Consider the following 93,508-nt stretch of genomic DNA (forward strand, 5'->3'; position numbering starts at 1 on the left):
CAGCCTTCATGCCAAACGAATGTGCCAACTACTTCGAAAACGCCGGATACGCCTCAACCTAAATTCATCCCGCTCTAATGCGCAGCACCCGGCGTCTGCGGCGCCACCTGCCCGCCCGGTTTCTTCCGCTTCCTCTCACTGAGCCAGTTCTCGAACCGCTGCACCACGACAAAGAACGTCGGCACGAACAGCACCGCGAGGCAGGTCGAGGCCAGCATGCCCGAGAACACGGTGATGCCGATCGATTTGCGGGCGTTGGCGCCGGCGCCGGTCGCCAGCACCAGCGGCACCACACCGAGGATGAAGGCAAACGATGTCATCAGGATCGGCCGGAACCGGGCCCGCGCCGCCTCAACAGCGGATTCCAGCAGCGGCTTGCGGTCGCGCACATGCAGTTCGAGCGCGACCTCGACGATCAGAATGGCGTTCTTGGCCGACAGCGCGATCAGCAGGATGATGCCGATCTGGGTATAGAGGTTGTTCTCGATCCGCAGGCCCGTCAGCACGATCATTGGGCCGAGCAGCGACAACGGCACCGCTAATATCACCGAGATCGGCGCGAACCAGCTTTCATATTGCCCGGCCAGCACAAGATAGACCAGCAACAGCGCGAGCCCGAACGCCCAGTAGATCTGGCCGCCGACGACTTTCTCCTGGTACGACATCGCCGTCCATTCAAACCCGGTGCCCTGCGGCAGGGTCTGGCCGGCGATCTCCTCCATCAGTTTCATCGACTGGCCCGAACTGTAGCCCGTGGCCGGCAGGCCGATGATGCTTGCGGACGGATAGAGATTGTACAGGCTGATCAGCGAGGGGCCGACCGCCGGCGTGATCTTGGCGACCGTGCCGAGCGGGATCATGTCGCCATTGCTGTTACGCACCATCATGTTCGCCATGTCGCGCAGGGTCAGGCGATATTGCGCATCCGCCTGGGCATAGACCTGGAAGGTGCGGCCGAATTTGTTGAACTGGTTGACGTAGGTCGAGCCCATGTAGGACGACAGCGTCGAGAAGATCTGGTCGGTCGTGACATGCAGGGTCTGGGTCTTGACCCGGTCCACCTCGACGTCGAATTGCGGCACCATCGAGCGGAACGACGAACTGACGCGCTGCAGCGCGCTTTGCGTCTGCGCGTTGGAGACGATGGCGCCGGCAATGGCCTGCAGTTTGCCGTAGTCGGCATTGCCGTCGCGCAACTGAACCTGCATCGCAAAACCGGCGGCGTTGCCGATGCCCTGGATCGGCGGCGGCGGGATCACCAGGATTCGCGCCTCCTCGATAGCAGACATCTTCTCGTTCAGGCCGACGAACAGCGAGCGCAGGTCCTCGCCCTCGCCGCGCGCGCTCCACTCCTTGAGGATCAGATAGGCCACGCCGGCATTGGCCAGGCTGGAAGAACTATCCAGCGCCGAGATGCCGGAAATGCTGATGACCTGATCGACGCCCGGGTGCTTGCCGGCGATTTCGCTGACCCGGGTGAGCACTTGCTGGGTGCGATCGAGCGAGGCGCCGTCGGGCAGTTGCACGGCGACCAGCAGATAGCCCTGGTCCTCGATCGGAATAAACCCGGTCGGCACCCGCGACAGGCCGTAACCGGCGCCGCAAATCAGGATGAGGGCAAAAATCACGGAGATATTGCTGTGCGCGACCAGGCGGCCGATCAGCCGGGCATAGCCGCGTTCGACCCGGTCATAGACCGCGTTGAAGCCGCGGTAGAAGAAATTGCGCTGTTCCGGCGGCGCCGGCCGGCGCAGCCACAGCGCGCATTGGGTCGGCTTCAGCGTCGCGGCATTGATGGCGCTGAGCAGCGCGGTCGCCGCGATCACCAGCGCGAATTGCGAATACATCCGCCCCGTCAATCCCGGCAGGAAGGCCGACGGCAGGAACACCGAGATCAGCACCAGCGTGATGCCGACGATCGGCGCGAACAGCGCGTCCATCGCCGCTATCGCGGCGTCATGGCCGGACATGCCCTTCTCGATATTATGCGCCGCGCCCTCGACCACGACGATGGCGTCGTCGACCACGATGCCGATCGCAAGCACGATCGCGAACAAAGTCGAGATATTGACGGTGAAGCCGAGCGCCGCCATCGCGGCAAAAGCCCCGATGATCGTCACCGGCACGGTCGTCGCCGGCACCAGCATTGCCCGCCAATCCTGCAGGAAGATCAGGATCACGATCAGGACGAGGAAGCCGGCCTCGATCAGCGTCTTGTAGACCTCCTTGATCGATTCCGAGACGAATTTCGTGGTGTCGAACGGCGTGTCATGTTTCACGTCCTGCGGAAACGCCTTGGCGAGCACCGCCATCTTTTCCCTGACGGCCTTCTCGACCTCGAGCGCGTTGGCGCCGGGCGACTGGAACACGCCGATGCCGGTGGCGGGCTTGTTGTTGAGCGAGAACACCTGGCTGTAGGTCTGGGCGCCGAGTTCGACCCAGCCGACGTCGCGGACGCGGGTGACATCGCCATTGCTGCCGGTCTTGACGATGATGTCCTCGAACTCGCTCTTGTCGCTGAGCCGCCCGTTGACGTTCAGCGTGTACTGGAACGCCTGTCCCGCAGGCGCCGGCGGCGCGCCGACCTGGCCTGCCGTGACCTGCTGGCTCTGCTGCTGAATCGAGGAGACGACATCCTGCGGCATCAGGTTGCGTACCTGCAGCTTGTTCGGATCGAGCCAGATCCGCATCGAATACTGGCCGGCGCCGAACACCGTGACGTTGCCGACGCCGGGCAGGCGCGACAGTTCGTCCCTGATGTTGATGGTGGCGTAATTGCTCAGGAACAGGCTGTCATAGGTCGCATTCGGCGACGTCAGCGTCACGAACAGCAGGACCGCCGTCGACTTCTTCTGCACGGTGACGCCCTGGTTCTGCACCGACTGCGGCAGCTGCGCCAGCGCGCTCGACACCCGGTTTTGCACCAGCACCTGCGCGAAGTTGAGGTCGGTGCCGATCTTGAATGTCACCGTCAGCGAATAGGTGCCGTCGGCGCCGCTGTAGGACTGCATGTACAGCATGTCCTCGACGCCGTTGACCTGCTGTTCGATCGGCAGCGCCACGGTATCGATCACGGTCTTGGCGCTGGCGCCGGGATAGCGCGTCGTCACCTGCACCGTCGGCGGCACCACATCAGGGTATTGCGCCACCGCGAGGCGAAACAGGCACACCCCGCCGATCAGGATCATCAGGATCGCGATGACGTTGGAAAGGACGGGCCGCTCGATGAAAAATTTCGAAATCATGGCCGGTCCTATTTGGTTGGTGCCGGCGACGCTTCGATTTTCTTGACCTGCGGGTCGACTTTCTGACCGGGGATCGCGCGCAACAGCCCGGCGGTGACGACGCGATCATCGCCCTTCAAACCGCTTTCGATGACGCGCAACGCGCCCTCGAGCGGCCCGGTCTGTACCTTGCGCTGTTCGACCACGTTCTCGCCGTTGACGACTAGCACGTAGCGGCCGGCCTGGTCGCTGCCGAGCGCCACATCAGGCACCAGCAGCGCATTCGACTGCTCGTCAAAGGGCACGCGGACCCGGACGAAGAATCCCGGCAGCAACGCCCGATCGGGATTCGGCAATACGCCACGCACCGCGAGCGTGCCGGTCGATTGATTGAGGGTCGGCGAGACGTAGTCGAGCTTTCCCTTGTGCGGAAAGCCGCTCTCGGTCTGCAATCCGACCTCGACCGGCAACTGGCGGATTTCCTCGATGGTTACTCCCCGCCGCCTTGCCTCTTCCCGGATCCGCAGCACGTCCTGTTCGTTGACGTTGAAATTCACGTAGATCGGGTCGAGCGCCACGATGTTGGCAAGCTGCGTCGGCGACGAGACGCCGACCAGTTCGCCGACCGAGACCAGATGCGCGCTGACGATGCCGTCGAACGGCGCCACGACATTGGTGTAGCCGTAATTGACGGCCGCAATCTTGGTGTTGACCTGGGCCTGCTGCAGGTTTGCCTGCGCGTTCTCGCGCGCGGCCGTCGAAGTATCGAGCGTGGCCTGCGAGACCGCCTGTCTTTGCACCAGCTCCGACTGCCGCTTGAAATCGGCTTCGGCCTGCTTCATCGACGCCTGCATGCCGGTTTCGGCGGCCTGCGCTTGATCGAGCTTCAATTTGTAGGTTTCCGGCTCGATCGTGAACAGCGTGGCGCCTTCCTTCACGAAGGTGCCGTCCTTGTAGTTGATCGATTGCAGGAAGCCCTGCACGCGCGCGACCAGATCGACGTTCTTGATCGGCGCGGTATTCCCGGTCGCTTCGAGATAGCGCGTGATGCTGCGCTGCACCGGCACGGCGACCTCAACTTTCGGCGGCGGCGGCGGCACAAAACTATTTTGTTCGCAGGCACTTAAGACGCCGAATGCGGCAATGGCGAAGACCGCGCGACAGGCAACCGCGCCTCCTTGCCTGAAGGCGTCATGTGGTCTGCTGCATGCCAGCGAACGCTCGGACTTCATTTGCGTGCCTCAATACGTTTATTCTGCAAAGGGCGTTTTATTCAGATCGTGGCGTTCGACCATCCCATAAAAATAGCAACAATCCACTTGCAGGGGAACCGGAAACCGAAAATGATGCCGCGTGCGAAATTTTCTTCGCTTTCTCGTTCATGATTTTACTTCTGTTGAAGCGGCGGCTCCAGCGACAACAAAAGGATTTATCAAATGATCAACACGTTGACACGTGCGGCAACGCTTGGCGCGTTGATGACGGCAGTGATACTCGCAACTGCAGCACCGGTGTTCTCGCAGGCGCCGAGCCAGGCGCAGCGCGATGCGATCAAGACCCAATGCCGCTCGGATTATATCGCGCATTGCTCCAGCATTCCGCCGGGCGGCGAAGCTTCGCTGCAATGCCTGCAGAAGAACATGTCGAGCCTGTCATCAAGCTGTCAAAGCGCGGTGCGCGCCGTGGAAGCGCCGGCGGCTGCCGCGCCCGCTGCCAAGCCCGAAACCGCTCCGGCCGCGGCCGGCGCAAAGCCTGCCACCACGACCGCGGCGCCCAAGGCTGACGCCAAGCCGGCAGCCGCAGCTGCGGGGCAGCCGTCCAGCGCGCAGGTCTCCGCGGTCCGCAGCGCCTGCCGCTCCGACTATCCAAAAGTCTGTGCTGGCGTGCCGACCGGCGGTGCGCCGGCGCTGCAATGCCTGGACAAGAACAAGGCAAAACTTTCGCCGGCTTGCGAGAAGGCGGTCACGGCTGCCGTCGGCGGTGCTGCCGCACCGGCCGCAGGCGCCGCTCCCGCGGCGGCGGCAGCTCCGGCTGCGGCAGGCACGGCCGCTGCACCGGCCGCACCTACCGTGATCGTGCTGCGGCCGATGCGCCCGGCCGAAGAGCTGATGGTGCTGCGGTCGGCCTGCGGTGCCGATCGCCGCACCCTTTGCGGTGGCGTGGCGCCGGGCGGCGGCCGGATCGTGCAGTGCCTCGCCACCAATGCGGCTTCACTGTCGCCGGCCTGCAAGGACGTGCTGAGCCAGTTCGCGGCGCGCTAGTGAACCCGTGCGACCCGATCACGCCGTGAAACGGCGTGGTCGGATTATGCGTGCGCGACGGTACCGACGAACTGCTGCAGTTCCGGCGTCCGCGGCGCGGCAAACACCTCTTTCGGAACGCCCTCTTCATGCACCCTGCCGTGGTGCATGAAGACGAGCTTGGTGCCGACGTCGCGGGCGAACCGCATTTCGTGCGTGACCAGAATCAGCGTCATGCCTTCGCGCGCCAACTGCTCGACCACGCGCAGCACCTCGTTGACCAGTTCCGGGTCGAGCGCCGAGGTGATTTCATCGCACAGCAATACTTTCGGCCGCATCGCCAGCGAACGCGCGATCGCGACGCGCTGCTGCTGGCCGCCGGAGAGCTGGTTCGGATAGGCATCCATCTTCTCGGACAACCCGACCTTCGCCAGCACCTCGGCCGCGGTGGCGCGCGCCTCCTTGGTCGACACCTTGTTGACGACGGTCGGCGCCAGCATCACGTTCTCCGCCGCGGTCAAATGCGGAAACAGATTGAACTGCTGGAACACCATGCCGACATGGCGGCGCAGTTCGCGCAGATTGGTGGTGGAGCCGCCGACCTCGATACTGTCGGCGATGATCGCACCGGACTGATAGGTCTCCAGGCCGTTGATGCAGCGGAGCAGCGTGCTCTTGCCCGATCCGGAGCGGCCGATGATGGCGACCACATCGCCCTTGGCGACCTCGAGCGAGACGCCCTTCAGCACCTCGTTCGGGCCAAAACTCTTTCTGACGTCACGAATGCTAACGAGCGACATTGAGGCGGCTCTCGATTTTTTTCGCCCACCAGGACAGCGGGAAACACAGGCAGAAATAGATCAGCGCGACCAGCGAATAGACCACGAAGGGGCGGAAGGTCGCGTTGTTGAGCATGGTGCCGGCCTTGGTCAGCTCGACGAAGCCGATGATCGAAGCCAGCGCGGTGCCTTTGACCACCTGCACCGAGAAGCCGACGGTCGGCGCAACCGCGATCCGCGAGGCCTGCGGCAGGATGACGTAACGCATCTGCTCGATGTAGCTCATGGCGAGGCTGGAGGAGGCTTCCCACTGCCCCTTCGGGATCGACTCGACGCAGCCACGCCAGATCTCGGCGAGAAAGGCGCTGGTCCAGAACGTCAGCGCCAGGGTCGCGGCCATCCACGGGCTCACCTCGACGCCGAACAGCGCGATGCCGAAGAAGAACAGAAACAGCTGCATCAGGAGCGGCGTACCCTGGAACAGCTCGATGTAGATCTTGGTGGACCATTCCAGCGCCGGGATCCTGGAGGTCCGCATGAACAGCAGGATCAACCCGACAACGCCGCCACAGACAAAGGCGATCAGCGACAGCACGATGGTCCACTGCGTGGCGATCAAGAGGTTCGACAGGATGTCCCAGAGGCTGAACTGCAACATGGCTCACTTCGCCTTGAACAGGATGCTGCCGAGGCCGCGCAGCAGCGAACGCGTCAGCATGGCGAGCAAAAGATAGGCCAAGGCCACCAGCAGATAGACTTCGAAGTTGCGGAAATTGCGCGAGGCGATGAGGTTGGCGGCGTAGGTCAGGTCCTGCGCCGAGATCTGCGACACCACCGCCGAGCCCAGCATGACGATGATGATCTGCGACGACAGCGCCGGATAGATCTTCTCGAACGCCTGCTTGAGGACGATGTGGCGCAGCACTTCCCATTTGGTCATGGCAAGGCTGATACCGGCCTCGATATGCCCTTTCGGCACCGCCTCGATGCCGGCGCGGATGATCTCGGTCGAATAGGCGCCGAGATTGATGGTCATGGCGAGGAATGCCGCAGTCGATTCGCTGAGCTTCAGCCCGGCGGCCGGCAGGCCGAAGAAGATAAAGAACAACTGCACGATGAACGGCGTGTTGCGGATCACCTCGACATAGGCCGCGACCACGCTGCCGAGCCATTTCGGCCCGAAGGTGCGCGCCGATGCGCCGGCGGTGCCGACGGCGATACCGGCGACGGTCGACACGACCGTCAGTACGACGGTGAACAGCAACCCCCACAGCAGCACATCCCAGTGGGGCAGCAACTCGCCGAATTGGAGCTTGTAGTTCATGACGGGCTGGCCCCCGCGACCGGGTTAAAAGCCCGGCGGCAACGGTGCCTTCAGCCACTTCTCGGACAGTTTGGCGATGTCGCCGGACGTCTTGGCCTGCGCGATGATCTCGTTGAGCTTGGCCAGCAGCTTCGGCTCTTCCTTGTTGAGCCCGATGAAGCACGGGCTGTCCTTGATCACGAATTTGAGCGCGGGCGCCCGGGCCGGGACCTTCTCGGCGATGGCGGCGGCGACCGTATTGCCGGTCGCGATCAGGTCGACCTGTCCGGATACGAAGGCGGCAATGGTGGCGTTGTTATCCTCGAAACGCTTGATGGTGGTGTCAGCCGGCGCGAGCTTGGTCAGTTCCTGCTCCTCGATGGCGCCGCGGGTGGCGCCGATCGTCTTGCCCTTGAGCTCGTCGGCCGACGCTAACTTGATTTCCTTGGTACCGAACACGCCGGAGAAGAACGGCGCATAGGCGATGGAAAAGTCGATCACCTTCTCGCGCTCGGCATTCTTGCCGAGGCTGGAAATGACGATGTCGGCCTTCTTGGTCTGCAGATAGGGAATCCGGTTGGCGCTGGTGACGGCGATGATCTCGACCTTCACCCCGAGCGCCTTGCCGATCAGGTTGGCCATGTCGATGTCGTAGCCCTGCGGCTTGAGATCGAGCCCGGCGGAGCCGAACGGCGCAAAATCCTGCGGCACCGCAACCTTGATGACCTTGGCCGCCATGATCGAGTCCAGCGCGTCGGCCTGGGCCGGCGTGGTCAGCGCGGCGGTGGCGAGCGCGAAAGCCGCGGCAAGCATCGATTTCCTAGACAGCATCCTATGTCCCCTGTGCATCGCGACATCGCCGGTCAGTTCGGCCGATGTCTTCGGATCCCCTTGCAGTGCGGGACCCTGCCCGATGCTCAACGATCAGGCAATGCCCCATATTGCTCCTTATTTTATCAGCGCCTGCCTCGGAATTAGCCTGTGGCACCGCACTCCGGATGACAACTTCACGCCCAAATGATACACATCCTGCCATTCCATGCAGGGTTGCGGCCGGCTACTCGCCGCAAAACGCCAGGATCAATTGAACCAACCGTACCGACAGGGCGACATAACAAATCGTCATCGCGATCTGATACGCGACGTGCCAGTTGACCTTTGCCAGCTTGTACAGGCCGTCGATAAAATTCAGGAGCAGGAGTATGGCCCCGAACAACTCGACCGCCGCGCCCGACGAGGCCATGGCGTAAATTGCCGAACAGGACGATCGCCGGCTCACTGCTGGACACGTGCGCGCCGGCCGACACGATCAACGTTCCGACGATCATTTTTTCGACGTGCGAAAATATTTCCTTGGAGGCCGGCTCGATACGATCGGCATAGAACGAAAGCCATCTGGCCCTGATCTCCGCCATGGGTTCTCCTCAGCTCGCAATAAAAATGGGAGCTCCGATACAGCGGGTCAGCGATCAGGAAGCAAGCAGGCGACCTATCTGACATTTGAGAACGATAATCTTCAATCACCAGGGGAGGAAAAACAGATGCTACGTGCCATCCTGACTGCAGCCACCCTGTTGTGTGCGTCGCAAGCGTTCGCGCAGGAGCTGACTGCCGCGCAGCGCGACGCCTGCATGGGCGATTACGAGAAATACTGCAAAAGCGTCACCCCGGGCGGCGGGCGGATCATCGCCTGCCTCTCCAAGGAGAGCGACAAGCTCACACCTGCTTGCAAGAAAGTGTTGCAGGCGGCGGAGAAGAAATAGACGCGCGGTCTGAGACGCATCCGCAGCACCTTCCAGAAGAAACCTGAACACCAACCAAGATAAATCCAGGGAGAACAACATGCGTGCTTTTCTGCTCATTGCAGCCGCCCTGCTCGCCTTTGGCACCACCATGACCTTTGAGTCGACCGACGCCAACGCAGTGGTCTGCGCCCGCGGCGTTGTTCGCGCCGGCTGCGCCGGGGCTCGGGGTGCGGTCGTCGTCAGGAAGCCGGCGGTCGTGTGCCGCACCGTGATCGTGAACGGCGTCAAGGTTCGCCGCTGCACCTGATCGAAGCTGATCCGGCCCAAAACTGAAGACATCTGCACCTGCCGGCCGCTGTCCGCCGTCATTGGCGGCGCAGCGGCCGATTTTTGCCAATTCCTGTTTTGCGGGATTGCAATTGATGTGTCAGCATCGATGGCTTCGAAGCGTTCGATGGCCACGAATCCGGGATGAATAGCTTTTCAATCGCATTGCCATTCTGGGCCCGGGCGTTCCTGCTGGCGGGCCTTGCGGGCATTGTGCTCGGCGCCGGCCTCATCGCCTATCGCTTCTACGACAGGCCGACGGTGCTGAGCGTCGCGGTGGGGTCGTTCGACGGCGAAGCGGCCAAGGTCGCGTCCGTCATCGCCGCCCGGCTGGAAGCCACCAAGTCCGCGGTCCGTTTGAAGATCGTTCCGACGGACAGCGTGCTCGATTCCGCAAAAATCTTTGCCGAGGGAAAAACCGACCTTGCCATCGTGCGCGCCGATGTCGGCGATCTCTCGCTGGCGCGGAGCGTGGCGCTGGTCACCAAATCGGTCCTGATGATCCTGGCGCTGCCGGGATCGCAGGTGACCAGCATCGAGAAGATGAAGGGCCACACGGTCGGCGTCGTCGGTGGCGAGATCAACCAGAAGATCGTCGAGGCCCTGAAAAAGGAATATGACCTCGGCGACAAGGTGATCTTCAAGAACTTGGCGCCGGCGGATACACCCCGCGCGATCCAGTCGAAAGCGGCGAGCGCGTTCGTGCTGGTCGTCCCGCTCAGCGAAAAGTATATCTCCCTGGTGAGGCGCTTCTTCCGGGGTGGACATAACTCCTTCCCCGCCTTGATCCCGGTTGAATCGGCCGGCGCCATCGCCGACGTCGATGGCGCCTATGAAAGCTTCGATATTCCGCAAGGCACGCTGCGCGGCAGCCCGCCGGTTCCGGACGCCGACCTGACCACGCTCCGCGTCGCGACGTATCTGGTGGCCAACAAGAAACTCGACCCGGACACGATCACGACGCTGACCCAGGCGCTGGTCACCGCCCGCAACGATCTCGTGCGCGACCAGCCGCTGCTGGCCGGGCTGACGGCACCCGATACCGATCCCGGCGCCTACATCCCGGTCCATCCGGGGGCCGCGGCGTTCTACAACGGGACCCAGCAAAGCTTCATGGATAAATACGGCAACTGGATTTACCTGACCCCGATGGTGCTGGGCGCACTGGCCTCGATCTTCGCAACCGCATGGCGGTTCCTGGGCGGCCGGCAGGAACCGGCCGAGACGACGTTGCGCAGCCTGTTCGCCTTGCCGCGGCGGATTAGGGAAGTGAAGAGCGAGGCCGAACTGACCGAGATCGAAAACCAGGTCGACCAGGCACTGGATGCCGAGATGGCGAGCGCGATCAGAAGCGAGAACGCGCAGGATATTTCGACGCTGGTTTCAATGGCGCATCGGCTGGAAGATTCGATCTATCGCCGCCGGCAAATGCTGGCGGAGGGACCTGCTGCACGCCCAAATTAGTGCGCGGTGAAATCGGTTCAAATAGCCGCCACGAAGGAACTGCGCTCCCTCTCCCGCTTGCGGGGGAGGCGTAGGCGGCGTATGGCCGCCGTCCTTGGGTTTAAGAACGCCGATGCGCAGCATCGGCTATGGGTGGGGGTGTCGCCGCGAGTCATTGTGTGGAGAGAGCCCCCACCCGGATCACATCTACGATGTGATCCGACCTAAGAGCGAGCTTCGCTCGTCTCGACCCCGCAAGCGGGAGTGGTACACCGAGTCTGCCGCCGGACCGATTCTGGCAAATTTTTTGGTGGCGCCATTCCCCGGTCCGGTTTAGGGTGGCTCCAACTAGTAAGTATACTGTCAATTAGGGAGGGGTGCCGTGCGTATCGCCGTCATCGGCGGAGGCCCCGGCGGTCTCTACTTCGCCTATCTCTGGAAGCGGCGTCATCCGGACGCAGAGATCGACCTGTTCGAGCAGAACCCCGAAGGCGCGACCTGGGGTTTTGGCGTCGTGTTCTCCGAACAGGCGCTGGAATTCTTGCGCGCCGACGACCCCGAGACGGTCGATGCGATCACGCCGCGGATGGAAAGCTGGAAGAACATCACGCTCAATTTGCGGGGCGAGAGCGTTGAGATCGACGGCGTCGGCTTTTCCTCGATCGGCCGGCTCGAATTGTTGACCATTTTGCAGCAGCGCGTGCGCGCCGCCGGCATCACCCCGCGATACGACACCATCATCCAATCGCTGGATGAACTCAGGGGTTATGACCTGATCGTCGCCGCCGACGGATTGAACTCGCTGGTGCGCCGCAGCTTTGAAAAGGAATTCGGCGCCTCGGTCTCGCATTCGACCAACAAATTCGCCTGGTACGGCACCAGCAAACGTTTCGCCACGCTATCGCAGACCTTCGTCAAAACCGATCTCGGGTCGTTCAACGCGCATCACTACCGCTATGCGCCTGCCATGAGCACCTTCCTGGTCGAATGCGACGCGGCGACCTGGCAGGCCTACGGTTTCGAGCACAAGACCATCGAACAATCGCAGGCGATCTGTGAAGAAATATTTGCCGATACGCTCGACGGCCATTCGCTGGTGTCGAACAAATCGGTGTGGCGCAATTTCCCCTGGATCTGGAACGAAAACTGGTCGCACGGCAACATGGTGCTGATCGGCGACGCCCTGCACTCGGCGCACTTCTCGATCGGCTCGGGAACAAGGCTCGCGATCGAGGACGCCATCGCGCTGACCAAGGCGCTGGAGGCGGAAGCGGACATTCCGGCGGGCCTTGCCCGCTACCAGAGCGAGCGCAAACCAATCGTGAAGAAATTGGTGACGGCGGCGCGCACCAGCGCCGACTGGTACGAACATTTCCCCGAACACATGAAGCTCGATCTGATGGATTTTGCCTACGGCTACATCACCCGCTCCGGGAGGATCGACGATGCGCGCCTGCGCGCGATGTCGCCGGCCTTCATGGCGCGCTTTGAGGCAGCAAAGAACAGCGGGAGCCGGTCATGATGATCGACGATCAGGTACCTCTGGAAAATCCCGGCGCGCGCGAAATCGGTTTCGCGACCCCGGAGCGCTACAATGCCAGCCGCATCCTGTTCGACAATCTCGTGCACGGCCGCGGCGAACGCCTGGCCCTGACCGGACCTGCCGGCGCGCGCAGCTTTGCCGAGCTGTGCCGCGAGGCCTCGCAATGGGGCCACGGCTTCCAGTCGCTGGGGCTGAAGCGCGGCGACCGCATCCTGATGTTCCTCGACGATACGCCGGCTTACCCCGCCGCATTCTTCGGCGCGGTACGCTCCGGCTTCGTGCCGCTGTTGATCAACACCCTGACGCCGCCGGACCTGCTGCAATTTTATCTCTCGGACGCCGGCGCCGCCGTCGCGGTCGCGGACGCCGAATTCGCAACGCGATTCGACGCTGTTGCCTGCAAGGACACGCCGCTGCACACCCTGATCGTGGTCAACGGCACCGCCGGCGAACACGCCGTTCCGAAGACGCTTGCCGCCGATAGCTGGCTGAAGGCCTTCCCCACCGAACTCGCGGAGGCCGACACGCACCGCAACGAGATGGCGTTCTGGATGTATTCGTCCGGCTCGACCGGACGCCCCAAAGGCATCGTGCATCTGCAGCACGACATGGCCTACAGCGAAGCCGCGTTTGCGCGCAACGTGCTCAAGCTCGCCCCCGACGATATCTGCTTCTCGGTGCCCAAGATCTTCTTCGCCTATGGGTTCGGCAATTCCATCACCTTCCCGTTCTCGGTCGGCGCCGCCACGCTGTTGCTGCCCGGCCAGCCGAAGCCCGCCGCGATCTTTGAGGCGATCGGGCGTTACCGTCCGAGCGTGTTTTTCGGATTGCCGACGCTTTATACGTCATTGACCAAGGCCGAGGGCGCAGCGGCCGCGGACTTTTCGTCGTTGCGGATGGCGCTGTCCGCCGCCGAGGTGCTGTCGGGTGAAGTGTTCAACGGCTGGAAGACGCTGACCGGCCTTGAGATCATTGAGGGCCTGGGTTCGACCGAGGCACTGCACATCTACCTTTCCAACCGGCCCGATCACAAGAAGCTCGGTGCGGCGGGGCTGCGTGTCCCCGGTTACGAAATCGCGCTGAGGGACAAGGACGGTCGCGACGTCGGTGACGACGAGGAAGGGATCATGTGGGTGCGCGGCGATTCCAATACGCCGCTGTACTGGAACCGGCCGGACAAATCAGCGGAGACGATCCGCGAAGGCGGCTGGATCTACACCGGCGACCGCTTCGTCCGTGATGCCGACGGCTTTCATTTTTTCCGCGGCCGCGCCGACGATCTCATCAAGATTTCCGGCCAATGGGTCTATCCGCTCGAAGTCGAGCTGTGCCTTGCCGAGCACCCCGATGTGCGGGAATGCGCCGTCTTCGCCGCCGAGCTGCCGGACCGTCGCATGACGCTGAAGGCGGTGGTGGTGATGAACCAGGGCGGCTTCGACGCCGAAAGCGCCACGAAGCGGCTGCAGGATTTCGTCAAGGCAAAGCTGTTGCCTTACAAATACCCGCGCGAAGTGCGATTCATCGATGAACTGCCGAAGACGGGTACGGGCAAGATCGACCGCCAGGCGCTGTTGAGGATGTAGCGACACCCTCGCTAGTGTCGCGACACCCTCAGTGTCGTCCCGGTGTTGAGCCGGGACCCATACTCCGCAGCGGGTGTTGCCGTGGAAGGTCTTTGACGCTTGCGTTCTTGCCGATATGTCACGGCGTATGGGTCCCCCGATGCGCAATTGCGCATCTGAGATCGGCGCTCGCTGTGCTCGCTTGTCCGGGACGACACCGGTGAACAAAGCAACCCGCTCCCTCAGCCTGACTTCCCCAAATGTTCGAGCGCGTCCTCGGCGCGCAGCGGCACCCGCGAGGCTTCGTTGTTGAGATCGACAAGTTGCGTCATCAGCGTCAGCAACACCTTGCGGTCGGCGGCCTTCAGCGGCTGCAGCATCCGCGCCTGCGCCCGCTCGACCGACGGCATGATCTCGCGCAGCGTGGCGGCGCCCGCCTTGGTCAGATAAAGCAGTTTTACCCTCTTGTCTTCCCGCGCGGGCTTGCGCTCGACCAGGGCTTTGGATTCCAGCCGCTCGATCACGTTGCCGAGCGTCGAGCGGTCGAACGCGATCACCGCCGAGAGCCGCGTCGCGTCGATGCCGGGATGGGTGTGGATCGACACCAGCGCGGCATACTGCACGGGCGTCAGGTCGAAGGCTTTGCATTCCTCGACGAAGATCGCGACCGCGATCTGCTGCATGCGCCTGAACAAATAACCGGGCGCCGCGTAGACAGCGTCCATCGTGATGGGCGTGGGCTTACTCGGCATCGGGCTGCTTGTCCGGCGCGGCGTCGGCGAACGCCTTGATTTGTCTGGCCGCGGCTTCGGCCTGAAGCAGGCGCGGATAGGCCGCGACGTCGACGCCGAAGCGCCGCGCATTGGCAAGCTGCGGCACCAGGCAGAGATCGGCGAGCGTCGGCGCAGCTCCGAAGCAGAACGGCCCGGGCTCGCCCGCTATCAGCGTTTCGCAGGCCGAAAGCCCCTCACGGTTGGCCCACGCCGCCCACTCCGTCACTTTTTCCTCGGGCAACCCAAGCTCACGCAGCCGGGCGAGCACTTTGAGATTTTGCACCGGGTGGGTGTCGCAGGCCAGCGCCTGTGCAAAGGCGCGCACCTTGGCGCGGCGCAGCGGATCCTTTGGCAGCAGCGGTGGTGCGGGATGGGTCTCGTCGAGCCATTCGATGATGGCGAGCGACTGGGTCAGCACGGTGCCGGCGTCGTCTTCCAGGGTCGGGACCAGCCCCTGCGGATTGATCGCAAGATAGGTGGGCGCACGTTGTTCGCCTTTGCGAAGGTGATGCGGCAGGTGCTCAGTGCTCAGGCCCTTGAGATTGAGCGCGATCCTGACCCGGTAGGACGCGCTGCTGCGGAAGTAGCCATGCAGCTTCATCGGAACCTCCCGTCATTTTGTCATGTGGGCCCGAAGGCCGCATTGACGCTATCCATATTGTAAGTATGCTGTCAATCAAGACAGATGACAAGAACCGGACGAACAAGACTAACGGGAGGCTATCCATGGAAGCCGTGCAGAAGACCCCGGAACGCGAGGCGTTCTACAAGAAGATCGATGGTGAGAACCTCTCCGCACTCTGGAACGTGATGGGTGATCTGATCACGCCCGAACCACGCAGCGCCTGCCGGCCGCATCTGTGGAAGTTCGACCAGATCCGCGACTACATGACCGAGGCCGGCAAGTTGATCACCGCCAAGGAAGCCGAGCGTCGGGTGCTGGTGCTGGAAAATCCGGGCCTGCGCGGCCAGTCGAAGATCACGACCTCGCTGTTTGCCGGCGTGCAGATGGTGGTCCCCGGCGACGTCGCCCCGGCGCACCGCCACAGCCAGTCGGCGTTGCGTTTCGTGCTCGAAGGCAAGGGGGCGGCAACCGCGGTCGACGGCGAGAAGACGCTGATGGAGCCCGGCGATTTCGTCATCACGCCGTCGATGACCTGGCATGATCATTCCAACGAAACCTCCGAGCCGATGTTCTGGCTCGACGGACTCGACATTCCGATGGTGCAGTTCTTCGATGCGTCCTTTGCCGAAGGCTCGAACGAGGACCAGCAGAAGATCACACGCCCCTCCGGCGACAGCTTTGCCCGCTACGGACGCAACCTCCTCCCCGTCGACGAGAAGCGAAAGTCGAAGACCTCACCGATCTTCAACTATCCCTACAGCTACACCCGCGAGGCGCTGGAGCAGGCCAAGATCCGCAACGAGTGGGACGCCTGCCACGGGCTGAAGCTGAAATTCTCCAACCCCGAAACCGGCGAATTCGCGATGCCGACCATCGGCACCTTCATCCAGATGCTGCCGAAGGGCTTTAAAACCGCGCGCTATCGCTCCACCGACGCGACCGTGTTCGCGGCGATCGAGGGCAAGGGCCGCACGCGCATTGGCGAGCAGACGTTTGAGTGGGGCGCGCGCGACCTGTTCGTGGTGCCGAGCTGGCAATGGGTCACCCACGAGGCCGACGTCGATTCGGTGCTGTTCAGCTTCTCCGACCGTCCGGTGCAGCAGAAGCTCGACCTGTTCCGCGAAGACCGCGGGAATGCGTGATGCGTCCACCGCTGTCGTCCCGGCCTTGAGCCGGGACCCATAGCCACCGGCGGTCGTTTTGCGGAAAGTGTTAGCCACCTCAGCCCCTCGATAGATCACGCGGTATGGGTCCCGGCCTTCGCCGGGACGACATCCATCACCGCCAATGCAGCAGCCTTGCCTCCAGCAAATTGATCCCCTTCCCCACCACCAGCCCAAACACCGACAGGATCACAACCCCCGCCAGCAGCTGATCGGTCTGCATCAGATTGCCGGCCTGCAGCACGAAGGCGCCGATGCCGTATTGGGCGCCGATCATCTCGGCGCTCACCACCAGCAGCAGCGCCACTGAAGCTGTAATGCGGAAGCCCGCGAGGATCGAGGGCAGCGCGCCCGGCCAGATCACCCGGCGCACGATCAGGTGGAACGGCACGTTAAAGCTCTGCGCCATCCGGATCAGATTGCGCGGCACCGCGTCGACGCCGCTATAGACCGAGATCGCGGTAGAGAAGAACACGCCGAGCGCGATGGTCGCGATCTTCGGCTCCTCGCCGATCCCGAGCCACAGGATCAGCAGCGGCAGCAACGCGATTTTGGGAATCGGGAACAGCGCCGAGATGAAGGTGATGCCGACGCCGCGCGCCAGCGTCGACAGCCCGATTCCGAAACCGACGATGACACCGGCAGCGGTGCCTAGGATCCAGCCCGATCCGATCCGCATCACCGACCAGGACAGATGCTGCCAGAGCGCGCCCGATAGCGCGAGCTTGTAGATCGCCGCAACGATCGCCGAGGGCGGCGGCAGGAACAGCGCATTGACCCAGCCGGCGCTACCCGCGAGTTGCCAGAGCGCGATCACCAGCGCCAGCGCGATCCAGCCGGAATAGCGGCCGGCGCTCGGCGTAAAACCCGCGCCGCGAAACGCCACCGGCCGCGGCGTGGCCTCGTCCTGCGTCCCCTGCGGCGCGCGGTCAAGCATGCTGGACCTCACGCTCGGCGTCGATCGCCTCCTCGCGGATCAGTGACCACAGATCATTTTGTATCGCGAGCAGTTTTCCGCGGGCATTGATGTCGCCGCGCTCGTCGCGCGTCATCGGGATGGTCACGACCTCGCGGACGCGGCCGGGACGGCGCGACAGCACCACGATGCGGTCTGCGAGCCGCACCGCCTCTTCCAGATTATGCGTAACATAGACCGCGCCCATCGAACCATCGGCGAGCAGGCGGATAAAATCCTCCATCAGCAATTCGCGGGTCTGCGAATCCAGCGCCGACAGCGGCTCATCCATCAATAGAATTGCCGGCCGCACCGCGAGCGCCCGCGCAATCCCGACGCGCTGGCGCATGCCGCCGGACAATTGCTTCGGGTAGGCGCCGCGAAAATCGGTGAGCCCCGTGCGGCGCAGCGCGTCGTCGATCACGGCGCGGCGTTCGCTTATCCCGAGCACCGTATGCACCAGCGGAAACTCCACATTGGCTTCCACCGTGCACCACGGCAGCAGCGCAAAATCCTGGAACACGAAGGTCAGCGGGTTGAGGCTGCCCGCCGGCGGCGCGCCACGCAGTTCGGCCTGGCCCTCGCTCGGCCGCAGCAGGCCGCCTAGGATCGACAGTAACGTGCTCTTGCCGCAGCCGGAGGGTCCCACGATCGCGACCACCTCGCCCGCGCCCACGGTGAACGAGACGTTGTCGAGCACGTCCAGCGTACCGAAGCGGTGGCTGATATGGTCGGCGATCAGGTCCATTTCGAATCCTTGCACCGCTGCGCTCCCTCTCCCGCTTGCGGGGGAGGGCTGGGGTGGGGGTCTCTCCCCACGGCAGGCTCGCCGAGCGGATAGACCTTCCCCCACCCGCCGCGCTCTAGCGAGCGCCATAGCCGAAGCCCGGCTTCGGCGTTCCTATCTAAGCACGGCCGCCAACGGCGGCCTATGCTCCCCCGCAAGCGGGAGAGGTAAACCTCAAATCAATCTGCCTTCACATATTCCTTGGCGATAATCGCATCCACGCCAAATCCCTTGTCGACGAAACCCTGTTCCTGCAGCCAGCTGATCTGGTTGGCGACGTTCTTGACGTCGAGTTTGCCGTCGGGATCGATATAGGCGCAGTTGCCGACCACCTGCTCGACCGGAAGATTGGTGTATTTGGCGATGATTTCCAGCAGCGGTTTCGTCTTGTCGTTGATCGCGGCCTTGCCGTCCTTCACGGAGGCCAGGATCACGTCATGATACTCGCGGTCGGCGCGGACCAGTGCGGCCAGCAATTTCGTCACCAGCGCCCGATTGGCCAGCGCTTTCGGCGAAGCGAACACGGCACCGAGTTGCCACGGCGTCTCGTCGCCGACCCAGCCGAGCAATTTGGCGCCATCGGAATCGATCAGCGTGCGCGCGGTCGAAACCGGGAGCAGCGCCGCATCGACGGTCTCGCCCTTCAGCGCCGCGGCGGCATTCGACAGCGACTGCAGCGGTAGCACCTTGATGTCCGCGAGCTTGAAGCCGTATTTATCGGCGAGCAGCCCCAGCGAATAGTGGAAGCTGGAGCCGACCTGCGTCACAGCGATGCGTTTTCCGGCGAGATCCTTCGGCGTCTTCAGTCCGGCGGCATAGGCGTTGTTGCTGGCGAAATAGCCAATCAGGGGATAGCCGGCCTTCTCGCGGCTCATGCCGCCGATCACCTTCAGCGTGCCCTTGCCGGCGAGATTATAAAGCCCCGCGGTGAACGCAGTAACGCCGAAATCGACGTCGCCTGACGTGGTCGCCACCGCGATCGGTTGTGCGGCGTCGAAGAATTTCAGTTCGATATCGAGGCCGGCCTCGCGGAAATAGCCCTTGTCCTGCGCGATGAACACCGGCGCTGACGAGGACAGCCTGAGCACGCCGATCTTGGCCTTCAGCGCATCATCGGCCCGCGCGACCCCGCTTGCCGCGATCGCCAGCAGGGCAGCCACAGCGAGCCGTGCAAATCCCATCATTCCGTTTCCTCCGTAACTTCTTTTACAGCCCTTCGGGCAGGTTCTGGCCGCGGCCAATAAAGGCGCCCTGTTGTTGCAATGCTTGTTGCAACTTTTCAACGGCAATGTCGCGTGGAATCGTGTTGCCTGATAGCGCCAGGTCGGCAGCGATCCCAACCGCCTCGCCCATCGCAAAGCAGGCACCGGAAACCCTCGCCGCCGACTGGCCGTCATGGGTCATCGAGGCGCAGCGCCCGGCCATCAGCAGGTTGTCGATACCCTCGGGCACCAGCATCCGATACGGCAGCTCATTGAAGCCGCGCGATTCCGGGATCGGCGGGAACTTGAAGACCACGTCGCCCGCGACATGGGATTCCATCGGCCAGCCATTGACACCGATGGAATCCTCGAACGAGGCGCAGCCGAGCACGTCCTCGCCGGAGAGCATGTAGCCGCCGACGACGCGGCGGGTCTCGCGGATGCCGAGCTGCGGCGGCAGATCGACGATGTAGGATTGTTCGAAGCCGGGCACGGTGCGCAGGAACTCGAACGCCTTTACCGCCTGGCGGCGGCCCTCGATCTCGCCGCGCGTCATCTCATCGGGTTCGAGACCGTTCACCGCCGTGCCATCCTCGCGCGCGAGCTGGGTAAAATTCACCCGCCATTCGATCCCGTGGCGCTGTGGCCGGACGATCGCGGCCTTGCGCGGAAACTTGTGCGTGCCTGCGGCCTCGGCCTTTTCCATCAGCGCCGGGATCGTGCGCCAGGCATCGCCGGCTCTTTCGGGGTCGATGCCGTTGAGACGGAACATCATCGATGGGTAGAGCATGCTGCCGGCGTTATCGCCGACCTCGAACGGCGCGCCGGCCCAGGCGGCGAGATCGCCGTCGCCGGAGCAATCGATGTAGATGCCCGCGCGCACCGCCTGCCGGCCCGCCTTGGTCTCGACCATCAGCGCGTTGATGCGCCTGTCGTCATGCATCACCACGCCGGCGCCGAGCGCGTGAAAGAGAATGTCGACCTTGTGGGCGGCCAGGAGATCGTCGGCGGCAATCTTGTAGGCCGCGGTGTCATAGGCCTGCGCGAAAATTTTTCCCAGGATCAGATGCGGCGCGTTGAGCCCGTCGAGCCGGTCAATCCGCGCCAACAAATCCGTGGCGACGCCCTGCACCACCCGGTGCATCTCGCCGTGGACATTGGCATGCAGCCCGCAGAAATTGGTGACGCCCGCCGCCGTGCCCATGCCGCCGAGGAAGCCATAGCGTTCGATCAACAGCGTGCGCCGCCCCGCGCGGGCGGCGGCGACCGCCGCAGCAATGCCCGCAGGCCCGCCGCCCAGCACGGCGACGTCATATTCGCCATAGAGCGGAATTTGGTGCGCAGGTTCTTCGATGGTTTTGGAGGGCAATTTGGGGTTCCCGGCTGAAGCGCCGGCATCATGCCCTTCACGGGCGATTTTGGCTACGTGTCAAACGGTTGAAATAGAGACGGAAGACATTGCCCCCGCTGCGCGGAATTGAGAAAGTGGGGACGAAAGGACTGACCGTCTTGAGAATCCTCGCTTCCCTCCTGCTCGGACTCATATTCGGCGCGGCGCCCGCGCTGGCGGAAGTGGAGCAATGCCGGTTCATCCAGGCCAAGCCCGAGCGCGAAGCCTGCTACGCGCGGCAGGAAGCGGCGCTGGCCGCCAAGCGCAAGCCCGACCCCGCCATCTCCGACACGCGCAGTACCAACGCTCGGATGATCGAATCGCTGCAGCAGATGCGGCGCGACGATGCCGAAGTCTACCGGAGCGTGAACGGCATCTGCCGGGGCTGCTGAGTCGCGAAACTATCCCTTGCCGCTCCAGTTCGCCGCGCGCTTTTCGGCGAACGAGGCCAGCCCTTCGGACGCCTCCGATGTCCGCCGCCGATCCGAATGCATTTTGACCAGGCGCGCATAGGCCTCGTCGTCGACACTCATGCCGCCAAAGGAGCTTTCGAGCGCCAGCGCCTTGGTTTCGGCCAGCGCCTCGGGGCCGTTAGCCAGCAATTGCTCCACGACTTTGGCGCCCGCGGTCTCCAGGTCCGCCAGCGGCACCACCTCGTGCACCAGACCAATGCGGCGCGCGTCTTCGGCGCCAAAGCGTTCGCCGGTCAGCGCGTAGCGGCGCACCTGGCGCACGCCGATGGCATCGCAAAGCTGCGGAATGATAATCGCGGCGGTGAGGCCCCAGCGGACTTCCGTAATCGAGAACAGCGCATTGTCGGCGGCAATCACCACGTCGCAAGCCGAAATCACGCCGGTGCCACCGCCGAAGCAGCCGCCCTGCACCAGCGCCACCGTTGGGATCGGCAGCGTATTGAGCCGCTGCACCGCCTCGAATGTGGCGCGTGACACCGCCTCGTTCTCTTCAGGCGATTTCGGCCGCACGCCATTGATCCATTTCAGGTCGGCGCCGGCCTGGAAATGCTTGCCGTTGCCCTTCAGCACCACGACGCGAAGATTGGGCTTTTTGCCCAATTCATCCATCGCCGCGAGCACGCCGTTGATGAGGCCGGCGTCATAGGCGTTGTTCACTTCCGGGCGATTCAGCGTGACCGTCGCGACGCCGCGTTGATCGAGATCCCACAAAACCGGATTGGCAGACATTGACGGTCCTTTTTTGGTTGCAGTTGTTTCGTCAGGCAATATGCCGCCACACCGGCAATTGATCTATCCCTTTCGGTGATGCCAGCGATGCAAACGGCATCGGCGGTTGCGCTGCGGTGCAAGCTTGTGGAAACTGGCGCCTCACGGTTCCCTTCAGCAGGATATCAACTCGATGCGGATATGCGTTTTCGGTGCGGGCGCCGTCGGCAGCCATTTCGCGGTGCGGCTGGCGCTGGCCGGACACGACGTTTCCTGCGTGATGCGCGGCCCGCACCTCGAAGCCGTGAGGGCCAACGGCCTGGCGCTGCGTGTCGGCGAGGCCGAGTTCAAAGCCAAAGTGACCGCCTCCGACGACGCGGCTGATCTAGGTCCGCAGGACGTCGTGATCAGCACGCTGAAGGCGACGGGGGTCAACGCGCTTGCCGCCGGTCTGCAATCCCTGCTGCGCGACGATACCGCCGTGGTCTTGGCCCAGAACGGAATTCCCTGGTGGTACGATATCGGACTTCCCGCAACACATCCGCCGACGCCGGATCTCGCTTTCCTCGATCCGGGCGGGCGGCTGCGCGCCGCAATCCCGAAGGCGCGGATTATCGGCGGCGTGATCTATTCATCCAATGAGATCATCGCGCCCGGTGTGGTCGCGAATCTCTCGCCTGATCGGAACCGGCTCCTGATCGGCGAATGCGACGACCGCCACAGCGAGCGGATCGCGCGGCTGCGCACAGCGCTCAATGAAGCTTCTATCGAATCGCCCGGTGTCGCCGAGATCAGGGAAGCGATCTGGTCCAAGCTCCTGACCAACATGTCGATGTCGGTGCTGTGTCTGCTCACCGGCCAGACCGCCCGCGGCGTCCGGGACGAACCGGCGCTCGCCGAGGTGATCCCGCGTTTGCTGGATGAAGCCAATAGCATCGCCCAGAGCTGTTACCCCGAGGTCAAGCGCGTCACGCGCTCCGGCCCCGCGCCCGCCCACAAGCCGTCGATCCTGCAGGACTTTGAGCTCGGCCGCGCCATGGAGATCGATGTGCTGGTCCGCGCACCCGCCGCATTCGCGCGGACGGCCGGGCTTTCGACGCCGATGCTCGATTTGATGGCGGGACTCGCAATTCGCCAGGCGCGCGACAAGGGGCTTTACCGTACTTGAACACCACGCGCGGAACACGCCGAACAAAGAGGGAAGCTGCAACATGAATGTCAAAGGCAAGGTCTGTGTCGTTACCGGCGCCGCGAGCGGCATTGGCGAAGCGGTCGCGCGTGCTTATGCCGAGGCCGGCGCGCGTGGCGTGGTCGTTGCCGACCTGAAAACCTCGCGCGACCGGCTGGCGAAAGTCGCCGGTGACATCGACGGATTGGCTGTCACCGCCGACGTCGGCCTTGAAGAAGACGTCAAGGCGCTGATCGCGGCGGCCGAGGACAAATATGGCCCGGTCGACGTGTTCTTTTCCAACGCCGGCCTGTCACGCAAGGGACAGGAAAGCGCGTCCGATGCCGATTGGGACGTCAGCTGGCGGGTCCATGTCATGAGCCACGTGTTCGCGGCACGCGTGCTGGTGCCGGGCATGCTGGCGCGGGGATCAGGCTATCTGCTCAACACCGCATCCGCCGCCGGCCTGTTGGCGTCCTTGAATTCCATGCCCTACGGCGTCACCAAGAATGCCGCCGTGGCGCTTGCCGAGCATCTCGCCATTCAATATGGCGACCGCGGCATCTGCGTGTCGGTGCTTTGCCCGCAGTCGGTACAAACAGGCATGACGACACCCGGCCCCAGCGCCGCCCGGGTCGATGGCGTGCTGCAGGCGCCCGAAGTCGCCCGCATGGTGATCGAGGCGATGGAGGCCGAACGGTTCTTGATTCTGTCGCACCCGCAGGTCGCCGAATACATGCTGCGCAAGGCTTCCAGCCGGGAACGCTGGCTGGCCGGCATGCGGCGGCTGCGCGACAAGATCTACGGCCCGCCGCAGTCAGCCTGAAGCCTTCTCAATTCTTCTCAACTCTTGGGCGCAAACGGTGCCAGCAGGCCGGTATAGTCCTTTGCGCCCGGCAGCGCGTAGGAACCGCGCCGCGATGTGGTGAGCTTCAAGCCGACCAGTGCCTCGGCCTGCTTCACCGCGGCCGCGACGCCGTCGACGACGGGGACACCGAATTTTTGCGACAGCTTTGCCGCAAGATCGGCCATCCCGGCGCAACCGAGCACGATGGCTTCCGCGCCCTTGTCCAGCGCCCGCGCAATCTCGGCGTCGAGTTTCTCTTCCGCGCCGGAGCCGGGCTTTTCGAGATCGAGCACCGCGACATTGCAGGCGGTGACGTGCGCCCGTTCCGCAAAGCCATAGCGCCGCACCAGTTCTTCCAGCGGCACGATCGAACGCGGCAGCGTGGTCACTATTCCGATGCGTTTTGCCAGTTGCCCCGCTGTCACCAAGGCGGCCTCGCAAATCCCGACCACCGGAAACGGCGCGACCGATCGCGCCGCATCGAGGCCGGTGTCGTCGAAGCAGGCGACGATGCCGGCATCGGCATCCCTTGCGTTCAACAGCGCCTGGATCAGGCCTGGAACGGCGAAGGCCTCGTCATAAAATCCCTCGATCGAGACCGGCCCCATCGCCGACGTCACGTCGACGATCTCGGTGCCTGATGCCGCGACCGCGCGCGCAGCCTCGCCGATGGTTTTCGTCATCGACGCGGTCGTATTGGGATTAACGATGAGGATCTTGGCCATAGGCCTGATTAGCATCCGCTGCGCGCTTCGCCAACGCTATCCTGCGCCGATCTTGCCGGCCCACGCCGCGAACGCATCCAGCACCTCGGACATCACCTCGCGGTCGTTGCGGCCCGAGCGCGCCAGCACGTGAAAAGAGTGGTCCGCATCCTTTACCAGGTGCAGCGTCGCCCGTTTGCCCAGCCCTTTTACGACAGGTTCGAGCAGGTTCAATTCCGCCAGCGCGTCGCGCGTCCCCTGCAGGAACAGCATGGGGATATCGACTTCAGCGAGATGTTTGGCGCGGTCGCTGGATGGCTTTCCCGCCGGATGCAGCGGAAAGGCGAAGAACGCGAGCCCGCGAACGCCCGGCAAGGCATCGATCGCCTGCGCCTGCGAGGTCATGCGCCCGCCGAACGATTTTCCGCCCGCGATCAGCGGCAGCCCGACGCAATTTCGCGCCGCTTCCGCCACCGCGGCCCGCACGGCGGCGTGCGCCACAACAGGCGCATCCGGCCGCTTGCTGCCCTTTTCCATGTAGGGAAACTGATAGCGCAGCGTTGCGATGCCGCGGTCGGCAAGACCTGTCGCGATCGTCTCCATCGAGGCATGGGCCATGCCGGCGCCTGCCCCATGCGCGAACACGTAACACGCGCGCGCCTGCGACGGATGGATCAGCAACGCGGACACCGGGTCCGCAGAGGTGATTTCGATTTTGAGCGGTTGCGCTGTGGCGGCTGTCAAATCGGCGATCCCGGGATATGCTATCGCTTGATTCTACATTCAGCGGCGGCGCGTGCAAACGCGTTCGGCGAACCGACCCGGCGGATTCGAAGCGGCACCTTCCGCTGCAGCAAAACGGCACAACGCGCAAAACCGGCTTTATGGACAGCCGGCTTATGCTACTATAAGATGGCGCAATATTTGATCGCACGCCAAGGCTGAATACGTGTTTGGCGATTTTTTAATGAGATACGCATATTTCGCGCTCAGGCGGCGCAATTGAACAAGGGGCTGATCATGCGAGGCAAGACGATTGCGAAACTTGTTGTCGCAGCATTGATCGTCGGCGGCGCCTATGCCGCCTTCAAGGATGACGTCGCGAAGCTCTGGGAAAACCTTCACGTCAGGATCGCAGAGTACCCGCAGCCGAAGAAGACCGTCTGGCTCGACCAGGGCATCGCCAAGGAAAGACTCAGCTGGTTCTACCACGCCGACCAGGGAACGCGGACCTTCGGCATGCCCTATGAATGGTTCATGGCGCTGGAGCAGCCGACGATCCCGTGGCTGGTCTTCACCGACGCCGGCCCCTTCAACGACCCGGCCTATCTCGATCGCTACGGCTTCATTCCAGACACTATCGTCCCCAGCAAGAAGGCGCTGCCGATCGGCATTGCGCAGGGCGGCCCGATGCTCGACCCGTCGGGCGCGCCCTGGCGCAACCCGCGCAGCAAACAGGACATGACCGGCGTCGGCCTGACCTGCGCGGCCTGCCATACCGGACGGTTCACCTACAAGGACACCGCTGTCATCGTCGACGGCGGACCGGCGCTGACCGACCTGTTCAAGTTGAAGCAGGGAATGGGCGTGGCGCTGCTCTTTACGCGACTGATACCCACGCGCTTCGATCGGTTCGCCGAGCGGATCCTGGGGCCGGACTCGGCGGTCGCGGATCGCGAGATATTGAAATACCAGATCGACCAGGTCCTCACGCAATTGAAGGCCGTCAAGAATCTCGAGGAGGCCGTCGCTTCCCAGAGCGTCCTCGAAGGTTATGGTCGGCTGGACGCGCTGAACCGGATCGGCAATCAGGTGTTTTCTATCGACCTGAAGAAGCCGGAAAATTACGCGGGCTCCTCGGCGCCGGTGCATTACCCGCGGATCTGGAACACGCCGTGGTTCGACTGGGTGCAGTATAACGGCTCCATCATGCAGCCGATGGTGCGCAATGCCGGCGAATCGCTGGGCGTATCGGCCGAGCTCAATCTGCTCGACCCGTCGAAGGGCCTGTTCAAATCGAGCGTCAACGTCGACAGCCTCAACGAAATGGAGCAAATGATCGCCGGCAATCCGCCGAGCCTGGAAAAAGGCTTCTCGGGCCTCAAGTCACCGCGCTGGCCGAGCGACATCCTGCCGCCGATCGACGAGAAGCTCGCGGCCCAGGGCGGCGAACTCTACAAGGTGCATTGTCAGGAATGTCACCGTCCGCCGGTCTCGACCAAGGCTTTCTTCGATTTCAACAACAAGGATTGGTGGACCAAAAACGAGATCGGTCAGCCGATCCTCAAGATCGAAAACATCCCGATCGAGCATATCGGCACCGATCCCGCCCAGGCTGCGGATATGATCAACCGGAGGGTCGCGATTCCTCCGCATCTCGGTATCGACAAAAGCGATTTCGCTGACGCGCTCAGGCTTCTCGTCGCGAAGACCGTCAACGTCATTTATGACCAGCGGAAACTGGACGACAAACAGCGCAACGCCATGAACGGCAATATGCCCAATGAGATCCTGGGCGAGCTGGTCTACAAGGTCCGTCCGCTGAACGGCGTTTGGGCGACCCCACCCTACCTCCACAACGGTTCGGTTCCAAATGTCTACGCGCTGCTGTCCCCGGTCGACGAAAGGCCGAAGAAATTCTATCTCGGCAACCGCGAGTACGATCCGGTGAATCTCGGCTACAAATACGACAAGCTCACCAACGGCTTCGAATTCGACACCTCGATCCGCGGAAACTGGAACACAGGCCACGAATTCGCTGACAAGCCACCGAAGACCAAGGGCGTGATCGGCAAGAAACTGGCTCCCGACGAGCGCAAGGCGATCATCGAGTACCTCAAGACGCTCTGAGACATGATGCCGCGCAGGCCGGGCTGACTCCGGCCGCGCTGCAACAGGTTTTCTGAAATCCACGAACCGCCGCGACCGTACGCAACCCGCCCATGCGGTGGCGCGATTGACGATTCCAGCGCTTTGGTCTGATGTAGGCGCAGCTTTCGTCTTCACCGGGAAAAGCGCATGGTTGCGGGCAAGCAAGATCAACAACAACGTCCGGCCGAGGTTGATGCGGTGTTTGACGCCGTCATCGTCGGCGCGGGCTTTGCCGGCATGTACATGTTGCATCGCCTGCGCGGGCTTGGCTTCACCGCGCGGGTCTATGAGGCCGGCGGCGGCGTCGGCGGCACCTGGTACTGGAACCGCTATCCCGGCGCGCGCTGCGACGTCGAGAGCATGCAGTATTCCTTTTCGTTCTCGGAAGAACTCGACCAGCAATGGGACTGGTCGGAGAAATACGCGCCGCAGCCGGAGATTCTGGCTTACGCCAACCATGTCGCCGACCGCTTCGATCTGCGCCAACACATCCTGTTCGACACCCGCGTCACCTCCGCAGGTTTTGACGAAGCCGCCAAAGGCTGGCGCATCGAAACCGACCGCGGCGACAGGGTGTTCGCCAAATTCTGCATCATGGCGATCGGCTGCCTGTCGGCGGCAAACCATCCGCCCTTCAAAGGACGCGAGGATTTCAAGGGGCCGGTCTATCACACCGGCGAATGGCCGCATGAAGGGGTCGATTTCACCGGGCTTCGCGTCGGCGTCATCGGCACCGGATCGTCGGCGATCCAGTCGATTCCGATCATCGCTGAGCAGGCACAAGCGCTTACCGTGTTCCAACGCACCGCGACCTATTCCGTGCCGGCCTGGAACGCAAAACTGACGCCGGAATACCGCCAATCGATCAAGGCCGATTATCCGGCACTCCGGGCGAAAGCGCGGGCGCGGCCGACCGGCTTCTATTTCCCCTTCAACATGAAGCCGGCACTGGAGGCCTCGCCAGAGGAACGCGAGCGGCAATATGAAGAAGCCTGGGAACGCGGCGGGCTGCCGTTCCTCGGCGCCTTCGGCGACCTGTTGTTCGAGAAGGAAGCCAACGACACCATCGCCGAATTCGCGCGCAACAAGATCCGCGGCATCGTCAAGGATGCCGCGACCGCCGAGCTGCTGTGTCCTTCCAACGTGTTCGGCTGCAAGCGTCTGTGCGTCGATACCGGCTATTTCGAAACCTATAATCTGCCGCATGTGAAACTGGTCGACGTGTCCAGGACGCCGATCGAACGTTTTACGAGCAAAGGCATCGAGGTCGACGGGTCAGAATATCCGTTCGACGCCATCGTCTCCGCGACCGGCTTTGCGGCAATGACGGGCTCGTTCGACAAGATCCGCATCACCGGCCGCAACGGGCAGACGCTCGCCGAGAAATGGCGCGCCGGCCCCCGCGCCTATCTCGGCGTCGCGACCGTAGGCTTTCCCAACCTGTTCACCATCACCGGGCCGGGCAGCCCGTCGGTGCTGGCGAGCATGATCCAGGCGATCGAACAGCATGTCGACTGGATGGCCGACTGCATGGCGCATATCCGCGACATCGGCGCTGATACAATCGAGCCCATCGAGCAATATCAGGATGAATGGGTCGAGCACGTCAACGAGGTGTCAAAAATCTCGCTGCGGTCGACCTGCAGTTCCTGGTATGTCGGCGCCAACATCCCGGGCCGGCCGCGCGTCTTCATGCCCTATATCGGCGGCTTCCCGATCTACGTGCAGAAATGCAACGAGGTCATGAGCAACGGTTTTGAGGGTTTTGTGATCGACGGCGCCGACCCGCGCAACGAAGCACCGCGCGTGCGGCTGACCGAGCGCTGGCGCGTCCCGCTCGACATCGACGTCAATTCACCGGCGGCGGTCGCCGCCCGGCGCGTGCCCGTGGTTTGAGGCGCTTACTTTGGAGCGCTTACTTTGAAACGCTTATCTGGAGACCACCAGCCGCAATCGCGGCTTGATGGTCTCATCGAGTTCGGCCTTGAGCTCATGCACGCGCGGATCGTCGGAACGCGCGGCACACACCGAATATTGATTGACCGAACGCACCAGTGCGCGCCGCTCGTCGGCCCGTTTCGTCACCTGCGGGCTGGACAGCCTCAGAACCATTTGCCCGAGTTGCACCAGCAACTCATCGATCGCCCGGTCTATCGCGGCAACTTCCTTCATCGCGCGTCTCCTTCCAGAGGAGCAATGAACGGCGAAGCCAGCCGTTCCTCGCACTCAGGCCGGATGGATAATCAGCCGTAAACGGGGAACCAGCCTACCAAGGCGCGCGCAAATTCTGCTTGATGGAATTCTTCGCAATTTAGCAAACTCGGCAGCATTCCCGTTCGATGCTGCGTCGCCAAAGATGAGCGGGCGCAGCAGCGCGGCCTCCTCGAGCCATGCGGCAAACGTAATTGCGGCAGCTTTGCGCGCGACCTAAGGTGCGGCCTGTCCAACGCGAGGCATTCTGCATGGTTACGCCGCTCGATCCCGTCATCGCCCAGATCATTCCGCTGTTGCCGCTGCGCGACCCCACGACGATGACGCCGCAGAGCGCGCGCGATGCGCTTCGCGCGCTGGCGGATGCCCGTGCCGCGGTGCCGCCGCCTCCGGTCGCGAGCGCAGAAAACACCAAGGTCAAGGGTGCTGCCGGTTTCCTTGCCGCGCGGGTCTATCGCAACACAGACGAAAAATCGCCGACGGTGGTGTTCTTCCATGGCGGCGGCTGGGTCGCCGGCGATCTCGAAACGCACGACCGGCAAGCGCGCCTGCTTGCGATCGAGACCGGCGCCGTCGTCATTTCAGTCGACTACCGGCGGCCGCCCGAGGTGCGCTTCCCCGGCGCGTTCGAGGACGCGTTCGCCGCCGTCCGGGACATCATCGAGCGCATCTCCGAGTTCGGCGGCGACATCAAGCGCGTCGGCGTCGCCGGTGACAGCGCCGGCGGCAATCTCGCGGCGGTGACCGCAATCGCCTGCCGCGATGCCGGCATCAAGCTCGCAGCGCAATTGCTGGTCTATCCCGTCACCGATGTTTTCGGCAATTTCGCGGATGCAAAGGAGAATGCGCGCTTTCCCTCCCGCGCTGAAAACGCCGAGGGCTACTTCCTGTCGCGCGCCGTCATGGAATGGTTCTGCGGCCATTATCTTGCCAACGCCGCTGATGGCGCCGACTGGCGCGCCTCGCCGCTGCGCGCAAAAAGCCTCGCCGGGCTGGCGCCGGCGATCGTCACCACGGCGTGGTTCGATCCGCTCCGCGACGAGGGCAAGGCCTATGCGGATGCGCTCATCGCGGCCGGCGTCGCCACCAAATATTATGACGGCCCAGGCCTGATCCACGGCTATTTCGGGCTCGGGGAAGCCTCCGAGGCAGCCCGACGCGAAGCGCAACGCGCCCGCGCCGATTTCAAGACGCTGCTTGAGCAGGGCGCATAGTAGTGAAGCGGTCTGATTCAAACAGAATCGATCATGCTCTACGCCGCCCGCACGCCGGCCAGGAAGCTCGACACTTCGTCCTGCAGCGCCTTTAGCTTGCGGCCGAGCCGGTCGCTGGACTCCAGCACCATCTGCGCCTTCTCGCCGGTTTCCGTCGTCGCCGTGGTGACGTCGGTGATGTTTTGCGAGACCTGGTTGGTGCCGGCCGCGGCCTTCTGGACGCTCGAAGCGATTTCCTGCGTCGCGGCGCCCTGCTGTTCGACAGCGGCCGCGATCGAGGACGAGATCTCGTTCACTTCCATGATCGTCGAGCGAATGCTCTGGATGTTTTCGACCACCTGCTGGGTCTCGGCCTGAATGGCGTTGATCTGCGCGCTGATTTCCTCGGTCGCCTTGGCGGTCTGGCTGGCGAGCGACTTGACCTCGCTGGCGACCACCGCAAAACCCTTGCCGGCTTCGCCGGCGCGCGCCGCCTCGATGGTGGCGTTGAGCGCCAGCAGATTGGTCTGTGAGGCAATGTCGTTGATCAGGCCGATCACTTCGCCGATCTTGTGGGCGGCGATCGCGAGGCCCTGGACGGTCTCGTTGGTGCGCTGGCCGTCGGCGGCGGCCTTGTCGGCGATCTGGGCGGCGTGACCGACGCGCTGGGTGATCTCGGAAATCGACGCGGAAAGTTCTTCGGCGGCCGACGCCACCGTCTGCACGTTCGACGACGCTTCCTGGGAAGCCACCGCCACCGCCTTGGAGCGGTCGCTGGCCTGGCTCGCGGTATGGGACATCCCTTGCGCGGTGCCTTGCATTTCGCTCGCATCCTTGATGACGTCACCGACGACGGCCTGGACGCTGGCTTCGAACTTGCTGGCGAGATCCATCATCGATTTGCGCTTCTCGGCGTCGGCCTCGGTCTTCAGCTGCACCTGCTCGGCGTGCATCTTGGTCACCGCCTCGGCATTGTCCTTGAAGACGCCCAGCGATTTTGCGAGCGCGCCGACCTCATCCTTGCGCTGCGTATAGGGCACCTCGAAAGCGGTATCGCCGGACGCCAGCCGGTCGGTCAGGTTGGTGATGGTCGTGAGCGGCCGCGTCACGCTGCGGCCAATGAAGAACGAGCTGATCAGCACCAGCGCGAACACGGCCAGACACACCAGCGCGAACATCTGGGCGGTCTGCCGGAACACCGCATCGACGTCGTCGAGATAGATGCCGGTGCCGATGATCCAGCCCCAGGGCGCGAAGCCTTTCACATAGGAAATCTTCGGCACCGGCTGGTCGAAGCCGGGTTTTGGCCAGAGATAGCTGTAGAAGCCGGCGCCCTTCGACTTCACGACGTCGACGAATCCGATGAACAGCCGGTTGCCGTTCGGATCCTTCATCTCGCCGAGGTCCTTGCCGTCAAGCTCGGGCCTGATCGGATGCATGATCATCTTCGGCGACATGTCGTTGATCCAGAAATACTCGACCTTGTCGTAGCGCAGGCTTTTGATTTCCTGGATCGCCGCCTTCTGCGCGTCGTCGCGCGACAGCTTTCCGTCGGTTTCCAGCTTCTGGTAATGGGTCAGGATTCCATTTCCGATGTCGACCATCTGCTGCGTCTTGACCTGGCGGTCCGTCATCATCTGCCCGCGCATGGTATAGAGCGCGATCGGGGCCATCACGACCATGCCGGCGAGGCTGAGACCAATCATGACGGCAAGCTTGAAGCTGATGCGGGAAAAGAACATCGGGTCAAATCCTGGGCCTGGGACGGGAAAACAACTGTCTCAACATAGCCGGGACTTGTTAGCGAACTTTTAAGCATGCGCTGCGCGGAACCGGGGACTCGGTTGTATTGAAATTGTTGAGCTTTGTGGTGGACCTGGAACACCTGAATACCCGGCCGGCGTTGCCGTCTCGCGCAGGCAGCCAGGCGTGAGGGCGTGTTTTCGCGCCCGATCGTTCAAATGGAGTGCTTCGGCCTGCGTGCCTTGATCTGTTCGAGCACGGCGACAAGCCAGGCCAGCCCCGCATCCATCAGTGCAACCTTTGGGAGAACCGCATTGATGGCAAAGTGCGGCAGCGCGATCGGCGCCCTGACGGCGACGATTCCAAAGCGCGGACCATGCATCTCGACGAACCGTCGCGGCAACGCCGAGACCAGATCGGTTTCAGCCAGCACGGCGAGGGCAAAGGTGAAGTTCGGCACCGTCAATGCGACGCGCCGCGACAAGCCTTGCCGGGCGAGTTCGACATCGACGAAGCCATAGGCATCCCCGGTATGCGAGACGACGAGGTGCTGCATCTCGCAGTAACTCCGCAGGCTGGGTGCTTTCCGGAAGCGGTGCCCCGCGCGCGCCGCGATGACAAACTCTTCCTGATAGAGCGTTTTCTTGTGGAAGCGCACCGGCACATCGTCGAACGGGATCACGGCGATATCCATGTCGCGCGATTCGAGATCGGCCAGCGCTTCCTTCCAGGCGAGGTCGGGCGTGGGCTGGCCCTGCGTCGGCAGAATCTGGCGGATGCCGATGTCGATTCCCGGCGCGGTCTTCCGTAACGCTTCGAGCAATGGCGGCAGGAACACCGCCGACGTTCCGTCCGGCGCGCCGATGACGAAGCGGCGCGTCGAGCGCGCCGGATCGAACGGCGCACCGCTCGACACCACGCCCCGGATGCGCGTCAGGATTTCGGAAACGGGCGCCGCGAGTTCGCTGGCCCGCGCGGTCGGCACCACGCCCTTGGGCGTCCTGAGAAACAAGGGATCATCAAGCAGTTTACGCAGGCGTCCAAGGCCATGGCTGACCGCCGATGGCGACAGGTTCAGCCGCTCGGCGGATCGCCCGGCGTGGCGCTCCTCCATCAGGATTTCGAACAGCACCAGCAGGTTCAGGTCGGCTCTGGATAGATCAGTTTTGTTCATCATATCGGTGAAATCATATCATTTTGTTCATCAATGATGAAGTGGCAAATGCACCCCGCCGGACGTCCTGGATCCGGCCGAAATCAAATTGGGAGTGCTCACATGTTCGGATTGTTGCGCAGGACACGACGGCCACTGGACCAAGGTAAACCTTCTGCTTGCCCGCTCGCCGGCATGTCGAGGCGCGCGGCGATGACGGCCGCGCTGAGCGCATCGCTGTCGTCCCGGCCATCGGGATGCCTGGCCAATTCAGCCGCCGGCGCGGGAAACCCGCCCGTTGAGCTGATCCAGCGCACCGAAGCGCAAGCGGTCGCCTTCATGCGCGGCGAGATGGACGAATGGTCCAGGATGGTTCGTATCGCCGATGATTTCACGCTGATGCAGCCGTTCGGCGGCCGGGCCAGCCACGGCTTTGATGCCAGCCCCGAACGTCTGGCGCAGCTCGCCAAATACTTCAGAAACGGCGACGCGAAACTCGAACTCGTGCAGAGCTACGCATCCGACGGTCTGGTGGTTCTCGTGATGATCGAGCGCCAGCATGGCGAGGTCGGCGGCCTGCCCGATCAGGACTGGTCGCTCCGCGTCACCCAGGTCTATCGCAAGCACGGTTTGGAATGGCGGCTGGTCCATCGCCATGCCGATCCACTTGTCCATCACGTCGGCCTGGAGACGGCCGCGGCCATCGCCCGCGGGGCGCGGCTCGGCGAAAAGTCCTGAGGCCGTCGCGCCTTTAGGCCGCCCGGACCGAACTCAGGAACTGGCCGACCTCGCGCTTGAGGCGGCTGCTTTCGCCGGACAGCGATTTTGCCGCCGCGAGCACTTGGGAAGAAGCCGACCCCGTTTCGCTGGCGCCCTGCTGAACATCGGAGATGTTGGAAGAGACCTGCTGGGTGCCGTGCGCGGCCTGCTGCACGTTGCGGGCAATCTCCTGCGTCGCCGCGCCCTGCTGCTCGACCGCGGCTGCGATCGCGGACGCAATTTCGGACATCCGCCCGATGGTATCGCCGATTTCCTTGATGGCGCCGACCGATTCCTGCGTCGCGGCCTGGATGCCGTTGATCTGCTGGCTGATCTCGCCGGTCGCCTTGGCCGTTTGCTCGGCCAGCGCCTTCACTTCCGAGGCCACGACGGCAAAACCGCGTCCCGCCTCGCCCGCCCGCGCCGCCTCAATGGTGGCGTTCAGCGCCAGCAGATTGGTTTGGCCGGCGATGGTGTTGATCAGCTCCACCACATCGCCGATCCGGGCCGCCGCTTTCGCGAGCTCGCCGACGCGATCGTTGGTTTGCTGCGCCTGCTCCACCGCTTCAGAGGCGATCCGCGCCGAATCCTGCACCTGACGGCTGATCTCGTTGACCGACGATGCCATTTCTTCGGTGGCGGAGGCGACCGACTGCACATTGGTGGAGGCTTCTTCGGAGGCTGCCGCCACCGTGGTGGCCAGTTTCTCCGAACGGCCCGCGTTCGATGTCAGCGTGCCCGCCGATACTTCGAGTTCGCTCGAGGCCGTCGAGACGATCTCGACGATCTCGCCGATCATCGATTCGAATTCGCGGGTAATCGTGTCGACGCGCTGGCCGCGCTGGATCTTGGCGTCGGCCTCCAATGCGGCCGCCTCGTCGGCGGCCCTCTTGGCGATCAGGGCTTCCTTGAAGACCTGCAATGAACCTGCCATCGCGCCGATTTCATCGGCGCGCTCGATCGTCGGGATGGTGACATCATGGCGGCCGGCGGCGAGGTCACCGACGACGTCGGTCAGATTGGCGAGCGGCGTAATCACCCGGCGGCGCAGCATCACGGTGACGCCAGCGAGCACGCCGAGCAGTGCCACGACGGCGAGGCCTGCCAGCGCCAGCATCGTCAGCGCCCCATCGCGCGCAGCGCCGGCGCGTTCGGCGGCTTCAGCCAATGCCGCGTCGCGCACGGCAAAGAAGCTTTGCACCGCCGGCACGATCGTGGCGGCGAGTTCAACATCGGATTTGATTCCGTAGTTGCCGTCGCTGCGCGCGGCCGGCATCTCTTTTTCAAGCCAGGGCGCGGCCTTGCCGAAATAGAGATCGATCGCATCCTTCAGCGGTTTGACGAGCCTTGCCGGGCTGCCGATCTGATCGACGCCGGATTCGATTCGCTCGCGATTCAGGTCCACGCGGCCCTGGGCGCGGTCGAACGAAGATATTTCGGCCACTGTCATCGGACGGCGCGCACTGATCGCAGGAGACATCGAAGCGGCGCGCCCGCCGGCGGAGATCCGCATGTCCTGGGCTGTACGCGCGATGCTCATCAGCGCCGTCAACGACGCGTCGGCGGTGGCCACCTGATTTTCAAGGCGGTTCAAAAGCGGCTCGACAATCGCGACGACCTGGGCAACGCCGGGCAGGAAGCCCTTGACCACCGCCGCATCACGCGCCGCCATGGGTACGACAAGCGCGCGATCATTCGCAGCGCGGATATTGGCAAGCTTGGTCGCCGCCTGGTTGAGGCCCGCAACGATCGTGGCGCCATCGCTGAGGGCGCCGACCGCCGTCCGGGCGTTCGCGAAAGCGGCGTCCGCCTGATGCACGGCCTTTGCAATCGCTTCGAGCTGGGCCGGGGTTGCGGTCCCCTCCTGGAACAGCGGACTGAGATACGGCGCACGATAGGCCGCGACCTGTTGACCAACCGCCAGAACTGCGCCGAATGCCTCCACAGCCTTGATGGCTTCATTCTTGCTCGCGAAGGTACGATATTGCGGGACGAGAACCCCTGCACCAAGGACGACCGCCAGGATCGTCACCGAAAGCATTGATACCGCAAAGAGCCGACCGATTCGCATGTTCTGTTTCCGCTGCCGTGAGGACGGCCAAAATATGCAAACAGTGGCTAAAGCGGGCTTAATGGACGAACGGTATAATTACGGGAGTGCGCCGAGCCGCGAGCGTGAGGGCGCGCAATACTGCGCAACGACAGTTGGCTCGGCCAAACGAAAACGGCCCGCCGAGGCGGGCCGTTTCTGTCAGTTAGGTATCGGTGTCGCTGGTTTGATCGGGCGCCAGCTTGGGATCTTTGTCACCCTTGCCGGGAGCCTGACTCTGCTGGCCCGGATTCTGACCGCCGCCCTGCTGTTGACCAGGCTTCTGACCCGGCGTTTGATTCTGCTGGCCGGGTTGGTTTTGGTTCGTCATGTCGTTTCCTCTCATGGGAACGTCGTAACAACGGATCGAAGCCCGCGACGTTCCGATCAAGGAAAATCGGCAGTTCGCGTTGCCGCCACGATGTGACGGCGAGGCGGGCGCATTCACGTTTGTCGCTTCCGTTCGTTTTGCCGCGTTTTGCGATTGCGCCGGATTGAGCGGCGATTGCCCTGGTGCGACACGGCCGGCATGCACCGGGGTTCCGGAATCATCATACGAACACACAAGCAACGCCCAATGACCAAGCGGGAACTGCTGCTTTGGGGCAACCATTGCCGATGCGAGCCATTGGTTCACTGTCAAGGAAACAAAGGGACATCAAAAATGTCGAATGCAAACCGCAACAACTCGAATCAGAACTCTACGCAGCAAGAGCCTGATAAAGAACGGGTCGACGTAGCGACCGCGTCATCCACCACCTTCCCCGCCGGCTTTCAGGCGCTCGCCACGGCGTACGGCGACTACACCAAGAAATCGTTTGAAGACACACGGTCCTTCGTCGAGAAGCTCTCGGGCGTGAAGTCGTTCGAGAAGGCGATTGAAATTCAAACCGAGTACGCGAAGACGGCTTACGAAACATTCGTAACCGAGTCGCAGAAGATTGGCGCGCTGTACGGCGATCTTGCCAAGCAGTCCTACAAGCCATTCGGCGGCTTCGGCGCTGGGACCAATTCGACGAACCGATAGTTCTTGTAATTCGTTAGATCACTGCAAATCGAAAGGTCTTGCCCCGCGATGACAGAGCAACGTCGCCTGTGCATCGCGGGACCTTTTCCGATGCCCCCTCAATTCGTTCATTTTTATCCAGCACGCGAGAGACTGCGCTCGCAGCTGTTACGAGGAGCATCATGACCATATCCAATCCACGTTCCCGGAATCGCTCGCTCGATCCAGAGGAGGTCTTGGCCGTGAACCAGGCGTACGACCTTGCATGTCAAACACTTCAGAACATAGGTCAGCTCGAAGTGGATCGTGAGATCATCGCCCGAAAGGTTTTGCAGGCCGCCGAGAGTGGCGAGCGCGACGCCGACAAAATATGCGCGCGTGCGATCCATGACCTGACCGCTTTCGATTACCGGCAGCATGGCACCTAGGGCCACCACCAACGGAAACGAGCGGAATTCAAGCGGCCAGAGGGAGTCCTGCAGGTGAATGCAAGACTCCCTCGTAGGCCTGGCAAGACACTGGCGGCAGTCTGTCTTGCCCGGTTGCACTTTGGGGCCGTCTCAGTGCTATGCAGATGGCGCGTTGGCGGTGTCCATCTCTTCCTCATTGCGCCTACCCGCCGCCAAATCCATCTTCGGCGGTGGGATCTAAACTGTCTGTTCAATTTTGATCATGCGGGCAAATTTCTTGGCCGGCGGTTTGCGATGACCGAAGTCGGGGCCATGGCCTCGGCTTCGAAACGGAACATGGTTTGCGTTTAATTTATTTCGGAACCTGAGCGATATTGACCAGCGCTCCCAACAGCGACCGATCAACCCTGCAGCTGGCGCGAGAAATCGCATGTGGTTCGCGCGAGCTCGGCGACGCTCGCGGTGAAGGCGCTGGGGCGGTCGTGGCGATACATCGCGACGTAGGGAATCGCCGGCAGCTCCGGATCGGTACGAATGATCCTGAGCTTACCCTCAGCGACAAGCGGCTTGAAGCATTGCAGCGGCAGATATGTTACGCCGAGGCCAGCGACAGTCAGTCCGAGCAACGCGATCAGACTGTCGCTGGAAAACAGGCGGGGGAGCATTGCTCCTTCAGACTTCAGCCACTTGCTCACCCAAAGGCCAGTGCCCGATCGGTTTCCCTGGACCAGTATCGTGTACTCAGCCAACTCCGCGATCGAGAGCTTGCGCCGCGTGCGTACGAGCTTGGGACTTCCCATCCACACGTTTCGGTTCTGGGCTAGCTCGACCGCGGTGATGTGTGCATCAGAAAACGCTTCTGGAATGATGATTACGTCGAGCCGGTCTTCCTGGAGCCGATCATACAGATCGCGGCTCATATCGACTTCGGTCTCGATCGTGACCTTCGGATATTTCGCGCGCAGGCTCGCGATGAGGCGCGGTAGCCACGTCAGGGCAGTCAGTTCGGTTATGCCTAGCCGGAGCCGGCGTACCGGTATCTCGTTTCCGTCCTTCAGATGAAGCACGCGTTGCTGCAACGCCAGCATTTCCTGCGCGAGTGCGAGCAGCTGCTCGCCCTGCTCAGTCAGGCGGGCGCTCCGCTGGCTGCGGTCGAACAACGGCGTGCCGGCAACGAGCTCGAGCTCTTGAATACGCTTCGAGATGGCTGACTGAGTGGTGTTTAATTTGGCCGCGGCGCGCTCGAACGTCCCGAGCCGCGCGATCCAGTATAATGCTTCGACCTGCCTCAGACTGAACATGCGTTGCTCGTTTCGGAAGTAAACCGCGCGAAAGCTGAAACGCAGCCTTGCGCAGTGCTCTCGTTGGAATACGGACAAAAGCGTTCAAGGCTGACGCTCGCCACTCATTCCCTTTTGGCATGAAATCTAAGTCTATAATATCACTTTTATATCATTTCTAAAGAAGTATCGTCTTCTGAACACGGCGGCAGCGACCATCGAACGACGCAGAAACGGTGCACTCCGTACCTTTTCTGTACGTCCCGGGCGCACAGCGAGGACGGCATTTCATGTTCGGCATTTCTTTGTGCTGTCCCTTCGTGGCAATGCTGCGGACGGCGGGTTCGGCCTCCGGGATCCCAAAGGAGACCGCCACATGTTTCTAACATCCGAAGAAACAACGATGCTGAATGGCGACAAGGGGCCGGCGGTCAAGAAGGCCATGGAAATCCTGGTTGCCCTCGGCGAGAGCTTTGGGGCCGAGCGGCTCGTGCCGATCAACAACGTGCACATGGCCGGCTCCTCGGTACTGGTCGCCGAAGAGGCCGGGACCAGGTTCGTTGAAGACATCCGAAAGCAAGGCGGCAATTTCGTCACCCGCGTCACAACGAATCCAACCGCCGTCGATCCCACCCAATGGGAAGCGATCGGCATACCCCAGTCGGACAGTGTCCTGCAGACTCGCCTCACCGATGCCTATGCCGGGATGGGCGCGAATACCTGCAATACGTGTATTCCCTATCTGGTTGGAAACACTCCCCGCTTCGGCGAGCACATGGCATGGGGAGAATCCTCTGCCGTCGTTTTCGCCAACTCGGTGTGCGGCGCCCGAACGAACCGGGAGGGAGGCCCAAGCGGACTGGCCTCCGCTCTAACCGGCCGGACCCCGGAGTACGGCTTCCATCTGAAGCAGAACCGCTACGGGAAATTCCTGATCAAGGTAGAGGCCCCGCTCAACGATATGACGGACTATGGAACGCTGGGCTTCTTCGCAGGGAAGATCGCAGGGCAGGATACGCCGGTGTTTACCGGCATCCCCACCGCCCCGACCCTGGAAGAGTTGAAAGCGCTCAGCGCCGCCCTCGCCGCCTCGGGTGCCGTGAGCATGTTCCATGCCGTTGGCGTGACACCTGAGGCACCCACGCTGGAAGAGGCATTCGGCGGAGGCGAGCCTGAGAAGATCCTCGTCTTCGGTCCTGCAGAAAAGCAGCAGGCAGAGGCTGCCCTGAACAAGGAGCCGTCCGATCATGTGGACTGGATCCTCATCGGCTGCCCCAACGCTTCCGTGCAGGAGATTCGCGAGGTCGCCGACGCCTTGCAGGGCAGGAAGATCCACAAGGACGTCACCCTATGGGTGACGACGGCGGGCGCCATGTACGCCATGGCTGAGCGCATGGGCTATATCCAGACGATCGAGGAAGCCGGCGGGGTCGTCGTCCGGGAGACGTGTCCGTTCCTGGCCCGGAGCCGCGTGATCGCGCCGAAGAAGGGTTACAAGACGCTGACGACCAACTCGGCGAAGATGGCGTTTTATGCACCGGGACAGTTTGGCCTGCCCGCTCACTACGGAAACCTTGATCGCGTCATGACGGCCGCCATCATCGGCGTCTGGAGCTGACATCATGACAGAGGAAATTTTCGTTCTCAAAGGGCGCAAGATCGTCAAGGGCAAAGCCAGCGGCGAAGCCATCGTCACCAGGGAAGCGATCAGTTTCAATGGCGGCGTCGACAACATGACAGGAATTGTCACCGAGCCCGGCCACGAATTGGAGGGCGCCAATATCGCCGGCAAGGTGCTGGTGTTTCTCACCGGAAAAGGTTCGACCGGCGGATCATACAAAATCTACGACATGGTTTCACGCGGCACGGCTCCGGTTGCGTTCATCCAGGTGAACCCCGAAGGGATCACGACCATCGGCGCGATCATCGGCGACATCCCCGTTGTGGCCGGATTGGACCGGGATCCGACGCTTGCCATCTGCAATGGGGATTTCATCGAAATGGATGCCGATGCCGGGACCGTCACGGTCACCAGGCGAAGCTCCTAGGCTGCGAAGTTAGACCACAGGCGTGCCTGCATAAGGTTCCGGTTCAGCGACGGATAACGCTGACGGCGCGCCCGTTCGTTCGACAATTAGGGATAGGGGACGACCACGATGAACATGATGAAGAGACGCTCGCTCTTGATTGGCCTCGCCATGGCCGCCTTTGCAGCAACTTCCGCCGCACATGCAGGCACCTGGCCGGAACGGCCGATAACCTTGATCGTCCCGTTCGCCGCCGGAGGCAGCACCGACGTAGCTGCGCGATTGCTGGCCGAGAAGCTTGGCGCAGAGCTTGGTCAGACGATCATTGTCGAAAACCGCCCCGGCGCCGGCAGCAATCTGGGCGCTGCCTATGTGGCAAAGTCGGCCCCGGATGGCTACACGCTTCTCCTGGCCACGAGCACGCTCGCCGCGAACGTATCGCTCTACAAGCGTATGGGCTTCGATCTGCAGAAGGATCTTGTTCCGGTTTCTCAGCTCACGAGAATTCCGAATGTCCTGACGATCAACAACAACGTCCCCGCAAGAACGCTTCCAGAGTTCATCGACTACGTGCGTCGCAACAAGGGCTCGGTCAACTTCGGGTCTTCCGGAAACGGCGCCTCACAGCACCTCTCAGCCGAGCTATTCAAGAAGATGGCGCAGGTTGACATGGTGCACGTACCTTATAAGGGAGGCGCCCTGGCCACCAACGATCTGATTGCAGGACATATCCAGGTCGTATTCGCGCCCCTCGTCGAGGTGCTTTCACACATTCAAGCCGGAACGTTGCGGGCGCTTGCGGTCACGACCAGGGATCGCGTGCCCCTTCTGCCTGAGTTGCCCACCATGACCGAGTCGATGCCTGGGTTCGAGGTGGCTCTTTGGAACGGCCTCTTTGTGCCGAACGGAACGCCGCCGGCGATCATCGACCGGTTATCTGCGTTGACCCAAAAGGTGATGACAGCACCCGCCGTGCAGAAACAGGTCAGCGAACAAGGCTCCACGGTGGTCGTCAGTTCATCCGGCGAATTCAAGACGTTTCTCGGCACCGAGATCGAGAAATGGGGCGGCCTAGTCAAGCTGTCCGGCGCCCAGATCGACTGACGGTGATGACAAGGTAACGATTAATAGCGCGACAGAGATGGACGGAGCAGAAATCATGAGTCAGGCGAGCGAATTTCACAACATTGACGATCCCAACGATGGCCTCTTCCGCGAACTCGGGACAGGTCTCACGACGAGAATTTTTTCGGGTGAGCAGGCCATGCTTTCGATCGTGACAATTGCGCCCAACGGCCAAGGCACCCTGCATCGTCACCCGGAAGAGCAATGGGGGGTCTTGCTCGAAGGCTCGGCCATCCGGGTCCAGGGCGACGAGGAGATTCCGGTCAAGAAGGGCGACTTCTGGCGCACACCGGGCGGCGTTCCACACACGATGCGGGCCGGACCGGAAGGAGCACGCGTGCTTGACATTTTCAGCCCGCCGCGGCCCGAATACAAAAAGGCTGGCAAAGGGTTTGCTGGTAGCTGATCGCCGGCCCGGCAATACAACTTGGATATAGCCGGTTTTCACAGTCGCTATGTCAGCGGTGGCCGCTTGTCGGCTATGGTCGCCCGGCAGTTCAGCCGCTGCCTTCCCGTTCATGCTCCAATGAGGTCCACCACCATGCGCCTGCCATTGACCATGCTTGCCGTTGCCATGATCACCGCCCCCGCAAGCGCAGCCGAGCTGACCGGGACGTTGCAGAAGATCAAGGAGACCAACCGGGTCGTGCTCGGCATCCAGGAAGCCTCGGTGCCCTTCAGTTATCTGGACGGCGATCAGAGGGTGATTGGATACGCCGTCGATATCTGCATGAAGATCGTGGACGCGGTGAAGCAGGAGCTCAAGCTTTCCAGCCTGAAAGTCGAGACAAGCCCGGTGACGTCGTCCAATCGCATTCCGCTGATGATGAATGGAACGGTCGATCTGGTCTGCTCGTCCACCACCAACAACGCGGAGCGGCAGCGCCAGGTGGCGTTCACAAACTCGCATTTCCTCTCGGCGACACGCTTTGCGGCGAGGAAGGCCGACAACATCACCACGATCGACGCGCTGAAAGGCAAGCCTGTCGTTGCGATATCAGGCTCGACCAACATGGTGCAGCTCACCCAGGCCAGCAGCACACGAAATCTCGGCGTTGCGGTGCTGGCCGCCAAGGACCAGGCGGAGGCGTTTCTGATGCTGGAGACCGGCCGCGCCGCCGCCTACGTCCTCGATGACGTGCAACTTTCCGTCGCGATCGCGCGATCGAAGGACCCGTCGGCCTACATCATCAGCGAAGAGGCGTTTTCGAAGGCCGAACCCTACGGGATCATGCTGCGCAAGGATGACGCACCGTTCAAGACCGTGGCGGATCGCGCGACAGCGAACCTGTACCGTAGCCCCGAGATCGAGGTGATCTACAAGAAGTGGTTCGAATCACCGGTGCCGCCGAACGGCCTCAACTTTCGCAATCCGATGCCCAAGGTTTTGCGCAACGCCTTCGCAAATCCATCCGACAGCGCGGACCCGGCAAGCTACGAGCGCTGAGGGAACAAAGGCTGACCCCCGCAAAGATCGCCGAACACGTATGCGTGTTCGAACCGCGGCGGCGTAACGCATGATCCTTGCCCCCGTAGGATAGAGGCTGGGGAAAGCAAGGAGACTTGCCATGAGCACATCCGTGCTGTTTTGGCGCCGGACCGATATCGAGGGCCTCGAACGCCTGGAACTGGCAATCGAGCCTGACCATGTCACGGCCACCGCCACCACTATCTGCCTCGACGCCGGCGGCTATCGCATCGATCACCGCTGGCGGCTCGATGCCGAATGGCGCGCACTGACCGTCACCGTGGAGCGCTGGAACGCGCAAGGCCATGGTCTGCTGCATCTGGAACGCGCCGGAACCGGCTGGCGGGTCGATGGCGTGCTGCGGCCGGACCTCGAAGGCGCCGACGAGCCGGACTTGTCGATCACACCGTTCTGCAACACCTTCCCGATCCGCAGGACGCCCCTTGGCGCAGGCGAAAGCCTGCCGCTTGATACCGCCTTCATCGACGGCCCGGCGCTGACGGTGGCGCGATCACGCCAGCGCTACGACCGGCAAGGCCCTGGGCGGGTACGCTACGTCGATCTTGGGCTGTCGTTCGGCTTTGAAGCGGATCTGGTGGTCGACGATACCGGACTGGTGCTGCACTACGAGCACCTGTTCGAGCGGGTCGCGCCGACCGCCTGACATGCGCGCGGCGCGAAAGCGTGACGCATGACCGTCCGTATTAGGCTTCTCGCATCAAGATGATTGGCGATCCCGGCATGACTCGAACATGCGAGCTACGGTTTAGGAAACCGTTTTCAGCTCAGCAACGTCAAAAACTTGGATGGTCCGGGTTGCAGATGTGTTGCGTTTATCGATGGCGGGGCCAGTCTGATCGGAAGAACCCGCACACCAAATTCGTAGTCTGGTCGGACCATTAAAATCATCGAGGTTCGTTATCATAACACAACGCCCGCCCCGAGACGCACGCAAGCGCGCTATAAATCTCGGCGATTCAAGATTGAACGCGACGAATTCGTGTAGCCGTAGCCGCTCAACAAGCGATCGATCAACTCAGCAACCGGCCAATCATCGATCTTCTCCGCGGTTACAAGAAGACGAAAATAGAGCGGTGCAATCAAGGTCTGAACAAAGACGATAGGGTCGGCGTCCTTGGGAAACTCTCCACGAGAGATGGCCCTGTCAAAGATTGGCTGCAGACGCTCGAACCTCCTTCGCCAATATTCCTGTCTGGCTCTCTGCAAATTTTCGTCACGAAGTTCAATCAGGGCGAGCATCGCCTGTCCTTGAGGGGTGTGGAGCAGAGCAACAACACGTCCCATCAGAGAAACAAGGTCCGATCTCAGTGTGCCGGTATCCGGTGCCGAAATGGCATCCTCGGCGAAATGCAGGCTCGCTTCCAATGCGAGCGACTGCCGCGAGCCCCATCTCCGATAAATCGAAGTCTCGTGTACGTTTGCGCGGGCCGAGACCTCGCCGATTGTGAAGTTTTCGAATCCATTTTCGGTTAGCACTTCGAACGCTGATTTCAGCACGGAATCGCGAACGCGCGCGCTGCGGCCGCCGAGCCGTTTTTGCCCACGATCAGGCGCGCCTGCCGGCTGAACTCCGCTTCCTACACTCTCTCGATCCGGTCGATAATGGCCCATGGCAAATACTCTAAACGCAATTTTACTTGCATTAAACAGAAAAATGAGCAACCACTAACGCAATAAGAATTGCATTAGCGGAGCCATAAGATGCTTCATTCAAGACTGGGCTGGTTTGCACTTGGCGCGCTGGGTGCAATTCTCGTGGCCTACTTCCTCACACGTCCTTCTGACCGCGGGCAAAGTCGTTTCTTTGCCGATCAGAGCTATCATTTTCAGACATTGCGTGCGCTCACGGACATCGCCGCGGATGGGGCCGATACGTCCGAGGTCCTGGAAACAATAAGACACATTCGCTCTGGCGACGCCCAAGGCTGGTTCAGCGCCTGGTCCGACACGGCAGACCGGGTTTCAGTCCGCGCGGAAAAAGCAATGGATCAAATTGCCAAAGGCCGCGCGCTGTTGCGTGCTCACAACTATTACCGCACAGCCGAATTTTTCCTTCCGCCCGAGGATCCGAAACGTCCGGTTTCTTCGGCCAAGAACATTCGATCATTCTACGCGGGACTCGATGCGCTGAGCGTTCGCTATCAGAGGATCAAGGTGCCCTACTCCGACGGGCACCATCTCGATGCAGTTTACTATCCCGGTCCAGAAAACCCATCGAAGAAAAAGCCGCTGATTGTTCTGGGCGGTGGCTTTGATTCGACGTTGGAAGAGCTCTATTTTGTGCTCGTCAAAGACGCGCATGAGCATGGCTACGACGTGCTGACCTACGATGGCCCAGGACAGGGATCAGTATTGCGAGATCAAGGTCTCCCCTTTACCCATGAATGGGAGAAGCCAGTCAAAGCAGTTGTTGACGCCTTTCTTGCTGATCATCAACGCCCTGAAAAGATGGTTCTCATAGGCATGAGCATGGGCGGCTATCTGGCTCCTCGCGCCGCCGCATTCGATGATCGCTTCGACGGCGTCGTTGCTTACGACGTGTTCTTCGATGGCGGGGCGATCGCGGCACGTTATGTCCCGCAGATCGTGGTATGGCTTGATGAGCACGGCTTCAACTCGATTGTTGATCTTATGGTCCGCGCCAAAGCCGCGTTGTCGCCAGGTTTCGCCTGGGCGGCCAGCAACGGTATGTGGACGACCGGGACAAAGCGTCCGCTCGACACAACAAAGGCCATGCAGAAGTACTCACTCGCCGGAGTAGCCCAACAGATCAAAGGCGACGTACTCATACTTGCGGGCGCTGACGATCACTTTGTTCCGATCGGGCAGGTGGAACAGTTTGAACGAGAGCTCACCAAGGCGCGCAGCGTTACAACCAAAATCTATGATCGAGCGTCTGGAGGCGCAGAACATTGCCAGCTCGGCGCCCAAACCCTTTGGCACGCTGATCTCTTCGACTGGATGCAAGTCAAATTCGGCAGCTAGAGGACTGCTGCGAGCAGTCCCGGCATCAGCCCGGCCGGGGATGGTGAAACACGTCGTGCGGCGAAGCGCTGGCGATCCCGGCATGACTCGAACATGCGACCTACGGTTTAGGAAACCGTCGCTCTATCCAGCTGAGCTACGGGACCGCGAATAGTTTCAATGGCTTAGCGGAATGGTGAAAATCCTAGACACGTCCTAGTCACCAAAAAAGCTCGCCACGGGTTAGGTGGCGAGAGTATCAGAGAGACTTCAGGGAGGCAAAGTCTGCTCTGGTGGCACTAAAGCTGGTCGAGGTTGCTTACGGGGAACCTCGGGAAGCCCGTCGTCACCGAGTGGGCCTCGGTACTTGGTCGCGTTCCTTGAGGAAGGAGCGTATCCGATCACGGGCCGCTTGCGCGATTTGGTGACATCGAGTGCTGCAATACTGCCGCTGTTCGAGGCCGAGCCAGTCCATGAAGTACAGCCTGTATCGTACCAGACCGAACTTATTCGTACATGAGTAGCACTTGTTTGCTCTACCCATTGACGACAGCCACTTGGACCCGCGTGCGACGGAACTGCGAGCGACACGCACAGGAACAGAAGCGAAATATCTTTCCCGCGATCACCGCGTGGTAGGTATCGTCCTGCCGCACTTCGAGCTGGCAGTAATCGTACTCACAACTGATACGAATCGGGACTTTCATGGGAGCCTCCTTTCTCTCCCAATTTTAACATTAGCTACATCCCCTCCTTATTCGGATAGTCCACCACCACCTTCTTGATGACGTAGCCGATGGCGACACAGAGGCCGAGGGCACAGACCGTGAGGATGATGTGGAAGGGGAGCATGGGTTAGAAGCCGTCCTCTTTCTTCGGTAAGTAGCGGTCGATGAAGCGGTTAATCAGTGCGTCGAAAGCGAGTAAGTCTCGCTCCCGCTGTTCGTATCGGTCAGCTTCGTTACGCAACCGCTGTGGGAGCGAAACAAAAACCGCTGGCACCGCATAACCACCTTCGGGATGTGGAGCTGCGTAGCTCGCTATTCGTCTCAGTAATGCAATGTCTTCTTCGTTCATATAGCTATTGATTGTTGTTACTAAATTACTTTGTACCGCCCTGTTGCGGCATCTTTCTTGAGCACACCTGCTTCGAGTAATGCTTCACGGAGGTCTGCCGCGCGGGCGTAGGAAATGCCGTATTTTTCCTGCAAGTAACGCGGTGTTAAGACCATCCCTTTGGTCGAGATATTGCGTGGCAATTGGTCTGCAAGCTCGTCAAACAGCTCGTCCTTCTCAGGCTCTGATACTGCCGCGTATTCATCCGCATCGATCTTCGGATCGTCGAGAATGGCGAGCGCCTCGTGGAGTTTCTGCGTGAAGCGTGCACCCTTATCGGGACTTCCAGCAAACAAATCGCTCGGGTAATGTTTCGAGAGTATCAGGCGGATCAAGCCGACCAACCCATAAAAACCAACGTGCTCTGCGAGGTTGTGAACTTGCTCTTTTTCCCAATCGTAACTCATGATGTTGTTGTGAATGAATAAGTCACTTTCTGGCTGTCGCGCTATTGCAGACAGAGGTTTTCTGTTTGGAGATTGCACCGCTGGCACACGATCTGAAGGTCATAGTATGTAGCACCTTCATATTTGGTGTGATGGAGCTGGTACTTTCCCTCGGGAATTTCTGAGAAGCACTGTTCGCATTCTTCGAGGTTCCGTCCGTCACGAACCATCATGTTCGCAAGGAGATTGCGGAAATGCCTACCAATACTGTTCGCTCCGTCTGCTGATCGAGCGGGGCCATTCGGCACGGGTCGGTAAGGTTTGGTGATGTACTGCACTCCTCTTTGACCTATTCCAAACCGCTTCGCTATCTCTGGTATTCGCTCTCCGCTCTTATATGCGGCGATGATGTCTGTTTGTCGCTGTGCTCTCTCTAAGTTCGTCATTGAGGGTCTTAATTATTTCTTAAGTCGGGAAACGGAGACATTTCCGGCGTGTGTCCAACGGTGCGAAACTTTCCCGGTACACAGGGGCAATCCACGGCAAACTCTTCTCCATGCGTGAACGTGCTCTGGTATGTCCCGCAATTCTTACACCTGATGCGGACGTATGTTCCGAGTACGCTCATACCGTGTTGAGTGCGAACCAGAGACGGGCGACGGCTTCGGTGGGGCTGGCACCGCCTCGGTAGGTCACACCATCGACTGACATCGCAATCCACTTCGGCGTGGGCTGCATATTGTGGGCGACTTTCAGAAGACCAAAGCGCTCTCCACACGCCTCTATGAGTTCTTCGAGGGTGGGGTTGAAGTAGAGTGTGCCATCGATGTCGTGGAAGGGGCCGCCCATTTGTTGAATAGGTACTTCTGTCAGCGGAAAGCCCGCGTCTTTCAGTTCCTTTGCTAATGCGTAGTCCATAATCGTGTTAGTTGAGTGGGGTAATTACAGCACCAGTAAGAGGTAGCGGTCGCACGTTTCGTTGTCGCAGAACCCTCCCACCTCGTAAAACTGGTTGAGTATTTCTATTTCGTGTGAGCACAGCTCCGTCAGACACTTGACGCAGATGTGTGTGTTGAGCAGCACTTTGTGAGGCTTCAGGTCGTGTTGGTGGTCGTCCATACGTTCTGTTGTTCTACGGTTTGTAATGACTACGTGATGCGGGAGCGGGCGTCGTCCCAGCTGATGAACAGCTCCACGTTCGAGCCGTTGTCGTTCTCAAAAGCCATTTCATCCAGCATCTCTACTATGCGGAGCTTCTGATCGTTTAAGAGTGTGGTGATGAAGGCCTTGCGGCGTTCAAAATCCTCCATCATGCGCTCGCGTTTGCTTTCGGTCATGATGAAACCCCATGATTTCTCTGTCTGAGCTAGCAACTCCTTCTCTTGGTCTGGTGTCATATAGTCAGGTTGGGTTTTTAAGTGTCGGGAAACATTGGATGGGCGACGTGTATACTTGTTCGTGGAAGGACTTGCGGGTGCTCAAGTCCGTGGAAACACGTTCATTGGTGTCAGATGAGCTAGCCTCTGGCGGCACCCTACCGCCCTTCTACCCACGCCTTCGTTTGGCGTGGGTTCTTTCTTGTCATAGTGATTATTGATTTAGTCTAAGTAACGATTTTCGGATGCGCTGTTGCACTTTCGACAAACAAGCAGGAGGTCGTAATATGTCGCACCGTCGTACTTGGTGTGGTGGATGTCGGGTGCTCCTGTAATCCTAGCCGGGCAGAGCTGACACCGTGTGAAATCCCGGCCCTCTTTGCGCATCATCGTCAGGACAATCTCTCGCATCTGGCGGGAGAGGCGATGTGCAATTGATTTCGGTGTGTTCATGATGTCGGGATTAAAGTTGATGTCGCGCACGATGCAGTTTGCGACGCGGCATTCCCGCTCCCCCGCATTCCCAGAACAACCACACACGGTGTCCCTGTTCTTTCGTTGGGTGATCTTCGCAGACCCACACCACCGTGGGGTCATTCCACGGAGCGAGGGGAAGTAACTCGTTCATACTCTCGCGATCAGTGAGCTGATAACGATCAGGTCAAGGCAGACGGACCCAGCGAGCATCACGACATAATATCCGTCCCATTCTCTTCCGCGTATTTGGCTCCATGCAATCAGACAGAGTATGGTCATACAGTGAGTAGTTTAAGCACCGCCGCACATGCTGCTTCGTTCTCGGGGGCGGAGAGTGGTTTGGTGAGGTCGAAGATAGCAACGTCGTTTTTGATCTGCACTCTCATCAGATTGCTCGAACACGACAGGTATGTGCCTTCGTCAGTCGAGTTGAGATCGAGCGCCCGCAACACATCCTCGATGGTGAGGGGTTTGCCGAGGATTTTCCACCTCTGCGCATTGTCTGCCTCCTCGTTCGTGATCGTTAAGCGGATGTATCCATAATCATCGTACAGTCCGCCTTCGTGGACGATAAGCATGCCGTCGTGCTCATTACAGTTGCCATCGCTATTCTCACAGCCGCGTCGCGTTTTGTGCGTCTCGCACACGCCGCACTGAGCCGCGACCATATACAATTCGTGATCTGCGTAGGAGTTCTGATCCTCGAGTTCGCAACCTTTCTGTATCCTCAACCGATCCGGCAGAAGCTCATTGATGCGGGTGCGGAGTTGTTCGTAGGGGGTCATACTCCAAAGAAGAACGCTATCGGCAGATTTGTAATGTGTGCGATCTGGTAGAGCTTCTGCGCCGAGATATTGCGGCTGTTGCTCTCGATGAGCGAAATTGCTGTAGGGCTCTCGAAACCAAGCTCGTTTGCAAGTTCTGTCTGAGAGAGGCCACATTCGTTACGCGCTTGTCGTACGCGTGCTCCAATATCCGGTTTCGCAGCAACGCTGTCCCGGTTTGGCAGTCGTTCGATCTTCATGGTGTTTTGATTAATTTTAATGTCGCAGAATGGTGTGATTTGCGATGCGTTTAATGCGAGGCATCCCACGCTTTGTCGTTTTCGGCACTGTGTTCATCGACGAGGTATGGCTTATGATCTCGATGATCTTTAATCCAGTTGTGCACTTCCTGATGGCGCGGGTCTTCTCTGACTGTCCATGAACCCCATGCTTGCTGTGCGTGGAGGATGCCGCTGATCTTCTCGCATTTCGGGCACCACAGGTAATAGTCCGTGCTCATATTCTCATCGCGAGCGTCTTTGGTGCTGGTTTCTGTGTCACTGTATACACGTAGTCCCCATGCACATTCTCCCCCTTAAACACGTAGCCTTCCTTCTCCAAGTCCATGATGCGGGCGGAGAGACGGGTGATCGCGGGAAAGGTTCTCAGGCAGTGGTTACGGGTGACGAAGTTCTGTTTCTCAAGTAATGCTTTGATGCGGTCGTTTTGGGTCATAGGTCGTGAGGATCTAGCCCCTCGTATTTATTCTTATAATCTTCGTGTGTTGGAGCAGTGTCAGCGAAGCCAAGCTCCATGCTGGGGAGTGCAATGCCATCCAAATTAAACTGAACCGAAAAGAAACGGTTCAAGTGTTCGGCTATTTCATCAATCTCTCCCTGCTTTTCGAGATCAGCAGTGCTCGCTTTTCCAAACATCGCTTTCTGTACCGTGCGCCATATCTCCTTCATCATCACGGGGGTCATTTCCAACTCAATGGTCTTAGAAAACGCAAGTGCAGGGGACACTCCTGCCTCCCTGCACTGTTGCGCTTTGAGTTCAAACCATTTGTGGAGCGCCCTGTTCTGTTGACTGGTGCGCTGCATACCTACTTGAATAGGACGAGGAACAGAAAGAGTATGAGAAGGAACATCATAGCCCCAAAGAAATACGGGGCTGTATCAGCAAGCTCTTGTTGCTCTCGCGCTTTGATCGCGTCGTACTCTTCCTGCGTCACACACTTGTAGCTCCGAGGTTCGATGTCGCGCATTTCTACCTGATATTGGCAGTTCTGCACGATTGGAGGTGGTGCTGGGGGTGGTGTTGTAATTACCACCATACGCTAGAAAGGAATTTGATCGTCCGCTGGCGCTTCCTCTCGCGGTTCGTCCTTCGGCTTCGGCACAAACGTATTGAGAACGAGGTACGGGCCTTTGTCTCCGTTAAGGAGGTCAAAGTCACACCATCCGTTTGCTTTCGTGTGCTCCTCTAGGAAGGCAACGAAGTCGTGGTAGTTAATGCCGACACGTCCGAGTACAAACTCAGGTGCGTTCTCAGGCTTCTTGATAAACACTCCTTTTGCGTAGATTTTTTCAGACATAGTTATTTATTTACCGAGTGTTGCCTCTAATCGGGCAATGATATCGGGGAGGTTCTGGTCTGTGACAGGTAGGTCGGTGATTTTGGTGATCTCTCTGATTAACTCTTGGCCTCGCTCCTTATGGCCGAGTTCTGCCATGAGAGCGGCGATGTGGAGCCTGTACCCAAGTGTCGGGTCTTCTTTCGCTGGCGGGGCCTTTTTGGTCGTTTGCGGGGCTGTTACGGCGTGTGCGCCGTCATCGTCGTCATCTGCTGCAATACCAAGTGCCGACGTGAGGCCGTAGCGTCGGCTGTAGGTTAGTGCGCTTCCCAATCCCTGTGCGGTCTGCTTATCAAGGATAAGTTTCCCTGTGGCGCGTATCCATTCGCCGCTTTTGTGCATGATGATGGTCGTGAGGCCATCACCATCTGGGAACTGCATGAAGGAGAGGCCATAAGTCGCGAGTGTTGCGCGGGTGCTGTCGATGACGTTGCCGAGTGTTGCGTATCTCCCGTAATTGGCTTTTGCATCCTTCGTGACTGTCGGTGCGTCAGCTTGGAAGTTGAGTAACGCCGTCGCGATGTTCTTAATCTCTGGTGATGTTTCCATATTAGTGTCGTGGGTCGTGGCCGTGATCGGCCTCCGTGTAATCTCCTTCTCCTGTTAAGTGTTGGTACGCGATGAAGTGGAAGTCACCTGTGTTCTTTGTAAGTTTCGCGTGCTGTTCCGCTTCGATGTCCGTGATGTACATGTCACGGGCGGTTTCTTGTTCGTCAGTTAGATACGTCTCCATGTTGTTCTTTGAGCCTAGCTTTTAATGTGTCTCGGTACTGTTCCGCTTTGAGGACGGAACCAATAACATCTTGGGTGTCTTGGTTCATTTCAACGAGGCGGCGTTCCCAATAGGCCAAATCTTCCTCGGCACTATCAATATCCTCCTGCGTGACTGGCTCCTCAGAGGCCCAGCCTTTCAGAATGTCATTCATGGTCGGTTGGTTTACATCCGTTGAGTATCTTCTTGCCGCACTCGCACACCATCCAAAAGATAGCGGCGTTGTCGGAGAGATATTCGGTGACGGGCTTCGAGTAATCGTGGGTATGTTTGGTCATAGGACGGCTATTCAACATCAAGTATCGGCGCTTCGCCATTGCCAAACGTGCTTTTTTCTCGTCTCGTTTGTAGAACAGTGCGGGCATAGGTCTATGTCGTTAAGAATCTAATATCTTCTATCGTTCGTTTCATCGCTGGAGTGGCGCAGGTCCAGTGATTAACCGAGCCTTCGATTTCGAGCCACACACGAATGACGAACTTCTTGATCTCCACCTCGTCCATCGCAAAGCGGGCTGCTTCAACGTCGGTGAGGGTTTCGCCTGTTATTTGTTTGTAATGTCCTTGGAGGGTTGGGATTTTGTACATCAATCGGCCGTACGAAATTGCGTCACGGCGGTTGAGAGTGCCGCCTGCGTTGTTGTCGTAGACGGCGGGGATGCCTGATGGATTTTCACAGGCAATCATCTCTGCGACGAGTTTGTCTTTTAATGCTTCGATCTTCTGTTCAAGGTTCGGTGTCTCGTCAGCGTGTGCCACCGTTGCGACGATGGGGTTAATGACGGTGATGGCTTTGTTATCCCATTCGCTTTTAAAGTAGCTGAACGCGAAGAGGCCGATACCGAGGATAAGGGTGCCGATAATGAATTTGGTCTTGAGGGTCGTGTAACGGCCTGTAGCGAGTGATCGTGTTTGATTAGTCATAGTAGTTGGTTCGCTTACGTTGCGCCCGCTTACCAGAAGGCGCAACGTGAGAGAGGTAAGCGATTAGGTTTTTAATTGGTCTGTTCTTCGATGGTTGGGAAGGCTTGCTTTTTATGCGTGATGCAGAGGCCGCGATAGATGGCTTCCTCGAAGCATCCGTCTACTGTGCAGCCGTCTGGTTCGTCGTGTTCTCGGGTCATACGCGGTTACTGAGTTCTTGGCAGAGCATCATTGTTTCTTTGACGCTCTTTGGATACTTGGGAAAGTTCGGGTATTTGTCGCGGAGCTGTCGTTCTTCTTTCGACATCCGCAACATCTCCTCAAACATTTTTGAGAGATCGTCGTTGTCCATACGTTCTGTGTTGTTAGTCGATTAAGGGTGATGCGTATGTGGGGAAGCGCATTTCTGCGTCGGACTAAAGCTAGCCGTCCGATATTCCGATACTTGCTCCCCCAACTACGCACCACCATCCTCACTCTGATCGCGTTATCGCGGAATGAGGGTCTATGAGTTCGCAAGAGAGAGGGAGTGACCTGACACGCACTTACCGTTTCCTAGGTAAAGTCATGGTTATGCGCTAGCCCAAACCAGTCAGGCTCAGATGTCCCCCTCTCTACTGCGAACGTGTTAATGAGCTTCTTCACCTATCTTCTCATGCTAACGAACGTTTGCAAGGAGTAGGGTGTTGATAACTTTTAGGAGCGCTTTTTACGCTTACGTTTAGCGATTTTAGACATCATCGCAGATACTTCTTTTTCAGACTTTCCTTTTGTGCGTGCGCTCCACGAAAGTTTGCCGAGTTCTGATGCAGGGTTCATACAACGGAAGACGTTATAACGAGTTTCGGTACTCGTTCTCGGTCGGTCACTTTGAGTAGTCTTATAAACTCTTCGTTCTTCTCTTTTTCGAGGATGAGTCGGTATCCAGCTGTTTCTAAATTGCCAACCGTTAAATTGTGTCGAGCTAAAAGTCTGTCAGTTGCTTCGTCGTACAACCGAGTCTGCTTATTGGCGATAGCATCAATAGTTTCGTCCATATCCACCCATGCTATCAAACGCTCGCATAAACACGAAATGAGGGTTGGGGATAGCAAAAAACCGCACATCGCTGCACGGTTTTCGGCCAATCCGACATTCATAGATTATCACAACAAAAAGACCGCTATGTGAGCGGCCCCTTTGCGTATGACTGAAATGCATCTTGAAAGAACGTGATCGCATTTACCGAGCGATCTTCGGGACACCTTGTGATGTAGGGACACTGTATTCTTTTAAGATGAAGACTTTGTGTAGCGCGCATCACCGCGCGGATTGTGTTTCAAGTAAAGGGAGTTGAGGCGTTGTTGAATGTACACGTCGCCGTTCTCTGCCTTACAAAAGCAACACTCCTCACGGTCTTCAGGGAGTGACACACCGTGCCGACAGAACTTCCCTCGGACGTAGTAGGCTCGCTGTTCTGGTACAGCTAACGATTTGATGAGTGTGCGTATCTGAATGACTTTCGGGTGCGTGTTCCAATTCATAGATGAAATCTAACTCGTAACTCGTCGATGACTTTGCGGTTGTTCTTAGAGGCCGCGTCTTTGATCAAACGCCACAGGTCTTCAGGCATGAATATCGCTTTTCTCTTTGCTTTCATATGAAGTGATAGCATGTGCTAGCACCAGTCCCTCCCACCTATAATCCCCACCCCTCCCTTCTTCCCTCTCCCCTCGGGAATGGCTTTGTGTCCACAGGCTCGGCTTGTCAGCGTCACTTGTCACTCTAGTCATTCTTACAATCGCTTTCACGATCATTCCCATCGGGTGTCGGTCAAAGTACAGGTTCTGATACCTCTTACGGTTTAGCCTCCGTAACTCCTATCAGTCGGAGCCTTCAGGCGTATGAGTAGTAAAGCATGAGAGTGGAATGAAGTGTTTTTACAATTGTGTGGATAACACGAGGTTGGATGAAATTGGCGCGCTACAATAAGAAGTAGTGAGGCTCACAACGGCGTATTTCGACGCTACGTCCCCACGGGAAATCTCATAACACATCAGGAACGCAAACCCTCCATCCCGTTTTCCCTAGCAGTGAGCCTCACTACTTTGAAATATGCACAGCGACAAAGAACGAATGCGGGCGAAGTTCTTACAGGAACACCCAGACAGCGGACTCAGTTTGAGTCGGTTTCGCAGTAAGTATTTCCCGAGAGGATGGCGACGGCTACAGGATGACGATGCAACACACTTTATTTGTATCCCCTGTGATGCGATCTATGAAAAAGAGTATTTAGGCACAGGAGAGATCGCAAAGTGCGGATGGTGTACGGGAGAGCGTGTGAACACCTTTGTGAACTGGGAGAACTGGTGCGCTATTGAAGCGGATAAGCAGAAGAAAGAAGAATGGGCCGCGTTCGGGGTCACACAGAAGAAAGTGACGGGACGGCGCTACTTCACGAATAACGAACGGCACTTGGACTAGTATGCGGTTCGGAAATGACTATGAACTGCACATCTGCTTGCGGTGCAACTATGTCCACTCGAAACGAGAGATGTTCTACGCAAAGACACAGGTGGATTGGTCGGGCCGTATCTCTACGTGCTGGGGGTGTGTGGAGCGGGTCTTAGCCGACGCTCTCACCTAACTCGTCGGTGATCTCCGCCCATGAGGGACGGTTCTGCGTCTCCAAATACATTCTCAGAATGACGGCATAGTTTGCGAGGTCGGAGAGCGTGTCTCCAATTGCTTCATCTGCCACCTGTGCATCCTGATGTAAGAGGGTGGCGATGCGCGAGAGTTTATCCGACATACGGACTAAGATTGCCTGTTCCACAGGGATGCCGAGCATGGCAGAGAGTTTGAAATTCTTGAACGCGTCATCGCCGTTCGTGTAGTCGCTATTCTTCTTACGGGATATTTCTACGTTGGCCGCGTAGAGTTCGGCCATGCGTTGGAGGAATTGTTTTTGGTTCATAGTTAGTCGTCAAAAGGGGCCAAATCATCTCCATAATCTGGTAGAGCTGGCCCCGTGCTCATAAAGGTAGGTGTCTCCAACTTCGTCCGTGAACCATGTGTACGACGGCCGACAATCCCAGACCGTACTTCGCGGCGAGGAACGTGGTGGTGGCACCGTTTTTGTACTCAGCGCGAATCTTTAAAACTATTTCGCCTGTGGTTGTAGCGCGGTAGCATTTTTCTCCATCAAGAGCGCCCGCATATTTTGGGGAGGGTTTGAGGCCAGTGGCAATAGCATGGCGCATATTCTCCTTACCCGTTGCCCACTCCAAGTTTGAGAGTGTGTTGTCGTGCTTCACTCCGTTCTTATGATTCACCTGCGGTTTGTTTTCGGGGTTCGGTATGAATGCCATCGCGAGAAGGCGATGGAGCTTCACAAGCTTCATCTTTCCATCAATGTAGAAAGAGGTTACGACGTATCCATGCTTTCCGATGTAGGATTTTTTTATCTGCCCCTCGTATTCACGAGACTTCACTCCCCACGGGCTGTTTATAAGACGGGATGCGCTTCGCACGCGCCCCTTGCTGCTAATTTGATAAAACCCTTCGTATCCGACTGCGTCCTTCCAAGTTTCATGGCTCATAACTCCTATCATATCATCCCGAATACACCTTCCCGTTGTAGCTGAAGCGATGCTTAAAGATGCGGATGACGTTGTAGGTGAAATTTCCGTCAGGGAAGAACTCAAAGATAGTGAGGGCTTGCTGCCACTTGTCAGGTGCGCCGTGCATGTACGATTGTGGAAGACAGAGACACCCAAGCGACTGTCCAACCATCGTGTTATCAACGCCGAGCATTTCTGCTGAGTGGCACTGCACGTCGTGGATATGCCCGTAGAAGATGTTGCAGCCGTACTTGGTGACGTGTTTCTTGGCGTGGTTTTCACCACCGTACCGTCCGTGGATGAAGTTAGCCTTACCTATTTTGTAGACCTTGTTCTTCGACCACGAGGGCACCCACTTAATTTTTCGTCTGCCAAATTCGAGGCACGTTGGTACTTCGATCATGCCTTCAAGCTGAGGATTGGCATCAAGGTAACGATCAACACGAAATTCGTGGTTACCCTGTAGAAACACAAATTCCGCATCCTTATTACGGGAGCGGATGAGTTTTTGATGTCGGTCGAGGATGACTGCGGCTGCGTCGTATTCGAGGTGAATACGTTTCCCCTCCACGGCTCTGAGATTGTTCTTGTTATGAGAACTAATGCAGTCGAAGTCTATGAAGTCTCCGAGGTTGAGGTACCCATCAAAGCGGAGGTCGGCCATCAGCTTCTCCACCGCCGCGAGAGAACGCTTGTCCTCGTAGGGCGCGTGTATGTCTGTGAGGACCAACCACCGTTTGATAGTTTCCACGGCTTAGTTTTTGCGGATAAGCCCCATGCTCAAATCCTTTCGGGAGAGCTGACCCCACACGAGCATGACGATACCTGCGAGGGTTGTGAGCGCTTCTACCAAAGAAGTCTCTGCACCTTCAGGAAACACGATGCCGAACTGATTGAACACGAGCACAACGATGCTGATAATTGCACCGATAGCTGTCTTAGAAATCATGTGTTTATTGCTAACTTGTAACGTCCTTTCCCCGCGCGTCGAGAATCTGTGCCCCGCCGTAGCGTAGGTCTAGTTCTGTGGCGATAGTCGCGTGCGCTTTCGTTGTGAAACTGGAAGCGTCGTGTCCGAGGAAAGAGCGGCTTCGATTGAAGCTAAAGGAGGGGAAGAAAATTCCGCACGATTAGACCGCGTTTCTTTGCGGCCGCTAACCACGCGGCGTGAGTGTAATTTGCCTTGAAAAGTCCAGTAGCGCTGTCGTTGCTCATGATGGAATTGGCTCCGAATATCCCGACATGGCCTGTCACATTTCCGACGGTCGCAAAAATCGTGACGCATCCAATCTGTGGGACTTTGATTTCACGGAACTGGTGGTGGTTTTCGAGTGTCTTTTGCAGGGTGATGGTGCTGAGGATGATGGGGAAGCTCGGAATGATTTTGGCGATGATGCGACTAGCGGCTTCACTACAGCCCCGTTCGTCTGGTGCTTTCTGTGAGAGGTCTTTCCCGAGGGCTGCTTTGGCGGCTGCGTATAAACGCTCAGGAGCCGTCTTCACGGGTTTTACAGGTGTAGGAGCCACAGGCGGTTTAGATGGCGCTACAGGGCTAATAGGTGCCAATGCGGGGCTTTCTACAGCTCCCTGTCCCTGTAGCTTGGCGATCATCTGCTTTAAAAGCACGATGACGCGCTGCATGAGTGAGATTTGGATAGCTTCGGTGCGCTTGGTGACATCGTAGCGTTTTGCCAACAATGGCTTGAAATCAGCCCAGCGAATTTTCTTTAAAAGTGGTTCGGCGCTGTCTTGTGCGAGGAGGTACTTGCCGTATTCACCACCGATCACCACGGTCCAGTGGAAGTCTTCGTGGGTGCCCTGTTTCCACCAGTAGCCATTCTCGTCAATGACGTTCCAGCCCACGGACACACCAACGGGGGAGTATTGCAAGGCATCCCAAATGGCTTCAGGCCCACCAACAATCGTGTCGTGTTTCAACTCAAACTCACTCCTAAAATCAGCGAAAGCGTCTTTTACAAACTGAGGAAGCGGCGCGTAGTACTCAGCAAACGATGCGATGTCGCGGAGCGAGGGCCAGCGGCTTTCAAATGGTGCTCCCTCAGTTCTCAGAATCTCTGCGTTCTTGTGGGGGTCGCTACCCTTAATTTTGTCGGTGCTCGTGTACTTCGCCATCGCACGCTGTGAGTAATTGCGCGTGAGGCCGTACTTTCGCTTGATGAGCATTTCGAGCGGGTCGAACGAGTTTATCCATCCACATTCAAAGGTGTCCCCCCACGGGTAGACTTGGATTTCTGTATTGGCAAAGGCAGACCAATTACGATCTGCTTGGAGGATGGGCGCGGTTATTTTGGAGGTCGCACCAAATACCCACGCTTGCGGGTCGGCAGAGGGGTCATGGAAAAAACCAATTTGTTTCTCCGTCACCGCACAATTGTATCACGCGGTCAAGAGGGGTCTCATGAAGCCTTCACGTCAAGCTACCACCCGCCACCTTCATCGGTCAGTGCGTAGTAGGGAACAGTGAATAGGAGCACGACACACAGCTGTATCAGCTTTGGAATGCCGATGAAGATGACGTTGAGCCAAAAGCCTAGCGTTTTGTTATCTGGGATTTGTGATGACATGCGTGCAAAAGAATGTCGCTCATGTCGAGATCGCGAGTATCAAAGAAGAAGGAGAGCAACCACATATTAAAACTGAAGACCCACAACGAGGCCCCCGAGAAACCCGATAACAAGTGGCAGGACAAAAATAGCGGTGAGGAGGAGTTTGGTATTACGCTCGTTCGGCATATCAGTCGTGTTCAGGACACTCGTGGTAGATGTTTCCGTGTGTGCAGTAGGTTGGAAAGAAGTACTCAAACGCAAGAAAGAGTGTGGCGAACGGCGCGACGATAAATCCAAGGAGGCCGATGAGAATATCCCGTATGCGGAGTGTGGGTTTCGGCTCAGGCTGGCGAAGCTGTGCAAGCGCACGTCCCAACTCCTCTCCGTCATAGATTGCTATTTTTGTTTTCATACCAAAAGCCTACCACCGAATCGGCATCGGTACAGTGAAGGCTGTGGATTACCACCAAAAGGCGACAAAGTTTCTGAAGGGTTCGGCTGCCGCGGCTCCTCCACCAAGTGTGCCATCCAGTTGAAAGTAAATATTCGAGGTGCCGTGATCAGAACAGCCCACAGCCCATGAGCCAGCGGGGTTGCCTTTGCCGCACGCGTTAACGCTCGTATTGGTGCCTGCGGGACCGACGTAGTTCGCGTTGTCGGTGGTGGTGAGGGAACGATTGAGCGTGAGCCAGTACGTGCCCGCTGCGAGGTTACAGGAGGCAATGGCCGATGAGGTCGTGGAGAACGAGGTCGTGAGTGGCGCGGGGTCGATGTTTGCGCCTGTACAGACCACCGCGTTTGGGAGGCTCGCACTTTGGTCGTAAATGAGCACGTTGAGGCCATCAGTTGGAGACCCTGCGGCTTTCTTTAATCGAAAGTACGCGGTGTCGGGCGTACACGCGCTCGCACAGGTAAACGGTGTGGCAATAATCCACTGTACGGTCGCGTGGTTTTTCGGAACGTTGAGGTTGAAGTTGAAAGCTGTATCTGAACCTGCATATGAAGAGCCGAGCACGACTGCTGAAGCGGTTGACGGGAGTAAGAACGCAAGGAGCAGCGCGGTAATGAGGCGCATACTACTGCGATGTTTGCGGGCCGCTAAATGTGCAATTCACTTCGGTGGGGGATGACGCGGGCGTTCCAAAATCCGCTGTAATGAGCGTGCCTTTTACGATGACGTTATTCGATGAAACGGTCTGTTGGCCGATGGTGGATGAGGCGCGAACCATTTGCATGTTCGTCGCTCCGTGGACGAGTTTTACATTGAGTGTGCCTGTGTTGGTTGAGCACCATACGCTGTTCACGGTCATTCCGTAAGGCGGGATTGCAAAACGCACAGTCGTTGTTCCTGTCCAAGCGGTGGTTGTTGCATATGGGATCGAGAATGCTTTGGTGGGAGTAACGAGTGAAAGTCCGCTTCCGTCACCAATGATCTGCGTGAGATTGACGGTCAGGTTTGTTGTCGAGGCGTTTACAACGGTCATCTTGTCGAGTGCTGCGGAGTAGGTGAACGCCGTTTCTGAGTTCAAACCATCGGCTGCGGTCGAGTAGAGAATACAGATGGTGCAGCCGAATGTGGATACGCCTGTTCCACCCTGTGCTACAGCGAGGTCGTTGGTGAGTGCGAGCGTGCCGATGGTAATACTGCCGAGGAGCTGTGCAGCGACTGAGGTGGTGGAGTGGCCGAGGCCCACGGCAGACCATGCGTTTGCTGAGGTCGTTGAAAACGAGAGGCCAACCGAGCGCCAGAAGTTTGCGCTTGTCGTGGAGAAGGCATTACCCGTGTTTTGCGTGAGGAAATAAGATGCCGATGTGGTGCTGAAAAAGTACCCCTTATCAAAGAGCGCGAGCGTGGTCGTTGAGAGGCGCGAATTGAACGAGGCCCAGTCAGCGGTTCCGATACAGCCGAGCACGGATGGGGTCGCTGTGTCGCAGTCGAAATCATCGCCCGTGCGCGTGAGGCCGTCCCCTGCGGTGAGGCTTTCAAAGATGTTCGCTGCCTTCCATGCTGCTGCTGAGGTGGTTGAAAAGAAGAACCCCTTATCAATCGTGGTGAGGTGCGCCAGTGCTGACGTAGTTGAAAAGGCGAGGCCGAGGGATGAGAAGTATTGAGCGGATGTGGTGGAGAACATACCGTCACCTGCGGCCGTGATGCCAAGCGACGAGGTCGCAACTGCTGTGAGGCGTCCTGCGGTGTTACCGAGTAGTACGTAGTTCGCGGGGACTGTTGATGTGCCTGTTCCTCCCTGTTGGACGGTGAGAGCGGGTGTTGCGCCCAGTGTGACACCACCGAAACTGAATAAGCCGACAACGAACGCGATGATAGAAGTGAGCATATTATCCAATTGCGTACACGTCGGACCCTACCTGTGGGGCAAAGTCGAGTGTCGCTGAAGTTCCTGTAATAGTAACACCTGCTGTATGGCGGTAGCTTGCCCCGTTCACAACAACGATAGATGGCTCTGAGGCAAACGTGTAGGTGGCATTTACGCCGTCGATGTCACCTGTCGCGGTCAATACCGCGAGTGCGCCACCCGCTGCTGAGATGGTGATGTCGTTGCGACCACTGGCGAGGTTGTGTGTGATAGCTACACCGCTTCCCGCGATAAGGTTGATGTACTGCGCAAGTCCCTTTTTGGTGCCGCCTATGTAGAGCCGTACACCAACAGGTGTTCCCCCGCGCCCAATGGGACGAGCGGCGATGACTTTCAGCTCTTCCTCAAGCTCTGGGAGGCCTTTGATAGCTGATTTATCGAGGCGGTCGTCACCTTCGAGGGTTTCGAGTTTGTCACGCAATTCAATCGGCGTGTCCATGATCGGGTCGCGTGTCTCAGGCATAACGATACGGGCGAGGACTTCTGAAACAATGCGGTCTTCGTCAGCGTCTTCACCATCGAAGTAGTCAACGCCTTTTACAGGGGTGTAGCCGTCGTTGCCGTTCTTGAGTGTTTGAACAAATGCCTTCATCTCTTCGAGAGTGACTGAGGTGTCACTGTCGAGTTTGGTTTGGAGCTGGGTGATGGTTTGAACGAGTGCGCGAATGTCTTCTTCGGTCTTTGCCTCGAACTTCTTGACGGTCTTTACGACGTTGGAAAAGGCTTCGACAAATTCTGATTTGGTCGATGCGTCATCGAGGAGCGCGAGGAATTTCTGTGAGGCTGTTTCCTTAGAGGGGGTTTCCATAGATAGAGTGAATTATCGCATGCGGTTAAACTCGCTTACGACAGCGCTCGCAGCGTCACGGATGTCGTCGATAGACATTTTGCTCCATCCGAGTTCGTCGATGAGGTCACCGCTTTCGATGAATACGTTGATGTCATCGCCTTCATTTGCGAGGCGACTGAGCTTCACGACTTTGCTTGGTGCGATTGTCTTCGCAATCTGTGCGGGGGTTTTCTTTGCCATTGGGTTGGCGATCTTGCCGCTCTGGTCTCTCCACGGGAGTTTTTTGACGTAATCCACGCCTTTTTGGATGATAGACTTTGGTGATGATACGGATGGACTGCTTGCTGGTGATGGGACTGGCTTCGCTTGCCCTAATTGTAGTGGTGGTGTAGCGTTTTCAGATATGTTCATCTTAGAGGTCGTATTCTTAGTCGGCTGCACCTTACTTGCGGGCTGGCTATTCAACAGGTCGCGTTGAGGCAGACTGTCCGCTGCATCGAACATCTTTTGAATAGCTCTGTTCGGGTTGTTGAGATACTTGTAGAACTCGGCGATGGCCTTCGATGCGACACCCGACGCGAACGATGCGGGATTTAGGGACAGAATACCGTTGACGATCTGACCGCCGCTGAGGATGTCAGTGAAATCAATGAGGCCTTTGACGTTCTTGCGTGCATCGCGGAGTGTCGCTTTCAATACATCACGCTCAATAGATTTGAGCGCACCGTATTCACCTTTCAATCCCTGATACCCAGAACCACCCGCGCTTTCAATCGCGTCATCGAGTGATGCACGGAGGTTGTTCACGATACCTGCGTCTATCGCTGCGCGGGATGCGGTGTCGTAGCTCGGATTGCGGTAATAGGCTTCAAGTGAGTTGTTGTAGTTTTGGATGATTGCCTGAGCGGTTTCGGTATCGAACTTCTTGTATCCCATTGGGCTGCCGTCAGCGAGATTGTTCTGTGCAAGACGCTGTTTCATGTCGAGCGCGTACTTGACCGCTTCAGGGTTCGAGAACGAGAGCGCTTCGTTGTTTGCCACTTCGTCGAGTACTTTTGCGAGCGGTTCTGTGCTGACGGTCGCTCCCTTTTCTCCTGCTGACTTTGCGAGGCTGTCGTACTTCGTGAAAATGGTCTTCTTCGTCTGCGTGATGGCGTCGGAGAGTTCTTGGAGGGTGCGTGGTGTCTGTCCAACAATGGTGTCTCCCGCCATATCGTTGAATTGGAGGTTATCTTTGTTGTTCTTGATGGTACGAACTGCCTGAACCACATCGCTGCGATAGCGGTCGAGTTTCGCGGGGGTCATCTTGGCATTGATGAGTGGCTTCACACCCTTCTCGTACTTCGTGAGGATGTTCGCTTCGATCTGTGCTTCAGATGTTTTCGTGAGGTTGTCTACAAAGGTCGATGCTTTGGCGGGAGCGACTTTCACTCCGCGTGCAATGGATGGCGTCGCAGCGAGACCCCCTGCGATGTTTCCGACATTCGCCGCTTCTTCTGCAAGACGTTGCCACTGAAGATCAGGAAGTGATGTGGCGAACTTTTGAAATGTCTTGGTATCGCTCGCACGGTTACTGAGGTCTTCGAGTGCTGTGCCAACTGGTTTGAATACAGGAGCAAGGGGAGAGAATGCAGTAGAGACTGCACCTGAGCCAACGTTGAGGATTGCATCGAGCTTGTCGCGTGAAGTGCCACCCTTCAACCCCTGCACACCACGCTTCACTTGGTCTACACCTGCATTGAATCCTTCCTTGATGTCGGCAGGGGCATTTGCAATAGCCTTCACACCGAGGCCAACTGCGGGAGCGTATGAGAGGGGATTGAGCGGCTTCTTTGCAACGGAGCCGATGGCGCTCCACGTCTTTGCGGCGACGGACTGTGGTGCAGCTTCGCCAACTGTTGAATATGACCCTTGTGGAAGGCTGTTGATGTTGAGGGGTGCTACCTCTTTGTATGAGCCTTTTGGAAGGTCGTTTATGTTCATGCTTCAGTCATGTTGCCCTGTGCGTCAACGTTGTATTTCTTACCGTTATAGATGACTTGCTTCGCTGGTGCGGAAGTCTGTGTAGGGGCTGATGCCTGACCACCAAATGCGGTCGGGTATCGTTCTCCAAAGTATTCTGCATAGGCATTCCCCGAGCTAACCCCGAGTGAGTTGAGTACCGCTGAACGTGCCGCCTGTTTACGGAGGAGCACTTCTTTGGTGTCACCGGGCTGGGCGAAGTAGGTCTTGCTGTCTGATTCGTATTCACCTGTAGGAATAGCTGCACCTGACTCCTTGCGGAGACGTGCTTCGGTGAACTGACGCTGAGCCTGTCGGTAAATTTGATTATTGGAACTCTGAAGAAAGTTCGGTGCGAATTGGAGTACCGCTTGATCTTTGAGCGACTTGCTCGCAATCCCTTCTTCGAGTGGTGCGATGGTTTCGAGAGCATCCTTGCCTCGAAGGTAGTAGCCGAGCACGGTCTTCTCTGCGCCTGTCGCCGCCTTCGCTGTGGGGTTCGCTGCTTCGGTATTCACTTTATTAGTCTGCGCCTTTGTGAGTGCGATGTCTGCTGCGATCTTCTCTGCGTCGAGGCCGTACCGCGCCCAGTCGATCTTTAGACTTTCTTTAGAGGCAAGGGTTTGCTGTCGCTTGTATTCGAGGTCAGCGAGCGCTGCGGCGGTTTCGTTCGGGTCGGTCTGGTACTTACCCATGAGGGAGTAAATCTTCGGGAGGTAGTCAGGGTCGGACGGGTCGAGTGCGAGGGCTTGATTGATCGCCATTTGTGCCCCTGCATCGTTGGGGAAGTTCTTTGTCGCTGCTGCGGCCATTGCCTGAGCGGTCTTATTGTCATCCTCCTGATTGTCGAGTGCTCGCTTGCGGTCTTCCTGCTGCTGAAGCTGTGCGGCTGCACGGTTCTTCTGCTCCAGTGAGTACTGGGGAGAGTTCATGATTAACTCTAAATTCTTTGTTTTTGCCGCGATCTGTTCACGCACAGGGTCAAAGCGCTGTTTCACCGCACGGTCTGCCATGTCCATTGCAGTCGTGAGGTTGCCTCGGGCTGCTTCCAACAATGAATTAGTGGAGAGGGCTTGGATGGCGTTGTTTCTGAGGGCTGCGGTCTGGTGTGGCTGGAGACCGCCAGCGGTGACGATTGCGCCGTTCTTCACCACGTCGTTCTGAAGCTGGAGTGGGATAGCAAGCGCTTCGTTCTTCAGTCCTGTGAGACGGGTCGAGAGGTCGTTCACCGTTTGATTGAGTCCTTCCACACCACGGGTCTTCTCTTCCGAGGCGCGTGCAGCGGATTCCCCATTTAACTCTGCGTAGAGTGCGGAGAGGCCTGTGGTTTCAGTCTGAGCGGTCTTTTCTAAGCCTGTCATTTCCATTAGCTGCGGCTGTCCGAGTGTTGGGACGGGATAGATCGGTGTTGGAGTCGGTGCTGAGTACGTCACCTGTGGGGTCGGAGCCATTGACGCTGAGGTGATGGCGTCGGTGTTCGGGCTTTCCTGCCATTTCTTATTGGGATTGACGTAAGGGGGCATGGTTTGTCTTATTTTAACACTAAAGCGAGTACGGCTACTAAGACGGCACCAATGATGATGCGGACACCCCATTTGATGTTGTCGTTGATCTGAGAAATATCGGCTTTCATTGAAAGGATGTCGTTACAGATGAGGGGAATACGCTTGACGAGAATGTTGGAGTCGCCATCGTGTGCAAATATCGCCTTCACCTCTTTGACGACCGCATCGGTAATATTTTTTGCTTGTTCATCCATACTCTACGCAGTCAGTCCTAAGTTGGTTAAAGCTGTTTTGATCTGCCCGATGGCAACCCGAGCGGAAATGTCGATAGCGTCGGTGTCTGATGTCCCCCCGCCTGAAGGAGCTGTAACGGCAGATTGGCGAACCACGGGTGTTTTGCCGTAAAAACCGAGCTTCTGAATAGTTTTGGTTCCGATTTTCGTACCACGGTCGGTGCCGAGTTCGACATCCATGAATAGTTTGTAGCGGTCAGGACCGACGAGCTGGTTGATGAGCCGTTCGAGGCGCTGCACCTGCTCTGTGAGGAGTTCAAATTCGTTCATATGAGCGATTCGAGCGTCTCGTATTTAAAGCCAAACGAGGTGATAATTGCCCCGCCTGTACTCTCTAGGCGAAATTCAAACTTACGACCGATAAGACCGTTGACGTTTATTTCACTGACGGTGGTCCCGTTTGTTGTTTCAGTGATGAGTGTTGTCCACGAACCTGAGAGCGAGCTATCTACGCGGTACTTCAGGGTAACAGTGGCGTCGTCTGGGAGAGGTAGGGTTGAGATGAAAGCTGTTTTGATCTGCTTCTTCTTCTCAGCGTCGATGGGGTCGATATTCGGGTTAATGAGACTCTCGTAGACCGATGTTGCTCCGTAGATGACAGCGAGGTTATTACCATTGGTGGTGTAGGTGAGTGTCCCTGCTGCGGTGTGACACATCGACACGAAATCCCCCGCGATAGATGCGGCGAGTACGCTGGTGTGGCTCCCGTTACTCGTTGCCATGCGCTCAATCTGCACGGCCCAGCGTCCTGACTTGGTACGTCCAACAGACCACAACCCGTAGTAGTCGGGGGCTGCACCGCCGTTGACCACGTCAATCGAGAAAAACAGACGGCCGTTGTAAACGAAGTTCACATGTGGATTGATGGAGCAGCTTGGTGCGGTGGCTGTCAGTCGGGTAGCAGAGATTTCTTTGATGAGGGTCGGTTCTGCGCCACCTGCCCACATTTTGATGAAAATTGAGTCGTGATCCTGCACTGAGCCTGTGGAATTGGAGGACATGCGGGAGACACCAACGAGTGCACCGTTGAGGTTGTTTAAGACTTTGAGCTGTCCTGCGCCCCACGGGATGATGTCGGAGACGGTCGCCAATGACGTATCACGGTCCCACAGAATGACGGAGGAGACGGTCGAGCTGCCGCCTTCACTTGCGGTCACCCCGATAGCGAGGAAGTCTCCGTAGTTGGTGAGCGAGTAGACGCGGTATCGCTTCGGGAGTTCGAGCGCAGTCAGCGCGACGCTGCCAAACGAGGTGGCATTTGGGCCAATACGTCCGATGAAGGTTTGTGTGGCGGTCTGGTACCCGAAATAGAGCATCTTATCCTTCGGATGCACGAAGCCTTGTGAAATGGTCGTAAAGGTCAACGCCTGACTGTCAGGTGAACTCCCGCCAGCGGGATTACCTGCGAACAGCAGATTCGTTGCAGCCCAGAACATGGAACGGACATTTCCCGCTTCAGGGTAGTCCACTAAGAACGCGGCGTCATCGTTTGCGCCTGATACGCGGAGTGCGGTCGATGCGGCCTGACTTGATACTTGTGTCCATACGTCGGATGCACCGTAGCCTTGTCGGTACCAGAGCCGAGCGAAGGTCGGGTTCGCGGCTTCAGTGCCGATGCCGTACATGATGCCGTCCGCTGCGGTGATGATGTTTTGAATGCTGGAATTGGTCGTACTCTCCGTGGTCATGCCTCGGAGCGGTTGGAGGCGCTTGGGATACGAGAGTACATCGAAGTGTTTGCACATCGAACACTCCCCACGCTGTCCATCGGTGTAGTCGTCAGCAAATCCACCATCGAAGTCTGCGATCTTGACGGTTTTCATGTGCGTTTCGCGACGAGGAGGCGCTTTATCCATCTGTTATTTGCGTCTGACGCACTGTACTGGATGGTGATTATAAAATTCAAAGCTGTGGTGCTGTCTTCCGAAGCAGTGCCGTCGCCCGTAGCGTAGATGACGTTGGCGGTCTCGGAAATGCCCCCGTGGAGGACGACATTGAATTTCTGTGTGCCTGTCGTTCCAGCAGAGCCAAGAAACATTTGTCCAAGAATACTTACGTAGTCGCGGGTCGCCCCGGGATTGATGACCACGGTCGCCACGGTCGTGCTCCCGTACTTGAACCGAATTGTCGCGGTTGCGGTGTTGATGATGGTGAGCTGCGAAGCGATTGTTCTGATGTCCACGACGCGAGACGTTCCAAGTGTATTCGCTGGAATTGCGACTGAGTAGACCGTTTCTTCAGCAGTGGACGATGCGCCAATACTGGCTTGTGTTGTGTCGTAGCTGATGACGGCAGTAGGGATGTTCGTGAGAGAACCAGCGTCAAGTGCTGGGAGTGCCGTTCCACTTGCGCGAACAATCTTTCCCGAACCCGCTGCACTTGATACGTCGTCAGCGGTTACATATTTGTTCGAGCTTGATGGCGTACCGCTCGTACCAACGAGGGCATCATTTTCACCTGTCGTGGGAACGCGCGGGTCGTTATCACCCACTGCGATAGGGTCAGATGCAGATGCAGGCGCAACAGAGACCTTGGTGACACCCTTGACGGTTGTGGACGCGTCTGCGGCAGAGGTTCCCGCATTCTCCCAGTGATCGGTGTCCCACGTCAGAATTTCGCCATTCGATGGCGCGGTGACAACAACATCGGTAAATCCAGTAGCGGTGAGTGTGTGCTTATGACCGGGGTTTACGCTCGCGGGGTTCTTCAGCTTGTAGTCGAGCGAGGTGGTGACTGCTGAGCTGTCCACCCCGACCTTCGCTTGGAGTGCTTCAATCGCATCATCTTCATTCGTGTGGTGCGTGACGTGACTTGGGACTGCAAGCGTATCGGTGGCTGTACCGCGTGTTGCATCAAGATTATCGAGTGAGGTCGGAAAGAGTGTAGTCATGAAGATTTCGGGAGATTTGTAAGGGATGTTGATGCTTTCGATGCATTACCCCACGCAGTCGCGGCGTTAACCCATGTAAATCGGGAGCTGTCCCATGTTGCCGTGGGATCAGCCCAGTGCGTAGCGTCAGCACGAACATTATTCGAGAATGTTGTGGCTGTCTGACTTTGGTTCGTGAACGTAGTCATAGATTAGCGGTGATTGATTCGTGCCATCGTCATACGTGCCGTGTCATCTTTATTGCGATGGCCGTAGTGTTTGACCAATTCCTTTTCTTTCCGGTCGATCTCAGCAAACAAAAGTGAAGCGTTCTGTTTCCCGTTGGCAATCGCAAAGTTGTATGCAACCCAGAGCGGAATGAGTTCATGGAAATGAGATGCAAAACCCGCCTCTTTCGTGGTGTCAGCCGTCGTGAAGTACGAAGCTCCACGCTGGTAGAAGAGCTTCAACGATGCTGCTTGGGAGTAGTTCGGTGTTGGGTAGAGCAATACAGATGAGCCGATGATGTCGTACTCGCGCGGTGCGCCCGCTGCCATGTTCTCTAGGGCTTCACCGTTGTAGTCTGCGGCATCCATTGGTTCGAGCGCGTACCATGTTCCTGCGCTGTCCTTCACATGCACGTCGAGGATTTTCAGGTGAGCGGTTGTGAGGGTGTAGTCCTGTTGTCCTGAGACGAGCGCTGCGGTTGCAATCGGTAAATCGGTGTTGTTGTTGTCTTCAAACTGCCAGCGGCCGTCAGCTTGGAGGATAAGCGACACCACACGATCAAGGGCGGTGTTCGCTTCAGCAGTCAAATCAGCAACGGGAAAGGATGAGCTGTTAGTCGCGGTGAGGAAGTAAACCTTATTTTTGATGTCAGTGAATTGCATGGTGATTTATGAGGTTGTTCTGAGAGCCGTTGCGACGGAAGCTCCCAGAACAGCCCCACAAAGGGGCTGTTGAGTTAGGCAACCAAGATGTCGAAGAGAACAGGAGCAGTCTTTGCCCATGCCTTGACCTTGATGTCGATGCGCGACGTGATGCCGACGCCCGATACGAGGCCCGGGTCCTTTTCGTCAACGACGATCTGACCGTAAGTTGCTCGCAAGATGCCGAGGTGTGCAACCTTCTTCACACCACCGAACAAGTGTCCTGCGGTGAGGAGGTTGGACTGGTAGTGGGTGACGCCCATGTAGTCGATGCCACCCTTCACCCCGTTCTTGAGTGCGTTGTCGGCTGTTGAGAAGCCGTTCGCCATCATGAATCGTGTGAGCTTCTCGAAGTCAGCAGGTCGCCAGACGATGAACGCACCATTGCGCTCAAGGAGAGATGAACCCTTTGCTTCGTGAATTTCACGGAGCATACCAGTGATAACTTCGTCAACATTCGTTTCCGAGATGTCGATGTTGCCAGCGGAACCGCCGATAGCTGCATTGTCGAAGTCAGTAAACTGTGCGTGCTGTGCGTAGATGTACGACTCAATCTTTTCATTGAGCATGACACCCATGTGGTCTGCCGACTCCATCTGCGAGACGTAACCAGACTGCGCGAGGTCTGCGCGGTCGATTACTTCTGAGATGAGGAATGAAGCGTCAATAACGACAGTTTCGTCAGTCTGTGCAACCGCTGCCGAGGTGTACGCCGTGTAACGCGTGAGGGTCTGAATAGACGCATCCGTGCGGTGCGGGTTGTGGAGTTCTCGCTTGTCGGAGATGTCCACCTTCATAAAGTCTTTCCACTTTACGACTTCGGACAATCGCTCCTGTACTTTCGCGGCGAAATCTTCCTTATAGATAATTGAAATAAGCCATTTCTTAGTGAGTATTGTCGCAACTCACATTCGAGAGACCTATGAAATCACTGACTGATCGGTGAACTGGTTTCGGTTTTTGATCTGTGCAGTACGAGCTGCAATGACTTTCCGTGCCAGTTCGGGATTGTTTGTTGGGAGTGACCCCGGAGTTCCGGGTTCTTTCGCCAAGTAGTAATCCACGTCATCCCGTGATTGCTGACCTGCGCGCTTGCCGTTCTGTGGAGCGGCGTCGCGTGCGGCTTTGGTATCTCGAAGGTCTTTGAGGTCGTTGAGGAAGTGCTTGTTTTCCATGATGTCGAGCAATTGCTTGCCGTTCCCCATGTACTCTTTCACGAGTGCCAGTTCGTCGCTTCCCTTGATGCCATCGGCTCGAAGGAGCGCCATCTGACCGTATGAGAGGTCGCCTTTCTTCTTCGGCTCCTCGTCTACGTCTTCTTCTGCATCCTCGTCCTTGAAGCCGTGCTTCTTGTCCAACCGCGCAAGTTCTCTCTTGAGGCGGGACCGCTTTGCTTCAGGGGTTTCGGGTGCTTTCTCAGTCTTCTGAGGGGTAGGTTCGACTTCAGTCTCTACCGTGTCGGTTTCAGTTGTCTCGACATCAACGTGTTCAACTTCTGACATATGTTGAGAAAAGTATTAGTCACTTTTAGGGAGTGAGAACCCGTTAACTCAGCTGTTCAAGCGACGCTGAAGAACGCTACTGGACCACTTCAAAGACTGCCTGACAGGTTCCAGCGGGGCTGAATGTACCGCCACTTGCTGAACCCATCTTCGCGACAATCCACTGGTTCGGACCGATGATCGCGGTGTACGTATCGAGCGCGGTTGAGGTTGCGTTGAGGACAACGTTCACTGACCCTGCGGCGAATGTCTCACGCGCGAGAACCGTCGTCGTAGAGAATGCGGTGAGTGATTTCGCGAGTTCTACGAGCGCGGCACTGGAGGTACTCGTTCTGAAGTAGACCGATGCTGACTTGAGTGTGGTTGTTGCAGCTGGTGTCTTGAATGCACAGACCGTCGTTGTTGCAGTCTGCAATGCGACACGGCGGTATTCCTGTGTCACACCGTTGACCGTGATGTATGCGGTTGAGAAGACCGAGCCAGCAGCGCCGAGTACGGTTCCTGCATCCTTGCCATCCTTGCCGTTCTTACCATCCACACCGTTGCGGCCTGCGATACCCTGTTCACCCTTCGGACCCTGTGCGCCCGTGTCACCCTTTGGACCGATGGCACCACTGTTATACGCAACGAGACATGCACCGATAGATGCGATGACTGCGAGTGCGATAAGGGAGTTTTTCATGTTATTTTTTTTTAGATTCCTTCTTTACTGGTAACTTTTCGACCTTCTGTACTTGCTCATGCTTGTCTATCAAGCGGGGGAGCTTCGATTTTTGTAGCGACATACGAATTAGTTAGTCTCAGTCACCGTAATGAGCTGAGTGGCATACGAATAAATTTTTAATGCGTCGCAACCATTCACGCCACCGTCATAATCGACGGTGGTGGATGCTGCTTGGAGGTGGCCGAATGAGCCTGTTGGTGTCTGACCGAACTTTTCGGTGAATGTAATCATGATTGGTGATGCTCCTGTCGTGATCTTGCGTGATGCACAGGTCGTCGTGCCGAATGCCTTGAATGCGGTAGTGCTGACCGTGAGGTTGGTGGTCGTCCCCACGGTTGCCCGAAGTCCTGCGGGTGCGGCTCCAACAACTCCTCGTGTGTTCACGCTGAAGATAGCAACTGCGGTGAGTGCGATCAGCACAATGAGTGCGGCGATAGTAACGTTTGATTTTGTCATAGCGTAATTATAACGCACTAGAGCGCGGGGTTTTTCGGCTTCTTTGTCTCTGCGGGCGCTTGGACTTCGTCGAGGCGATCAAATGCAGCCTTGAGGAAGTTCAGCCCGTGAATGGTGGCGCGAATCTCCTCCCCGATCTGCTCGTTGCTCTTAGGAAACTCATTGATGAAGGGGACGAACGCCCAGTTGCTTTCGTTAGGGGTCTTACCGCTCTGAATGGTCCCCTGCTCGTAAATCTGTGCAAGAAGCACCTTCTTTACGGCGTCACGCATCTGCTTATTGCTGGTAAAGGCGATGACAGAGGCTTGCTCTACGTCGCTCAAGTAATCATGGCTCATGCAACTGGTTGGCTAACTTGTAATGGTTGCTGCTGTGGTGGCTGCCCCTCCATAGGTGGCTGTGTCATTTGGTCCATAGCTGCCTTGCTCATGGCCGTAAAGCGGAAGGGAGAGAGACCACTGGCCTCTAACATGTCGTTGAATGACTCGGCTGCCCCCGGAATTTGCATGGTCATGACGAACCCTTGCGGGTTGGCGAAGATTTGCCGCCACACATTGCCGAGCTTGTCAGCCATGCCCGCGAGGTTCTTTTGCTTCCCTGCGATGTTCACATCAACGTCAACGGGCAGGTCTTTGAGATCATCCTTGAGGAGTTTGAAGAAGCGCTTTGACCCTCCTGCGGTCAGCCAGTCATCCTTGACCTTCTGTTTCAACTCTTCAGTGGCTTGCGGGTCGATGTCCCCACCACTCAATACAATCTCAGTCTCAAACTCGTGTGCCGCTTTCTTTGAAAGACAATCCGCGATGTACTGGAGTTCTTCGGTCGTACACTCTTCAACAAACTCCTGTTCGTCATTCATTTCCACCACAAGGTCGCCCAGTATCCAATCACGGTACTGCTCTCCTAAGTGGGTCGCGAGCTTTCCCTTGCGGTACTCATGCGGGCCTTTGCCTTGATACGTCACCAGTTCTTGGAGCTTGAACGGGGTGCCAGCGGTCGGGTTCTCTCCGAGCTGTGCGTCACTCGCTGAGCCGATGCCCTGTGCGTGTTCTTCCCATCGTATCGCCGCCTTCTCAAAGAGTGGAAAGTTGACGGCACTGTATTCAAATCCTTTCGCGGTCTTCCCTTCACCCACGACGAGCCACTCTCCGTTCTCCATGTCCGTGAGCTTGTTCTTTGCGGCAAAGGTTGCGTCATCGGTGACACCTAAGACCTTCGAGACTGCATCCAACATCCCTTGAATACGTATCTCGTCGTAGTTGGTCCACACCTGTGCCTCAAAGAGTTCTTCGATACCGCCAAACCCGCACGCACGGCCAAAGATCGGGTCACGCTTAACCGCCTTGTACTTCTTCGGGTCACCCTTACCGTGGTAGAGGGAGATACCTGTTTTGTCCCCGTTCTCTGCCGAGTAGTAGGTAATCATGTGGAACTGCTGGGTGTATTCGGTATCAGCACTCTCCGTGAGGTCAGCGTGTGGGTCGGTCTCCCATATCTTCGGGAGCATCCCGTCAAGTTCAAAGGCTTCGATGAACTTTCCGGGGGTTTTGTTGACGATGCCGTTGGCTGTCTTCTTTTCAGCACGGGCCTTCCAAATCACTTCGTCAATGTTCTTCCACTTCCCCTTAAACTCTTGAAGCTGTGCAGGGCTGTATTCATGGCGGATACAAATAGGCCCCGAGAGGACATCTGTTTGGTCACAGAAGGCAATGGACTGGAGCGGGACAACTTCAGGAGCGACTTTGTTGACGTGCTTGGAGAGCCAGAGGCCAAAGTCACAGTAACTTTCAACCCCTTCGTCAATGAAGGTATCGAGGTTGTGCTTCCGCGCCCACTTCGGATGGTACTTACGGGTGAGGAACGATTTGTAAAAGTTCTGACTGTCGTTCACGAACGGTTCAATGTCCTTCACGTCAAATCCAGTGGCGACGTGCTGCAACGTGATGATGCGACGAATGATGTTCTTGTACGGTCGTGTGCCGTCGTTGGCTCCCTCGGTGAACTTACTATCACGGTAGAGGGTTGAGCGTCGGATGTGGTCGTACATCGACCACTCGTATCCATCGGATACTGTTACCTTCCCCGTCTTGTAGTTGGCTTCTTCTGCGCGTACCCAGTCAAAGAGGTTCATTTCAAAAGGAGTTTAAGGTTCGTTCCTAAATGGGTCGCATACATGCGGTCTTTGAGGGTGCGACGAGCAAAGGCAGCACGACGCGTGAGGATGGAGGTTTTGCCATCGTGTTCGAGTTTGAAAATAGCGCGTGCGGTGAGCTTGGGGACATCGAGACCTAAGATCGCTTCGGTCAGATCATCAGCGGCAGAAATGTAATCCACGCGTGCCTGTGTGAGCGTGACAACGAATGCAGGGGTGGTCTTCTTGACCGCTTTTACTTTAGCCACAGACATATTCTATCACGAGTCAAATGGCGTTGTTCTTAGGTCGATTACGCGTTGTCCTGCGGTACAGGTAGTCAAGCTCTGCGTGGTTGGGTGGTTGCGCAAATCCCACCATTGCAGCAGTCGCGTCGGCTACGTCATCGTGCACACCCTTTGGAAAGCGGAGGAGTTCTGTTTCCAAGTCAACACATGCACCCTCTAAGTGATAGACCGCCTGATTGAGGTAGCGGGGAATGAGCGCACGAATACGCAACTCTTTCGAGGTCTCCTGGGTTTTGATCGTGGAAATAGGGAGGAAGATATTACGTTTACGACACTCCTCCTCAATGAAGGGTTTGATGACGATGGTGTATTGGCTGTGCTTGTCCAAGATACCCATTTGCAGGTAATTGTTCTCACGGTGGAGCACGAACAGGTAGTCGATGAAGTCCTTGGGTGAGAGCTTGCGGCCCCACGCTCGTAGATTCCACCGATTTGTCCCATCCACACGGTTATCACAAAAGCCGATGTTGTCAGCTGTCTCCTTATCACTGAACGCGAGGTCGATGGTGAGGTAGCGGTTTAATCGTTTCTCATTGAGATCAGCTTCAGAGCGATACTGAAAGAAGTCCTTACGGAACTCCTGACTCTCACTGTCGAGTGGGTTGCCCTGATACAACGCTGACCAGTCATACGAACCAATATCACGCTTGGTGCTCTCAAGGATGTCTAATGAAAAGTGGTCAGCCCACAGTGCATCCCCGCGCTTACGATACTGTTCGTCTTCGGTCGCAATGGCAGGGAGGTGTAAGACTTCCCACTCTGACGCGTTCTCAGAGCGGAGAATACGCCCTACAAGGTCGTCGTCATGCCATCTCGTAAGCGGAATGATGATCGCGCCTTGCGGAGACAATCGAGTACGAGCAACGGATGTGTACCAATTCCACGTACTCTCACGAACGACCTCACTCTCTGCGTCCTGTCGGTTCTTTACAGGGTCGTCAATGATGAGAATGTCAGCGCCCTTACCAGTGGTAGCTCCTCCGACACCAACTGCGTTATAGGCACCACGCCCATTCGTATTCCACTTACCTTTAGCCTGACTGTCTTCAGCGAGTTCAACACTTGGAAAGAGGTGGTGGTACTTCTCCCCCGCGATGATGTTACGGACCTGTCGGCCGAAATCAGTTGCGAGGTCTGCCGAGTACGAGGCTTCGATGATGTTCTTATCTTTGTTTCTGCCAATAGCCCACGCAGGAAACTGGACGGAACAGAGTTCTGACTTGCCGTGACGTGGTGGCATGACCACGATGAGGCGCTTGAGTTCTCCACGCTCAACACGCTCAAGCTTCTCCGCAATGAGTTCGTGGTGCCAGTTGGTTTTGTAGTCAGGGAAATTGAAACAGATGAACGGGAGGAGCTTGCGTCTCGCTAACTCTCGTCTCGCTAATTCCTTACGCGCTTCTCCCTTCGATGATTGCTTGGAGTTGTTCATTCGACATTTGATCTAGCTCCGATGGGTGGAGGTCCTTACCGTCCTTTCCTGTGATCTCTTGCTTCTCTACGTAGCCGTGTTTCGAGAGTAATAACTTGGCGCTTGTTGCATTGAAACGATTAGAGAGTGCGCCATCGACTAGCTCTCCCTCTTGTGCAGCCAAAATATCTTCAATGATGTCCGAAAATTCGGAGTGATCTTTCGCCCAGAGATACACAGTGGAACGAGCAACGCCTAACGCACGGGCTAGATCGGCTACCTGTGGGATAGCGCGACGATCTGCGCGAGGTGTAGCTTCCCAGTCTTTTAGGAAGGCTTCAGCCTGTTCTACGACTTGTGGGCCGTAATCGGTGGGTCGGGCCATATAGCTCTAGTGTACCACCTGTTTCTTCGAGCACTCCCAACACCGGCCATTGTAGGTGATGGTGGTTGGTTGTTTACAGTCTCTACAGTGGTAGGTCATTGAAGATTGATAAGGCCTCGTACTACCCCCATCGTGAGGTCATGTGTCGCTGTGTCAGTGTTGCGCGCTTCTCTAATCTGTTCGAGTGAACCCGCAGTATTAAGCAAATGGAGTATACGTTTCCGCTCCCCCTCCCTCACTCGCTCTAGCTCTGTCTCTATGTCATCAACGAGTGGTTTGAGGTCAAATTGTCCATCTATAACAACGTCGGTTAGTCCCGCGTCATAACGTACGTAATTCCAGTTGTTTCCAGCGGGGAAATGCTTTCTGATTATCTCTTCGATGCTCATGCCCCAATTCTACCAATCCCTCGCCAGTGGTCTAGGAGGTGGTGTGGATAGAGCCGATGACAGGATAGTCACGGTCGAGTGTGCCGTTCTTCTTAGCCTCGTTATAGCGAGTGATGCGGTAGAGCATTTCTGTGTCGATCTCGCGCCACATATTACTGGCAACTCACACAAACATTTAAAGATTCATCTTCAGGGAAGTCTTCTGGTTTTACTTCAGCCATGTCATCAATTCTAACACCGCGTCTCTCATTTGCATTGAGGTGCGGGCACGTTCTTCTAAAGCGTCATATTCATCACGTCCAAGCCACTCAACCATGAAGGCTTTGTACTCGTTGTTTTGGTGGCGCTCCCATGCGGTATGACAATCACGACACAGAGCGATGCAGTTCTTCGGGTCAAAGCGAGTTCGCTTCATATCCCGCCGCCAATAATGAGAGTTGTCTAAGCCGATGCCTGTGCGCTTACACCTGCGGCACATACCGTCACGTTGGCGAATCCACATTGAAAACTTACCATCGGCGGTCTTTGTTTTTAGCGGCGTGACCTTAAAGATTTTTACTTGGTCTGCTTTTGAGAAGCTCACAAAGAGTAGCGGCAATTCGAGCACAGCAGTGCTTCGTTCGGCGCTAGAAAGATATTGGTTCCGACCTTGCCCTTAAACCCACAGACAGAACACTTAAATGGTGAGCCTTTTGGGTGCCATTCACCCCGCATATCTTCGAGCTGAATGGGAGACTTAATCATCACTGAATTATAGCGTGAAATGAAAAGAGGCCCGAAGGCCCCTCGTCTCATTTGCTTTTGATCTTCCCGCTTCCATTGCAGCGGTCGCATGTCCTCACGTTATTTGGACTATCCCCTGTAGTCCCTTTTCCTGAGCACTTGGGGCACATGATTTTCACGTGGTCCCCGTATACATTCCCCTTCCGACCTTCAATCGACATGTGCAATCTCCTTGTTGAAACGCGAGGAGACTAGCAGCTACTTGGGGGGAGGCAAGTCGTTTACGTTGAATTGCCTGAACTCGCGAGCCGTCATCGGGCTACCTTCGTAGTATCTGCCAAACGCGTACACGAAGGGTGTGTAGGTCGGCATGATGTTGCCTGTGACTTTGCACTTACGGTGGTCGGCGGGTTCTCCGAGGAGAAAGCCGAATGATAACCAGAGTGCAGGGGGTAAGCAGCCGAGTGCTTCATCGTATCGCTTCTCGTCGATCTCTTTCCACATGCGGACCTCCTGTGTTGTGTCCGCAGTGAATTGTACCAAGTAGAAACCCCACCATTTGCGGTGGGGTTATCGCTTTGGGGCTGTCAGACCCAGTGGCCCAGACAACGCGGCGCATCGCTGACACGAGCCGTATCCGCATTGCTCTTGCAAGTGGGCAGCGAATTACGACGCGTCTCGTTTTATTTCCACGATGTTTTCACCACGGAGTGAAACGGGGACAATGAAGTCAACGCATCCGATGTAACCGAGCAACTGCCCGCTCTCCATATCCCACACAGGAACGGCGATGGTGCCTTTGAGGACACCCTTGTTGGCGTAGCCAATCCCCGCTCGTGCAGCGATGAACGGGTCCAGCCCTGTGACTTCTACGGCAGGATGATCTGCTTCTAGGCCTTCGAGTGGCTTGAAGCCGTTTCGTTCGTCCTGAGGCCGTTTAGAGGCCAATGCGGGGCTGTTAGGCTTACTCAGCCAGTCTGCCGCTTCCTTCAGTGACAGCTCTTTGACGTGCGAGACGAGCGAGAGAATGTCACCGCCAGCTTTTGCCGTGTGACAGAACGCAATGTTTCGGTCCGTGTTGACGGCTAGGTTGTTCTTGCCGCCGCACTTGGGGCAGTCGAGTTTCAACTGCGCCTTACTCCCTTGCGGAATGGCAACGCCCAACAGTGCGAGGCATTGCGTGATGGTGATTTCGTTCTTCAGCTTTTGGAAATCAGGCATCTGTTTGCTCCTTTTGTAACTGCACTCAGTTTACCATTAGGAGTGCGCGGATTTGTGCAGCCACGCGTATTGCTTCCGTCTTGGTGGAATACCCTTTGTACCCTCTTCTCACACCGCCGATCATTAACCTCACAAACCACTTGCGTGTGCGTTTATGAAAGGTAACTCCCGCGCCTTGATGAGAGCGGTTGACGTAACTCCGCTCTCTATTTTCTGTAGGGGTTAAGGCCTGTAGGTTCTCTATGTGGTTATCGTCCCGAATAAAGTTTATGTGGTCGATCTCATAACCGTCAGGGATTTGGCCGAAGTGGAATATCCATATAAGTCGGTGCACGGGATGCCAGCGTTGGTGCACCTTACATTTCAAATAACCCTGTGATGTGGGACCACCGACAAGCCCACCTTTTCGGGCTTGGCCACGGTCAATTCGGTTCAGTAAACGGCCCGTCTTCTTGTTGTAAGTGAAGAGCCTACGTAACTCTTTCTGGTCTAAATCCATTTCTCATGCGCGTTACGGACACCCGCTTGCAAGAAGGTGTCCACAACGTGCTGCAAGCTATTAATGAGTGAAGTGTATCACGCGCTATACTTATTCACGGCAAACCCGCCGAGGAGTATCAGTCATGTCAGGTCGTAGACCCGATTACACAGTCTCAGTCTCCCGCAAAAACGGTGACAAGAATTTCTATACGCAGATCGGCAGCGCGTGGAAGGTGGCGAAAGATGGCATCTCCATCGAACTGCAAGCCCTTCCCGTCGCTGATGCTGACGGCAAAACAAAGTGCGTCCTGTTTCCTGTGCAGGACCAATAACAAAAAGGCCACCCGTTGAGGTGGCCTCTCTGTATCCGTATGACTTGCCTTATGATTGTACTTCAGGCGTTCTCCTCGTCCAAGTGCGCTTTACCTTCGGCTCAGTCTCTCCAATGAGTGAGGCGATCTCCTTATCGGTTGCGTCTTTGATTTCAAGTAATTCACGTAGCCGTTGCAGCTTCTTTTCCATGTTCTCCTCCGATGTTGAATGGGTCTAATCCAGCTCGTAGCCAGTCACGTTGAAAGATACGTGCGTCAGGCGGTCGTATCGCACTCCCTGTGTACTTACATTGGTAGCACTTCCCTCCTTTGCATCGTGGACACTCGATGGACTCTCCGCGTGAGAGCGGTGAAAAGGTTTCTTCCGACTGAAAGGCCATCAACTCCCGTATCGGTTCGGGCATCTTTCGCATCTTAGAAATGATGTCGTGCATGTGGCCCTCAGAGGTGGTGACCGTCAGAACTTTGAAGGGGCTTTCTTTGATGCCGAAATGCTTCTTGATCTGTGCCAGTCCCGTCTCAATCTTGCGAGGCTTGTCCATGAATGACGTCCCCGCCGATGAGATACGTTCGGTTGGTTCACTGCGCATGTCCCACTCGCACAGGAACATCTCGCGGTGGTCGGGATAGATCGCACCAAAGAGATCGTCAGGGATGTAACTATCGGTGCCGAGGTCTACTCGGAGCGGGCTTCGCTTACTATCGAAGTCCATCCGCTCGAAGAGTTCGTACTTTGAAACGTAGGTGATGCCCGCTTGTTTCAGGCCTAACCGAATAGACCCGAGCGACTGGGAGCCGACGTAGTTGTGCCAAAAGGCATGAGGCCCTGAGTGTCCTAGTTTCTTTCTGAGCATTGCGTGCCACGGGGTAATACGACCGTAGGCAATGAGGAGTGAGATACCATCCTCAGTAATGTCGTAGATGGTCCCCTTGTAGTTCTTGTTCTTACGATACTCCTGCGCCTCGGGTTTGAAGATGTAGGTGTAGGGACGCGAGGCCAGCGTGTCTAAGCGTTTCGTGGTTATCTGCTTGGTCTTCGTGGGGTTGAAATACTCGTGGAGAATGCTCGTGTCACACGCGCCCACATCGAAGATAAATTCCAAGTAATCAATGTCACGCGCCATCGTGACGATTTTGACGGGCGTCTCCCGCACATCGAATTTATAGTTCTTTCCCATAGGAGGGATGTAACGCAGTCAGTGCCAGCGTCAACGTGAGGCCTATTATACCCTGCCGTCATATGTGGCGCTTTGCTACCACTCGCGGAACCGAGGAGACAAAGGATATTTTGGGCGTGGTGGCCGCTCCTCCACCGCTTCTTCCTCTACCACTACAGGCGCGTAGCAATACCGCTCTCTAAAGTACTGCTGACGGAGTGCGATTTCTCCGCGTGTGAGCTTGGGGTGGTTCGCACTATCCACAAGGGGGATTTTGAGTGTGACGGCTTGGGGGGTAACATCTCTTACATATGCAGCGAATGAACCAGTTGGTAAACCGCGTAAGTGCTCCGTTGTCGCCCGAAGACGTGGCGCTAGTGCAGGAGCATCTTCGTCGGAGTTTGCCATTCTTATCCCGCAGTTGGATAAAGCGTCTAGGACGTTGGCACTTTGGATTTGAGGTAAACGCTGGTGAGCTGCGATAACCTGAATGCGCTGTGACCTACATTCATCTAAAATGCCAGCTAGTTTTTCATCGCGGGCAATTACGGTGTGACACTCATCCATGTAGAGGCGAACGGGGTTCTTATCCTCGGGCTTCCTGTTGCTTCTTTGATCTGCGGCTGCGCGTATCATCGCAATAAAGAAGCGTCCAAAGAACTCAGCGCCCGCGTCGTCCAATAACTGTTTTGAATTGTTGATGAGGTAAATGTGCTGGCTATCCATCCACTCCGTCATGTTGATCTTCGTAGTCGGAGATTTGAACATCTCTCGGAGCAAGGGAATGGAGGTGGTGAGATCACGAATGCGCCAGAGCAATTGCTGCTTGGTGTCTTTGTAAGTCGCGCTGTCGTACTCGCCTTTGTAGAAAAACTCCTGATCTTCGATGTCCAATTGTTGGATAGCAGCGTCGTACTCTTTCCAGCCATGCACTAAGAAATGTCTGAAGGTTGCAAAGGACGCGTTGGGGACTTTCTGTAAGACGAGAAAGATGGAACGGAAGAGGGTTGACTGAAGCGCGGTGGGTTTCGTCTCCATCAATGATGAAAAGAGATATTCCAAAAAGGCAACGGAATGTGTGGAGGTCGCGCCGATCTGCAAGGGGTTCAAAGCAAGGTGCGGGTCAGGGTCAATTACCACTACTTGTTTTTGCAGTTTCAAATCTTTGATGGCGTTGATGAGATCGCCTTTGCTGTCCAATACAATGATGGAGCCGTTCGTTTTGGCATCCATGAGAAGTTGGTGGACGAGTAAATTTGTTTTGCCCTTGCCCGCAGGCGAACAGATATACCAGCCCAAGTCCCGTTTATCTTCTAACTCAAAGGGAATGCGCTGCTCGAAGATTTTCATGAGCGGCGTGTCTTTGACGTAGTTGAGGTAATCCCCTTTGTATTCGTCGAAGTCTCCGAGTTTGTCGCCGTTTTTAATGAGTTTGGCTTTGAGATTGGGACAGTCATTGTTCTTGAAAAAGTGAAAGACCACAAACTCCACTATCCCTTTCGTGCTCGGGAGCTTCTGGGTATAGCCCGTGTTGTATTTCGGGAGTTCGTCGATAGTGTCCTGAATAAACTTCGTGACTAACGTCTCTTCGAGGTCCTGCTCTTCTGCAACGGGTTCGATTTCCTTTACCTTGTCCCGTTCTTTCTGCTCAATCTTGCGCTCAATCCGCATCACGAGGTTGGAGATCAGGACAAAGACGTACATCACCCCGCTCACCGCCATCGTCAGAAGCGAGACGGTGAGGATGACGAGGTTCCACAGCATCCGAAAGAAGTCAGAGATCGACAACGCGTTTTCCTGACGGCGTGGTTGCCGACACGTACGATTTGATCGTGGGTAAAATCTTCTTTTCTAGTAATTCCGCAAAGTCATTCGCTTCGCGGGCGTCGAGGAACGTCACCGCAAAGTTAGGCTGTGCGAAGTGGGTGATCGTGTAGGAGATCGTATTGTCACCCCCTGCCAGCTCCATCTCGCGGGGAGTAAGCTGGGCGTGGTGGACGTGGGCCACGCGCTCCCAGAGTTGGGACTTCGAGAGTGCCGCCTTTTCCTCGTTCGTAAAGGTGAGGTGGGGATACACGCTGTAAATGGTCTGTGTCTCTTTGGAAAAGAACCCTGTTTTTACGGTCTGTGTAACTTCTTTGACTTCAATCTCTGCTCTCATGTAATCGCTTTCTGAATGAATGAGTTGTACTCGTTGGTAGAGGGAATAAGCCCCTCGTACTGGGCCAGTGTCACCGCGTCCTCATGAGTGCAACTTTTGCCCGCCTTGTCCATGAGTAAGCACAGCTGACGCATTTTCGGGTCTAACTCTGCGAGGGTGTTCACGCCAGCCATCAGGCGGTTCTCCCGTATAAGTACGGAGTGAAAGGGACGGGCGTAGAACCCAAAGTCAGGAATGACGATCTGTCCTTTGAACTGTCTGATAAGCAGCGAGCCTAAAATGAACGCGTCAAAGTCTCCGATCTCGGAACGGTTGAGACGGGCCACAATCGGCCGTGATTGAAATGAAAAGTTCGGCTCCCCGCACAGTACCTTTCTCAAAATAGGTGAGATCAACAGGTCGCCAATGGTCGCCTGTGCCTCCTCGTCCTCGGTGTCGAGCTGGTCGAGGCGCGTAGTGGTAAGTAAGGCCTTCGTGAGTGCCCTCTTCCCGTTACGCACGGTCAGGGTGTCTTTCCCCTCCGTACCGTAGACCGTCTCCGCAAACTCACGCGCTCCTCGGTAGCCGAGTTTCTTCAGGGGATTGAACGAGTGGATGGTCGGGTCGAACACGTCACCGTCAATCACATCGTCATTGATGAAAAGGAACCCGCGAGTGCGCGGAAAGACTTTGGGAGTTAAACCGATTTGGAGGTAATTCATGGGCCGAGATCGCGGCGGTTTTAACTCGCATCGTGACAAGTCCTGACGCGCAGGGAAATCGGCCACAAAACAAGAGCTGTCAGCGGTAATTATATCGCGGCTCTGGTGGCATCGTAGAAGCACTGTCGAAAACCGTCGAAACGTGTAAAAACCGTGTCAAAGCAGTGTAGAACTGTCCGTCACGGTTGCGTCGGTCATCCCGTAAGGGGGACGACTTCATTGGACTGCCGCAGCCCACCAGCCTCGTGCGCCTGTGGGGTGAGCGATAGGGAGATTGAAGACGAAGGATGAAACAAGGCTATAGGACAATGAAGTCGTCCCGTGTCGGGCGGCGCAACGTGACGGAATCGTTACCTTTTTCCGCTAGGAATGAGCACTGACAAGGCTTGGAACGGTCGCGATAGCGGCCAGTATACCTGTAAACGAAACGGGCGGGGTTTGGATGCCCGCCCGCGCTCGTTAAGAGCCACCGTGAGTAGTACGGCCTTGTAGGAGTCGGGTGATTTCCTCTACGCGGTAGCGCACGATAGCGGAGCGGAGAGAACCAATCTTTATAGGATTTAGAAACCCTGCCTCTTCGTACCGTAGAAACTGCGTATTAGAAACATCAAGCCCTAACTGCCTTACCTCATTGCGCGTCACAAGCTCTTTCATGTCGGTCACTCCGTTAGGAGCGGCCACCCCATGGAAGGGTTTGCTAGCCGAAAAGTTTTAGCAGATATTGCTCGTAATTGTCCATCGCCTCCCGCATCTCAGAGAGGTACTTGTGCTGATCATAGATGATCTCAACATCGGTCTGAGCGCTGATGTGGTTAACGAGGCGCTCGGCAATGTGGGGCGGGGTTTTTATCCTGCCGTGGATGGTGCGGAACGAGCGTCTAATATCGTGAACCCGCCAGTTTGAAACTCCCGAGGCTTTGTCGATGGCAACTTTACTCTTGCTCCATCCTTGGAATGGTGAAGCTCCAGTGCCGCGAGCGGGGAATATCAGAGCCTTCGTCGTAGAGCCAATAGCAGCCTGAATAAGTAATTCCGTGAGTTCGCCACAAGGGAATGTGTGCTCTCGCCCGTTCTTTGTCACTTCGCTCGGTAGACATATGGTTTGTTGATTGTGTGAATAGTATTCGGGCCGCAGTGCCGCAATCTCCCCTTTGCGTTGGCCCGTCAGGATAAGCAGACGGATGATCGTATGGTAAATCGTAGGGGTTTCTGTCGCCTTCCACAAACATTGTAGCTCGCTGTCAGTGAGGACGCGAGCACGGTGCGCGACTTTGTGTTGCGAGAAACCAATAGTGGGATTGTCTGAAATGTAGCGGCGTTTGTGCGCCCATGTGAAAAAGGTCTTCGCGTTCTGAAGGGCGTGGTTGTGTTCGGAACGGGCTTTGATCTTCAGTAATCGCCGCTCAATATCGGAGTGTTTGATGTCGGCCAACTGTCCCTTAAAAGGAAAGTGCAGGTTGATAAGGCGTTTGTAGTCTTTGATTGTGCGTGCGCGGCGGGACTTCTCCTTCTCCGCGAGGAACACGTCAAAAGCGTCAGGGAAGGTGATGGACTGCGGTCTTACTTTCCCGAGGGTCTTCTCCGCTAACAGTCGTTTCGCCTCTGTACGGGCTTCTGCGAGGGTAATGATGCCGTAGCGTCCGAGGGTGATGCGGGTGTTGGAAATCTTCACGACAAAGGTCTTCGAGCCACCCTGTGAAATCCGCACACCGAATGACGCGAGCTTCGTATCCCACACATCTACTTGGCCGATCTTAGGTACGTCTAAAGACCGTAGGCTTGCGTCACTGAGCGCTTTCCTAGTCACGGCTTAGGTACTCCCGTCGCTGTTGGTACGGTGTTTCAGAGCGTGACAAGAAATACACCGAAAACGGGAAAAGTGAAAGGAAAACAAGAGGGATGTGGGGGTATGGGGTGGGGTGTGTATATGAGGCCCACGCTTTAGGAAACCGTCGCTCTATCCGGCTGAGCTACGGGACCGCGAACCCGCCGAATAGGCGGGCTTCGCGATTCCATATCAGAGCGGAAGCCTGATCGCCAGCCTGCGATTGCGCCGTGATCTGGAACGCCCAACCGCAGGAACACTGGTGATTTTGGCGCCTAGAGCCCCGTTCCGATGGAATCGGAACGGGGCTCTAGATTCTTGTTTCGACGCGTTTTCTTGACGCGAACCGGACGCCACTTCGCTGGAAAACGCTCTACACCGTCGATATGCCGTCGATCGGGCTGACATCGCCGACGAACCGCAGCAAGTCGGCCATGGTGAAATCGCCCGGTGTCTTGGAGGGCAGCGTCGGCTTCCAGTTCTTGCCCTTGAGCCAGAGATACGACTGGCGGTCGCCATGCACGAGGCCGACGAAGACTTCCGAAATGATCGTGGCGCCGACCGGTCCGAGTTTTTCGCCGCCGCCGCGCTGCTCGGCCTCTTTCAGGATGTAGTACCAGAGCGGGGTGTGCTCGTGCAGGCCATGCTTCTTCGCCACCGCGCCGTCGGTGCCCTTGGCGATTTCGGCCGAAGTCAGCGGGTTTTTGATCCGCATCGCCTTGGCGACATCCTGTCCCGACGGCAATCCGAGCAGCACGCCGCGCTTCAAATTGCGGAACGGCAGGCTGCGGGTGGCGACGGGGCCGCCGCCCGGGAGCGTATGCAATTGCGGCACCACGAACGGATCGAGCTTGCGCGAGGGGTTGAGCCTGACGTCAGCGGGATTGGTGGCCAGCACTTCGTGGTAGCGCCGCCAGTCGATGATCCAGTTGCTGGAAAGCAATGGAATCGGCAGCGGAGGCACGACAGGATTCGGCGCGAGATCGCCGACAATGCCGCCGGACAAACCGGTGAACTTGAACAGCAGGTCGAGCGAGGCCGGGATTAGTCCGCCGGGACCGGGCGTGAAGATGCGATTGTGGCTATAGACCTCGCGCACCATGCTGTGGCCTAGCCGGTACGCGGCCCCGGAAAACTCGACGGGCATGTAGGGCGTCTTCTTGAAGCGATAGAAGCGGCGGCCCTGTTCGAGGATTTTCGCAACGATTCCCTTTTCGGTGATGCGCTCGACGAAATCGTGCAGCACCATCCACTGATAGTGCCAGGTCACGATCTGGCGGGCCTCCGCAAAGATCTCGTCGGCGGGCGTGCCCGCCGCCGCCAGCTGATCGCACACCTTGTTGTGGAATTTCAGCATCGCCAGATGCGTCTGCGCGACCACGAGGTTTTCGTCGTTGCGATGATCGCCGATCAGCGCGAAGCCTTCGGGATTCCGCGGCAGATCATTGCGAGGGGTGATGGTTACATTGCCGGCCGGCACGCTGATGGTCTTGCCTATCAACAGTTTCGGACCAGGACCCTTGCCATCGGGATCACCGGGATTGCGCGCGTAAAGGTGCCGGCTGCCATCCGGACCGAGGCCATAGACGTTGTCCAGATCGAGCGCCGGGGTGCGGAAATTCTCGACCGCGTTGGGATCGGCTTCCTTTTCACCGAACGACGTCAGGTCAAGCGTGATGTCGTGATCGACGAACTGCCCGAGATAGGTGAAGCCGGCCGGCACCTTGGTATTATTGCCGGCGGGGTCGCCGGGGCTCGGGTCTTTCATCGCGTCGGCGAGCTCTTGCAACGGACCGTCATCGACCGCCAGCGGCTCGAGGTTCGGAAACATCCGACCGAACATGCCGGGATCGTCGTGCCCGGAAAGCGTATCAAGAAATTGTCGGGTCGGATGACGGCCAGTTTTGCCATGGCCGGGCTGGACATTCACTTCTGTTGCCATCGCTTTCTCCAATCAGGAAATACTATGAGGAGAGGGGCGCCAGTTGAGTCGTCTCAGTTCCTTAAAATGAAAATCGAAATTTCAGCATTGCCCCTCTGGGTGAGTGACAACAGCTATAAACCTATAGATTGTGGCAGATTGTTGCGTGGTTCACACTTCGCCGCGAAGTTTGCTGCGTCAATAGCGCTCAGGCGATCTCGAACTCTTTGCGGATTTCGGCGTCGGTGTAGAAGCAGATGCCGCCGTCGAGATCGTGGACCAGCCACTCTCCCAGATAGACGATCTGCGCGCCGCTCTGCCGCTCATGTCGAAGCTCGAGTTGTCCGTCGTCGCTGCGTTGAAGCGAGCAACTGGACTGTACCCAGCTCGGCCATTCGTAGAGCGGCTGCCCGGTGAACTGCCAGGCGATCAGGGCCGCATTGCTGGGACGGGGCTTCAACGTGAGTGTGCTGTTCACAACGATCTCCGAAAGGGGCGACTTTCCGCGTTTTGATAACGCCCACGAACCAAAAAGGTTGGGTGCGTTTCCCCAAACTTCGCCACGAGTCGGCCCCCTTGCCTATGCGTCTTTGGGATAGGTCCGGGGTCATACGGGCTACCGCCGCGGCAAGGCGCCCGGCAGATTTGGCGAGGCTGCCGCCGGATCGGTCAGGGGGAGATGAGGGCCGATCCTACGCCTTGATGTTGTTCTCGCGCACGACCTTGCCCCAGGCGCTGACCTGCTTGGCGAAGAACGTGCCGAAATCCTTGGCGTCGGCCAGCAGCAGCGTCATTTGCTGCGTTTCGCGCAGCTGCGCCGCGACCGCGGGCTCGCTCAGAATTTCGCGGACCGGCTTCGCGAGGCCATCGATGACATCAGGCGGCGTGCCCTTGGGTGCAAAAATGCCCCACCAGGCCAGCGTCTCGGAATCGGGGTAGCCGGCTTCGCTTCCCGTCTGCGTGTCCGGCAGCGAGGCCATCCGCTCGCGCCCCAGCTGCAGGATGGGGCGAAGCGTATTGGTCCCCAGCTGCGCCATGATCAGCGCCGCCGATCCCGCGATCAGGTCGACGTGCCCGCCGAGCACATCGTTCATGGCCGGTCCGCCGCCGCGATAGGGCACATGCGTGATTTCTACGCCGGCCTGCTTCGCCAGCATCGTCATCGCGAGATGGCCGAGCGTGCCGATGCCGACGGATGCGTATTTGATCGAGCCGGGCTCCTTTTTCGACGCTGCAACGATATCGGCAAAGGTCTTGAACGGACGGCCGGCGTTCGCCGCGATCACATAGGGCGCGGTGCCAACGAGAAACACCGGCATCAGATCCTGCTCGACGTCGACCTGCGGCTTTTCGAGAATGGCCGGGATCACCGCGTGAGAATCGAAGGTCACGAGAAACGACGAACCGTCCGGCGGGCTCTTGGCCACCTGCGCCGCGCCGAGCGAACCGGCGGCGCCCGACTTGTTCTCCACCAGCACGATACGGTTGAGCTTGGTTTGGAGGTGAGACTGCAGCAGCCGCGCCAGCGCGTCGGTGGAACCTCCCGGCGGGAATGGCACCACCAGCGTCATGTTTTTCGTCGCTTGCGCCAAGGCCAGCGACGGCGCGAAGGTGAATGCGGCCGACGCCGCCAGCATGGTACGTCGCGAGATCTTCTTCATTTCTCTCCCCCTGATTGTTGCTGCGCTTGTTTTTTGTTTCGCAGGTTTATTGATTACCGAAGCCCGATCCCGGCTTTTTGTATTCCGGCCGCGGCGGACTGAAGATATCGAGCACGCGGGCGCCCTCCGGCCCGGCACGCATGGTGTGCGGCACGTTTCCCGGCGTGCGCCAGAAATCGCCCTTCTTCACCGCGATCTCCTCATCGCCCTGTACGCGGATGGCCGAACCCTCGAGCAGCACGCCCCATTGCTCCTCGGGGTGATGATGCAGGGTGCCTTGCGAATGCGGCGCCAGCGTCACCACCGACAGCATGGCCTGCTCGCCGGCGAAGATGCGCGTGGTGAGACCCGGCGCGAGATCGCGAAACAGGCCGTCATCCGGGTTGTCCAGATTGTGAAACTCGTCCCTCTGACTCATCGTCGCTTCCTCAACGTCAGTTGTCCCAATATCCGTTGCGTCTCGATCATGATTTGCCGTAGGAGCCCTGATAGCGGCCTTCGCGGATCGCCACCAACGTTTCCTCTTCTCGCTTGGTCTGGGCGCGCACCGCCTCAAGCAACGAAGGTGCGATCGCGGCCGGAAAGGACACCGCGCCGTCCTCGTCCCCCACCACGATATCACCCGGCGATATCACCGAGCCGCCGATCGAGACCGGCACGTTGATTTCGCCGGGGCCGCTCTTGTAGGGACCGCGATGAATGACCGAACGGGCAAAGCATGGGAAATCGGACGCGGCGAACGCGGCAACGTCGCGGATCGCGCCGTCGATCACATAGCCCGCTGCACCCCGATACTCGGCAATGTTCTTCATGATCTCGCCGACCAGCGCCCGGCTCTCGTCGCCGCCGCCATCGACCACGATCACGTCGCCCGGCCCTACCAGCTCAAGCGCCTTGTGAATGGCCAGATTGTCGCCCGGCCGGGTGCGGACGGTAAAGGCAACGCCCACCAGCCTGCCGCTGCGATGGAACGGCCGCAGCCCCACGGCGCCCGGCAGCCGGGCAAGGTTGTCGCTGATGATCGATGTCGACGCGCTCCTGAATGCCTCGATCAAGTCAGACGCCGGCTTTGGCACGCTATCCATGGCAATGGTGACGCTCATGCAGTTGGTTTCCCCTGATGCTTCTTCTTGTTCGCGGACATCTTTGATAGCGCCAAACCCAGGCAATCAAATACCTTTTTGTGCAGATTGATATGCCCAAATTCTATTTCATTGGGCTGTCTTGGAATCGGGATCGCGTGAGCTCGCCGGGAAATCGGCGGCGGATCGAACGGATTTTCATCAGATGTGAGCTCGCCCCTTCGTTGGTGCACGGTGTTCGGCGAAGCCACACCGGGCCGGCACTGGGAAAAAATGGCAAAGTCCTGCCACAATGCGTCAACAGGCTGACTGCGGCGCAGCCGCCTCCGACGGCTTCCGCCCAATTGGGTCCAAACCCCTTTCGCGTTGAATTTCCAGAATAAATTCCAACGAACCGCCGCTGGGTTCCATCGATCACAGGCAAGAAATCAGCGCTGGAAAATCGCCGGGTTCCGGGGGTGACAAGGCCTGCCAAAATGGCGACAATCGGTTTAATCCATGACCGCAAATCAACTTTGGAACTCGCATTGTTGAGGAAACTTCGTCCGTGATTGCGTCACTATCATCGCTGCTCGCTATCGCAGCCGTCGCCGGCCTCGTCGTGCTGGGCCCGGTGCATGCGCATGCGCAGTGGTGGCGCGGCACGCCGGTCGATTTCGAATCTTGCGCGGACGCCGCCGAGAAGGCGAAGACCAAGGAAGACAAGACGTCAGCGCTTGCCGAATGCAACGCGAAGTTCGCCGGCCGCCGCAAGCCCGGCGGCGGCTACACCTATTACGACTTCATGCAGGACCGGACCTTCGACATCGCGGGGCCCAACCCGACGCCGGAAGAGCAGAAGAAGATCGACCAGCAATATACCGCCTATCTCGAAAGCCAGCGCCGCAGCAGCATCGCGGCGGCCTTCACGGCCAAACAACAGCAGCATCAGCAGCAAGAGCAGCAACAGGAACCGCAACGCGGCGTGCAGCAGGTGGCGCTGCGAACCGAGGTCGAAAAAATCCCGGTGCCGGTGGCAAGCCCGGTCAAGCAGGCCGCGCGCATCAAGGCTTCCAACTGCGCAAAAAATTCCTTCTCCTGCGAATGGCCGCGACTGTCGCAAAGCATCGACGATTTGAAGAAGCTGTTCAACCCGGCGCCAACCAAGCCGAAGCGAAGCTGAAGCCTCGCTGTCGTCTTCTTTCGTCGTCCCAGCGAAGGCCCTAGGGCATGCACACATCTAGTTTATTGGGGATTCCCGAATCGGCATTTTGTGTGATTCATATTGCGACACTTCGG

101 protein-coding genes and 1 tRNA gene are annotated in these 93,508 nt (G+C 57.9%); 27 read left to right on the plus strand and 75 right to left on the minus strand.

The window, feature by feature from the left end; translation table 11 throughout:
- Positions 1 to 74: 74 nt before the first annotated feature.
- Both JQ567_RS25275 and JQ567_RS25280 read right to left on the minus strand, forming a co-directional pair.
- Positions 75 to 3,245 carry an efflux RND transporter permease subunit gene (locus JQ567_RS25275; protein WP_212441319.1) on the minus strand — a complete coding sequence of 1,057 codons (3,171 nt, stop codon included), beginning with the start codon at positions 3,243 to 3,245 and terminating at the stop codon, positions 75 to 77.
- A gap of 8 nt (positions 3,246 to 3,253) precedes the next feature.
- Positions 3,254 to 4,438: an efflux RND transporter periplasmic adaptor subunit gene (locus tag JQ567_RS25280; protein ID WP_409363632.1), complete on the minus strand. Its 1,185-nt coding sequence runs from the start codon at positions 4,436 to 4,438 to the stop codon at positions 3,254 to 3,256.
- Between the two features lie 222 nt (positions 4,439 to 4,660).
- On the opposite strand from JQ567_RS25280, the gene JQ567_RS25285 reads away from it, so the two are divergent.
- Complete coding sequence (locus JQ567_RS25285; protein ID WP_212441321.1) at positions 4,661 to 5,485, plus strand: hypothetical protein; 825 nt, start codon at positions 4,661 to 4,663, stop codon at positions 5,483 to 5,485.
- Positions 5,486 to 5,529: 44 nt separating this feature from the next.
- Here the strand turns inward: JQ567_RS25285 and JQ567_RS25290 are convergent, their stop codons facing one another.
- The 5 genes from JQ567_RS25290 to JQ567_RS25310 form a co-directional block, all read right to left on the minus strand.
- The gene (locus JQ567_RS25290; protein ID WP_212441322.1) at positions 5,530 to 6,264 is read right to left on the minus strand and encodes an amino acid ABC transporter ATP-binding protein; all 735 of its coding nucleotides are present in this window, start codon (positions 6,262 to 6,264) and stop codon (positions 5,530 to 5,532) included.
- Entirely contained in the window at positions 6,251 to 6,901 is a 651-nt protein-coding gene (locus JQ567_RS25295; protein ID WP_212265745.1) for an amino acid ABC transporter permease, read from the minus strand. The genes JQ567_RS25290 and JQ567_RS25295 overlap by 14 nt, the downstream gene beginning before the upstream one ends.
- 3 nt (positions 6,902 to 6,904) lie before the next feature.
- Entirely contained in the window at positions 6,905 to 7,567 is a 663-nt protein-coding gene (locus JQ567_RS25300) for an amino acid ABC transporter permease (protein WP_212441323.1), read from the minus strand.
- A 24-nt stretch (positions 7,568 to 7,591) separates the two neighbouring features.
- Positions 7,592 to 8,377, minus strand: coding sequence for a transporter substrate-binding domain-containing protein (locus JQ567_RS25305; protein WP_212441324.1), 786 nt, complete (start codon positions 8,375 to 8,377; stop codon positions 7,592 to 7,594).
- Between the two features lie 176 nt (positions 8,378 to 8,553).
- Positions 8,554 to 8,961: a hypothetical protein gene (locus JQ567_RS25310; protein ID WP_249165706.1), complete on the minus strand. Its 408-nt coding sequence runs from the start codon at positions 8,959 to 8,961 to the stop codon at positions 8,554 to 8,556.
- Positions 8,962 to 9,087: 126 nt separating this feature from the next.
- Between JQ567_RS25310 and JQ567_RS25315 the strand changes: the two genes are divergently transcribed.
- The 5 genes from JQ567_RS25315 (at position 9,088) to JQ567_RS25335 (ending at position 14,187) form a co-directional block, all read left to right on the plus strand.
- Entirely contained in the window at positions 9,088 to 9,309 is a 222-nt protein-coding gene (locus JQ567_RS25315; RefSeq protein WP_212441325.1) for a cysteine rich repeat-containing protein, read from the plus strand.
- A 79-nt stretch (positions 9,310 to 9,388) separates the two neighbouring features.
- Positions 9,389 to 9,598, plus strand: a complete 210-nt coding sequence (locus JQ567_RS25320) for a hypothetical protein (protein WP_212441326.1) — start codon at positions 9,389 to 9,391, stop codon at positions 9,596 to 9,598.
- A 164-nt stretch (positions 9,599 to 9,762) separates the two neighbouring features.
- A complete protein-coding gene (locus JQ567_RS25325) occupies positions 9,763 to 11,082 on the plus strand; it encodes a TAXI family TRAP transporter solute-binding subunit (protein ID WP_212441327.1) in 1,320 nt (439 codons plus the stop codon).
- A 361-nt stretch (positions 11,083 to 11,443) separates the two neighbouring features.
- A complete protein-coding gene (locus JQ567_RS25330) occupies positions 11,444 to 12,583 on the plus strand; it encodes an FAD-dependent monooxygenase (protein WP_212441328.1) in 1,140 nt (379 codons plus the stop codon).
- Positions 12,580 to 14,187: a benzoate-CoA ligase family protein gene (locus JQ567_RS25335; RefSeq protein ID WP_212441329.1), complete on the plus strand. Its 1,608-nt coding sequence runs from the start codon at positions 12,580 to 12,582 to the stop codon at positions 14,185 to 14,187. The genes JQ567_RS25330 and JQ567_RS25335 overlap by 4 nt, the downstream gene beginning before the upstream one ends.
- Positions 14,188 to 14,408: 221 nt before the next feature.
- On the opposite strand, the gene JQ567_RS25340 is transcribed toward JQ567_RS25335, so the two are convergent.
- Together JQ567_RS25340 and maiA are read right to left on the minus strand one after the other, a co-directional pair.
- Positions 14,409 to 14,918, minus strand: a complete 510-nt coding sequence (locus tag JQ567_RS25340; RefSeq protein WP_212441330.1) for a MarR family winged helix-turn-helix transcriptional regulator — start codon at positions 14,916 to 14,918, stop codon at positions 14,409 to 14,411.
- Positions 14,908 to 15,540 (minus strand): maleylacetoacetate isomerase, encoded by a 633-nt coding sequence (gene maiA, locus JQ567_RS25345; protein ID WP_212441331.1) that lies wholly within the window; start codon positions 15,538 to 15,540, stop codon positions 14,908 to 14,910. The genes JQ567_RS25340 and maiA overlap by 11 nt, the downstream gene beginning before the upstream one ends.
- Before the next feature lie 125 nt (positions 15,541 to 15,665).
- Here maiA and gtdA point away from each other — a divergent pair, with 125 nt between their 5' ends.
- Complete coding sequence (gene gtdA / locus JQ567_RS25350; protein WP_212441332.1) at positions 15,666 to 16,706, plus strand: gentisate 1,2-dioxygenase; 1,041 nt, start codon at positions 15,666 to 15,668, stop codon at positions 16,704 to 16,706.
- 136 nt (positions 16,707 to 16,842) lie between these two features.
- Here gtdA and JQ567_RS25355 read toward each other — a convergent pair whose 3' ends face one another.
- From JQ567_RS25355 to JQ567_RS25370, 4 genes are all read right to left on the minus strand, one after another.
- Positions 16,843 to 17,664: an ABC transporter permease gene (locus JQ567_RS25355; RefSeq protein WP_212441333.1), complete on the minus strand. Its 822-nt coding sequence runs from the start codon at positions 17,662 to 17,664 to the stop codon at positions 16,843 to 16,845.
- Positions 17,657 to 18,430 carry an ABC transporter ATP-binding protein gene (locus tag JQ567_RS25360; RefSeq protein ID WP_212441412.1) on the minus strand — a complete coding sequence of 258 codons (774 nt, stop codon included), beginning with the start codon at positions 18,428 to 18,430 and terminating at the stop codon, positions 17,657 to 17,659. The genes JQ567_RS25355 and JQ567_RS25360 overlap by 8 nt, the downstream gene beginning before the upstream one ends.
- Before the next feature lie 218 nt (positions 18,431 to 18,648).
- Complete coding sequence (locus JQ567_RS25365) at positions 18,649 to 19,653, minus strand: ABC transporter substrate-binding protein (protein WP_212441334.1); 1,005 nt, start codon at positions 19,651 to 19,653, stop codon at positions 18,649 to 18,651.
- Positions 19,654 to 19,675: 22 nt separating this feature from the next.
- Positions 19,676 to 21,040 (minus strand): FAD-dependent oxidoreductase, encoded by a 1,365-nt coding sequence (locus JQ567_RS25370; RefSeq protein WP_212441335.1) that lies wholly within the window; start codon positions 21,038 to 21,040, stop codon positions 19,676 to 19,678.
- A gap of 89 nt (positions 21,041 to 21,129) precedes the next feature.
- On the opposite strand from JQ567_RS25370, the gene JQ567_RS25375 reads away from it, so the two are divergent.
- Positions 21,130 to 21,453: a hypothetical protein gene (locus tag JQ567_RS25375; RefSeq protein ID WP_249165707.1), complete on the plus strand. Its 324-nt coding sequence runs from the start codon at positions 21,130 to 21,132 to the stop codon at positions 21,451 to 21,453.
- A 9-nt stretch (positions 21,454 to 21,462) separates the two neighbouring features.
- Here the strand turns inward: JQ567_RS25375 and JQ567_RS25380 are convergent, their stop codons facing one another.
- Positions 21,463 to 22,263, minus strand: a complete 801-nt coding sequence (locus JQ567_RS25380) for an enoyl-CoA hydratase-related protein (RefSeq protein ID WP_212441336.1) — start codon at positions 22,261 to 22,263, stop codon at positions 21,463 to 21,465.
- Positions 22,264 to 22,435: 172 nt separating this feature from the next.
- On the opposite strand from JQ567_RS25380, the gene JQ567_RS25385 reads away from it, so the two are divergent.
- On the plus strand, positions 22,436 to 23,410 hold the full coding sequence (locus JQ567_RS25385) for a ketopantoate reductase family protein (RefSeq protein ID WP_212441337.1): 975 nt from the start codon (positions 22,436 to 22,438) through the stop codon (positions 23,408 to 23,410).
- Between the two features lie 43 nt (positions 23,411 to 23,453).
- Entirely contained in the window at positions 23,454 to 24,236 is a 783-nt protein-coding gene (locus tag JQ567_RS25390) for an SDR family oxidoreductase (RefSeq protein ID WP_212441338.1), read from the plus strand.
- 17 nt (positions 24,237 to 24,253) lie between these two features.
- On the opposite strand, the gene JQ567_RS25395 is transcribed toward JQ567_RS25390, so the two are convergent.
- Positions 24,254 to 24,982: an aspartate/glutamate racemase family protein gene (locus JQ567_RS25395; RefSeq protein WP_212441339.1), complete on the minus strand. Its 729-nt coding sequence runs from the start codon at positions 24,980 to 24,982 to the stop codon at positions 24,254 to 24,256.
- 36 nt (positions 24,983 to 25,018) lie between these two features.
- Positions 25,019 to 25,705: an alpha/beta family hydrolase gene (locus tag JQ567_RS25400; RefSeq protein ID WP_212441340.1), complete on the minus strand. Its 687-nt coding sequence runs from the start codon at positions 25,703 to 25,705 to the stop codon at positions 25,019 to 25,021.
- Positions 25,706 to 25,981: 276 nt separating this feature from the next.
- Here JQ567_RS25400 and JQ567_RS25405 point away from each other — a divergent pair, with 276 nt between their 5' ends.
- Both JQ567_RS25405 and JQ567_RS25410 read left to right on the plus strand, forming a co-directional pair.
- Complete coding sequence (locus JQ567_RS25405) at positions 25,982 to 27,811, plus strand: di-heme-cytochrome C peroxidase (RefSeq protein WP_212441341.1); 1,830 nt, start codon at positions 25,982 to 25,984, stop codon at positions 27,809 to 27,811.
- Positions 27,812 to 27,979: 168 nt separating this feature from the next.
- Positions 27,980 to 29,728 (plus strand): NAD(P)/FAD-dependent oxidoreductase, encoded by a 1,749-nt coding sequence (locus JQ567_RS25410; protein ID WP_212441342.1) that lies wholly within the window; start codon positions 27,980 to 27,982, stop codon positions 29,726 to 29,728.
- Positions 29,729 to 29,761: 33 nt separating this feature from the next.
- On the opposite strand, the gene JQ567_RS25415 is transcribed toward JQ567_RS25410, so the two are convergent.
- Positions 29,762 to 30,004 (minus strand): hypothetical protein, encoded by a 243-nt coding sequence (locus tag JQ567_RS25415; protein WP_192739296.1) that lies wholly within the window; start codon positions 30,002 to 30,004, stop codon positions 29,762 to 29,764.
- A gap of 290 nt (positions 30,005 to 30,294) precedes the next feature.
- Between JQ567_RS25415 and JQ567_RS25420 the strand changes: the two genes are divergently transcribed.
- On the plus strand, positions 30,295 to 31,257 hold the full coding sequence (locus JQ567_RS25420; RefSeq protein ID WP_212441343.1) for an alpha/beta hydrolase: 963 nt from the start codon (positions 30,295 to 30,297) through the stop codon (positions 31,255 to 31,257).
- Between the two features lie 38 nt (positions 31,258 to 31,295).
- Here the strand turns inward: JQ567_RS25420 and JQ567_RS25425 are convergent, their stop codons facing one another.
- Together JQ567_RS25425 and JQ567_RS25430 are read right to left on the minus strand one after the other, a co-directional pair.
- Complete coding sequence (locus JQ567_RS25425; RefSeq protein ID WP_212441344.1) at positions 31,296 to 32,978, minus strand: methyl-accepting chemotaxis protein; 1,683 nt, start codon at positions 32,976 to 32,978, stop codon at positions 31,296 to 31,298.
- Between the two features lie 215 nt (positions 32,979 to 33,193).
- Positions 33,194 to 34,156, minus strand: coding sequence for a LysR family transcriptional regulator (locus JQ567_RS25430; RefSeq protein WP_212441345.1), 963 nt, complete (start codon positions 34,154 to 34,156; stop codon positions 33,194 to 33,196).
- 189 nt (positions 34,157 to 34,345) lie between these two features.
- Here JQ567_RS25430 and JQ567_RS25435 point away from each other — a divergent pair, with 189 nt between their 5' ends.
- Positions 34,346 to 34,870 carry a nuclear transport factor 2 family protein gene (locus JQ567_RS25435; protein ID WP_249165708.1) on the plus strand — a complete coding sequence of 175 codons (525 nt, stop codon included), beginning with the start codon at positions 34,346 to 34,348 and terminating at the stop codon, positions 34,868 to 34,870.
- Between the two features lie 13 nt (positions 34,871 to 34,883).
- Here JQ567_RS25435 and JQ567_RS25440 read toward each other — a convergent pair whose 3' ends face one another.
- On the minus strand, positions 34,884 to 36,962 hold the full coding sequence (locus JQ567_RS25440) for a methyl-accepting chemotaxis protein (RefSeq protein WP_212441346.1): 2,079 nt from the start codon (positions 36,960 to 36,962) through the stop codon (positions 34,884 to 34,886).
- A gap of 34 nt (positions 36,963 to 36,996) precedes the next feature.
- On the opposite strand from JQ567_RS25440, the gene JQ567_RS25445 reads away from it, so the two are divergent.
- The 3 genes from JQ567_RS25445 (at position 36,997) to JQ567_RS25455 (ending at position 38,414) form a co-directional block, all read left to right on the plus strand.
- Positions 36,997 to 37,407 carry a hypothetical protein gene (locus JQ567_RS25445; RefSeq protein ID WP_212441347.1) on the plus strand — a complete coding sequence of 137 codons (411 nt, stop codon included), beginning with the start codon at positions 36,997 to 36,999 and terminating at the stop codon, positions 37,405 to 37,407.
- A gap of 237 nt (positions 37,408 to 37,644) precedes the next feature.
- Positions 37,645 to 38,007 (plus strand): phasin family protein, encoded by a 363-nt coding sequence (locus JQ567_RS25450; protein ID WP_212441348.1) that lies wholly within the window; start codon positions 37,645 to 37,647, stop codon positions 38,005 to 38,007.
- A gap of 161 nt (positions 38,008 to 38,168) precedes the next feature.
- Positions 38,169 to 38,414 (plus strand): hypothetical protein, encoded by a 246-nt coding sequence (locus JQ567_RS25455; protein ID WP_212265711.1) that lies wholly within the window; start codon positions 38,169 to 38,171, stop codon positions 38,412 to 38,414.
- A gap of 383 nt (positions 38,415 to 38,797) precedes the next feature.
- Here the strand turns inward: JQ567_RS25455 and JQ567_RS25460 are convergent, their stop codons facing one another.
- Positions 38,798 to 39,697, minus strand: coding sequence for a LysR family transcriptional regulator (locus JQ567_RS25460; protein ID WP_212441349.1), 900 nt, complete (start codon positions 39,695 to 39,697; stop codon positions 38,798 to 38,800).
- A 355-nt stretch (positions 39,698 to 40,052) separates the two neighbouring features.
- Here JQ567_RS25460 and JQ567_RS25465 point away from each other — a divergent pair, with 355 nt between their 5' ends.
- The 6 genes from JQ567_RS25465 (at position 40,053) to JQ567_RS25490 (ending at position 44,960) form a co-directional block, all read left to right on the plus strand.
- The gene (locus JQ567_RS25465) at positions 40,053 to 41,294 is read left to right on the plus strand and encodes an aconitase X catalytic domain-containing protein (RefSeq protein WP_212441350.1); all 1,242 of its coding nucleotides are present in this window, start codon (positions 40,053 to 40,055) and stop codon (positions 41,292 to 41,294) included.
- Positions 41,295 to 41,298: 4 nt separating this feature from the next.
- Positions 41,299 to 41,724 (plus strand): aconitase X swivel domain-containing protein, encoded by a 426-nt coding sequence (locus JQ567_RS25470; RefSeq protein ID WP_212441351.1) that lies wholly within the window; start codon positions 41,299 to 41,301, stop codon positions 41,722 to 41,724.
- Between the two features lie 108 nt (positions 41,725 to 41,832).
- Positions 41,833 to 42,807, plus strand: coding sequence for a tripartite tricarboxylate transporter substrate binding protein (locus JQ567_RS25475; protein WP_249165709.1), 975 nt, complete (start codon positions 41,833 to 41,835; stop codon positions 42,805 to 42,807).
- A 55-nt stretch (positions 42,808 to 42,862) separates the two neighbouring features.
- A complete protein-coding gene (locus JQ567_RS25480; RefSeq protein WP_212441352.1) occupies positions 42,863 to 43,234 on the plus strand; it encodes a cupin domain-containing protein in 372 nt (123 codons plus the stop codon).
- A gap of 135 nt (positions 43,235 to 43,369) precedes the next feature.
- Positions 43,370 to 44,275: an amino acid ABC transporter substrate-binding protein gene (locus JQ567_RS25485; RefSeq protein ID WP_212441353.1), complete on the plus strand. Its 906-nt coding sequence runs from the start codon at positions 43,370 to 43,372 to the stop codon at positions 44,273 to 44,275.
- A gap of 121 nt (positions 44,276 to 44,396) precedes the next feature.
- Entirely contained in the window at positions 44,397 to 44,960 is a 564-nt protein-coding gene (locus tag JQ567_RS25490) for a putative glycolipid-binding domain-containing protein (RefSeq protein WP_212441354.1), read from the plus strand.
- A 296-nt stretch (positions 44,961 to 45,256) separates the two neighbouring features.
- On the opposite strand, the gene JQ567_RS25495 is transcribed toward JQ567_RS25490, so the two are convergent.
- Positions 45,257 to 45,928: a TetR/AcrR family transcriptional regulator gene (locus tag JQ567_RS25495; RefSeq protein ID WP_212441355.1), complete on the minus strand. Its 672-nt coding sequence runs from the start codon at positions 45,926 to 45,928 to the stop codon at positions 45,257 to 45,259.
- 90 nt (positions 45,929 to 46,018) lie between these two features.
- On the opposite strand from JQ567_RS25495, the gene JQ567_RS25500 reads away from it, so the two are divergent.
- The gene (locus JQ567_RS25500) at positions 46,019 to 47,302 is read left to right on the plus strand and encodes a S9 family peptidase (RefSeq protein ID WP_212441356.1); all 1,284 of its coding nucleotides are present in this window, start codon (positions 46,019 to 46,021) and stop codon (positions 47,300 to 47,302) included.
- Positions 47,303 to 47,371: 69 nt separating this feature from the next.
- Here the strand turns inward: JQ567_RS25500 and JQ567_RS25505 are convergent.
- From JQ567_RS25505 to JQ567_RS25575, 15 genes are all read right to left on the minus strand, one after another.
- A tRNA-Arg gene (locus JQ567_RS25505) sits at positions 47,372 to 47,448 on the minus strand.
- A gap of 688 nt (positions 47,449 to 48,136) precedes the next feature.
- Complete coding sequence (locus tag JQ567_RS25510; RefSeq protein WP_212441357.1) at positions 48,137 to 48,358, minus strand: hypothetical protein; 222 nt, start codon at positions 48,356 to 48,358, stop codon at positions 48,137 to 48,139.
- A gap of 20 nt (positions 48,359 to 48,378) precedes the next feature.
- A complete protein-coding gene (locus JQ567_RS25515; RefSeq protein WP_212441358.1) occupies positions 48,379 to 48,804 on the minus strand; it encodes a hypothetical protein in 426 nt (141 codons plus the stop codon).
- A gap of 603 nt (positions 48,805 to 49,407) precedes the next feature.
- Positions 49,408 to 49,701, minus strand: a complete 294-nt coding sequence (locus tag JQ567_RS25520) for a hypothetical protein (protein WP_212441359.1) — start codon at positions 49,699 to 49,701, stop codon at positions 49,408 to 49,410.
- 230 nt (positions 49,702 to 49,931) lie between these two features.
- Entirely contained in the window at positions 49,932 to 50,120 is a 189-nt protein-coding gene (locus JQ567_RS25525) for a hypothetical protein (protein ID WP_212441360.1), read from the minus strand.
- A 791-nt stretch (positions 50,121 to 50,911) separates the two neighbouring features.
- On the minus strand, positions 50,912 to 51,421 hold the full coding sequence (locus JQ567_RS25530) for a hypothetical protein (protein WP_212441361.1): 510 nt from the start codon (positions 51,419 to 51,421) through the stop codon (positions 50,912 to 50,914).
- Complete coding sequence (locus JQ567_RS25535; protein ID WP_212441362.1) at positions 51,418 to 51,660, minus strand: helix-turn-helix domain-containing protein; 243 nt, start codon at positions 51,658 to 51,660, stop codon at positions 51,418 to 51,420. Before JQ567_RS25535 ends, JQ567_RS25530 begins: the two co-directional genes overlap by 4 nt.
- 50 nt (positions 51,661 to 51,710) lie before the next feature.
- Entirely contained in the window at positions 51,711 to 51,920 is a 210-nt protein-coding gene (locus JQ567_RS25540; protein WP_212441363.1) for a hypothetical protein, read from the minus strand.
- Positions 51,917 to 52,135, minus strand: coding sequence for a helix-turn-helix domain-containing protein (locus tag JQ567_RS39105; RefSeq protein ID WP_212441364.1), 219 nt, complete (start codon positions 52,133 to 52,135; stop codon positions 51,917 to 51,919). Before JQ567_RS39105 ends, JQ567_RS25540 begins: the two co-directional genes overlap by 4 nt.
- On the minus strand, positions 52,132 to 52,425 hold the full coding sequence (locus JQ567_RS25550; protein ID WP_212441365.1) for a hypothetical protein: 294 nt from the start codon (positions 52,423 to 52,425) through the stop codon (positions 52,132 to 52,134). The genes JQ567_RS39105 and JQ567_RS25550 overlap by 4 nt, the downstream gene beginning before the upstream one ends.
- 314 nt (positions 52,426 to 52,739) lie before the next feature.
- Positions 52,740 to 52,997, minus strand: a complete 258-nt coding sequence (locus JQ567_RS25555; RefSeq protein WP_212441366.1) for a hypothetical protein — start codon at positions 52,995 to 52,997, stop codon at positions 52,740 to 52,742.
- Positions 52,998 to 53,003: 6 nt separating this feature from the next.
- Positions 53,004 to 53,585, minus strand: coding sequence for an ERF family protein (locus tag JQ567_RS25560; RefSeq protein WP_212441367.1), 582 nt, complete (start codon positions 53,583 to 53,585; stop codon positions 53,004 to 53,006).
- A 164-nt stretch (positions 53,586 to 53,749) separates the two neighbouring features.
- Positions 53,750 to 53,962, minus strand: coding sequence for a hypothetical protein (locus JQ567_RS25565; protein ID WP_212441368.1), 213 nt, complete (start codon positions 53,960 to 53,962; stop codon positions 53,750 to 53,752).
- Complete coding sequence (locus JQ567_RS25570; RefSeq protein ID WP_212441369.1) at positions 53,955 to 54,173, minus strand: hypothetical protein; 219 nt, start codon at positions 54,171 to 54,173, stop codon at positions 53,955 to 53,957. Before JQ567_RS25570 ends, JQ567_RS25565 begins: the two co-directional genes overlap by 8 nt.
- A gap of 4 nt (positions 54,174 to 54,177) precedes the next feature.
- On the minus strand, positions 54,178 to 54,729 hold the full coding sequence (locus JQ567_RS25575) for a hypothetical protein (protein WP_212441370.1): 552 nt from the start codon (positions 54,727 to 54,729) through the stop codon (positions 54,178 to 54,180).
- A gap of 2,319 nt (positions 54,730 to 57,048) precedes the next feature.
- On the opposite strand from JQ567_RS25575, the gene JQ567_RS25580 reads away from it, so the two are divergent.
- Complete coding sequence (locus JQ567_RS25580; RefSeq protein ID WP_212441371.1) at positions 57,049 to 57,192, plus strand: hypothetical protein; 144 nt, start codon at positions 57,049 to 57,051, stop codon at positions 57,190 to 57,192.
- A 142-nt stretch (positions 57,193 to 57,334) separates the two neighbouring features.
- Here the strand turns inward: JQ567_RS25580 and JQ567_RS25585 are convergent, their stop codons facing one another.
- The 28 genes from JQ567_RS25585 to JQ567_RS39110 all read right to left on the minus strand — a co-directional run bounded on the left by JQ567_RS25585 (position 57,335) and on the right by JQ567_RS39110 (position 81,409).
- Positions 57,335 to 57,658, minus strand: a complete 324-nt coding sequence (locus JQ567_RS25585) for a nucleotide modification associated domain-containing protein (RefSeq protein WP_212441372.1) — start codon at positions 57,656 to 57,658, stop codon at positions 57,335 to 57,337.
- A gap of 85 nt (positions 57,659 to 57,743) precedes the next feature.
- Positions 57,744 to 58,310: an NUMOD4 domain-containing protein gene (locus JQ567_RS25590; protein ID WP_212441373.1), complete on the minus strand. Its 567-nt coding sequence runs from the start codon at positions 58,308 to 58,310 to the stop codon at positions 57,744 to 57,746.
- Between the two features lie 13 nt (positions 58,311 to 58,323).
- On the minus strand, positions 58,324 to 59,082 hold the full coding sequence (locus JQ567_RS25595) for a metallophosphoesterase (RefSeq protein ID WP_212441374.1): 759 nt from the start codon (positions 59,080 to 59,082) through the stop codon (positions 58,324 to 58,326).
- Between the two features lie 3 nt (positions 59,083 to 59,085).
- Positions 59,086 to 59,280, minus strand: coding sequence for a hypothetical protein (locus JQ567_RS25600; protein ID WP_212441375.1), 195 nt, complete (start codon positions 59,278 to 59,280; stop codon positions 59,086 to 59,088).
- A 152-nt stretch (positions 59,281 to 59,432) separates the two neighbouring features.
- The gene (locus JQ567_RS25605) at positions 59,433 to 60,716 is read right to left on the minus strand and encodes a hypothetical protein (RefSeq protein WP_212441376.1); all 1,284 of its coding nucleotides are present in this window, start codon (positions 60,714 to 60,716) and stop codon (positions 59,433 to 59,435) included.
- A gap of 642 nt (positions 60,717 to 61,358) precedes the next feature.
- Positions 61,359 to 61,973, minus strand: a complete 615-nt coding sequence (locus JQ567_RS25610) for a hypothetical protein (RefSeq protein ID WP_212441377.1) — start codon at positions 61,971 to 61,973, stop codon at positions 61,359 to 61,361.
- Between the two features lies 1 nt (position 61,974).
- On the minus strand, positions 61,975 to 63,243 hold the full coding sequence (locus tag JQ567_RS25615; RefSeq protein WP_212441378.1) for a hypothetical protein: 1,269 nt from the start codon (positions 63,241 to 63,243) through the stop codon (positions 61,975 to 61,977).
- Positions 63,236 to 64,081 carry a hypothetical protein gene (locus tag JQ567_RS25620; RefSeq protein WP_212441379.1) on the minus strand — a complete coding sequence of 282 codons (846 nt, stop codon included), beginning with the start codon at positions 64,079 to 64,081 and terminating at the stop codon, positions 63,236 to 63,238. The genes JQ567_RS25615 and JQ567_RS25620 overlap by 8 nt, the downstream gene beginning before the upstream one ends.
- 12 nt (positions 64,082 to 64,093) lie before the next feature.
- Positions 64,094 to 66,046 carry a hypothetical protein gene (locus JQ567_RS25625; protein WP_212441380.1) on the minus strand — a complete coding sequence of 651 codons (1,953 nt, stop codon included), beginning with the start codon at positions 66,044 to 66,046 and terminating at the stop codon, positions 64,094 to 64,096.
- Positions 66,043 to 67,587 carry a hypothetical protein gene (locus JQ567_RS25630; RefSeq protein WP_212441381.1) on the minus strand — a complete coding sequence of 515 codons (1,545 nt, stop codon included), beginning with the start codon at positions 67,585 to 67,587 and terminating at the stop codon, positions 66,043 to 66,045. The genes JQ567_RS25625 and JQ567_RS25630 overlap by 4 nt, the downstream gene beginning before the upstream one ends.
- Before the next feature lie 8 nt (positions 67,588 to 67,595).
- Positions 67,596 to 67,823 (minus strand): hypothetical protein, encoded by a 228-nt coding sequence (locus tag JQ567_RS25635; protein ID WP_212441382.1) that lies wholly within the window; start codon positions 67,821 to 67,823, stop codon positions 67,596 to 67,598.
- 3 nt (positions 67,824 to 67,826) lie between these two features.
- The gene (locus JQ567_RS25640; RefSeq protein WP_212441383.1) at positions 67,827 to 68,132 is read right to left on the minus strand and encodes a hypothetical protein; all 306 of its coding nucleotides are present in this window, start codon (positions 68,130 to 68,132) and stop codon (positions 67,827 to 67,829) included.
- Positions 68,129 to 69,685, minus strand: a complete 1,557-nt coding sequence (locus JQ567_RS25645) for a hypothetical protein (RefSeq protein WP_212441384.1) — start codon at positions 69,683 to 69,685, stop codon at positions 68,129 to 68,131. Before JQ567_RS25645 ends, JQ567_RS25640 begins: the two co-directional genes overlap by 4 nt.
- The gene (locus tag JQ567_RS25650; RefSeq protein ID WP_212441385.1) at positions 69,682 to 70,752 is read right to left on the minus strand and encodes a hypothetical protein; all 1,071 of its coding nucleotides are present in this window, start codon (positions 70,750 to 70,752) and stop codon (positions 69,682 to 69,684) included. Before JQ567_RS25650 ends, JQ567_RS25645 begins: the two co-directional genes overlap by 4 nt.
- A gap of 191 nt (positions 70,753 to 70,943) precedes the next feature.
- Positions 70,944 to 71,621, minus strand: a complete 678-nt coding sequence (locus tag JQ567_RS25655) for a hypothetical protein (protein ID WP_212441386.1) — start codon at positions 71,619 to 71,621, stop codon at positions 70,944 to 70,946.
- 74 nt (positions 71,622 to 71,695) lie between these two features.
- On the minus strand, positions 71,696 to 72,457 hold the full coding sequence (locus JQ567_RS25660; protein WP_212441387.1) for a hypothetical protein: 762 nt from the start codon (positions 72,455 to 72,457) through the stop codon (positions 71,696 to 71,698).
- A gap of 123 nt (positions 72,458 to 72,580) precedes the next feature.
- Positions 72,581 to 73,162 (minus strand): hypothetical protein, encoded by a 582-nt coding sequence (locus JQ567_RS25665; protein WP_212441388.1) that lies wholly within the window; start codon positions 73,160 to 73,162, stop codon positions 72,581 to 72,583.
- A gap of 76 nt (positions 73,163 to 73,238) precedes the next feature.
- On the minus strand, positions 73,239 to 73,844 hold the full coding sequence (locus JQ567_RS25670) for a collagen-like protein (protein WP_212441389.1): 606 nt from the start codon (positions 73,842 to 73,844) through the stop codon (positions 73,239 to 73,241).
- Positions 73,845 to 73,952: 108 nt separating this feature from the next.
- Positions 73,953 to 74,342, minus strand: coding sequence for a hypothetical protein (locus JQ567_RS25675; protein ID WP_212441390.1), 390 nt, complete (start codon positions 74,340 to 74,342; stop codon positions 73,953 to 73,955).
- Between the two features lie 17 nt (positions 74,343 to 74,359).
- Positions 74,360 to 74,665 (minus strand): hypothetical protein, encoded by a 306-nt coding sequence (locus JQ567_RS25680; protein WP_212441391.1) that lies wholly within the window; start codon positions 74,663 to 74,665, stop codon positions 74,360 to 74,362.
- Positions 74,666 to 74,676: 11 nt separating this feature from the next.
- A complete protein-coding gene (locus tag JQ567_RS25685) occupies positions 74,677 to 76,473 on the minus strand; it encodes a hypothetical protein (RefSeq protein WP_212441392.1) in 1,797 nt (598 codons plus the stop codon).
- Positions 76,470 to 76,742 (minus strand): hypothetical protein, encoded by a 273-nt coding sequence (locus JQ567_RS25690; RefSeq protein WP_212441393.1) that lies wholly within the window; start codon positions 76,740 to 76,742, stop codon positions 76,470 to 76,472. Before JQ567_RS25690 ends, JQ567_RS25685 begins: the two co-directional genes overlap by 4 nt.
- Positions 76,743 to 76,761: 19 nt before the next feature.
- Complete coding sequence (locus JQ567_RS25695) at positions 76,762 to 78,213, minus strand: terminase large subunit domain-containing protein (RefSeq protein ID WP_212441394.1); 1,452 nt, start codon at positions 78,211 to 78,213, stop codon at positions 76,762 to 76,764.
- Complete coding sequence (locus JQ567_RS25700) at positions 78,173 to 78,577, minus strand: terminase small subunit (protein ID WP_212441395.1); 405 nt, start codon at positions 78,575 to 78,577, stop codon at positions 78,173 to 78,175. Before JQ567_RS25700 ends, JQ567_RS25695 begins: the two co-directional genes overlap by 41 nt.
- A gap of 597 nt (positions 78,578 to 79,174) precedes the next feature.
- Positions 79,175 to 79,573: an HNH endonuclease gene (locus tag JQ567_RS25705; RefSeq protein WP_212441396.1), complete on the minus strand. Its 399-nt coding sequence runs from the start codon at positions 79,571 to 79,573 to the stop codon at positions 79,175 to 79,177.
- 374 nt (positions 79,574 to 79,947) lie between these two features.
- Complete coding sequence (locus JQ567_RS25710; RefSeq protein ID WP_212441397.1) at positions 79,948 to 80,193, minus strand: hypothetical protein; 246 nt, start codon at positions 80,191 to 80,193, stop codon at positions 79,948 to 79,950.
- A gap of 162 nt (positions 80,194 to 80,355) precedes the next feature.
- The gene (locus JQ567_RS25715) at positions 80,356 to 80,910 is read right to left on the minus strand and encodes a hypothetical protein (protein ID WP_212441398.1); all 555 of its coding nucleotides are present in this window, start codon (positions 80,908 to 80,910) and stop codon (positions 80,356 to 80,358) included.
- Between the two features lie 25 nt (positions 80,911 to 80,935).
- The gene (locus JQ567_RS39110; RefSeq protein WP_212441399.1) at positions 80,936 to 81,409 is read right to left on the minus strand and encodes an HNH endonuclease; all 474 of its coding nucleotides are present in this window, start codon (positions 81,407 to 81,409) and stop codon (positions 80,936 to 80,938) included.
- 124 nt (positions 81,410 to 81,533) lie between these two features.
- Here JQ567_RS39110 and JQ567_RS25725 point away from each other — a divergent pair, with 124 nt between their 5' ends.
- Positions 81,534 to 81,722 carry a hypothetical protein gene (locus tag JQ567_RS25725; protein WP_212441400.1) on the plus strand — a complete coding sequence of 63 codons (189 nt, stop codon included), beginning with the start codon at positions 81,534 to 81,536 and terminating at the stop codon, positions 81,720 to 81,722.
- Positions 81,723 to 81,883: 161 nt separating this feature from the next.
- On the opposite strand, the gene JQ567_RS25730 is transcribed toward JQ567_RS25725, so the two are convergent.
- The 10 genes from JQ567_RS25730 to JQ567_RS25775 form a co-directional block, all read right to left on the minus strand.
- Entirely contained in the window at positions 81,884 to 82,900 is a 1,017-nt protein-coding gene (locus JQ567_RS25730; RefSeq protein ID WP_212441401.1) for a hypothetical protein, read from the minus strand.
- A 75-nt stretch (positions 82,901 to 82,975) separates the two neighbouring features.
- Complete coding sequence (locus tag JQ567_RS25735) at positions 82,976 to 84,667, minus strand: helicase HerA domain-containing protein (RefSeq protein WP_212441402.1); 1,692 nt, start codon at positions 84,665 to 84,667, stop codon at positions 82,976 to 82,978.
- A complete protein-coding gene (locus tag JQ567_RS25740; RefSeq protein ID WP_212441403.1) occupies positions 84,654 to 85,040 on the minus strand; it encodes a hypothetical protein in 387 nt (128 codons plus the stop codon). Before JQ567_RS25740 ends, JQ567_RS25735 begins: the two co-directional genes overlap by 14 nt.
- Positions 85,037 to 85,741 (minus strand): hypothetical protein, encoded by a 705-nt coding sequence (locus JQ567_RS25745; RefSeq protein ID WP_212441404.1) that lies wholly within the window; start codon positions 85,739 to 85,741, stop codon positions 85,037 to 85,039. Before JQ567_RS25745 ends, JQ567_RS25740 begins: the two co-directional genes overlap by 4 nt.
- A gap of 697 nt (positions 85,742 to 86,438) precedes the next feature.
- Complete coding sequence (locus JQ567_RS38310) at positions 86,439 to 87,548, minus strand: integrase family protein (RefSeq protein ID WP_212441405.1); 1,110 nt, start codon at positions 87,546 to 87,548, stop codon at positions 86,439 to 86,441.
- 391 nt (positions 87,549 to 87,939) lie between these two features.
- Positions 87,940 to 89,508: a heme peroxidase family protein gene (locus JQ567_RS25755; protein WP_212441406.1), complete on the minus strand. Its 1,569-nt coding sequence runs from the start codon at positions 89,506 to 89,508 to the stop codon at positions 87,940 to 87,942.
- A 187-nt stretch (positions 89,509 to 89,695) separates the two neighbouring features.
- Complete coding sequence (locus JQ567_RS25760; protein ID WP_212441407.1) at positions 89,696 to 89,965, minus strand: hypothetical protein; 270 nt, start codon at positions 89,963 to 89,965, stop codon at positions 89,696 to 89,698.
- A 214-nt stretch (positions 89,966 to 90,179) separates the two neighbouring features.
- On the minus strand, positions 90,180 to 91,148 hold the full coding sequence (locus tag JQ567_RS25765) for a tripartite tricarboxylate transporter substrate-binding protein (RefSeq protein WP_212441408.1): 969 nt from the start codon (positions 91,146 to 91,148) through the stop codon (positions 90,180 to 90,182).
- A gap of 46 nt (positions 91,149 to 91,194) precedes the next feature.
- Entirely contained in the window at positions 91,195 to 91,566 is a 372-nt protein-coding gene (locus JQ567_RS25770) for a cupin domain-containing protein (RefSeq protein WP_212441409.1), read from the minus strand.
- Positions 91,567 to 91,612: 46 nt separating this feature from the next.
- The gene (locus JQ567_RS25775; RefSeq protein WP_212441410.1) at positions 91,613 to 92,251 is read right to left on the minus strand and encodes an RraA family protein; all 639 of its coding nucleotides are present in this window, start codon (positions 92,249 to 92,251) and stop codon (positions 91,613 to 91,615) included.
- Positions 92,252 to 92,777: 526 nt separating this feature from the next.
- Between JQ567_RS25775 and JQ567_RS25780 the strand changes: the two genes are divergently transcribed.
- Positions 92,778 to 93,392, plus strand: a complete 615-nt coding sequence (locus tag JQ567_RS25780; RefSeq protein WP_212441411.1) for a hypothetical protein — start codon at positions 92,778 to 92,780, stop codon at positions 93,390 to 93,392.
- The last annotated feature ends 116 nt before the right edge of the window (positions 93,393 to 93,508 follow it).

The sequence above is a fragment of the Bradyrhizobium sp. AUGA SZCCT0431 genome (genome assembly GCF_018131065.1).
Lineage (GTDB): Bacteria > Pseudomonadota > Alphaproteobacteria > Rhizobiales > Xanthobacteraceae > Bradyrhizobium.

Bases quoted from the DNA above. Each gene is read 5' to 3' on its own strand.
- JQ567_RS25275 (WP_212441319.1), bottom strand. From the start codon at position 3,245: ATGATTTCGAAATTTTTCATCGAGCGGCCCGTCCTTTCCAACGTCATC.
- JQ567_RS25285 (WP_212441321.1), top strand. From the start codon at position 4,661: ATGATCAACACGTTGACACGTGCGGCAACGCTTGGCGCGTTGATGACG.
- JQ567_RS25290 (WP_212441322.1), bottom strand. From the start codon at position 6,264: ATGTCGCTCGTTAGCATTCGTGACGTCAGAAAGAGTTTTGGCCCGAAC.
- JQ567_RS25295 (WP_212265745.1), bottom strand. From the start codon at position 6,901: ATGTTGCAGTTCAGCCTCTGGGACATCCTGTCGAACCTCTTGATCGCC.
- JQ567_RS25300 (WP_212441323.1), bottom strand. From the start codon at position 7,567: ATGAACTACAAGCTCCAATTCGGCGAGTTGCTGCCCCACTGGGATGTG.
- JQ567_RS25305 (WP_212441324.1), bottom strand. From the start codon at position 8,377: ATGCTGTCTAGGAAATCGATGCTTGCCGCGGCTTTCGCGCTCGCCACC.
- JQ567_RS25310 (WP_249165706.1), bottom strand. From the start codon at position 8,961: ATGGCGGAGATCAGGGCCAGATGGCTTTCGTTCTATGCCGATCGTATC.
- JQ567_RS25315 (WP_212441325.1), top strand. From the start codon at position 9,088: ATGCTACGTGCCATCCTGACTGCAGCCACCCTGTTGTGTGCGTCGCAA.
- JQ567_RS25320 (WP_212441326.1), top strand. From the start codon at position 9,389: ATGCGTGCTTTTCTGCTCATTGCAGCCGCCCTGCTCGCCTTTGGCACC.
- JQ567_RS25325 (WP_212441327.1), top strand. From the start codon at position 9,763: ATGAATAGCTTTTCAATCGCATTGCCATTCTGGGCCCGGGCGTTCCTG.
- JQ567_RS25335 (WP_212441329.1), top strand. From the start codon at position 12,580: ATGATGATCGACGATCAGGTACCTCTGGAAAATCCCGGCGCGCGCGAA.
- JQ567_RS25340 (WP_212441330.1), bottom strand. From the start codon at position 14,918: ATGCCGAGTAAGCCCACGCCCATCACGATGGACGCTGTCTACGCGGCG.
- maiA (WP_212441331.1), bottom strand. From the start codon at position 15,540: ATGAAGCTGCATGGCTACTTCCGCAGCAGCGCGTCCTACCGGGTCAGG.
- gtdA (WP_212441332.1), top strand. From the start codon at position 15,666: ATGGAAGCCGTGCAGAAGACCCCGGAACGCGAGGCGTTCTACAAGAAG.
- JQ567_RS25355 (WP_212441333.1), bottom strand. From the start codon at position 17,664: ATGCTTGACCGCGCGCCGCAGGGGACGCAGGACGAGGCCACGCCGCGG.
- JQ567_RS25360 (WP_212441412.1), bottom strand. From the start codon at position 18,430: ATGGACCTGATCGCCGACCATATCAGCCACCGCTTCGGTACGCTGGAC.
- JQ567_RS25365 (WP_212441334.1), bottom strand. From the start codon at position 19,653: ATGATGGGATTTGCACGGCTCGCTGTGGCTGCCCTGCTGGCGATCGCG.
- JQ567_RS25380 (WP_212441336.1), bottom strand. From the start codon at position 22,263: ATGTCTGCCAATCCGGTTTTGTGGGATCTCGATCAACGCGGCGTCGCG.
- JQ567_RS25385 (WP_212441337.1), top strand. From the start codon at position 22,436: ATGCGGATATGCGTTTTCGGTGCGGGCGCCGTCGGCAGCCATTTCGCG.
- JQ567_RS25390 (WP_212441338.1), top strand. From the start codon at position 23,454: ATGAATGTCAAAGGCAAGGTCTGTGTCGTTACCGGCGCCGCGAGCGGC.
- JQ567_RS25395 (WP_212441339.1), bottom strand. From the start codon at position 24,982: ATGGCCAAGATCCTCATCGTTAATCCCAATACGACCGCGTCGATGACG.
- JQ567_RS25405 (WP_212441341.1), top strand. From the start codon at position 25,982: ATGCGAGGCAAGACGATTGCGAAACTTGTTGTCGCAGCATTGATCGTC.
- JQ567_RS25410 (WP_212441342.1), top strand. From the start codon at position 27,980: ATGGTTGCGGGCAAGCAAGATCAACAACAACGTCCGGCCGAGGTTGAT.
- JQ567_RS25415 (WP_192739296.1), bottom strand. From the start codon at position 30,004: ATGAAGGAAGTTGCCGCGATAGACCGGGCGATCGATGAGTTGCTGGTG.
- JQ567_RS25420 (WP_212441343.1), top strand. From the start codon at position 30,295: ATGGTTACGCCGCTCGATCCCGTCATCGCCCAGATCATTCCGCTGTTG.
- JQ567_RS25425 (WP_212441344.1), bottom strand. From the start codon at position 32,978: ATGTTCTTTTCCCGCATCAGCTTCAAGCTTGCCGTCATGATTGGTCTC.
- JQ567_RS25430 (WP_212441345.1), bottom strand. From the start codon at position 34,156: ATGATGAACAAAACTGATCTATCCAGAGCCGACCTGAACCTGCTGGTG.
- JQ567_RS25435 (WP_249165708.1), top strand. From the start codon at position 34,346: ATGACGGCCGCGCTGAGCGCATCGCTGTCGTCCCGGCCATCGGGATGC.
- JQ567_RS25440 (WP_212441346.1), bottom strand. From the start codon at position 36,962: ATGCGAATCGGTCGGCTCTTTGCGGTATCAATGCTTTCGGTGACGATC.
- JQ567_RS25445 (WP_212441347.1), top strand. From the start codon at position 36,997: ATGCAAACAGTGGCTAAAGCGGGCTTAATGGACGAACGGTATAATTAC.
- JQ567_RS25450 (WP_212441348.1), top strand. From the start codon at position 37,645: ATGTCGAATGCAAACCGCAACAACTCGAATCAGAACTCTACGCAGCAA.
- JQ567_RS25455 (WP_212265711.1), top strand. From the start codon at position 38,169: ATGACCATATCCAATCCACGTTCCCGGAATCGCTCGCTCGATCCAGAG.
- JQ567_RS25460 (WP_212441349.1), bottom strand. From the start codon at position 39,697: ATGTTCAGTCTGAGGCAGGTCGAAGCATTATACTGGATCGCGCGGCTC.
- JQ567_RS25465 (WP_212441350.1), top strand. From the start codon at position 40,053: ATGTTTCTAACATCCGAAGAAACAACGATGCTGAATGGCGACAAGGGG.
- JQ567_RS25470 (WP_212441351.1), top strand. From the start codon at position 41,299: ATGACAGAGGAAATTTTCGTTCTCAAAGGGCGCAAGATCGTCAAGGGC.
- JQ567_RS25475 (WP_249165709.1), top strand. From the start codon at position 41,833: ATGAACATGATGAAGAGACGCTCGCTCTTGATTGGCCTCGCCATGGCC.
- JQ567_RS25480 (WP_212441352.1), top strand. From the start codon at position 42,863: ATGAGTCAGGCGAGCGAATTTCACAACATTGACGATCCCAACGATGGC.
- JQ567_RS25485 (WP_212441353.1), top strand. From the start codon at position 43,370: ATGCGCCTGCCATTGACCATGCTTGCCGTTGCCATGATCACCGCCCCC.
- JQ567_RS25490 (WP_212441354.1), top strand. From the start codon at position 44,397: ATGAGCACATCCGTGCTGTTTTGGCGCCGGACCGATATCGAGGGCCTC.
- JQ567_RS25495 (WP_212441355.1), bottom strand. From the start codon at position 45,928: ATGGGCCATTATCGACCGGATCGAGAGAGTGTAGGAAGCGGAGTTCAG.
- JQ567_RS25500 (WP_212441356.1), top strand. From the start codon at position 46,019: ATGCTTCATTCAAGACTGGGCTGGTTTGCACTTGGCGCGCTGGGTGCA.
- JQ567_RS25510 (WP_212441357.1), bottom strand. From the start codon at position 48,358: ATGAACGAAGAAGACATTGCATTACTGAGACGAATAGCGAGCTACGCA.
- JQ567_RS25515 (WP_212441358.1), bottom strand. From the start codon at position 48,804: ATGAGTTACGATTGGGAAAAAGAGCAAGTTCACAACCTCGCAGAGCAC.
- JQ567_RS25520 (WP_212441359.1), bottom strand. From the start codon at position 49,701: ATGGACTACGCATTAGCAAAGGAACTGAAAGACGCGGGCTTTCCGCTG.
- JQ567_RS25525 (WP_212441360.1), bottom strand. From the start codon at position 50,120: ATGACCGAAAGCAAACGCGAGCGCATGATGGAGGATTTTGAACGCCGC.
- JQ567_RS25530 (WP_212441361.1), bottom strand. From the start codon at position 51,421: ATGACCCCCTACGAACAACTCCGCACCCGCATCAATGAGCTTCTGCCG.
- JQ567_RS25535 (WP_212441362.1), bottom strand. From the start codon at position 51,660: ATGAAGATCGAACGACTGCCAAACCGGGACAGCGTTGCTGCGAAACCG.
- JQ567_RS25540 (WP_212441363.1), bottom strand. From the start codon at position 51,920: ATGAGCACGGACTATTACCTGTGGTGCCCGAAATGCGAGAAGATCAGC.
- JQ567_RS39105 (WP_212441364.1), bottom strand. From the start codon at position 52,135: ATGACCCAAAACGACCGCATCAAAGCATTACTTGAGAAACAGAACTTC.
- JQ567_RS25555 (WP_212441366.1), bottom strand. From the start codon at position 52,997: ATGTCTGAAAAAATCTACGCAAAAGGAGTGTTTATCAAGAAGCCTGAG.
- JQ567_RS25560 (WP_212441367.1), bottom strand. From the start codon at position 53,585: ATGGAAACATCACCAGAGATTAAGAACATCGCGACGGCGTTACTCAAC.
- JQ567_RS25565 (WP_212441368.1), bottom strand. From the start codon at position 53,962: ATGAATGACATTCTGAAAGGCTGGGCCTCTGAGGAGCCAGTCACGCAG.
- JQ567_RS25570 (WP_212441369.1), bottom strand. From the start codon at position 54,173: ATGCCCGCACTGTTCTACAAACGAGACGAGAAAAAAGCACGTTTGGCA.
- JQ567_RS25575 (WP_212441370.1), bottom strand. From the start codon at position 54,729: ATGACTAATCAAACACGATCACTCGCTACAGGCCGTTACACGACCCTC.
- JQ567_RS25585 (WP_212441372.1), bottom strand. From the start codon at position 57,658: ATGGCCGAACTCTACGCGGCCAACGTAGAAATATCCCGTAAGAAGAAT.
- JQ567_RS25590 (WP_212441373.1), bottom strand. From the start codon at position 58,310: ATGAGCCATGAAACTTGGAAGGACGCAGTCGGATACGAAGGGTTTTAT.
- JQ567_RS25600 (WP_212441375.1), bottom strand. From the start codon at position 59,280: ATGATTTCTAAGACAGCTATCGGTGCAATTATCAGCATCGTTGTGCTC.
- JQ567_RS25610 (WP_212441377.1), bottom strand. From the start codon at position 61,973: ATGCGCCTCATTACCGCGCTGCTCCTTGCGTTCTTACTCCCGTCAACC.
- JQ567_RS25620 (WP_212441379.1), bottom strand. From the start codon at position 64,081: ATGGAAACCCCCTCTAAGGAAACAGCCTCACAGAAATTCCTCGCGCTC.
- JQ567_RS25625 (WP_212441380.1), bottom strand. From the start codon at position 66,046: ATGAACATAAACGACCTTCCAAAAGGCTCATACAAAGAGGTAGCACCC.
- JQ567_RS25630 (WP_212441381.1), bottom strand. From the start codon at position 67,587: ATGCCCCCTTACGTCAATCCCAATAAGAAATGGCAGGAAAGCCCGAAC.
- JQ567_RS25635 (WP_212441382.1), bottom strand. From the start codon at position 67,823: ATGGATGAACAAGCAAAAAATATTACCGATGCGGTCGTCAAAGAGGTG.
- JQ567_RS25640 (WP_212441383.1), bottom strand. From the start codon at position 68,132: ATGAACGAATTTGAACTCCTCACAGAGCAGGTGCAGCGCCTCGAACGG.
- JQ567_RS25645 (WP_212441384.1), bottom strand. From the start codon at position 69,685: ATGAAAACCGTCAAGATCGCAGACTTCGATGGTGGATTTGCTGACGAC.
- JQ567_RS25650 (WP_212441385.1), bottom strand. From the start codon at position 70,752: ATGACTACACTCTTTCCGACCTCACTCGATAATCTTGATGCAACACGC.
- JQ567_RS25655 (WP_212441386.1), bottom strand. From the start codon at position 71,621: ATGCAATTCACTGACATCAAAAATAAGGTTTACTTCCTCACCGCGACT.
- JQ567_RS25660 (WP_212441387.1), bottom strand. From the start codon at position 72,457: ATGAAGGTGGACATCTCCGACAAGCGAGAACTCCACAACCCGCACCGC.
- JQ567_RS25665 (WP_212441388.1), bottom strand. From the start codon at position 73,162: ATGTCAGAAGTTGAACACGTTGATGTCGAGACAACTGAAACCGACACG.
- JQ567_RS25670 (WP_212441389.1), bottom strand. From the start codon at position 73,844: ATGAAAAACTCCCTTATCGCACTCGCAGTCATCGCATCTATCGGTGCA.
- JQ567_RS25675 (WP_212441390.1), bottom strand. From the start codon at position 74,342: ATGACAAAATCAAACGTTACTATCGCCGCACTCATTGTGCTGATCGCA.
- JQ567_RS25685 (WP_212441392.1), bottom strand. From the start codon at position 76,473: ATGAACCTCTTTGACTGGGTACGCGCAGAAGAAGCCAACTACAAGACG.
- JQ567_RS25695 (WP_212441394.1), bottom strand. From the start codon at position 78,213: ATGAACAACTCCAAGCAATCATCGAAGGGAGAAGCGCGTAAGGAATTA.
- JQ567_RS25700 (WP_212441395.1), bottom strand. From the start codon at position 78,577: ATGGCCCGACCCACCGATTACGGCCCACAAGTCGTAGAACAGGCTGAA.
- JQ567_RS25710 (WP_212441397.1), bottom strand. From the start codon at position 80,193: ATGTGGAAAGAGATCGACGAGAAGCGATACGATGAAGCACTCGGCTGC.
- JQ567_RS25715 (WP_212441398.1), bottom strand. From the start codon at position 80,910: ATGCCTGATTTCCAAAAGCTGAAGAACGAAATCACCATCACGCAATGC.
- JQ567_RS39110 (WP_212441399.1), bottom strand. From the start codon at position 81,409: ATGGATTTAGACCAGAAAGAGTTACGTAGGCTCTTCACTTACAACAAG.
- JQ567_RS25725 (WP_212441400.1), top strand. From the start codon at position 81,534: ATGTCAGGTCGTAGACCCGATTACACAGTCTCAGTCTCCCGCAAAAAC.
- JQ567_RS25730 (WP_212441401.1), bottom strand. From the start codon at position 82,900: ATGGGAAAGAACTATAAATTCGATGTGCGGGAGACGCCCGTCAAAATC.
- JQ567_RS25740 (WP_212441403.1), bottom strand. From the start codon at position 85,040: ATGAGAGCAGAGATTGAAGTCAAAGAAGTTACACAGACCGTAAAAACA.
- JQ567_RS25745 (WP_212441404.1), bottom strand. From the start codon at position 85,741: ATGAATTACCTCCAAATCGGTTTAACTCCCAAAGTCTTTCCGCGCACT.
- JQ567_RS25755 (WP_212441406.1), bottom strand. From the start codon at position 89,508: ATGGCAACAGAAGTGAATGTCCAGCCCGGCCATGGCAAAACTGGCCGT.
- JQ567_RS25765 (WP_212441408.1), bottom strand. From the start codon at position 91,148: ATGAAGAAGATCTCGCGACGTACCATGCTGGCGGCGTCGGCCGCATTC.
- JQ567_RS25770 (WP_212441409.1), bottom strand. From the start codon at position 91,566: ATGAGTCAGAGGGACGAGTTTCACAATCTGGACAACCCGGATGACGGC.
- JQ567_RS25775 (WP_212441410.1), bottom strand. From the start codon at position 92,251: ATGAGCGTCACCATTGCCATGGATAGCGTGCCAAAGCCGGCGTCTGAC.